This is a genomic window from Leifsonia sp. NPDC077715 (genome assembly GCF_040686855.1).
GTDB lineage: Bacteria > Actinomycetota > Actinomycetes > Actinomycetales > Microbacteriaceae > Leifsonia.
Map to the genome: position 1 here is coordinate 1248789 of NZ_JBFBOG010000001.1, position 108587 is coordinate 1357375.

General features: G+C 70.9%; 122 protein-coding genes, 2 tRNA genes and 1 pseudogene (1 of these 125 only partly in view). 47 read left to right on the forward strand and 78 right to left on the reverse strand.

Features of this window, described 5'->3' with window-relative positions; translation table 11 throughout:
* A protein-coding gene (locus tag AB0P25_RS06135) for a TetR/AcrR family transcriptional regulator (RefSeq protein WP_363806038.1) crosses the window boundary here: on the reverse strand, positions 1–424 show its 5' portion. Its footprint begins 188 nt before the window's first position; 424 of the gene's 612 nt are visible here — the first part of the coding sequence; it begins with the start codon at positions 422–424; its stop codon lies beyond the left edge, outside the window.
* A 62-nt stretch (positions 425–486) separates the two neighbouring features.
* On the opposite strand from AB0P25_RS06135, the gene AB0P25_RS06140 reads away from it, so the two are divergent.
* Positions 487–1362, forward strand: coding sequence for an oxidoreductase (locus tag AB0P25_RS06140; protein ID WP_363806039.1), 876 nt, complete (start codon positions 487–489; stop codon positions 1360–1362).
* On the opposite strand, the gene AB0P25_RS06145 is transcribed toward AB0P25_RS06140, so the two are convergent.
* Positions 1334–2668: a low temperature requirement protein A gene (locus tag AB0P25_RS06145; RefSeq protein ID WP_363806041.1), complete on the reverse strand. Its 1335-nt coding sequence runs from the start codon at positions 2666–2668 to the stop codon at positions 1334–1336. The genes AB0P25_RS06140 and AB0P25_RS06145 overlap by 29 nt on opposite strands.
* A gap of 64 nt (positions 2669–2732) precedes the next feature.
* Positions 2733–3608, reverse strand: coding sequence for a LysR family transcriptional regulator (locus AB0P25_RS06150; protein ID WP_363806043.1), 876 nt, complete (start codon positions 3606–3608; stop codon positions 2733–2735).
* Between the two features lie 78 nt (positions 3609–3686).
* Between AB0P25_RS06150 and AB0P25_RS06155 the strand changes: the two genes are divergently transcribed.
* Entirely contained in the window at positions 3687–4910 is a 1224-nt protein-coding gene (locus AB0P25_RS06155; RefSeq protein ID WP_363806044.1) for an MFS transporter, read from the forward strand.
* 16 nt (positions 4911–4926) lie between these two features.
* Here AB0P25_RS06155 and AB0P25_RS06160 read toward each other — a convergent pair whose 3' ends face one another.
* Positions 4927–5976 carry an aldo/keto reductase gene (locus tag AB0P25_RS06160; RefSeq protein ID WP_363806045.1) on the reverse strand — a complete coding sequence of 350 codons (1050 nt, stop codon included), beginning with the start codon at positions 5974–5976 and terminating at the stop codon, positions 4927–4929.
* 87 nt (positions 5977–6063) lie between these two features.
* Between AB0P25_RS06160 and AB0P25_RS06165 the strand changes: the two genes are divergently transcribed.
* Positions 6064–6618: a TetR/AcrR family transcriptional regulator gene (locus tag AB0P25_RS06165; protein ID WP_363806046.1), complete on the forward strand. Its 555-nt coding sequence runs from the start codon at positions 6064–6066 to the stop codon at positions 6616–6618.
* A gap of 9 nt (positions 6619–6627) precedes the next feature.
* On the forward strand, positions 6628–7332 hold the full coding sequence (locus AB0P25_RS06170) for an SDR family oxidoreductase (RefSeq protein WP_363806047.1): 705 nt from the start codon (positions 6628–6630) through the stop codon (positions 7330–7332).
* 5 nt (positions 7333–7337) lie between these two features.
* On the opposite strand, the gene AB0P25_RS06175 is transcribed toward AB0P25_RS06170, so the two are convergent.
* Entirely contained in the window at positions 7338–7466 is a 129-nt protein-coding gene (locus AB0P25_RS06175) for a hypothetical protein (RefSeq protein ID WP_363806048.1), read from the reverse strand.
* Positions 7467–7609: 143 nt separating this feature from the next.
* On the opposite strand from AB0P25_RS06175, the gene AB0P25_RS06180 reads away from it, so the two are divergent.
* Complete coding sequence (locus tag AB0P25_RS06180) at positions 7610–7963, forward strand: UBP-type zinc finger domain-containing protein (RefSeq protein ID WP_363806049.1); 354 nt, start codon at positions 7610–7612, stop codon at positions 7961–7963.
* A gap of 15 nt (positions 7964–7978) precedes the next feature.
* Here AB0P25_RS06180 and AB0P25_RS06185 read toward each other — a convergent pair whose 3' ends face one another.
* Positions 7979–9340 carry an NtaA/DmoA family FMN-dependent monooxygenase gene (locus AB0P25_RS06185; RefSeq protein WP_363806051.1) on the reverse strand — a complete coding sequence of 454 codons (1362 nt, stop codon included), beginning with the start codon at positions 9338–9340 and terminating at the stop codon, positions 7979–7981.
* A gap of 79 nt (positions 9341–9419) precedes the next feature.
* Entirely contained in the window at positions 9420–10364 is a 945-nt protein-coding gene (locus tag AB0P25_RS06190) for an NADP-dependent oxidoreductase (protein ID WP_363806052.1), read from the reverse strand.
* Between the two features lie 96 nt (positions 10365–10460).
* On the opposite strand from AB0P25_RS06190, the gene AB0P25_RS06195 reads away from it, so the two are divergent.
* The 3 genes from AB0P25_RS06195 to AB0P25_RS06205 are packed head-to-tail and all read left to right on the forward strand — an operon-like array spanning position 10461 to position 12678.
* Positions 10461–10961 carry a MarR family transcriptional regulator gene (locus AB0P25_RS06195; protein WP_363806053.1) on the forward strand — a complete coding sequence of 167 codons (501 nt, stop codon included), beginning with the start codon at positions 10461–10463 and terminating at the stop codon, positions 10959–10961.
* Positions 10962–11011: 50 nt separating this feature from the next.
* Positions 11012–12259 carry a DNA primase small subunit domain-containing protein gene (locus AB0P25_RS06200; protein WP_363806054.1) on the forward strand — a complete coding sequence of 416 codons (1248 nt, stop codon included), beginning with the start codon at positions 11012–11014 and terminating at the stop codon, positions 12257–12259.
* Positions 12256–12678: a hypothetical protein gene (locus AB0P25_RS06205; RefSeq protein ID WP_363806055.1), complete on the forward strand. Its 423-nt coding sequence runs from the start codon at positions 12256–12258 to the stop codon at positions 12676–12678. The genes AB0P25_RS06200 and AB0P25_RS06205 overlap by 4 nt, the downstream gene beginning before the upstream one ends.
* A gap of 18 nt (positions 12679–12696) precedes the next feature.
* On the opposite strand, the gene AB0P25_RS06210 is transcribed toward AB0P25_RS06205, so the two are convergent.
* The 6 genes from AB0P25_RS06210 to AB0P25_RS06235 form a co-directional block, all read right to left on the reverse strand.
* The gene (locus AB0P25_RS06210; RefSeq protein WP_363806056.1) at positions 12697–13653 is read right to left on the reverse strand and encodes an AraC family transcriptional regulator; all 957 of its coding nucleotides are present in this window, start codon (positions 13651–13653) and stop codon (positions 12697–12699) included.
* Between the two features lie 77 nt (positions 13654–13730).
* Entirely contained in the window at positions 13731–14024 is a 294-nt protein-coding gene (locus tag AB0P25_RS06215; RefSeq protein ID WP_363806057.1) for an antibiotic biosynthesis monooxygenase, read from the reverse strand.
* A gap of 171 nt (positions 14025–14195) precedes the next feature.
* On the reverse strand, positions 14196–14648 hold the full coding sequence (locus tag AB0P25_RS06220; protein ID WP_363806058.1) for a hypothetical protein: 453 nt from the start codon (positions 14646–14648) through the stop codon (positions 14196–14198).
* Positions 14649–14721: 73 nt separating this feature from the next.
* Positions 14722–14810, reverse strand: a tRNA-Ser gene (locus AB0P25_RS06225).
* 70 nt (positions 14811–14880) lie between these two features.
* On the reverse strand, positions 14881–15522 hold the full coding sequence (locus tag AB0P25_RS06230) for a DUF2510 domain-containing protein (protein WP_363806059.1): 642 nt from the start codon (positions 15520–15522) through the stop codon (positions 14881–14883).
* The gene (locus tag AB0P25_RS06235; protein WP_363806060.1) at positions 15519–15842 is read right to left on the reverse strand and encodes a hypothetical protein; all 324 of its coding nucleotides are present in this window, start codon (positions 15840–15842) and stop codon (positions 15519–15521) included. The genes AB0P25_RS06230 and AB0P25_RS06235 overlap by 4 nt, the downstream gene beginning before the upstream one ends.
* Before the next feature lie 130 nt (positions 15843–15972).
* On the opposite strand from AB0P25_RS06235, the gene AB0P25_RS06240 reads away from it, so the two are divergent.
* Complete coding sequence (locus AB0P25_RS06240; protein ID WP_363806061.1) at positions 15973–16380, forward strand: nuclear transport factor 2 family protein; 408 nt, start codon at positions 15973–15975, stop codon at positions 16378–16380.
* Positions 16381–16425: 45 nt separating this feature from the next.
* On the opposite strand, the gene AB0P25_RS06245 is transcribed toward AB0P25_RS06240, so the two are convergent.
* Positions 16426–17343, reverse strand: a complete 918-nt coding sequence (locus AB0P25_RS06245) for a helix-turn-helix domain-containing protein (RefSeq protein ID WP_363806062.1) — start codon at positions 17341–17343, stop codon at positions 16426–16428.
* A 96-nt stretch (positions 17344–17439) separates the two neighbouring features.
* Between AB0P25_RS06245 and AB0P25_RS06250 the strand changes: the two genes are divergently transcribed.
* The gene (locus AB0P25_RS06250) at positions 17440–18636 is read left to right on the forward strand and encodes an MFS transporter (RefSeq protein WP_363806063.1); all 1197 of its coding nucleotides are present in this window, start codon (positions 17440–17442) and stop codon (positions 18634–18636) included.
* Here the strand turns inward: AB0P25_RS06250 and AB0P25_RS06255 are convergent.
* The 6 genes from AB0P25_RS06255 to serS form a co-directional block, all read right to left on the reverse strand.
* Positions 18609–19955 (reverse strand): serine/threonine-protein kinase, encoded by a 1347-nt coding sequence (locus AB0P25_RS06255; RefSeq protein WP_363806064.1) that lies wholly within the window; start codon positions 19953–19955, stop codon positions 18609–18611. The genes AB0P25_RS06250 and AB0P25_RS06255 overlap by 28 nt on opposite strands.
* 2 nt (positions 19956–19957) lie before the next feature.
* Complete coding sequence (locus AB0P25_RS06260) at positions 19958–20398, reverse strand: hypothetical protein (protein WP_363806065.1); 441 nt, start codon at positions 20396–20398, stop codon at positions 19958–19960.
* Between the two features lie 108 nt (positions 20399–20506).
* Positions 20507–20591 (reverse strand) — tRNA-Ser (locus AB0P25_RS06265).
* A gap of 36 nt (positions 20592–20627) precedes the next feature.
* Positions 20628–21920: an LCP family protein gene (locus AB0P25_RS06270; protein WP_363806066.1), complete on the reverse strand. Its 1293-nt coding sequence runs from the start codon at positions 21918–21920 to the stop codon at positions 20628–20630.
* 97 nt (positions 21921–22017) lie between these two features.
* Positions 22018–22821, reverse strand: a complete 804-nt coding sequence (locus AB0P25_RS06275) for an HAD family hydrolase (protein WP_363806067.1) — start codon at positions 22819–22821, stop codon at positions 22018–22020.
* On the reverse strand, positions 22818–24083 hold the full coding sequence (gene serS / locus AB0P25_RS06280; protein ID WP_363806068.1) for a serine--tRNA ligase: 1266 nt from the start codon (positions 24081–24083) through the stop codon (positions 22818–22820). The genes AB0P25_RS06275 and serS overlap by 4 nt, the downstream gene beginning before the upstream one ends.
* Before the next feature lie 44 nt (positions 24084–24127).
* On the opposite strand from serS, the gene AB0P25_RS06285 reads away from it, so the two are divergent.
* Positions 24128–25117 carry a diacylglycerol kinase family protein gene (locus tag AB0P25_RS06285; RefSeq protein WP_363806069.1) on the forward strand — a complete coding sequence of 330 codons (990 nt, stop codon included), beginning with the start codon at positions 24128–24130 and terminating at the stop codon, positions 25115–25117.
* On the opposite strand, the gene AB0P25_RS06290 is transcribed toward AB0P25_RS06285, so the two are convergent.
* Entirely contained in the window at positions 25114–25704 is a 591-nt protein-coding gene (locus tag AB0P25_RS06290; protein WP_363806070.1) for a hypothetical protein, read from the reverse strand. The two genes, AB0P25_RS06285 and AB0P25_RS06290, sit on opposite strands and share 4 nt — an antisense overlap.
* A gap of 33 nt (positions 25705–25737) precedes the next feature.
* Positions 25738–26751: a prephenate dehydratase gene (gene pheA, locus AB0P25_RS06295; RefSeq protein ID WP_363806071.1), complete on the reverse strand. Its 1014-nt coding sequence runs from the start codon at positions 26749–26751 to the stop codon at positions 25738–25740.
* Positions 26752–27001: 250 nt separating this feature from the next.
* On the opposite strand from pheA, the gene AB0P25_RS06300 reads away from it, so the two are divergent.
* Both AB0P25_RS06300 and pgm read left to right on the forward strand, forming a co-directional pair.
* Positions 27002–27583: a hypothetical protein gene (locus AB0P25_RS06300; protein ID WP_363806073.1), complete on the forward strand. Its 582-nt coding sequence runs from the start codon at positions 27002–27004 to the stop codon at positions 27581–27583.
* 56 nt (positions 27584–27639) lie between these two features.
* Positions 27640–29259, forward strand: a complete 1620-nt coding sequence (pgm, locus tag AB0P25_RS06305; RefSeq protein WP_363806074.1) for a phosphoglucomutase (alpha-D-glucose-1,6-bisphosphate-dependent) — start codon at positions 27640–27642, stop codon at positions 29257–29259.
* On the opposite strand, the gene AB0P25_RS06310 is transcribed toward pgm, so the two are convergent.
* From AB0P25_RS06310 to AB0P25_RS06335, 6 genes are read right to left on the reverse strand one after another with little or no spacing between them, the layout of a single operon-like run.
* On the reverse strand, positions 29256–29669 hold the full coding sequence (locus tag AB0P25_RS06310; protein WP_363806076.1) for an ATP-binding protein: 414 nt from the start codon (positions 29667–29669) through the stop codon (positions 29256–29258). The genes pgm and AB0P25_RS06310 overlap by 4 nt on opposite strands.
* On the reverse strand, positions 29662–29994 hold the full coding sequence (locus AB0P25_RS06315) for an STAS domain-containing protein (RefSeq protein ID WP_363806077.1): 333 nt from the start codon (positions 29992–29994) through the stop codon (positions 29662–29664). Before AB0P25_RS06315 ends, AB0P25_RS06310 begins: the two co-directional genes overlap by 8 nt.
* On the reverse strand, positions 29991–31943 hold the full coding sequence (locus AB0P25_RS06320) for a glycosyltransferase family 2 protein (RefSeq protein WP_363806079.1): 1953 nt from the start codon (positions 31941–31943) through the stop codon (positions 29991–29993). The genes AB0P25_RS06315 and AB0P25_RS06320 overlap by 4 nt, the downstream gene beginning before the upstream one ends.
* A complete protein-coding gene (locus AB0P25_RS06325) occupies positions 31940–33115 on the reverse strand; it encodes a GAF domain-containing SpoIIE family protein phosphatase (RefSeq protein WP_363806080.1) in 1176 nt (391 codons plus the stop codon). Before AB0P25_RS06325 ends, AB0P25_RS06320 begins: the two co-directional genes overlap by 4 nt.
* A 37-nt stretch (positions 33116–33152) precedes the next feature.
* Positions 33153–33983, reverse strand: coding sequence for a M15 family metallopeptidase (locus tag AB0P25_RS06330; RefSeq protein ID WP_363806082.1), 831 nt, complete (start codon positions 33981–33983; stop codon positions 33153–33155).
* A gap of 57 nt (positions 33984–34040) precedes the next feature.
* Positions 34041–34949, reverse strand: a complete 909-nt coding sequence (locus AB0P25_RS06335; protein ID WP_363806083.1) for a DUF1287 domain-containing protein — start codon at positions 34947–34949, stop codon at positions 34041–34043.
* A 240-nt stretch (positions 34950–35189) separates the two neighbouring features.
* Between AB0P25_RS06335 and AB0P25_RS06340 the strand changes: the two genes are divergently transcribed.
* The 8 genes from AB0P25_RS06340 to AB0P25_RS06375 all read left to right on the forward strand — a co-directional run bounded on the left by AB0P25_RS06340 (position 35190) and on the right by AB0P25_RS06375 (position 44693).
* Positions 35190–37199, forward strand: a complete 2010-nt coding sequence (locus AB0P25_RS06340) for an MDR family MFS transporter (protein ID WP_363806084.1) — start codon at positions 35190–35192, stop codon at positions 37197–37199.
* A gap of 224 nt (positions 37200–37423) precedes the next feature.
* The gene (locus AB0P25_RS06345; protein WP_363806085.1) at positions 37424–38746 is read left to right on the forward strand and encodes an ABC transporter substrate-binding protein; all 1323 of its coding nucleotides are present in this window, start codon (positions 37424–37426) and stop codon (positions 38744–38746) included.
* A gap of 67 nt (positions 38747–38813) precedes the next feature.
* Positions 38814–39878 carry a sugar ABC transporter permease gene (locus tag AB0P25_RS06350; RefSeq protein ID WP_363806086.1) on the forward strand — a complete coding sequence of 355 codons (1065 nt, stop codon included), beginning with the start codon at positions 38814–38816 and terminating at the stop codon, positions 39876–39878.
* Positions 39875–40768 (forward strand): carbohydrate ABC transporter permease, encoded by an 894-nt coding sequence (locus AB0P25_RS06355; RefSeq protein WP_363806087.1) that lies wholly within the window; start codon positions 39875–39877, stop codon positions 40766–40768. Before AB0P25_RS06350 ends, AB0P25_RS06355 begins: the two co-directional genes overlap by 4 nt.
* Positions 40769–40770: 2 nt before the next feature.
* Positions 40771–42222, forward strand: a complete 1452-nt coding sequence (locus AB0P25_RS06360; protein WP_363806088.1) for a GH1 family beta-glucosidase — start codon at positions 40771–40773, stop codon at positions 42220–42222.
* A gap of 27 nt (positions 42223–42249) precedes the next feature.
* Positions 42250–43272 (forward strand): LacI family DNA-binding transcriptional regulator, encoded by a 1023-nt coding sequence (locus tag AB0P25_RS06365; RefSeq protein WP_363806090.1) that lies wholly within the window; start codon positions 42250–42252, stop codon positions 43270–43272.
* Between the two features lie 158 nt (positions 43273–43430).
* Complete coding sequence (locus AB0P25_RS06370) at positions 43431–43823, forward strand: SRPBCC family protein (protein WP_363806091.1); 393 nt, start codon at positions 43431–43433, stop codon at positions 43821–43823.
* Between the two features lie 9 nt (positions 43824–43832).
* The gene (locus tag AB0P25_RS06375) at positions 43833–44693 is read left to right on the forward strand and encodes an alpha/beta hydrolase (RefSeq protein ID WP_363806093.1); all 861 of its coding nucleotides are present in this window, start codon (positions 43833–43835) and stop codon (positions 44691–44693) included.
* On the opposite strand, the gene AB0P25_RS06380 is transcribed toward AB0P25_RS06375, so the two are convergent.
* The gene (locus tag AB0P25_RS06380; RefSeq protein ID WP_363806094.1) at positions 44683–45816 is read right to left on the reverse strand and encodes a HAMP domain-containing sensor histidine kinase; all 1134 of its coding nucleotides are present in this window, start codon (positions 45814–45816) and stop codon (positions 44683–44685) included. The two genes, AB0P25_RS06375 and AB0P25_RS06380, sit on opposite strands and share 11 nt — an antisense overlap.
* Positions 45813–46517, reverse strand: coding sequence for a response regulator transcription factor (locus AB0P25_RS06385; RefSeq protein ID WP_363806095.1), 705 nt, complete (start codon positions 46515–46517; stop codon positions 45813–45815). The genes AB0P25_RS06380 and AB0P25_RS06385 overlap by 4 nt, the downstream gene beginning before the upstream one ends.
* A 136-nt stretch (positions 46518–46653) precedes the next feature.
* Between AB0P25_RS06385 and AB0P25_RS06390 the strand changes: the two genes are divergently transcribed.
* Both AB0P25_RS06390 and AB0P25_RS06395 read left to right on the forward strand, forming a co-directional pair.
* Positions 46654–47091 carry a DM13 domain-containing protein gene (locus tag AB0P25_RS06390; RefSeq protein ID WP_363806096.1) on the forward strand — a complete coding sequence of 146 codons (438 nt, stop codon included), beginning with the start codon at positions 46654–46656 and terminating at the stop codon, positions 47089–47091.
* A complete protein-coding gene (locus AB0P25_RS06395; protein ID WP_363806097.1) occupies positions 47091–47588 on the forward strand; it encodes a DoxX family membrane protein in 498 nt (165 codons plus the stop codon). Before AB0P25_RS06390 ends, AB0P25_RS06395 begins: the two co-directional genes overlap by 1 nt.
* A 16-nt stretch (positions 47589–47604) precedes the next feature.
* Here the strand turns inward: AB0P25_RS06395 and AB0P25_RS06400 are convergent, their stop codons facing one another.
* Positions 47605–48429 carry a phosphatase PAP2 family protein gene (locus tag AB0P25_RS06400; protein ID WP_363806099.1) on the reverse strand — a complete coding sequence of 275 codons (825 nt, stop codon included), beginning with the start codon at positions 48427–48429 and terminating at the stop codon, positions 47605–47607.
* A gap of 106 nt (positions 48430–48535) precedes the next feature.
* Here AB0P25_RS06400 and AB0P25_RS06405 point away from each other — a divergent pair, with 106 nt between their 5' ends.
* Positions 48536–48958 (forward strand): SRPBCC family protein, encoded by a 423-nt coding sequence (locus tag AB0P25_RS06405; RefSeq protein ID WP_363806100.1) that lies wholly within the window; start codon positions 48536–48538, stop codon positions 48956–48958.
* Positions 48959–48964: 6 nt separating this feature from the next.
* On the opposite strand, the gene AB0P25_RS06410 is transcribed toward AB0P25_RS06405, so the two are convergent.
* Positions 48965–49843 carry a site-specific DNA-methyltransferase gene (locus AB0P25_RS06410; RefSeq protein ID WP_363806102.1) on the reverse strand — a complete coding sequence of 293 codons (879 nt, stop codon included), beginning with the start codon at positions 49841–49843 and terminating at the stop codon, positions 48965–48967.
* Positions 49844–49873: 30 nt separating this feature from the next.
* Between AB0P25_RS06410 and AB0P25_RS06415 the strand changes: the two genes are divergently transcribed.
* Positions 49874–50761: a hypothetical protein gene (locus AB0P25_RS06415; RefSeq protein WP_363806104.1), complete on the forward strand. Its 888-nt coding sequence runs from the start codon at positions 49874–49876 to the stop codon at positions 50759–50761.
* Between the two features lies 1 nt (position 50762).
* Here AB0P25_RS06415 and AB0P25_RS06420 read toward each other — a convergent pair whose 3' ends face one another.
* Positions 50763–51254 carry a RimK/LysX family protein gene (locus AB0P25_RS06420; protein WP_363806105.1) on the reverse strand — a complete coding sequence of 164 codons (492 nt, stop codon included), beginning with the start codon at positions 51252–51254 and terminating at the stop codon, positions 50763–50765.
* Between the two features lie 26 nt (positions 51255–51280).
* Here AB0P25_RS06420 and rimK point away from each other — a divergent pair, with 26 nt between their 5' ends.
* Positions 51281–52492 carry a 30S ribosomal protein S6--L-glutamate ligase gene (gene rimK, locus AB0P25_RS06425; protein ID WP_363806106.1) on the forward strand — a complete coding sequence of 404 codons (1212 nt, stop codon included), beginning with the start codon at positions 51281–51283 and terminating at the stop codon, positions 52490–52492.
* Between the two features lie 7 nt (positions 52493–52499).
* Here the strand turns inward: rimK and AB0P25_RS06430 are convergent, their stop codons facing one another.
* Together AB0P25_RS06430 and AB0P25_RS06435 are read right to left on the reverse strand one after the other, a co-directional pair.
* Entirely contained in the window at positions 52500–53456 is a 957-nt protein-coding gene (locus AB0P25_RS06430) for a PrsW family glutamic-type intramembrane protease (protein WP_363806107.1), read from the reverse strand.
* Positions 53457–53528: 72 nt separating this feature from the next.
* Positions 53529–54092 (reverse strand): helix-turn-helix domain-containing protein, encoded by a 564-nt coding sequence (locus AB0P25_RS06435; protein WP_363806108.1) that lies wholly within the window; start codon positions 54090–54092, stop codon positions 53529–53531.
* 95 nt (positions 54093–54187) lie between these two features.
* Between AB0P25_RS06435 and AB0P25_RS06440 the strand changes: the two genes are divergently transcribed.
* On the forward strand, positions 54188–55093 hold the full coding sequence (locus AB0P25_RS06440; protein ID WP_363806109.1) for an SDR family oxidoreductase: 906 nt from the start codon (positions 54188–54190) through the stop codon (positions 55091–55093).
* Between the two features lie 51 nt (positions 55094–55144).
* On the opposite strand, the gene AB0P25_RS06445 is transcribed toward AB0P25_RS06440, so the two are convergent.
* The 5 genes from AB0P25_RS06445 to AB0P25_RS06465 form a co-directional block, all read right to left on the reverse strand.
* The gene (locus AB0P25_RS06445; RefSeq protein WP_363806110.1) at positions 55145–56572 is read right to left on the reverse strand and encodes a glutamate decarboxylase; all 1428 of its coding nucleotides are present in this window, start codon (positions 56570–56572) and stop codon (positions 55145–55147) included.
* Positions 56573–56681: 109 nt separating this feature from the next.
* Positions 56682–57068, reverse strand: coding sequence for an META domain-containing protein (locus AB0P25_RS06450; protein WP_363806111.1), 387 nt, complete (start codon positions 57066–57068; stop codon positions 56682–56684).
* A 65-nt stretch (positions 57069–57133) separates the two neighbouring features.
* Complete coding sequence (locus AB0P25_RS06455; RefSeq protein WP_363806112.1) at positions 57134–57820, reverse strand: alpha/beta hydrolase; 687 nt, start codon at positions 57818–57820, stop codon at positions 57134–57136.
* Positions 57817–58572: an alpha/beta fold hydrolase gene (locus AB0P25_RS06460; RefSeq protein ID WP_363806113.1), complete on the reverse strand. Its 756-nt coding sequence runs from the start codon at positions 58570–58572 to the stop codon at positions 57817–57819. Before AB0P25_RS06460 ends, AB0P25_RS06455 begins: the two co-directional genes overlap by 4 nt.
* 21 nt (positions 58573–58593) lie before the next feature.
* On the reverse strand, positions 58594–59808 hold the full coding sequence (locus tag AB0P25_RS06465) for a zinc-dependent alcohol dehydrogenase (RefSeq protein WP_363806114.1): 1215 nt from the start codon (positions 59806–59808) through the stop codon (positions 58594–58596).
* Between the two features lie 145 nt (positions 59809–59953).
* Between AB0P25_RS06465 and AB0P25_RS06470 the strand changes: the two genes are divergently transcribed.
* The 5 genes and pseudogenes from AB0P25_RS06470 (at position 59954) to AB0P25_RS06490 (ending at position 63024) form a co-directional block, all read left to right on the forward strand.
* On the forward strand, positions 59954–60355 hold the full coding sequence (locus tag AB0P25_RS06470) for a ChaB family protein (protein WP_363806116.1): 402 nt from the start codon (positions 59954–59956) through the stop codon (positions 60353–60355).
* 3 nt (positions 60356–60358) lie between these two features.
* The gene (locus AB0P25_RS06475) at positions 60359–60532 is read left to right on the forward strand and encodes a hypothetical protein (RefSeq protein WP_363806117.1); all 174 of its coding nucleotides are present in this window, start codon (positions 60359–60361) and stop codon (positions 60530–60532) included.
* Positions 60533–60576: 44 nt separating this feature from the next.
* A complete protein-coding gene (locus tag AB0P25_RS06480; RefSeq protein WP_363806118.1) occupies positions 60577–61515 on the forward strand; it encodes a helix-turn-helix domain-containing protein in 939 nt (312 codons plus the stop codon).
* Positions 61516–61562: 47 nt separating this feature from the next.
* Positions 61563–62336: pseudogene (locus AB0P25_RS06485) on the forward strand (ornithine decarboxylase); the annotation flags it as partial.
* A 25-nt stretch (positions 62337–62361) separates the two neighbouring features.
* On the forward strand, positions 62362–63024 hold the full coding sequence (locus AB0P25_RS06490) for a hypothetical protein (RefSeq protein ID WP_363806119.1): 663 nt from the start codon (positions 62362–62364) through the stop codon (positions 63022–63024).
* A 3-nt stretch (positions 63025–63027) separates the two neighbouring features.
* On the opposite strand, the gene AB0P25_RS06495 is transcribed toward AB0P25_RS06490, so the two are convergent.
* From AB0P25_RS06495 to AB0P25_RS06530, 8 genes are all read right to left on the reverse strand, one after another.
* Positions 63028–63360, reverse strand: a complete 333-nt coding sequence (locus tag AB0P25_RS06495; RefSeq protein ID WP_363806120.1) for a DUF4190 domain-containing protein — start codon at positions 63358–63360, stop codon at positions 63028–63030.
* 160 nt (positions 63361–63520) lie between these two features.
* A complete protein-coding gene (locus tag AB0P25_RS06500; RefSeq protein ID WP_363806121.1) occupies positions 63521–64678 on the reverse strand; it encodes an MFS transporter in 1158 nt (385 codons plus the stop codon).
* A gap of 4 nt (positions 64679–64682) precedes the next feature.
* The gene (locus AB0P25_RS06505) at positions 64683–65519 is read right to left on the reverse strand and encodes a carbohydrate ABC transporter permease (protein ID WP_363806122.1); all 837 of its coding nucleotides are present in this window, start codon (positions 65517–65519) and stop codon (positions 64683–64685) included.
* Positions 65513–66493: a sugar ABC transporter permease gene (locus AB0P25_RS06510; RefSeq protein WP_363806123.1), complete on the reverse strand. Its 981-nt coding sequence runs from the start codon at positions 66491–66493 to the stop codon at positions 65513–65515. The genes AB0P25_RS06505 and AB0P25_RS06510 overlap by 7 nt, the downstream gene beginning before the upstream one ends.
* Complete coding sequence (locus AB0P25_RS06515; protein WP_363806124.1) at positions 66490–67812, reverse strand: extracellular solute-binding protein; 1323 nt, start codon at positions 67810–67812, stop codon at positions 66490–66492. Before AB0P25_RS06515 ends, AB0P25_RS06510 begins: the two co-directional genes overlap by 4 nt.
* A 229-nt stretch (positions 67813–68041) precedes the next feature.
* Positions 68042–69139 carry a LacI family DNA-binding transcriptional regulator gene (locus tag AB0P25_RS06520; protein WP_363806126.1) on the reverse strand — a complete coding sequence of 366 codons (1098 nt, stop codon included), beginning with the start codon at positions 69137–69139 and terminating at the stop codon, positions 68042–68044.
* A 34-nt stretch (positions 69140–69173) separates the two neighbouring features.
* The gene (locus AB0P25_RS06525) at positions 69174–70094 is read right to left on the reverse strand and encodes a PfkB family carbohydrate kinase (protein WP_363806127.1); all 921 of its coding nucleotides are present in this window, start codon (positions 70092–70094) and stop codon (positions 69174–69176) included.
* A 10-nt stretch (positions 70095–70104) separates the two neighbouring features.
* Positions 70105–71106, reverse strand: a complete 1002-nt coding sequence (locus AB0P25_RS06530; RefSeq protein ID WP_363806129.1) for an SIS domain-containing protein — start codon at positions 71104–71106, stop codon at positions 70105–70107.
* A gap of 150 nt (positions 71107–71256) precedes the next feature.
* Here AB0P25_RS06530 and AB0P25_RS06535 point away from each other — a divergent pair, with 150 nt between their 5' ends.
* Positions 71257–72153 carry a glucose 1-dehydrogenase gene (locus AB0P25_RS06535; RefSeq protein ID WP_363806130.1) on the forward strand — a complete coding sequence of 299 codons (897 nt, stop codon included), beginning with the start codon at positions 71257–71259 and terminating at the stop codon, positions 72151–72153.
* A gap of 296 nt (positions 72154–72449) precedes the next feature.
* On the opposite strand, the gene AB0P25_RS06540 is transcribed toward AB0P25_RS06535, so the two are convergent.
* The 5 genes from AB0P25_RS06540 to AB0P25_RS06560 are packed head-to-tail and all read right to left on the reverse strand — an operon-like array spanning position 72450 to position 77316.
* Entirely contained in the window at positions 72450–73625 is a 1176-nt protein-coding gene (locus AB0P25_RS06540; RefSeq protein ID WP_363806131.1) for a molybdopterin molybdotransferase MoeA, read from the reverse strand.
* Positions 73622–73918 carry a DUF6457 domain-containing protein gene (locus tag AB0P25_RS06545; protein WP_363806132.1) on the reverse strand — a complete coding sequence of 99 codons (297 nt, stop codon included), beginning with the start codon at positions 73916–73918 and terminating at the stop codon, positions 73622–73624. Before AB0P25_RS06545 ends, AB0P25_RS06540 begins: the two co-directional genes overlap by 4 nt.
* Complete coding sequence (locus tag AB0P25_RS06550; RefSeq protein WP_363806134.1) at positions 73905–74489, reverse strand: NTP transferase domain-containing protein; 585 nt, start codon at positions 74487–74489, stop codon at positions 73905–73907. The genes AB0P25_RS06545 and AB0P25_RS06550 overlap by 14 nt, the downstream gene beginning before the upstream one ends.
* The gene (locus AB0P25_RS06555) at positions 74489–74950 is read right to left on the reverse strand and encodes a hypothetical protein (protein WP_363806135.1); all 462 of its coding nucleotides are present in this window, start codon (positions 74948–74950) and stop codon (positions 74489–74491) included. Before AB0P25_RS06555 ends, AB0P25_RS06550 begins: the two co-directional genes overlap by 1 nt.
* Positions 74947–77316 (reverse strand): nitrate reductase, encoded by a 2370-nt coding sequence (locus AB0P25_RS06560; RefSeq protein ID WP_363806137.1) that lies wholly within the window; start codon positions 77314–77316, stop codon positions 74947–74949. Before AB0P25_RS06560 ends, AB0P25_RS06555 begins: the two co-directional genes overlap by 4 nt.
* 242 nt (positions 77317–77558) lie before the next feature.
* Here AB0P25_RS06560 and AB0P25_RS06565 point away from each other — a divergent pair, with 242 nt between their 5' ends.
* Positions 77559–78344, forward strand: a complete 786-nt coding sequence (locus AB0P25_RS06565; protein ID WP_363806138.1) for an aquaporin — start codon at positions 77559–77561, stop codon at positions 78342–78344.
* Between the two features lie 5 nt (positions 78345–78349).
* Here the strand turns inward: AB0P25_RS06565 and AB0P25_RS06570 are convergent, their stop codons facing one another.
* The 14 genes from AB0P25_RS06570 to AB0P25_RS06635 form a co-directional block, all read right to left on the reverse strand.
* A complete protein-coding gene (locus tag AB0P25_RS06570; protein ID WP_363806139.1) occupies positions 78350–78862 on the reverse strand; it encodes a DUF6328 family protein in 513 nt (170 codons plus the stop codon).
* A complete protein-coding gene (locus AB0P25_RS06575) occupies positions 78859–79338 on the reverse strand; it encodes a CinA family protein (protein ID WP_363806141.1) in 480 nt (159 codons plus the stop codon). Before AB0P25_RS06575 ends, AB0P25_RS06570 begins: the two co-directional genes overlap by 4 nt.
* Positions 79339–79487: 149 nt before the next feature.
* Positions 79488–79694 carry a CDGSH iron-sulfur domain-containing protein gene (locus tag AB0P25_RS06580; protein WP_064110306.1) on the reverse strand — a complete coding sequence of 69 codons (207 nt, stop codon included), beginning with the start codon at positions 79692–79694 and terminating at the stop codon, positions 79488–79490.
* Positions 79691–80698 (reverse strand): iron-containing redox enzyme family protein, encoded by a 1008-nt coding sequence (locus AB0P25_RS06585; protein WP_363806247.1) that lies wholly within the window; start codon positions 80696–80698, stop codon positions 79691–79693. Before AB0P25_RS06585 ends, AB0P25_RS06580 begins: the two co-directional genes overlap by 4 nt.
* Before the next feature lie 85 nt (positions 80699–80783).
* Positions 80784–81755: a glycosyltransferase gene (locus AB0P25_RS06590; protein ID WP_363806142.1), complete on the reverse strand. Its 972-nt coding sequence runs from the start codon at positions 81753–81755 to the stop codon at positions 80784–80786.
* The gene (locus AB0P25_RS06595; protein WP_363806143.1) at positions 81752–82993 is read right to left on the reverse strand and encodes a cytochrome P450; all 1242 of its coding nucleotides are present in this window, start codon (positions 82991–82993) and stop codon (positions 81752–81754) included. The genes AB0P25_RS06590 and AB0P25_RS06595 overlap by 4 nt, the downstream gene beginning before the upstream one ends.
* Before the next feature lie 8 nt (positions 82994–83001).
* On the reverse strand, positions 83002–83496 hold the full coding sequence (locus tag AB0P25_RS06600) for a DUF4383 domain-containing protein (RefSeq protein WP_363806144.1): 495 nt from the start codon (positions 83494–83496) through the stop codon (positions 83002–83004).
* Positions 83497–83569: 73 nt separating this feature from the next.
* Entirely contained in the window at positions 83570–83914 is a 345-nt protein-coding gene (locus tag AB0P25_RS06605) for a PRC-barrel domain-containing protein (protein WP_363806145.1), read from the reverse strand.
* Positions 83901–84305: a hypothetical protein gene (locus AB0P25_RS06610; protein ID WP_363806146.1), complete on the reverse strand. Its 405-nt coding sequence runs from the start codon at positions 84303–84305 to the stop codon at positions 83901–83903. The genes AB0P25_RS06605 and AB0P25_RS06610 overlap by 14 nt, the downstream gene beginning before the upstream one ends.
* Positions 84302–85534, reverse strand: coding sequence for a divalent metal cation transporter (locus AB0P25_RS06615; RefSeq protein WP_363806148.1), 1233 nt, complete (start codon positions 85532–85534; stop codon positions 84302–84304). Before AB0P25_RS06615 ends, AB0P25_RS06610 begins: the two co-directional genes overlap by 4 nt.
* A complete protein-coding gene (locus AB0P25_RS06620) occupies positions 85531–85995 on the reverse strand; it encodes a hypothetical protein (protein ID WP_363806149.1) in 465 nt (154 codons plus the stop codon). Before AB0P25_RS06620 ends, AB0P25_RS06615 begins: the two co-directional genes overlap by 4 nt.
* 68 nt (positions 85996–86063) lie before the next feature.
* A complete protein-coding gene (locus AB0P25_RS06625; RefSeq protein ID WP_363806150.1) occupies positions 86064–86369 on the reverse strand; it encodes a hypothetical protein in 306 nt (101 codons plus the stop codon).
* A gap of 167 nt (positions 86370–86536) precedes the next feature.
* Positions 86537–86872: a hypothetical protein gene (locus AB0P25_RS06630; RefSeq protein WP_363806151.1), complete on the reverse strand. Its 336-nt coding sequence runs from the start codon at positions 86870–86872 to the stop codon at positions 86537–86539.
* On the reverse strand, positions 86869–89472 hold the full coding sequence (locus AB0P25_RS06635; protein WP_363806152.1) for a PAS domain S-box protein: 2604 nt from the start codon (positions 89470–89472) through the stop codon (positions 86869–86871). The genes AB0P25_RS06630 and AB0P25_RS06635 overlap by 4 nt, the downstream gene beginning before the upstream one ends.
* 68 nt (positions 89473–89540) lie before the next feature.
* Between AB0P25_RS06635 and AB0P25_RS06640 the strand changes: the two genes are divergently transcribed.
* Both AB0P25_RS06640 and AB0P25_RS06645 read left to right on the forward strand, forming a co-directional pair.
* Positions 89541–89924, forward strand: coding sequence for a response regulator (locus tag AB0P25_RS06640; protein WP_363806154.1), 384 nt, complete (start codon positions 89541–89543; stop codon positions 89922–89924).
* Between the two features lie 17 nt (positions 89925–89941).
* On the forward strand, positions 89942–90589 hold the full coding sequence (locus AB0P25_RS06645; RefSeq protein WP_363806155.1) for a response regulator: 648 nt from the start codon (positions 89942–89944) through the stop codon (positions 90587–90589).
* 6 nt (positions 90590–90595) lie between these two features.
* Here AB0P25_RS06645 and AB0P25_RS06650 read toward each other — a convergent pair whose 3' ends face one another.
* A complete protein-coding gene (locus tag AB0P25_RS06650; protein WP_363806156.1) occupies positions 90596–90769 on the reverse strand; it encodes a hypothetical protein in 174 nt (57 codons plus the stop codon).
* A 272-nt stretch (positions 90770–91041) separates the two neighbouring features.
* On the opposite strand from AB0P25_RS06650, the gene AB0P25_RS06655 reads away from it, so the two are divergent.
* From AB0P25_RS06655 to AB0P25_RS06665, 3 genes are all read left to right on the forward strand, one after another.
* Entirely contained in the window at positions 91042–92229 is a 1188-nt protein-coding gene (locus AB0P25_RS06655) for an EfeM/EfeO family lipoprotein (protein WP_363806157.1), read from the forward strand.
* Complete coding sequence (efeB, locus tag AB0P25_RS06660; RefSeq protein ID WP_363806158.1) at positions 92226–93437, forward strand: iron uptake transporter deferrochelatase/peroxidase subunit; 1212 nt, start codon at positions 92226–92228, stop codon at positions 93435–93437. The genes AB0P25_RS06655 and efeB overlap by 4 nt, the downstream gene beginning before the upstream one ends.
* A 61-nt stretch (positions 93438–93498) precedes the next feature.
* The gene (locus AB0P25_RS06665) at positions 93499–95187 is read left to right on the forward strand and encodes an alkaline phosphatase family protein (RefSeq protein WP_363806160.1); all 1689 of its coding nucleotides are present in this window, start codon (positions 93499–93501) and stop codon (positions 95185–95187) included.
* A 63-nt stretch (positions 95188–95250) separates the two neighbouring features.
* Here the strand turns inward: AB0P25_RS06665 and AB0P25_RS06670 are convergent, their stop codons facing one another.
* From AB0P25_RS06670 to AB0P25_RS06685, 4 genes are all read right to left on the reverse strand, one after another.
* Entirely contained in the window at positions 95251–96105 is an 855-nt protein-coding gene (locus AB0P25_RS06670; protein ID WP_363806161.1) for an NAD(P)H-binding protein, read from the reverse strand.
* A gap of 51 nt (positions 96106–96156) precedes the next feature.
* Complete coding sequence (locus AB0P25_RS06675) at positions 96157–97377, reverse strand: prolyl oligopeptidase family serine peptidase (protein WP_363806162.1); 1221 nt, start codon at positions 97375–97377, stop codon at positions 96157–96159.
* A 70-nt stretch (positions 97378–97447) separates the two neighbouring features.
* Positions 97448–97852 carry an NUDIX domain-containing protein gene (locus AB0P25_RS06680; RefSeq protein WP_363806163.1) on the reverse strand — a complete coding sequence of 135 codons (405 nt, stop codon included), beginning with the start codon at positions 97850–97852 and terminating at the stop codon, positions 97448–97450.
* A 26-nt stretch (positions 97853–97878) separates the two neighbouring features.
* Positions 97879–98328 (reverse strand): SRPBCC family protein, encoded by a 450-nt coding sequence (locus AB0P25_RS06685; protein WP_363806165.1) that lies wholly within the window; start codon positions 98326–98328, stop codon positions 97879–97881.
* A 76-nt stretch (positions 98329–98404) separates the two neighbouring features.
* Here AB0P25_RS06685 and AB0P25_RS06690 point away from each other — a divergent pair, with 76 nt between their 5' ends.
* Positions 98405–99328, forward strand: a complete 924-nt coding sequence (locus AB0P25_RS06690; protein WP_363806166.1) for a 5'-3' exonuclease — start codon at positions 98405–98407, stop codon at positions 99326–99328.
* A gap of 6 nt (positions 99329–99334) precedes the next feature.
* On the opposite strand, the gene AB0P25_RS06695 is transcribed toward AB0P25_RS06690, so the two are convergent.
* Both AB0P25_RS06695 and AB0P25_RS06700 read right to left on the reverse strand, forming a co-directional pair.
* The gene (locus AB0P25_RS06695) at positions 99335–100540 is read right to left on the reverse strand and encodes a GDSL-type esterase/lipase family protein (protein ID WP_363806167.1); all 1206 of its coding nucleotides are present in this window, start codon (positions 100538–100540) and stop codon (positions 99335–99337) included.
* 85 nt (positions 100541–100625) lie between these two features.
* Positions 100626–101555 (reverse strand): aldo/keto reductase, encoded by a 930-nt coding sequence (locus AB0P25_RS06700; protein ID WP_363806168.1) that lies wholly within the window; start codon positions 101553–101555, stop codon positions 100626–100628.
* 83 nt (positions 101556–101638) lie between these two features.
* On the opposite strand from AB0P25_RS06700, the gene AB0P25_RS06705 reads away from it, so the two are divergent.
* Together AB0P25_RS06705 and AB0P25_RS06710 are read left to right on the forward strand one after the other, a co-directional pair.
* Positions 101639–101911: a TetR family transcriptional regulator gene (locus tag AB0P25_RS06705; RefSeq protein WP_363806169.1), complete on the forward strand. Its 273-nt coding sequence runs from the start codon at positions 101639–101641 to the stop codon at positions 101909–101911.
* Positions 101912–101920: 9 nt separating this feature from the next.
* Positions 101921–102460, forward strand: coding sequence for a hypothetical protein (locus AB0P25_RS06710; protein ID WP_363806170.1), 540 nt, complete (start codon positions 101921–101923; stop codon positions 102458–102460).
* A 10-nt stretch (positions 102461–102470) separates the two neighbouring features.
* Here the strand turns inward: AB0P25_RS06710 and AB0P25_RS06715 are convergent, their stop codons facing one another.
* Positions 102471–102770: a hypothetical protein gene (locus tag AB0P25_RS06715; RefSeq protein WP_363806171.1), complete on the reverse strand. Its 300-nt coding sequence runs from the start codon at positions 102768–102770 to the stop codon at positions 102471–102473.
* A gap of 69 nt (positions 102771–102839) precedes the next feature.
* Between AB0P25_RS06715 and AB0P25_RS06720 the strand changes: the two genes are divergently transcribed.
* Positions 102840–103373: a TOPRIM nucleotidyl transferase/hydrolase domain-containing protein gene (locus AB0P25_RS06720; RefSeq protein ID WP_363806172.1), complete on the forward strand. Its 534-nt coding sequence runs from the start codon at positions 102840–102842 to the stop codon at positions 103371–103373.
* A gap of 9 nt (positions 103374–103382) precedes the next feature.
* Entirely contained in the window at positions 103383–103895 is a 513-nt protein-coding gene (locus AB0P25_RS06725; protein WP_363806173.1) for a tetratricopeptide repeat protein, read from the forward strand.
* Here AB0P25_RS06725 and AB0P25_RS06730 read toward each other — a convergent pair.
* The 3 genes from AB0P25_RS06730 to AB0P25_RS06740 are packed head-to-tail and all read right to left on the reverse strand — an operon-like array spanning position 103892 to position 106203.
* Positions 103892–104707 carry a TspO/MBR family protein gene (locus AB0P25_RS06730; RefSeq protein WP_363806174.1) on the reverse strand — a complete coding sequence of 272 codons (816 nt, stop codon included), beginning with the start codon at positions 104705–104707 and terminating at the stop codon, positions 103892–103894. The two genes, AB0P25_RS06725 and AB0P25_RS06730, sit on opposite strands and share 4 nt — an antisense overlap.
* Positions 104708–104753: 46 nt before the next feature.
* Positions 104754–105542 (reverse strand): putative protein N(5)-glutamine methyltransferase, encoded by a 789-nt coding sequence (locus tag AB0P25_RS06735; RefSeq protein ID WP_363806175.1) that lies wholly within the window; start codon positions 105540–105542, stop codon positions 104754–104756.
* Between the two features lie 40 nt (positions 105543–105582).
* The gene (locus AB0P25_RS06740; RefSeq protein ID WP_363806176.1) at positions 105583–106203 is read right to left on the reverse strand and encodes an NAD(P)H-dependent oxidoreductase; all 621 of its coding nucleotides are present in this window, start codon (positions 106201–106203) and stop codon (positions 105583–105585) included.
* Between the two features lie 87 nt (positions 106204–106290).
* On the opposite strand from AB0P25_RS06740, the gene AB0P25_RS06745 reads away from it, so the two are divergent.
* From AB0P25_RS06745 to AB0P25_RS06755, 3 genes are all read left to right on the forward strand, one after another.
* A complete protein-coding gene (locus tag AB0P25_RS06745) occupies positions 106291–106629 on the forward strand; it encodes a hypothetical protein (protein WP_363806177.1) in 339 nt (112 codons plus the stop codon).
* A gap of 81 nt (positions 106630–106710) precedes the next feature.
* A complete protein-coding gene (locus AB0P25_RS06750; protein WP_363806178.1) occupies positions 106711–106992 on the forward strand; it encodes a hypothetical protein in 282 nt (93 codons plus the stop codon).
* Positions 106993–107062: 70 nt separating this feature from the next.
* Positions 107063–108574, forward strand: coding sequence for an FAD-dependent oxidoreductase (locus AB0P25_RS06755; RefSeq protein ID WP_363806179.1), 1512 nt, complete (start codon positions 107063–107065; stop codon positions 108572–108574).
* Positions 108575–108587: the final 13 nt, after the last annotated feature.

Sequence of the window (108587 nt, forward strand, 5' to 3'; positions counted from 1 at the left end):
CTCCGACCGGCTCACCCGGCGCCTCGCCGAGCAGCTCGGCGCCCAGAGCGTAGAAGCGGGCGGCGGCCTCCGCGTCGGGATCGCCGGGGAGCGGCTTGCGGGCGAACATCAGCGCCACGAGCGGACCGTTCTCGATCGCGAAGCGGACGTGGGCACGGGCGTACACGGTCAGCCGCTCCTCGAGGCCTTCGTCACCGGCTGCGCGGCGCAGGTCGGCGGTCAGCTCGTCGAACCCTTCCGCGGCGAGCGCCGCCAGCAGCGCGTCGCGGTCGGCGAAGTGCCGGCTCGGTGCGGCGTGGCTGACCCCGGTGCGGCGGGCGAGCTCACGGAGCGTCACTGCGTCCGGCCCATCCTCCACCAGCAGGCGGCGGCCCTCGGCCAGCAGCGCCTCGCGCAGCGAGCCGTGATGGTAGGTCGAATCCACCCGTCGATCCTACCGGGATGTAGTCATTGACAACAATGTAGTCGTTGTCTACATTGGCCCTCATGGCCGATTACAGCGCATCCTCCGTCCCTGACCTCACGGACCAGACCGCCATCGTCACGGGCGCCTCGAGCGGAATCGGACGCGCGACCGCGCGCGCTCTCGCCGCCGCGGGCGCGCGCGTGGTGCTCGCCGTCCGCGACGAGGCCAAGGGCCGAGCCGTTGCGGACGGCATCCCGGGTTCGACGGAGGTGCGGCCGCTCGATCTCGGCGACCTGTCATCGGTCCACCGGTTCGCTGCGGACTGGAGCGGACCCATCCACCTGTTGATCAACAACGCCGGGGTCTACGCCCGCGCGCTCACCCGGACGGCCGACGGGTTCGAGCTGGACCTCGGGACCAATCACCTCGGGCACTTCGCACTGACCACGCTGCTCCTCCCGCAGGTCACCGGCTGCGTCGTCACGCTCGCCTCCCAGGCGGAGCGCATGGGGCGTCTGGATATCGACGACCTGAACTGGGAGCGGCGGCCCTACGATCCGGCACGTGCGTACAACGACTCCAAGCTGGCCAACCTGCTGTTCACCGCCGAACTGGAGCGCCGCCTCCGCGGAGGCGGGTCGGCCGTCCGGGCCGTGGCGGCGCATCCCGGCCTGGTGACGACCGCGATCTACGACGCTCCGGCCGGGAGCCGCCGCAACCTGTTCGACCGCCTGCTCCCGCACCTGGGACAGAATGCGGAGCACGGCGCGTTGCCGGTCCTGTACGCGGCGACCGAAGAGGTACCGGGCGGCGCGTTCGTCGGGCCGCAGCACCTCCTGCACATGCGCGGCGGCGCTCAGCCGATCTCGCGTTCGGCCCGCGCGTCCGATCCCGGCGTGGCCGCCCGCCTCTGGCAGGCGTCGGAGGTCATGACGGGCGTGGCTCTGCGGAGCTGACCGGCCGCCCGGACGGGTCGTTGCGCCACGCCCGCAACGTGTGGTGGTAGCCCACCAGCTCGTGGCCGACGACCTCGACCACGGCGCCGAGGGCCACGAGCCCGATGACGACGCTGAGCGCGGTCAACTCGCCCGGCCGGTCCAGGTCGATCCCCTCGCCGGGATGGGACAGCGCGCCCACGACGACGGCCGCGGCGAGCGGCGCCAGGGTCACCAGCAGCAGCGGCAGATGCGTCAGGTCGAAGGAATGGAGCAGCACGCTCCACGTCAAGAAGATCAGCACGATGGTCAGTGCCAGCGGCACCGCCAGGGCGAGCGCCACACCGAGCAGGGAGACGCTGCCGCTCTCCATCGCGATCGTGGTCAGGTGCAAACCCGCCCCGATCGCCGCGATGGAGCCGAACAGCGCGACGTGCGCATACCGCCAGCCGAACGCCCGCTCCGGCCGTCGCTCCAGCACCAGCCGCGACGGGACGAGGAAGTACGTCCACCAGACGGCCGCCGCCATCACCAGACCCGAGGAGGCGATCAGCACCGCCTCCGGCGACCACCCGGCCGTCGCGATGAGCGTTCCCACGGCGGAGGTCGTCCCGGCGATCACCTCGCCGATGGTGATGATGGTGAGCAGCGCGAACCGCTCGGCTAGGTGTCCCGCATTCCAGGGCGAGAAGCCGTAGAGCCGGGTCGCGGCGACGGGCGCGATCATCTCGAACAGCGCCAGCACGACCAGGGCCGTGACAATGACGGCGGTCGGCAGCGGGATGATCGCGGTCAGGAACCAGCCCACCTGGGCGATCGAGATGATCACCACGTACGAGATCGCGTTGCGCCGATGCTCCGGGTCCTCACGGGAGGCGCGCAGCCAGAGCAGGATCTGCGGCACCCGCATGATGATGTAGCCGAACACCATGAGCAGGTTGTTCGGGCTCTCGCCGTGAGCCGCCCGCTCGAAACTCACCGGAAGCCCGTAGGTGAGCACGATGACGCCGATCATCTGCACGATGGTCGCCAGCCGGAACAGCACGTCGTCGTTGCCGTAGGCCGACGCGAACCAGGTGAAGTTGAGCCAGGCCCAGCTGACCGCCCACACCGCGAACGCGTACGCGCCGAGCGCCGGCCAGACGTCGCCATGTGCCAGTTGCTCGGCCAGCTGGTCGGAGGCGGCCGCGAAGGCGACGACGTACGTCAGGTCGTAGAGGAGTTCCAGCGGCGTGGTGGTGCGACCGCGCTCGTGCGGGTCACGCCCACGCATCGGTCGCATCCGATGCCGGAGCTCGAGCTGGAGTTGGTCGTCGAAATCCGCCATGCGCGTTCCCTCCCCGTCCGCGCCGAGTCTCGCGCATCCGGGAGGCGTGCGGTAGGGCTGCGGGTCACGCGCTCGCGATGCGCTCCCCGAGGAGGGCGAGCAGGGCCTCGGCCGCGCGGCCGGGACGCTGCCGGGCGATGGCGCTCAACCGCCAGTCGACCGGCTCCCGCAGCGGCCGCACGACGGCGCCGGCCGCCGGAATGATCGTCAGCTCGGGCAGTGCGGCGACGCCGAGCCCGGCGGCCACGAACCGCGGGATCTCGCCCAGGTCGGCCAACTCGGTCGGGACGCGGCGGGTCAGCCCGAGAGCGGCGAACGCGCGGTCGAGCGACACCCGGTTGCCGAAGCCGGCACGCGCATCCACCCACGGCTCGTCGGCGAGGTCGGCCAGCGACACCGCGCGCGTGCGGGCGAGGGGATGCGCCTCCGGCAGCACCGCGCGGAACGGCGAGTCGGCGAGCGGCCGCGTCAGCAGGTCGGGCACCGCGTCGGGCAGGCCATGGAACGCGATGTCGAGCCTGCCCTGGCGCACGTCCTCGATGAGACCGGTCGACCCGCTCGGCGACGGCCCGAGCCGGAGGTCGACCCCGGGATGGCGGCGGTGGAACTCGCCCATGATCCCCGGCAGGTCGACGGTGGTCAGGTTCGTGAAGATGCCGACGCGGACCGTCCCGCGCAGCGGACCGTCGCGGTCGGCGAGCTCCCGCATCCGGTCGACACTGCGGAGCGCCGCGCGCGCCTCAGCGAGCACGGATTCCCCCGCGTCGGTGAGGCGGACGCCGTGCGCATCCCGCTCGAACAGCGGGGCGCCGAGTTCGCGTTCGAGACTCTGGATGCCGGCCGAGACGGTCGACTGGGCGGCGAATACGCGCTCGGCGGCGCGCGTGAAGCTCTGCTCGTCCGCGACGGCGACCAGGTATTCGAGCTGGCGCGTGTCCATGGCCTCATCGTATTCGTCGATACTCACCATCGTCTATTTCCGTTGGACTCGATGGCTGAGGCGGAGCATCATCAGAGCATGACCGCCGCACTCGACACCCGCCCAACCGACCGCCGACCGTTCCGCCTCCGCCACGGAACCGGATTCTGGATCATCGCCGCGGCGTTCCTCGCGGTGATGGCGTTCTCCACCATCCCGACCCCGCTGTACGCGCTGTACCAAGCGCGCGACGGGTTCCCGACCTGGGTGGTAACGGTCATCTTCGCCGCCTACGCGGTGGGCGTCATCGCGAGCCTCTTCCTCATCGGTCACCTGAGCGACTGGGCGGGACGCCGCCGGATGGTGCTGATCGCCGTGCTGGTCGAGATCGTCGCCGCCGCACTGTTCCTGGTCTGGAACGACGTGGCCGGGCTCATCGTCGCGCGCACCCTGTCCGGGATCGGCGTCGGCGCACTCACCGCGAGCGCCACCGCGCACCTCAGCGAACTGCGGGCGGTGGCCAAGCCGGAGGAGGGTCCGCGGCTCGCGGGAACGGTGTCGACGGTCGTGAATACGGGCGGCCTCGCGCTCGGCCCGCTGATCGGCGGGGCGTTCGCGCAGTTCCTGCCGGCGCCGCTGCTCCTCCCGTACGCGGTCTTCCTCGTCCTGCTCGCGGTCGCCGCGGTCGCCGTCGCCCTCGTGCCGGAAACGGTGGAGCGGGCCGAGGAGCGCCCGGCCTACCGCCCTCAGCGCATCTCACTTCCGGCAGAGGCCCGCGGCGCCTTCTCCGCCGCCGCGGTCGCGGCGTTCGCCGGGTTCGCGGTCTTCGGACTGTTCACCTCCCTCGCGCCGAGCGTGCTCGCCGGGACGCTGCACCAGACCTCGCACCTGCTCGCCGGCGCCGTCCCGTTCGCCGTCTTCGCCGCCTCCGCCGTGTCGCAGATCGTGTTCGCCCGGCTCTCCGGACGGGCGCAGCTCGTACTCGCGCTCGTGCTGATGCTGCTCGGACTGGGCGGCCTGGCGGCCGGTGTGCTGCTCGCGTCGCTCACGGTGTTCGTCGTCAGCGGCGTGCTCGCCGGAGCGGGCGTCGGCCTGCAGTTCCGCTCCGCGATCGCGGCGGCCGCCTCGCTCGCGGCGCCGGAGCGCCGTGGCGAGGTGCTGGCGGCGATCTTCCTGATCGCCTACATCGGCCTGGCGCTGCCGGTGCTGCTGGTGGGCGTCGCACTCATCCTGTGGCCGCTGGTCCCGGTGCTCGTCGTCTTCGTGACCGCGATCGCGGTGTTGTCGGTCCCTGCCGGGTTGCGCATGCTGCGCCGGGCGTGAGTCCCGTCGCGGCCGATCAGGCCAGGGTCATCCCCGGCACGCGGGCGCGGATGGCCTCCATCGTCGCCTCGTCCGAGACGCCCTGGAAGTCGTAGCGCGGCGTATAGGGCGCGAGCAGCGAGCGCACCTCGTCGTCGGTGAGCTCGACGTCGAGGGACGCGACCGCCTCGTCGATCTGGGCGATCGAGTTCGCGCCCACCAGCGGGGCGGTCACCACCGGCTGCCGGTGCAGCCAGGCCAGGGCGATGGTCGCCCGGCTCACACCGCGCGCCGCGGCGACCGCGCCCACCGCGTCGATGATCGCGCGGTTCGACCGCTCCTGGTCGGGCGTGTAGAGCAGGTCGGCGTAGTCTCCGTCGCTCTGGGATCGCGCCGTCGAGCGGGCGTCGTCCCCGGCGCGCGCCAGGCGGCCGCGCGCCAGTGGGCTCCAGATGATCGTGCCGACGCCCTCGTCGAGGCAGAGCGGGATCATCTCCCGCTCCTCCTCGCGGGCCAGGAGGTTGTAGTGGTCCTGCATGGTGACGAACCGCGCCCACCCGTGCTGCTTCTGCAGGTTGAGCGCCTTGGCGAACTCCCAGGCGAACATCGACGAAGCGCCGAGATAGCGGACCTTTCCCGCCTTGACCACGTCATGCAGCGCCTCCAGCGTCTCCTCCAGCGGAGTCGAATGGTCGTTGCGGTGGATCTGGTAGAGGTCGATGTAGTCGGTGCCGAGCCGCTGCAGCGAGTGATCGACCTCGGTCAGGATCGCCTTGCGCGAGAGGCCCTTGCCGTTCGGCCCGGGCCGCATCGGGTGACGGAGCTTGGTGGCGATCACGACGTCGTCGCGGTCGGCGAAGTCGTGCAGCGCCCGGCCGAGGATCTCCTCGCTGGAGCCGTTCGAGTACATGTTGGCGGTGTCGAAGAAGTTGATGCCGGCCTCGAGCGCGTGCTGGATCAGCGGACGCGCCTCCTCCTCGCCTTTGGACCAGACGGGGTGGCCGCGGTCGGGTTCGCCGTACGTCATCGCGCCGATCGCGACGGGCGAGACGTCGAGGCCGGTGGTGCCGAGCTTGCGGTATCGCATGGGATCTCCTTGAATGGGTATCTGCGGAGAACTCTCCGCTTCGATTCGCGACTGTAGCGGAGACCTCTCCGTTTAGCAAGGAGCCGCATGCCTGAGCCGACGACGCGCGCCGACGCGCAGCGCAATCGCGCGCGCATCCTCGAGGTCGCCGCCCAGGCGTTCCGCGAGGACGCGGACGCCTCGCTCAACCAGATCGCCAAGCGGGCCGGCGTCGGCGCCGGCACCCTCTACCGGCACTTCCCCACCCGCGAAGCGCTGCTGCTCGGGGTCTACAAGGAGGAGATCGACGCGCTCGACGGTTCGGTCGGCCCCCTCCTCACGGAGCAGGAGCCGCTGGAGGCTTTCCGCACGTGGGCGCGTGACCTGGCCGAGCTGGTACGGATCAAGCACGGCCTGGGAGACGCCCTGGCCACCCCCGCAGCTCAGGCCGTGATCGACGCCACGTACGCGCCGGTGACGGCCGCGATCCAGCACTTGCTCGACGCGGCGGTGGCACACGGCGACATCGGGCCGGGCGCGGACGCCGGCGACGTCCTCCTCCTGCTCAGCGCACTCTGGCGGGTCCCGGCTGGCGAGGCCGGCCTCACGCAGGCGGACCGCATCCTCGAGATGGTGGTCGGCTCGCTGCCCGCACCCGCGTAGGGTCGGAGCATGCCGAGCACCGACCCCGACCGTCCCATCGCCCTCGTCACCGGAGCCTCACGCGGCATCGGCCGCGCCATCGCCGTCGAGCTGGGGCGCACGCATCACATCCTGGTGGGCGGACGGGATGCGGACGCGGTGGCCGCGGTCGTGGCCGACCTGCCGTCGGCCGAGCCGTACGTGGCCGATCTCGTGGCCGACCTGAGCGGTGCGTCGCTTCCCGCGCTCCCCGACCGGCTGGACGTGCTGGTCCACTCCGCGGGCGTCGAGGACGGCGGAACGGTCGAGGCGACGGATGCGGAGACCTGGCAGCACGTCTTCGAGGTCAACGTGTTCGCCGTGGCCGCGCTGACGCGCCGCGCGCTCCCGGCCCTCCGCGCAGCGCACGGTCTGGTCGTGTCGATCAACAGCGGCTCGGGCCTCACGAGCGGCCCGGGCGGCGGGGTCTACGCCGGGTCGAAGTTCGCGCTCCGGGCCCTCACCGACGCACTGCGGGAGGAGGAGCGGCCGCACGGCGTGCGCGTGACGAGCATCCATCCCGGACGCGTGGACACGGACATGCAGCGGGCGCTCCAGGCGCGGGAGGGCCACGAGTACGACGCGACCTACACGATCACGCCGGAGATGGTGGCCGCGACCGTGCGCGTCGCCGTCGACCTCCCGCCGACCGGAACCGTCGAGTCCCTGAGCGTGCGCCCCTTCAACCGCCGCTGACGGGGTCAGGCGCCCTTGTGCTCGTCGGGGCCGCCACCCGAAGTCGTGTCCTCGCCGGGCTCGGACTGGCTGCCGTCGGAGTTGGAGCCGTCGGGCAGCTCGTCGGCGTCGGGGCGCTGGTTCTCGTCGCTCATCGCGTTCCTTCCGTTGATGTCCTGACCGCGCGACCGTACCCCGGTCTCGCTGCGGGCGTTAGGGGAGCCGCGAACCCGCGCCGCTACACGTTCGTCACGGAGCTCCCCTACACTGCCACCGTGACGATGGAGGGACCGGAGAGATGACCGACAGGGGGATCGACAGGGCCGTGCCGCCGAGCGGACCCGGCTGCGTCGAATGCACGCAGACCGGCGACTGGTGGGTGCATCTGCGGCGGTGCGCTGAGTGCGGGCACGTCGGCTGCTGCGACGACTCGCTCAACACGCACGCGAGCAAGCACGCGGCGAGCACCGGGCATCCGATCATCCAGAGCTACGAGCCCGGGGAGGACTGGTTCTGGGACTACCGCCGCCAGACGTTCCTGAGCGGACCCGAGCTCGCACCGCCGGTCAGCCACCCGGAGAACCAGACGGTGCCGGGGCCCGCGGACCGCGTCCCGCGTGATTGGCAGAAGCTGCTGCAGGACCGCGGGTAGGACCGCCCGGTCGCGTCAGTGCCGGTAGCTGGCGCCCGGATGCCGCTCGGGCAGGCGACGGTTGCCCGCGCCGAACAGGCGCTCGCGCAACGTGACGGGTGCGTCGCCCTCGGCCGGCATACGGCCGCGGCGCCTCAGCTCCGGGACGACCAGCTCCGCGAAGTCGCGCGCGGTGTCGAACGAGTGGTACTGGCGCAGGTTGATGCCGTCCAGGCCGTCCTCGTCGAGCCAGCGTTCGATCTCGTCCGCGACGGTCTTCGCGTCCCCGACGACGAGGAAGCGATCGTCGCGGCCGTACTTCACGAAGTCGAGCGCCTGCCCGACCGTGCGGTCGAGTGGGAGGAACGGGACACGCTCGGCGGGGAACTCCGCGCGCTCCAGCGCCTCGCGCACCGTGATCTCGCGCGGGAACGCCGTCAGGTCGATCGGAAGGCTGCTGTGCGCGAGCATCCCATCGAGGCTGACGTTCTCGCGATACAGGCGCCACTTGTCCTCCGCCTCCTCCTGCGTGCGGCCGACGATGACGCCGGCCATCGCGATGAAGCGGAGGTCGTCGCGATCGCGGCCCTGCTGCTCGGCCGCGTCCCGCATCCCCTCGGTGTTGCGGCGGAACTCCTCGCTCGTGCGGCCACCGGTGAAGACCACCTCGGCGTGGCGTCCCGCGAACGCGATCCCCGCCGGCGACCCGGTCGCCTGGAACAGCAGGGGCGTGCGCTGCGGCGAGGGATGCACGAGGTGCGGCCCGGCGACCCGGTGGCGCTCGCCTGCATGATCGATGTAGCGGACCTTCGACGGATCGGTGTAGACGCCCGCCTCGCGGTCGGCGACCACCGCATCCTCATCCCACGATCCCTCCCACAGCTTGTACAGCACCTCCAGGTACTCCTCGGCGTAGCGGTAGCGGAGGTCATGCGGGATCTCGGCGTCGAGGCCGAAGTTGCGGGCCGCGTTCGGCAGGTACGAGGTGACGATGTTCCAGCCGATGCGGCCCTTCGTCAGGTGGTCGAGCGTCGACATGCGGCGCGCGAACGCGAACGGCGGCTCGTAGGTCGTCGAGAAGGTGACACCGAAGCCGAGCCGGTCGGTGACCGCGGCCATCGCCGCGACCAGCAGGAGCGGGTCGAGGTTGGGGATCTGCAGGCCCTCCCGCAGGGCGGTCTCCGGCCCGTCGCGGAACACGTCGTACGCGCCGACGACGTCGGCCAGGAAGAGCCCGTCGAACCCGCCGTGCTCGAGCAGCTGCGCCAGCTCCAGCCAGTAGTCGAGGTCGGCGAACCGCTCGCGGTTGTTGCCGGGAAGCGGCCAGAGCCCGTGCGTGATGTGGCTCGGCGTCGCCATCTCGAACAGGTTGACGAACAGCTGCTTCGGCTCGGTCACGCAGGGCTCTCTTTCGCGAGGGGAGGGTTCAGGCCGAGTGTACGCAGCCGTCGGCCCGCCCTCCCCACCGTGCACCGGCTCAGTCCGCGTCCGGGACGACGACGACCTTGCCGCGGAGCTCACCGGACGCCGCCTCGGCGTGCAGCGCGGCGACCTCGCTGAGCGGGATGCGCCGATCCACCTGCACCCGCAGCTCCCCACGGTCCACGCGAGCGACCAGCTCCGTCAGCTGGGCGACGTCGCTGCGGACGAAGACGTCGACGGCGCGGACACCGCGGTCCTCGTCGCCGGGAGCGGGCATCCACGCGGTGCTGCTGACGACGACCCCGCCGTCGCGGACACGGCCCACCAGGGCGCGGAACTCGTCGGGCGAGATCGGAGCCAGGTTGAGCAGCACATCCACCGGGTCCTGGATCGCGCCGACGACGTCGGTGCTGGTGTGGTCGATCACCGCGTCGGCGCCGGCCGCGATCACCGCGTCGCGGCTGCGCGGGCTGGCGGTCGCGAGGACGTAGGCGCCCGCCTGCTTCGCGAGCTGCACGGCATAGCCGCCGACCGCACCGCCCGCGCCGCTGATCAGCACGCGCTGGCTCGCCTCGAGTGCGGCGTCGTCGAACAGGGCCTGCCAGGCCGTCAGGCCGACCGACGGCAGGGCCGCCGCGTCGACGAGCGGGATGCTGGTGGGCGCGGCGGCGAGCGCGCCGGCCGGGGCGATGACGTACTCGGCGTCCGCTCCGTCGGCGACCATCGGGAGGAACCCGATCACCGCGTCGCCCACGGCGAGGCCGTCGACGCCGGCGCCGACCGCGTCGACCGTCCCCGATACGTCGTAACCGGGGGTGTGCGGGAGCGTCACCGGGATCGCCTCGCGCAGGTTACCGCTCCGGATGCCGTTGTCCGCCGGGTTGAACGCCGCGCCGGCGACGCGGATGCGGACCTCTCCGGCGCCGGGCTCGGGAACCTCGACGTCTTCGTAGCGCAGCTCGTCGGGGCCGCCGTACTGGTGGAAGCGCACTGCCTTCATAGCCTTCTTCTTTCGTCTTCGTCGTTTTGCTTCGAATTCGAAGCACATGAGCGACTGTAACACTGCTTCGAATTCGAAGCAACATATACTTCTCGTATGTCCGACGCGTCCCCCACCCTCGACCCGCGCCAGCTCGGCGCGTACTTCGCGCTCATCGAGACCGCGAGCCTGCTGCGCCACGCGGTCGAGCAGCAGCTGCGCGAGGCGGGCGACCTCAGCTACGTGCAGTTCCAGCTCCTGGCCCGGCTCGGCGACGCGCCGGACGGCAGCTGCGGGATGACGGAGCTCGCCGACGGCGTCGTCTACAGCCGCAGCGGCCTCACCTACCAGGCGAGCCTGCTGGAGAAGGCCGGGCTCGTCACGCGCGGACCCTCCGCCGAGGACGAGCGCGCCACCACGGTCACCATCACCGACGCAGGCCGGGCGCGACTGGCCGCCGTCTTCCCCGGCCACATCGAGATCCTCAACCGGATGCTGTTCGACTCCCTCTCGCCCGACGGCACGGCCGAGCTGCAGCAGCTGCTCGATCCCGTGGTCCGTCACATGCGCTCGCTGCCGCCGCGTTCGGCGTCGGCGCGGCGCGGCCGTCGCGGCTGAGCCGCGCCCAGGCCTGGCCGCCTGCGCGCTCCCCGGTTACCGTGGGCGCCATGAGCCCTTCGTCGAAGTCGGAGACCTTCCTGGATGTGGACGGCGAGGAGGTCCGCATCTCCAGCCCCGAGAAGGTCGTCTTCCCGGAGCCCGGGCTGACCAAGCTCGATCTCGCGCGCTATTACGTCGCCGTCGCGGAGGGCGCACTCCGGGGAGCGGGCGGCCGGCCCATGGTGCTGAAACGTTTCGTGAAGGGCCTGTCGCAGGAGCCGTTCTTCCAGAAGCGCGTGCCGGAGGGCCATCCGCCGTACATCGACACCGCGACCCTCCACTACGCACGCGGGACCTCCGCAGAGGAGGCGGTGGTGCGCAATGCGGCCGGCCTGGCGTGGGTCTCCAACCTCGGCTGCCTGGACCTCAACCCGCACCCCGTCCGCGCCGAGGATCTGGACCATCCCGACGAGCTGCGGGTGGACCTGGACCCCATGCCGGGCGTCGACTGGTCGCAGATCGTGGATGTGGCGTTCATCGCGCAGGACGTCCTCACCGATCACGGCCTCGTCGGCTGGCCGAAGACGAGCGGGTCCCGCGGGCTGCACATCCTGGTCCGCATCGCGCCCCAGTGGACGTTCGCCGACGTGCGTCTCGCGGCCGAGACGCTGGCCCGCGAGGTGGAGAACCGCGCGCCGGGACTGGCGACGGCGCGCTGGTGGAAGGAGGAGCGCGGCGAGAGCGTCTTCGTCGACTTCAACCAGAACGCGAAGGATCGGACGGTCGCGTCGGCGTACTCCATCCGCCCGCTGCCGGACGCTCGCGTGTCCACTCCGCTCGACTGGGACGAGGTGCGTTCGCGGCGCCCCGAGGAGTTCACGGTGCGGACCGTCCTGGAGCGTTTCGCCGAGCGCGGCGACCCGCACGCCGGCATCGACGAGGCCGTCGGCTCCCTGGACGGGCTGCTCGCGCTCGCACGCGAACTCGGTCCGGCCGAAAAACCGCCGCGCTCGGGCGACGGCGAGGGCCGCCGGGTCTCCCAGATGCCGCTGATCGAGGTCGCACGCACCAAGACCAAGCCGGAGGCGCAGGAGGCGCTGGAGCGCTGGAAGGCGGAGCATCGGGACGCCGCCGGCAAGCTCCATCCCGCGGACGAACTGGTCGACGGCATGCGCGGCTCGAGCTCGCTCTGGTACCGCGTGAGGATCAACCTGCAGCACGTGCCGGAGGCCGAGCGCCCGCAGCAGGGAGCGTTGCTGGCGGACTACGACCCGTGGGCAGGGCGTGGCCCGGCCGGCGGCGGCCCGCGGACATGACCACCTCCGACAATCTTCGGCGCTATGCGATCGACGCCCCGACCCTGCTCCTCCTCGTCACCGACGACGTGTCCGTGCGCGACGACGTCCGCCTCGTCGCGCCCCATTCGATCCGCTCGGACGCGCTCAGCGCGTTGTTGCAACGCGCGCAGGCCGACGGCATCGCCGACGCGGAGGTGCGTCGGCTCCACACGCGGATGACCGAGCTGCCGATCCGCGTGCTCGGCGACCGGGTCAGTCGCTGGACCGCCTACGAGCTCGCGCGCGAGCACGGCTGGAGCAGCATCGCCGCGGCCGAATACCTCGCCGTCGCGAAGCTGCAAGCGGAGGCGCTGGTCACCGTGGATGCGGCGATGGCACAGTGCGCGGACGGGATCGTGCCGGTCGCGTCGCTGGACGCGCTGAGGCCCCGGGCCTGACACCCGCCGCCGGAGGCCCTACCCGCCCGCCTCTATCGGCCGGGAGTCGGGCCGGCGGCCGAGTGTCACGCTCGGCGATTCCCCGTAGGCGTCCGCGTACCAGCTCGCGAAACGGCCGACGTGCGCGAAACCCCAGCGGACGGCGACATCGCTCACCCGGACTCGCACCCCGTTGTTGCGGGCGGCGATCAGCTCCTTCCGAGCGCCTTCCAGCCGCAGGTTGCGGAGGTACTGCGCGGGTGTGATGTGCAGCCACTTCTGGAACTGGTCCTGCAGCCCGCGCACCGAGAGCCGCGCGGCCTCGGCGGCATCGGCGACCGAGACGGGATCGGCGACATGGTCGCGGAGGTAGTCCTCGGCGCGCTGCAGCGCGGCGGGAACCTCTCGTCGCTGCGGCGGCGTGGCCTCGGGAAGGAGGTGATGTGCGGTCATGCTCAGGATCAGGTCGAGCAGGTTCGACCGCACCAGCGGGCTCTCGAAGGTCTCGGTCGGCATCAGCTCGGCGTAGAAGCGCAGCGCTGCCCGGATGGCATCCGACCCGGCGGCCGCGCGATACAGGAGCTTCGGCGAGGGCGGGAGGCCCCCGTAGCGGGCCATCCACCGGGTCACGGTCGCGGCGTCGACCGTGAGCGTCATCGAACGTACGGTGTCGAACTCCACGGCGAGCTCGTGGTTCGACGGGAGGATCAGGGACCGGTCCTGATCTCCCTGCACCCCCCGACTCCGCCAGGCGTACGCGCCGGAGAAGATGTCGACGAACACCACCTCGCGAGAGCCGTCCATGACAGCGGTGGCACGCCCGTCGAACCTCATCGTCGAGACGGTGGCGATCCCATCGGTCGCGACCTGCTGTTCCATCCCGAACGGTTTGCCCGGCGACGCGTCCACCTTCAGGCCATCGGCGTACGCCGCGGCGAACATCGCCCGGACCTGCTCCAGATCCGTCGTGGCCACCTCGCTGCGAACCAATCCCACCCCACCAGGGTGCGCCTGACGGGGGAGTCGCGCAACCTCAAGCCACGGTCGACGCCGCGGCACGTGGTCCAGCGGGGTCAGAGCGAGACGGTATCGGTGAACCGCGTCAGTACTGGTGGTCCAGCGAGGTAGGCCCCGAGACCCGAAGCGCCCGGTCCAGCGCGCCAGGCGCGGTAGGCCTCATCGTGGTCCAGAGATTCCCAATGCTCGACCGCGACCACGTGAGCGGGATCTGCGACATCGGTGACGACCTGCACGCCGAGGCAGCCCTCGAAAGCGCGGGTGTCCGCAAGGATTTCGAGCAGCGCGCGCGGCCCGTCCTCCAGGTGGTCGGCGGCGAAGCGCAGGTCGAGAAGCGAGGTGACGGTCACCCGGGCGACGCTAGCACGCCGACGGGGTGGATGGTCCGACGGCCGAACCGGCTCTTCGTCGCCTCAGCCGTAGCAGGCGCTGTTGCACCCGACGTCGCCCGAGTTCATCCGGTCGACGCTCAGCGTCCTGGTCACCGTGTCAGCCCCCGGGACCGTCGAGTTCCGGGGGCATCAGGATTCGGCGATGTCGACGATGAGCCCTGACTGACTCCAGCTGTGGCTCTTCCCGTCCCCCATGTCGGCTCGGTCGTTCGCGCTGTAAGGCACGATCGACAGTTGGAGATAGTGCCCGTCGACGGTTGTGGATGCCGCTTGGCCGCCGGAACCGTCCCACCCGCTCCCGACCGCGGTGTTCACGATCGTCTGCGCCGCGCTCGCGTCGTCGGTGGCGATGAAGAATTCAACGCTGGGACCGTTTCCGGACACCCTGTGCCTTTGGCCGTAATGGTTCACGTACCCCACTGTGCCGACATGCGAAATCTGCAGTTGCTTCGCGGCAGCATCCACGAGGTCATAATCGTGCGGGCCCGGGCTGCCGACGCAGCCCGTGAGCGCTAGCGCAAGCGCCACCGCGCCCGCAGGAAGAAGCGAGACTCGCCCTTGGCGTGCCGGTCCCCATGACATGGTCGAACCCTACTGGGTCCCCGAACCTCAGAACGAAAAACGGGAGAACCTGAGATAGGCCTTACGGCCACGGCGGAGACGGAGGGATTTGAACCCTCGGTCCCCTTACGGGGACTCCACCTTAGCAGGGTGGTGCACTAGGCCTGACTATGCGACGTCTCCAGCGCGACCGCGAGCGGACGCACGACAGCCATCATAACGGACGCGGCGGGGGCGTCCGGACATCGGGCTCTCAGGCTCCGTACGGCACCTGGTGGGAGACGGTGCCCAGGATCTGCGACACGAGCACGATCGTCCACACCATGGCGACCGCGAACGCCACGACCTGCACCGCGATCGCCGCCCACAGCGGGGCGAGACCGCGGCCGCCGGCGACGCCGCGCACGATCACGCTGCGGCCGATCGGGTAGACGATTCCCAGGAACGACCATGCCCAGTGGAACGGGCGCTCGACGCCGCGGCGGACGAGCTCCCGGTAGTCCAGCCACGAGAAGACGATCACGGCCGCCGTCACCAGCCACCCGAGACCCGCCACCAGGAAGTAGACCGGGCCGCCGATCAGGGCGAATGGATCCACGGCCAGCGTCGACCGGCCGCCGACGGAGACCTCGTGGAACATCACCTGCGGCTGCACCAGGAACAGCAGCAGGACCGGGATGATCGGCAGCGCCACGACCAGCCAGATCCACACCGTGTACACGGGCGTCCCCTCCGGGAGCGGACGGCGACGCGCGGGCGTGTACGGCGACGCCGCGGTCGAGACGTGGTCGGTCCAGTGGACGCCGTCCCACCAGCGGAGCCCGCCGACGCCGGTCGGGTCCGGGTACCAGCCGGGTGCCGGAGCCCCCGGAACCGGCGTGTCAGACGTGCTCACGAATCGCGACCGACCGCGGGCTCGCCCACGAACTGGTGCGACTCGGAGGCCAGCTCCGGCCAGTCCTCGGCGTCGGCGATGCGCACCCAGGCGCCCTTCGGCTCGCTGCGGCCGGCCGGGACGGATTCGGCCACCTCTCGCGAGACCAGGTCCTCCGCTCGATCGACGGGGAGGTCGAGCGCGAGCTCCGGTCCGTCGAGGTACGCGAACAGCCTCCCGTGCACGTGCAGCCCGGTGGCGGTGACCGAGACGTCGAGGTCCGGGTCCTCCAGCAGCTGCGCGGCGAGCAGTTCGAACGAGGGTACGGGGCTGTCGGTCATGCGGATCCTCTCGATCAACGGTCGGGACGGCGGCAAGCGCTCGATTCAGACCCTACCCGCGTTGCGATCCGGGCGGACTGGGCAGCCCGCAGGGCTGCCGGAGTCCAGGCGAGCGGAGCAGGCTACCGGCATGACGGACCGTGACGACTTCCTCACCTGGTTCCGGGGGCCGCTCTTCGAAGCCGAACTGGCGCTGCACAACGGCGACGCCGGCCCGCGGCGGGCGCTGTGGTCGCGGAACGACCCCGTCAGCGTGTTCGGTGCATGGAAGGACGCGATGGGTCAAGACGAGATCGACGCGCTCTTCGCAGACATCGCCGCCAGCTTCTCCGACTGCACATCCTCCACGATGGAGCTGATCGCCTTCGACGTCATCGGCGACATGGCCTACACCGCCGCGCTGGAGCACACCTCGGTCTCCGTCTACGGGAAACCGCGCACCTACACGCTACGGGCGACACAGGTCTACCGCCGCGAGGACGGGCGATGGATGGTCGCCCACCGTCACGGGGACACCGTGGTCGACGACTCGGGATGATCGGCCCCCCGCGCACGAGCCCCTGCACCGCGCAGGGCCCGCTCCTCACCGCCGCAGCGTCTGGCTCGGGTACTCGCCGTACTCCTCCCGGTGCCGGGCCGCGAAGCGCGGCAGGTGCACGAACCCCCAGCGGCTCGCGATCTCCTGAACCGACACGTCCGATGCATCCCCGCTTTCGAGTTCCTGGCGGGCGCCGTCCAAGCGCACCCGCTGCAGGTACCCGGTCGGGGTGACGCCGAGCGAACGGCGGAAGAGGTCCTGCACCCCGCGCCTGCTCAGCCGGGCTGCCGCAGCGATCTCGTCGACACCGATCGGCCGCGCCGCGTTGTCCTCGACGAACCGCATGGCCCGGCGCAGTGTCGCCGGATGGGCCCCGTGCCCCGCACCGGCCGCATCCACCTCGATGGCGAAGCAGGCGAGCGCGTTGGTGAGGAGCAGGTCGGTCACCGACCGGCGGATCAGGTCGTTCCCCAGCAGTTGCGGATCTCCCAGCGTCTCCATCGCGAACCGCTGCGCGCGCGTCCACTGCTGGCGGAGCGTCGGGGTCATGGGGGATGCCGAACCCACCCGCACCGAGGAGCCCTCACGGCCCTCCGCCATGCCGGCAAGGGCGTCGGCGGCGAGGTAGACCATGACGAGGTCCAGGTCGGCGAACGATGAAGCCGCCGCGCCGGGTCCGAGCAGGAACGCGCCGTCCGGGTCGACGTCCTGCCCGTTGGACGACACCCGGTAGGTGCCTGCGAGCCGGGAGCCGACGCCCAGCACGCCCTCGATGTCCATGGACACCTCCGCGCGGCCTTCCACGCGGTAGCGCGCGATGCTCACCCGCTCATCGCCACGGATCGACTGCTGGAACACGAACGGGTGCTCGGACTCCCTGAGCCGTGCACGACGGTACACCTGGGCGAACAGCTTCTCCGCCTCGCCCACATCCGTCGTCCGGATGTCCTGGTCGATCACCATCCCGGCCCCCTCGCCGGCTTCCCCCCGGAATGCCGTCAGCCTCATCTTCGACGCGTTATCCGGCCAGTGGCACCGGAGAACCGGCACACTGGCCGGGTGACGACCAGAACAGACAGCCGCGCGCTCGTCCCCCTGTACCTTGCGGGCTTCACGACGGCCTTCGGCGCCCACGGCGTCGCGACGGGCCTGGGCGTCGAGGCGGGTGGGCTGGGCTTGTCGCTGCTGACCTTCGGCGTCATCCTCGCCCTGTACGACCTCGCGGAGGTCATCCTGAAGCCGATCTTCGGCGCCCTCAGCGACCGCATCGGCGTCAAGCCCGTCATCGTGGGCGGCCTGGTGGTGTTCGCGCTCGCCTCCGCCGCCGCGATCCTCGCCCCCACGCCGCTGGTGATCGCGCTCGCGCGGCTGGGACAGGGCGCCGGCGCGTCCGCCTTCTCGCCGGCATCCTCCAGCGCCGTCGCGCGCCTGGCCGGCTCGGAGCGGCTGGGGCGCTACTTCGGCCGCTACGGAGCATGGAAGAGCATCGGCTACGCGGCCGGCCCGCTGCTCGGCGCCGCCCTCATCACGGCGTTCGGGATCGGCGCCCTCTATGCGGTCCTCGCCCTGCTCGCCGCGGGGACGGCCGTCTGGGTCGCTCTCGCCGTCCCGTCCCTCCCCGTGCGGCCGCGTCCCCGGTACACGCTCGCCGACCTGATCCGGCAGTCGACCGACCGCGGCTTCCTCATCCCGACCCTGGCCCTCGCCGCGACGACCGGCCTGCTCGGCGTGGCGGTCGGCTACCTCCCGCTACTGCTCACCCGGAGCGGCGCGGGCCCGATCGCCAGCGCCGCCTCCGTCGCAGCCATCGCGGTCATCTCCGCGGTGGCCCAACCGCTGACGGGACGGCTGCGGGATCGCGGGCGCGTCAGCGTGCGCGCGGGGGTCAGCGCAGCCCTGACGACCGGGGCCCTCGCGGCCGTGCTGATGCTCTGGCAGCAGCCCGTCGCCCTCTATGCGTCGGCCGTCCTCATCGGCATCGCGGTCGGGGTCGCGACACCTCTCGCCTACGCGCACCTGGCGGCGAACACGCCCGAGGAGCGGCTGGGCCGGACGATGGGCAATGCGGAGCTGGGCCGCGAGCTCGGCGACGCCGGAGGTCCGCTCCTCGTCGGGGCGCTCGGCACGGCGATCGGCCTCTCGGCCGGGATCGGGGCGCTCGCCCTCCTCGTCGGCGCTGCGGCGGCGACGACCGCGATCACGTTCCGTCCGCCCGGCGGCGGGGACGCTCAGGGCGTCCAGTCGCGCGAGACCTGATCCTCCAGCTGCTTGAGGTGGTCGCCGAGCGTCCCGTCGACCGCCGGATAGGAGGTGACGGGGTCGGGGACGCTGCGATCGGCCGTCGACAGGGTGACTGCGGCCAGGATGATCGCGATGACGGCGACGACCGCGTCCACCGCCAGCGCGATGTCGAGGATGCGACGACGGCTGGGACGCCGGGCGGATCGTTCGACTGCCGGTGCCGCTGCGGGGCGCTCGGTGAGCGGGACGGTGGCCGATGCGTCGTCCCGATCGGAGGTGGGCAGCACTTGGGTCGGGGCGGCGGCTGATACTTCCTCCCGATCGGAGGACGAGAGCACCTGCGTCGGCCCGGTGGCCGGGACATCCTCCCGCTCGGAGGTCGGCAACAGCAGCGTCGGGCCGGTTCCGGCGCTCACCGGGTGCGTCGGCGTGTCCATCCGAGCCGTCGGGAGGTCCGAGGGGTCAGGGATGTCACCGACCCACGCATCCTGATCGAGCAGCGCCCGCAGCTGCGTCGCGACGGCCTCCGGCGCGGGCCGCTGTTCGGGCTCCCGTGCCGTCATCGCGGCGAGGAGCGCGCTCCACCGCGGGTCCAGCGTGGCGGGAACGGCGGGGTCGCGGGTGAGCCGCGCCGCGGCGGACTCCGCAACAGTGCCGGGGAACTCGCGGCGGCCGGTCAGGCACTCCAGCAGGACGAGCCCCAGCGAGTAGACGTCGCTGCGGCCGGTCAGGGGACGCCCCAGTGCCTGCTCCGGACTCATGTAGCTCGCGGTGCCCATCACCGAACCGGTCGCGGTGATCTTGGTGTCGTCGACCAGCCGGGCGATGCCCAGGTCGGTGAGCTTGGCGGCGACGCCGGTGGACAGCGACTCCGGCAGGAGGATGTTCGCCGGCGAGATGTCGCGGTGCACCACCCCCTGGCTGTGGATGTAGGCGAGCGCGTTCGCGATGTCCAGGCCGATCGCCGCGACGACCGGGCCGGGAAGGGGCCCGTCCTTGAGGCGGTCGCGCGCGTCGCTGCCCTTGACGTACTCGAGGACGAGCACGCCGCGCCCGTCGCCGTCCGAGGTGGCGTCGAACAGCGTGACCAACGAGGGATGCGAGAGGCCGGCGAGCAGGCGCACCTCGACCTCCTGACGGCGCAGATCCTCCGCGGAGGCGAGCTCGCGGCGGAAGATCTTCAGCGCTACGTCGCGGCCGAGGGACTGGTCCTGCGCACGGAACACTTCGGCCATGCCGCCGTGACCGACGCGCTCGAGGAGGCGGTACCGGTCGGCGATGACCCGGCCGGAGTCATCGACGGGCGGCGTGGGGAGCTCATCCGTGGTCGACACGGTCAGTCACCCCCGTCCTTCTTGCCTTTTCCGCCCTTGTCGTCCTTCTTGTCGGGACCCTTCGGCTGCTCCTGCTGCTGCTGCTGTTGTTGTTGCTGCTGCTGCTGGAGCTGCTGGATCTGCTGCTGCAGCTGCGCCTTCTCCGCCGCATCCTGCAATCGGCCGAGATCGGCACGGATCGCGGCGATGGAGCGGGCGATCGCATCGTGACGGGCCGCGCTGATGGAGCCCTTCTTCACCGCCGCGTCGTTCAGCTGCTCCAGTGCGGTCAGCTTCGCCAGCGCCCCGGCGTAGTCGTTGCCTGCGGAGGTGGTGGCGACATCGAGCACCGCGTGCTGGAGCTGGGATGCGGTCTGCGTGGAGTACGACTCGCCGCCGGTGCAGCCGGTGAGGCCCAGAGCGAGCACGATCGCAGCCGCGACGACGGGAACGCGTCTGGTCATCTCAGCACTCCACTTCGTCTCGGGCACGCCGAATAGCGGCGGTCCAGGGTCGGCTGTCACGGTAACCTCGCCGCACGGCCTTGTCGACCCGGTCGGCTCGGGGTGAAGCGGAGGGCGTGGGATTCGAACCCACGAGACATTTCTGCCCACCAGTTTTCAAGACTGGCTCCATCGGCCGCTCGGACAGCCCTCCTGAACCCGGCCGCAACCGGGCGCCTCGAGTCTAACGTCAGTCCTGGAACGGCTTCGAGCAGGTGTACTGCGCCGCGGTCTGGCCGTGGACGTCGGACGGCAGCTGGACGCCGGAGCCGTCGCCCGCGGCCTGCGTGGAACCGTCGGCCGGCGCCTGCGTCGCGGGTGCCTGCGTCGCCGGGGTCTGGGTCGCAGGTGCCTGCGTCGCCGGGGTCTGTGCGCCCGGAGCATTCGGGTCGGCCTCCGAGCCGACCCCGGTGTCGCCGGTCAGCGTGACGGGCTGGTCGTTCGCCAGCGCACCCATGAGCTGGGCCGCGGCGTCCTTCGTCGGGGAGACGCCGTCGCCGTCGTAGTGGTTCGGGTACTGCACGAACACGACCTTGTTGATGTCGATGTTCTTCAGCGCCATGGCCATCGAGACGATGGTGGTCGGGTTGTTGAGGCTGTCGGAGAGCGTGATGTTGCTCGTCGCCGCCTTGGCGATGCCGTACAGCTTCACCGGGTTGTTGAGCACGTCCGCGCTCTTGATCGTGCGCACCAGCGACGACAGGAACACCTGCTGGTTGCTGATGCGCCCGAGGTCCGAGCCGTCGCCGACGCCGTGGCGGGTGCGGAGGAAGGCGAGCGCCTGCTGGCCCTGGAGGGTGTTCTGGCCGGCCTTCACATCCAGGCCGGTGTACGGGTCGTTGATGTCGCCCGCGACGCAGACGGGCACGCCGCCGACCGCGTTCGACATCTCGATCACGCCGTCGAACTGGATGACGCCCGCGTACGGGATGTCGAGCCCGGTCAGCTTCTCGACCGTCAGCACGGTGCATGCGAGGCCGCCGTAGCTGAGGGAGTTGTTGATCTTCTGCCGGCTCATCGCGTCGAAGCTGCCGCCCTTGGGGTCGGGGCAGGACGGGATGGAGACGTACATGTCGCGAGGGAAGCTGACGACCGTCGCGTTCTTGTGGTCGGCGGAGACGTGCAGCAGCATCGTGACGTCGTTCAGGTTCTCTTGGCGGTCGCCGTAGGCCGCGTTGCCGCCGCCCGAGTCGCTGCCCGCGAGCAGGACGTTGAACGCACCGTTCATCGCGCCGACGCTCGGCGTGACCTCGTTGCCCTTGGCGTCGACGAGCTTGACCGACTTCTTGACGCTGGCCACCACATCCACCGCCGCGTAGGCCGCGAGGGAGACGCCGGTGACGCCGAACACGGCGACGACCGCGACGAAGATCTTGAGGAGGGCCGTGAGCGGACGATGCTGCTTCAGTCGACCGTGGCGGACCGCTGGTCCGGCCGTCTTCTCCTGCGCTCGCGCTTGCGCGCGGGTGGGCATCTCGCTCATTCACTTCCTTCCGGTGCGGGGCCATACAGACTCCAGCGCACGCCCACGGAAGGCGCACGCCGGGTTAAAGGGTCCCACAGGGTGGCTGGAAATGCTCTCAGAGGGCGTCGAGCACCTGGGCGAGTCCGTCCTCGACGACGGGACCGGTCGAGCGCGTGGCCGCCGCCTTCACCTCGTCGGGCGCCTGTCCCATCGCCACGCTCAGCCCCTCGGCGCCCGCCCAGGTGAGCAGTTCGAGGTCGTTGCGGCCGTCGCCCACGGCGACCACACGCGACCGCGGGATGTCGAGCGCGTGCCGCACACGCTCCATCGCCGTTGCCTTGTTGACACCGTCGGGCGAGATGTCGAGCCATGCCGTCCAGCCGATCGAGTAGCTGACCCGCTGCAGGCCCATCCGGTCGACGATCGACAGGAACTCCTCGGTGTCGTGCTCGGGCGAGACCACGACGACGCGGGTGGCGGGATGCTGCAGCAGCTCCTCGAACGGCACCTGCTCCGCGTTCACGAGCTCCCAGTCCGTCATGCCCTCGGTGTAGCGGCGGAACCCGGTCGGCCCCTCCACCATGAAGCTGCCGCTCGGGAGGTGCGGGCGCATGGTCAGCAGCACGTCCGTCGGGTCGAAGACCTCGATGAACTCGCGCCGATAGCCGCCATCCAGCGTCGCGTCGCGCTTCATCGTGAGCGCACCGTTGGCGCACACGACGAACTCGCTGTCGAGCCCGAACGCCTCGTGGATGGGGCGCGCGGTCTCCCAGCTGCGGCCGGTGGCGAGCATGACCTCGTGGCCGGCGTCGCGCACGCGGGCGACCGCGGCGCGGACGGCGTCGCCGATCGTCTCGTCCTCGTGGATCAGCGTGCCGTCGACGTCGAGCGCGATCAGCAGGCGTTCGTCGGAGCTCACCGTGCGATCGGCTCCAGCAGCTCCAGGCCGCCCAGCCAGGAACGCAGCGCCTCCGGGACGCGCACCGAGCCGTCCTCCTGCTGGTGCGTCTCGAGGATGGCGACGAGCCAGCGCGTCGTCGCGAGCGTCCCGTTGAGGGTCGCGACGGGCGCCGTCTTGCCGCTCTCGGTGCGGTAGCGGATGTCGAGGCGGCGCGCCTGGAACGTCGTGCAGTTCGAGGTGGAGGTGAGCTCGCGGTAGCGGCCTTGGGTCGGGATCCAGGCCTCCACGTCGTACTTGCGGGCCGCACTCGATCCGAGGTCGCCGGCGGCGGTGTCGATGACGCGGTAGCTGAGGCCCAGCGCCTGCATCATCTCCTCCTGCCAGCCGAGCAGCCGCTCGTGCTCGGCCTCCGCCTCCTCCGGGCGGGTGTAGACGAACATCTCGAGCTTGTCGAACTGGTGCACCCGGATGATGCCACGGGTGTCCTTGCCCGCCGAGCCGGCCTCGCGGCGGTAGCAGGTCGACCATCCGGCGTAGCGGAGCGGCGCGTCCACCTCGATGATCTCGTCGGCGTGGTAGCCGGCGAGCGCGACCTCGCTCGTTCCGGTCAGGTAGAGGTCGTCGTTCTCGAGGTGGTAGACCTCGTCGGCGTGCGCGCCCAGGAAGCCGGTGCCCTGCATGATCTCGGGCTTGACCAGCGTCGGGGTGATCATCGGGATGAAGCCGTTCTGCACGGCCTTGTCGAGCGCCATGTTCATGAGCGCGAGCTCCAGGCGGGCGCCGATGCCGCGGAGGTAGGAGAAGCGGGCGCCGGCGACCTTGGCGCCGCGGGCCATGTCGATCGCCCCGAGGAGTTCGCCGAGCTCGAGGTGGTCGCGCGCCTCGAAGGGGAACTCGGGGATGTCGCCGACGGTCTTGAGCACGACGAAGTCGTCCTCGCCGCCCGCGGGGACGCCGTCGATGATCGGGTTGCCGATGCTGCGGATCAGCTTCTCGAAGCGGGCATCCGCGTCGTTGGCGGCCTGCTGGGCCTCTTTGACGCGCCCCGCCAGCTGCTGGGCCTGCGCGACCAGCTCCTTCTTCTCCTCCTTCGGCGCCTTCGCGACGGTCTTGCCGAATGCGTTCTGCTCGGCGCGGAGTTCTTCGAAGGCCGTGATGGACGCGCGACGCTCGATGTCCGCTTGGATGGCCTCATCGACGAGTTGCACGGAGTCGCCGCGCGCCTCCTGCGAGCGGCGGACGACATCGGGGTTCTCGCGGAGGAGCACGGGATCGATCACCTGACCAGCTTATCGAGCGATGCCGAACAGGTAGCGTGAGCACCGTGAACGCTCGGGGTGGGGACGCGGGGATGGTCGTCGCCGTCGTCTACAACCCGGTGCGCGTGGACGTCCCCCGCGTGCGCGCGGCGGTCGAGGCCGCGGCCGCGGATACCCCCGGCATCGAACTGCTCTGGCTGCCGACGACGGTCGAGGAGGGCGGCCAGGCGCAGGCCCGCGAGGCGCTCGACCGCGGTGCGACGCTGGTGCTGGCGGCGGGCGGCGACGGGACGGTGCGCGCCGTCGCCGAAGCGCTGCGCGGGCGGGACGCGACCCTCGCTGTCATCCCGGGTGGCACCGGCAACCTCCTCGCCCGGAATCTCGGCATCCCGTTCGGCAGCGTGGAGGCCGCGTGCGCCGTTGCGTTCGGCGGCGAGACGCGCCGGATCGACGCCGGGATCGCCGCCGCGCGGTACGCGGACGGGTCGCAGTCCGAGCACGTGTTCCTGGTGATGGCAGGGATCGGGATCGACGCGGCGATGATCGCGGGCGCAAAGCCCGAACTCAAGCGGCGGTTCGGCTGGCTGGCGTACGTGGACGCGGCGTTCCGGGCCTGGCCGTCGGCGAAGAAGGTGCGGGTGCGCTTCCGGCTGGACCGCGGACACGAGCGGTCGGCGCACGTCAGCACCATCCTGATCGCCAACTGCGGAGCCCTGCCGGGCAACATCGAGCTGATCCCGGACGGCTCGATCGACGACGGCCTGCTCGACGTGGCCATCCTGCAGCCCGCGACCGTCTTCGGCTGGCTGGCGATCTGGCGGAAGGTGACGTGGGAGAACCGGGTGCTGCGCAAGTCCGCGGTCGGGCGCCGCATCATCCGCTTCACCGACCGGGCCGTCCGCACCCGGCTCAGCTACCTGCGTGGAGCGTCGGTGCAGCTGGAGGTGGATGCCCCCGAGCCGTTCGAGCTCGACGGCGACGCGTTCGGCGACGTGGTCGGCCTGGACCTGGGCGTTGACGAGCTCAGCCTGCGGGTGCGGGTGCCGGCTCTTTAGAGCTCGTCGTCCTGCGGCGTCTCGACCGGCGCACGGCGGCCGGCGATGGCGTTCAGGAACAGCAGCCCCACGAGCGTGGCCAAGCCGACGGTGATCAGCGGGCCGGCGAGCATCCATCCGAGCTGGGCGAACACGAGCGAGCCGACGTCGCTGCTCGGCGTCGGGCCGCTGTACGACGATGTGACGGAGATGCAGTAGAGCACGATGCCGAGCAGGACGAAGCCGCCGCCGACGATCCACAACGCCAGGATGAGGGGGTTGCGCCGGGGACTGACGTCGAGCCGGGCGAGGGCTCCCGAGCCGACGACGTAGGCCGGGGCGGCCGACGCGGGTTCGAGGGCGGCCTCGGGCTCGCGCACCAGCGCGGCGCGCACGTCCATCGGCGGGAGGTCGTCGTCGGCCTCGGTCTCCGCGGGGCGCTGCAGCAGCGACGACGGCAGGCGGTAGGCGGAGTCGGGCGCGTCGGCGCGGACGCGGGTCTGCGCCCGCTCCCCCGGCTGCGGCTGGTAGCCGCGCTGGAACGAGGGGTCGTAGCGCGGGTCGAAGGCGCCGCCCCGACCGCTGCCGTCCTGCTCCTCGCCGACCATGCCGACCTCCTCGCTGTGCTGCGTGTTCGCAGCCTACGCCGGGGCGGGCCCGTCGTGACCCGTCTCGTCGGTCAGCGAGGCCAGCCAGGCGCGTGCGTCGGTGAAGACGTCGTCCCGGTACCGCTGGTCGAACTCGACCGGCACCCGGTCGGCCCGCGGGTACGAGCCCAGGAACATGACCGACGGGCTGAACCGGCGGAGGCCGAGCAGCGCATCCGCGACCCGCTCGTCGCGGATGTGGCCGTCGGCGTCGATCACGAACCGGTACCGGCCGAGCGCGTCGCCGATCGGGCGCGACTCGATGAGACTCAGGTTGACCCCGCGGGTCGAGAACTGCTCCAGGAGGTCGAGGAGGCTACCCGGGCGGTCGTCGGGCAGCTCGGCGATGAGGCTGGTCTTGTCGGCCCCGGTCGGCTCGGGAACCGTGCGGGACGTGCTCACCAGCACGAACCGGGTGACGGCGTTCGCGTTGTCCCCGATGTTCTCGGCGAGCACGACGACGTCGTGGTGGTCGACGATGCCCGGCGGGGCGATGGCCGCGTCCGCCGTGCTCCCCTCGAACAGCGACGCGGCCGCCGCGACGTTGCTGGACGCGGGCAGGTGGCCGTGATCGGGAAGGTTGCGGTCGAGCCACTGGTGGCACTGCGCGTAGGCGACAGGATGCGCGTTGATCGTCTTCACGTCGGCGAGCGTCGTGCCGGGTCGCGCCACCAGGACGAAGGTGACCGGGACCAGGTACTCCCCCACGATCCGCAGCCCAGGGATGGTGGCCAGCGCATCCTGGGCCACCGAGACGCCGCCCTCGATCGAATTCTCGATCGCGATCATCGCGGCCACGCTGCGGCCCTCGACGACGTCGGCCAGCGCCTCCCCCAGGTTGTTGACCGCACGCCACTGCTTGCCGCGCGCCTCCGGCACCTGCTTGAGCGCGGCCTCGGTGAACGTGCCCGACGGCCCGAGGAAGCTGTAGACGTCGTCCACGGAGGCGGGCAGCTCGGCGGGCACGGCGGCGGCGTCGCCGGGGACGTCGGCGGGGTCGGAGGACATGGCGCTCAGCTTACCGAGACGGTTGGCGTGACCCGGCCGTTAACGTGATCGCCCCGGAGCGCCGACGCATTGCTGCGCCTCGTCCGGGGCATACATCTGACATGCTAGCAGAAGAACCACATAGGCGCGCGTCCCGCGCAGCACCACCGGAGGACACGTGCACCATCCTGACCCCGCCGTTCACACCGATCTCGCGCGCATCGTTGGGATCGAGCGTTTCGCTTCGTACCTTGCCGCTCAGAACGGGTCGATGCCGCACGCCCTTCGCCTGTACACGTGGAACATCGAGGCGTCCGCCGCCCTCCTCGGTACCGCTTCAGCCATGGAGGTTGGAGTCCGGAACGCCATGCATCACCGGCTGACGGAGATGTTCGGCCGCGTCGATTGGTGGGCGGCCGCACCGCTCCGATTCGGAGAGCTGGATCAAGTGCGTAACGCTGCGATGTACCTCGACAGACGCAAGGGTCCAGGTGCGTGGACGACCGGTCACGTGATCGCGGAGCTCCGGGCATCCTTCTGGGAGGGTCTGCTGGTCAATCGGTACCACGCATCATTGTGGGAGCGCGGCCTGAGCACCGCGTTCCCACATTTCACCGGAAGACGGTCCAATCTGCGTACGCGGATGGAGCGACTCCGACTCCTCCGCAACCGCGCCGCCCACCACGAACCGATCTTCGCCCGCGACCTGCAAGTGGATTACGCCTACCTCTGCGATGTGGCCGGATACGTGAGCCCGCACCTGCACGCATGGATCGCATCCCACTCACGGCTGCCCGAGATCATCGCCGAGCGACCCGCGACGATCGCGGGACGCCGGACCGCGCGGTTCTGATCCCGGCTGACAGCAACCACCTCCCGCCGACCCGCCCGCCGTGGAAGAGTAGGGGCATGGACGAACGAGCCGGAACCCCCGCCCAGCCCTCCGACCTGATCGACGTCGATGCCCTGCGGCGCGCGTACTACGAGCTGAAGCCGGATGTGAGCATCCCGGAGCAGCGCGTGGTGTTCGGCACGTCCGGGCACCGTGGATCGGCGCTCGACACGGCGTTCAACGAGGACCACATCGCCGCGACCACGCAGGCCATCGTCGAGTACCGCAACAGCCAGGGCATCACCGGCCCCCTGTTCATCGGCGCGGACACCCACCTGCTCAGCGAGTTCGCCACGACGACCGCGCTCGCTGTGCTCGTCGGCAACGAGGTGCGCGTGCTCGTGGACGAGTACGACGACTGGGTGCCGACTCCGGCCGTCTCGCACGCGATCATCCGGTACAACCGGCAGGGCCATGACGACCAGGCCGACGGCATCGTCGTCACCCCGAGCCACAACCCGCCGCGGGACGGCGGCTTCAAGTACAACCCGCCGCACGGCGGTCCCGCCGACACGGATGCGACCAGCTGGATCGCCAAGCGCGCCAACGAGATCATCGCGAACGGGATGACCGAGGTGCGGATGGCCGAGCCGTCGGGCGTCGAGACCTACGACTTCCGCGGGCACTACGTCGACGACCTCGAGAACATCATCGACGTCAAGGCGATCAAGGACTCCGGTATCAAGATCGGAGCCGACCCGCTCGGCGGGGCGAGCGTCCACTACTGGGAGGCGATCGCGGAGCGGTACGGCCTCGACCTGACCGTCGTCAACCCGGACGTCGACCCGACCTGGTCGTTCATGACGCTGGACTGGGACGGCAAGATCCGGATGGACCCGTCCAGCCCCTCCGCGATGGCCTCGGTGGTCGCGCGCAGCGGGGACTTCGACATCCTCACCGGCAACGACGCCGACGCCGACCGGCACGGCATCGTCACGCCGGACGGCGGCCTGATGAACCCCAACCACTACCTCGCGGTCGCGATCGACTACCTGTTCCGCACCCGGACCGACTGGAAGAAGGACGCCGCGGTGGGCAAGACGCTCGTCTCGTCGTCGATCATCGACCGCGTCGCCGAGTCCCTGGGCCGGCGGCTGTGGGAGGTGCCGGTCGGCTTCAAGTGGTTCGTCCCGGGACTCATCGACGGGACCGTCGGCTTCGGCGGCGAGGAGAGCGCCGGCGCGTCGTTCCTCCGGTTCGACGGGACCGCGTGGACCACCGACAAGGACGGCATCCTGCTCGCCCTGCTCGCCAGCGAGATCCGCGCCGTGACCGGCAAGTCACCGTCCGAGCTGTACCGCGAGCTGACCGAGCGCTTCGGCGACCCGATGTACCAGCGGGTGGACGCACCGGCCTCGCCCGAGCAGAAGGCCGCGCTGTCGAAGCTCGACGGGGACGCGATCAGCGCCACCGAGCTGGCCGGGGAGCCGATCACGGCGAAGCTGAGCCGCGCACCGGGCAACGACGCACCGCTCGGCGGCGTGAAGGTCCAGACGGAGACCGCGTGGTTCGCCGCGCGTCCCTCGGGCACCGAGAACGTCTACAAGATCTACGCCGAGTCGTTCGTCGGCGAGGACGACCTGCGCGAGGTGCAGGAGGAGGCCAAGCGGATCGTCGGCGACGCGCTCGGCGGCTAGACGGCGGAGGACAGTGTCCAGCGGTTGCCGTGCGGCAGCGGCTGGTGGGTGAACTCGTCCACGAGGAGCGAGATGAGCGCCAGGCCGCGGCCCGACTCGCCGAAGTCCTCGGGGTCGGGCATGGCCGTGGCCGAGAGGTCGATGTCGGCGGGCTCGGCGTCATCCGTCACCACGGCGCGCAGTCCGTCCGGGCTGTGCCCGAGCTCCAGCTCCACGCGCGTGCGGGTGCCCTCCACGCCGTGCTGCACGACGTTGGTCACCACCTCCACCACCGCCAGCTCGAAAGCACCGCGACGCTCGTCCGGGAGGTCCGGGCGCTTCACCGCCAGTTCCTCGAAGAGGGCGTGCACCCGCTCGATGGCTTCGGCGTCGGCAGGGGCGAGGAATTCCTCGCGGAACGCCTCAGTCACGGTAGGCGTCGTCGGGGCCGGGGTAGACGCGGAGGATGCGGTCCAGGTTCGTCAGGCGCAGGACGCCGGCCACCTGCTCGGTCGCGGCGACCAGGCGAAGGTCTCCGCCCGCGCTCCGCGCCGTCTTCAGGCCGCTGACCAGGGCGCCGAGACCCGAGGAGTCGATGAAGTCGACGCCGCTGAGGTCGAGCGCGAGGCGCGCGTGGCCCTCATCCACGACACGCTGCACCTCGCGGCGGACGGTCGTGGCCGTCACCAGGTTGATGCGACCGTTCGCCGCGAGGACGGCGACGCCGTCCGGGCGGATGGTGGTGTCGATGTTCATTGAAACGGGGATTCCTTCCTGACCGCATGTGCGGCCGGTCCGCGGTAGAGCGCCGCCCGCGGGATGATGCTGAGCACGACCAGGTCGTAGATCACCCAGACCGTGTTGACCAGCGTGCCCACACCATCCGCGGTTCCGGCGACGACACGCAGGACGCCCACGATCGCCGCGATCACGAGCACGACGATGGCGGTGAGCTGCGGCCAGATCTGCCGCCACGGGATGGGCGCCCGGCCCGCTCGCTCCTTCGGCGTGACGACGAACCCGAGCGACCGGCCGAACCAGACGTTCGCGGCCGCAGTCCAGCACGCCCGGATCCAGAGCGGGAAGAGCGCGAGCGAGTACTGCTGGCCGCGCCACGTCCTCAGACCGCGCGCGGCGACGAGGAACATCAGCTGGCTCAGCACGAAGTAGGGGATGAAGCGGGCGAAGAAGTCCACGCTCCACGCGGTAACGGGCATGACGCCGGTGAGGAGGTAGACGACGGGCGCGGCGAGGTAGACGACCGACGCGAAGCCCGAGAGGTAGCACCACATCGTCGCGAAGTACATGATGCGCTGTCCGCCGGAGAGGCCCCGCTTGACGAGCGGGTTGTCCCGCAGCATCACCTGCAGCGTGCCCTGCGCCCAGCGCAGTCGCTGGCCCAGCATCGTGCCCAGGTCCTCCGGCGCGAGGCCGTTCGCAAGCAACTCGTGGTGGTAGACGCTCCGCCAGCCGCCGGCGTGCAGCTGCATGGCGGTGGCCATGTCCTCCGTCACCGAGATGGTCGCCATCGGCATGACGGGCTGGGCCTGCCCCGGCCGGTCGACCGCGAGCGTGTCGGCGATGCGCTGCACCGACTCGATGGCGGCGAGGGGCGAGAGGTCGGTCTCGGCGAGACGGTCCAAAGCCACCTCGTCCACCACGAAGGCGCCGAGCTCGGAGTCGGCCTGGACGGGGAGGGCGGCGATGGCCCGCAGGTCCTCCTCCATCGCGGCGATGTCCCCGCGGACGACGGAGCGCGACACCCCGTCCACGCTCTGCTGCAGCCGGTAGGTCACCTCGCCCACGCTGTCGCCGGCTCGGAGACGGGCGGACGCCTCCTCGACGTGCGACCGGACCTCGGCGATGAGGTGGGACGTCTCGGGATCGGAGCGGGACGAGCGCTCCGCCTTGACGAGCATCCGCTCGGACGCCCGCAGCGAGACCCGGACGGTGCGCTCCACGTCGCGGACGTAGCCGACGATACCGAGCTCCATCAACGCGTCGCGCCGCAGCACGGCGTTCGATCCGCAGAAGAAGGCGGCGTTCCAGCCGTCCTTGCCCTGCTGGATCGGGCCGTAGAAGAGCGGCGCCTGGTTGCCGAGCGGATCGGCGTCGTCGACGTTCGAGAAGAACTGCGGGGTCTGCACGAGCGCGACCCGGGAGTCGGCGAAGTAGCCGAGGGTGTTGTCCAGGATCTGCGGCTCGGGGATCTGGTCGGCGTCGAGGATGAGCAGGAACTCGCCGTCCGTCTGGAACAGCGCGTTGTTGAGGTTGCCCGCCTTGGCGTGGCGAGGCTTGTCGACCCAGTCCTCGCTGCGGGTGACGTATCCCAGCCCCTCCCGCTCCGCAGCGGCCCGCATCTCGGCGCGATCGCCGTCGTCGAGGATCCACGTGCTGTGCGGGTACCTGATCGCCTTTGCAGCGCGGGCGGTGGTCAGCACCAGGTCGATCGGCTCGTCGTACGTGGTGATGAAGACGTCGACCGTGCCCTGCGCGGGCGCCTCCGGGCCGGAGCGGATCTTCACCCGCCACATCGTCAGGGCGAAGAAGAACGTGTCGATGACGCTGTACGTCTCGGCGATCACGAGGGGGACGGCGATCCACCAGGCGGACCAGTTGACGGAGTCGAGCCAGCGCCAGACCACGTAGTTCACACCCGCGAGAACGGCGAGCAGGCACACCACCCGCAGCAGCAGGCGGTTCACCGGTCGCTCCGGCGAACGACCACAGCGGTGACATCGTCGATCGGGATCCCCGCGCGGGCGACGCTCAGGATGCGCGAGACCGCGCCGCCCGGGGTCGCGTTCCCGCGGACGATCGCCTCGACGATCGGGAACGCCCGTTCGCCGCCGATCGCATCGAGGACGCCGTCGCTGATGCAGACCAGGGAGTCGCCCGGGCCAAGCTCGACGCGCTGCGGAACCCGCGGCTCGGTCGTCGGAAGCCCGAGCGGCAGGGCGCTGCTCGGCAGCCGCTCGACGCCCCCCCTGTCCCGGACGACGAACGCCAGGCCGTGGCCGGCATCCACGTAGTCGACCCCGCCGTCGGGATGCAGTCGCGCGTGGAACAGGGTGACGAAGGTGGCGAGCTGGTCCAGATCCTCCTCGACCAGGCGGGAGGCCGCGTCCACCGACTCCTCGAGGTCGGCGAAGTCCATGGCGCTGCGCAGCGCGGTGCGCACCGACGCGCCGACGATGGCCGCCGCCATCCCCTTGCCCATCACATCGCCGACGGTGACGCAGAAGTCGTCGCCCACGTCGTACCAGTCGTAGAAGTCGCCGGAGACGCCGCGCGACGGCTCGCAGGCCGCCGCCACGTCGAAACCGGGGGCGCGGGGTTTGCGGTGCGGGAGCAGTCCCTTCTGGGCGACGGCCGCACGGTCGAGCTCGTCGTCGCGGTGGAGCTCGTCCTGCACCCAGTCGGCGAGGTCGCGCAGCACGCGCTCCTGCTCGGCGCTCAGGGTGTGCGGGACGGTGTCGAGCACGCACAGCGTCCCGACCGCCTCACCGCCCGGTGCATGCAGCGGCTCGCCGGCGTAGAAGCGGAGGTGGGGGTCGCCGACGACGAACGGGTTGTCGGCGAACCGGTCGTCGCCGGACGCGTCGCCCACGATCAGGGCGGCGTCCTGCCGAACGGTGACGTCGCAGAACGCCTTCTCGCGCGGCGCCTCCTGGGTCAACCCGATCTGCGACTTGCGCCACTGCCGGTCGCGATCGAGGAGCGTGATGCTGACCATCGGCACGTCGAAGAGCTGCTGGGCGAGGCGCGTGATGCGGTCGAACCGCGCCTCCGGCCCCGAATCGAGGACCCCGAGTCCGGCCAGCGCGCGTTGGCGAGCGACCTCCGTCTGCTGAACCGCCTGCGCGTCGACGACCATGCTCCCACTGTACTGGCTGGTCTACGTCCGTCCAGGGTCAGCGGTACTGTTCGCCCCCGTCGCAGCCGAAGAACTCCTCCAGGGTGCTCACCCCGGTGGTGTGCAGCTCCGTTGCGAGCGGAACGCCGATGAACCGGAAGTGCCACGGCTCATAGGTGAAGCCCGTCACCGCGACCTTGTCCGCCGGGTAGCGCAGCAGGAACCCGAAACGCCAGGCGTTCGCCGCGAGCCAGCGGCCCTGCGGGGTCTGGCCGAAGCAGGCGTCGAGCGAGCACCGCGCCGGCAGGGCGCTGATGTCGACGGCCAGTCCGGTCTGGTGCTCGCTGTGACCGGGGCGCGCGGTATCGGTGTCCGCATAGGCCTGGCCGTTCCGGGCGACGTCGTCGTCGTACACGCGCGTCTGCGAGTCGTAGGAGCGGTAGGCGCTCTGGACCGAGAACTCCAGACCCGCCTCCCGCTTGCCCGCCTGGAACATCGCGACCAAAGCGGCTGCGGTCTGCTGCCGCATCGGCTGGCGGTTCACGTAGGCGACGTCGGGATAGACGAGGTCGTCGGGCGCGTACGTCATGGGATGAAGCCCGCGCGGCTTGTTGACGACCACCCACGGGCTCGCCGGGTCGTCGTGCGACAGCGCGGCCTTATCGAAGCCCACGACGGTCGGTGTCGGCGGGATGGACGGGGTCGGCGTGGGGCGCGGAGGCCGCGGCGAGGGCGCGGTGCGATGAGGCGTCGGCCGGTGGCTCGTCGGAGCGGCCGAAACGGCGCCGGTGGCGCACCCGGCCAGCAGCAGCACGACCGCCAGGACGCCGCCGATGCGGGCAGCACGCGACCCCTGAACCCGCCTCCTGCGGGCACCCCCCAGACTCACGGGGCCGAGCATAGCTCACGCCCGTGACGCCTTCGTGAAGGGTGACCGGAATCGCGATTACTTGGACAGGCTCCAGAAGTGGCCGATGCCGCCGGGGTGGTCGACGGTGATCGCCTCGTCGAGGTCGCGGTAGTCGCTGTCCTCGTTGTGGCCGACCATCTTGATCTTGATCTGGCCGTTCACGTTCTGCACGGCGGAGACGATCTGCACGTGGTCGAGCGAGTTGTTGTCGTTCCAGTCGAACATCACGATGTCGCCGACCTTGATCTTGTCGCGCTGGTCGAACGAGTACTCGGTCAGCCCGAGCTTCGCGGCGTTCTCGCGGAAGTAGTTGTCCATCGCCGGCACGTAGCCCCACGCCGGGCTCCAGTCAGCGGCGGCGTCGTGGTTGTACCAGTCGCCGTTCATCTGCCAGCCGCGCGCGATGAGGGTCTGGCTGACGAAGTTGGCGCAGTCCCCGCCGACGGGGTTGAGGTCACCGTACTGCGCCGTGTTGTAGTTCTTCCAGTACGTCAGCGCGTAGGCGAGCTGCTTGTCCACCGGCGTCTGAACCTGGTAGTCGTAGGTGCTCGTCGAGGTGGTGACCGGCTTGCCGCTCTTGTCGGTGACCGAGACCGGGACGCTCCCCGCCTGGAAGTTGGCCGCGGCCGGGACGTTCACCACGACCTTGTCGGAGGTGGCCTGCGCGACCGTGGCGGGCTGGCCGCCGATCTGGACGGCGCCCACCTTCTGCAGGTTGGTGCCCTCGAGGGTGATGGTGCCTCCCGAGACGCTGCCGGCGGCCGGCTGGATGGACGACACGACCGACGAAGTGGGCGTGGGCGACGGCGCGGCGGCCTGTGCGACGGCCTTGGTGACCGGCGACGGCTCGCCGGCGCACGCCGTGAAGACGAGTGCGGCCGAGGCGGCGACGGCCGTGAGGGCGAGCGTGCGCTGCAGACGACGGGAGCGGGCGGAGGAAGTCATCGCCTCGCACCATACGCCCAGAACTTCTGCGTCACCTGAAGAGGGGCCAGCGGCGTTCGCTGAGCGACCGTACACCTTTCGCTGGGAGCGAACCTCCTGCGTTGTCAGGGACATGGCACGGGGTGTAACTTTGCAGTCTCCGCAAAATTCTTTTTCCTCACGCACTTTTGCACCGAACTCTCGACCCGGAGACAGATGTCCAGTCAAACCACCGCGGCAGGCGCCGCACCCAAACCGATCATGTCGCATCGCGAGATCCTCTTCGTGATCTTCGGCCTGATGGCCGGCATGTTCCTGTCGGCGCTCGACCAGACGGTCGTCGGCACGGCGATCCGCACGATCGGCGACGACCTCCACGGCCTCAGCGAGCAGGCCTGGGTCACCACCGGCTACCTCATCCTCTCGACGATCTCGACGCCGATCTACGGCAAGCTGTCCGACATCTTCGGCCGTCGCCCGCTGTTCATCATCGCGATCCTCATCTTCATCGCCGGATCGATCCTGGCGACCTTCTCGACCTCCATGCTGGAGCTCGCAGCCTTCCGCGCCATCCAGGGCCTCGGCGCCGGCGGTCTGATGTCGATGCCGCTCGCGATCATGGGCGACATGCTCGCCCCGCGCGAGCGCGCCAAGTACCAGGGCTACTTCCTCGCCGTCTTCGGCATCTCGAGCCTCGTCGGCCCGCTGGTCGGCGGCCTGTTCGCCGGCGCGGACCAGATCCTCTGGATCGACGGCTGGCGCTGGGTGTTCCTCATCAACGTCCCGATCGGCCTCATCGCCCTCGCGATGGTGCTGCGGTTCCTGCACCTGCCCAAGCGGTCGCGCGGCTCGGCACGCATCGACTGGTGGGGTGCTGCCGGCGTGATCGTCGCGCTCGTCCCGCTGCTGCTGGTGGCCGAGCAGGGCCGCGACTGGGGCTGGGGGAGCGCCCCTGCGATCGCCTGCTACGTGATCGGCGGCGTCGGCATCATCGCGTTCATCTTCATCGAGATCGCGATGAAGGACGACGCGCTCATCCCGATCAAGCTGTTCCGCTCCAGCACCTTCTCGATGGCAACCGTCATCGGCGTGCTCGTCGGCTTCGGGATGTTCGGCGCCATGCTGACCCTCCCGCTCTACCTGCAGATCGTCCTCGGCTCCACGCCGACGGAGTCCGGCCTGCAGCTGCTGCCGATGATCCTCGGCCTGATGGTGTCCTCGATCGTCTCGGGCCAGATCATCGCGCGCACCGGGCACTACCGGCAGTTCCCGATCATCGGAACGGCCATGCTCGCGGGCGGCTTCTTCTACCTGACGTTCGTCAAGTACGACGACTCGTACTGGTTCATCGCCGGCGCCATGCTGCTCATCGGACTCGGCCTCGGCCAGCTGATGCAGACGCTGACCATCGCCAGCCAGAACTCGGTCGGCCTCCGCGACATGGGTGTGGCGACCAGCGCGTCCACGTTCTTCCGCCAGATCGGTGGAACGCTGGGCACCGCGGTGCTCCTCTCGCTGCTGTTCACGGTGTTCCCGACGAACATCAAGACGTCGCTGACCGACACCCCGACGCTGACCTCCGCCCTGGATGCGGCGCTCACCCCCGCGGTGGCGAACGCACCCGAGAACAAGGCGATCATGAACCAGATCTACGACCCGATCGTCGGCAAGCTGGTCCCCCAGGTGCAGGCGCAGGCCCACCAGGCGGGCGTCGAAGCGCTCGTCGCGAAGGGCATCCCGCAGGATGTGGCGGAGCAGCAGGTCCCGGCCGAGCCGATCGACTTCTCGAACGCCGACCAGCGCGAACAGGTCGTCTCGAAGGCGGTCCCCGCCCTCCAGACGCAGCTCGAGAAGTCGAACTCCGGCACCAGCAGTTCGGACATCAACGACACGTCGTTCCTCAACTCGGCCGACCCGCGGCTCTCGAAGCCGTTCCTCGTGGCGTTCAACGCCTCGGCGGTGCAGGTCTACTGGGTGGCGATGATCGTCGTGCTGGTCGCGTTCGTCCTCTCGCTGTTCTTCAAGACCCCGCCGCTGCGGGCGAAGTCGGCGCTGCAGGAGGCGGCGGACAACGCCGCGGCCGCGGACGCCGCGAAGAGCTCCGAACGCGAGCCGGTCGGCGCCTACGCGTCGCTCTCGGAGGACGACGACGAGGAGTACGACACCGGCATCATCGCCACGCGCGCTGCGAACGAGTTCGGCGCGCTGGTCGAGCCGGGCGTCGACACGGCGTCCACCCGCGCCCAGCGACCGCGTCCCGCGACCGACTGAGCGCGCGTCACTCGCGACGGCCGTCACTCCTCGGGGAGTGGCGGCCGTTTCGCTTGTGTCCCGGAAAGACGCCGATGAGAGCGCGACCACGAAAGACTTGACAACCGCGTCCGGACCGAATTACAGTCTCTCCAAACGCGTGAGAGCGCTCTCACGCTTCAGCCATGAGAGCGCTCTCAACGCGCACCAGGCGCACACCAGACACACGCACAAAGGAGTGACCCGTGAAGCTTTCACGACGCACCAGGATCGCTGCGGCCGTCGCCGGCGCAGCATCCTTCGCCCTCATCGCAGCCGGATGCTCATCGAGCGGAGGCAGCGGTTCCAGCTCGGACCCGATCACGCTGACCGTCACCACGTTCGGCACGATGGGCTTCGACAAGCTCTACTCGCAGTACGAGAAGGAGCACCCCAACATCAAGATCAAGGCCACCAACATCGACACCGGTGACAACGCGCTCACCGACTGGCAGACGAAGCAGGCGGCCGGCAGCGGCCTCCCCGACGTCCAGGCGGTCGAAGAAGGCTGGCTCAGCAAGGTCATGCAGGTCTCCGACCAGTTCAACGACCTGAAGGACTACGGCGCGAACGACATCAAGAGCCGCTGGGTCGACTGGAAGCTGAAGCAGGCCACCGACAAGAGCGGCCGCATCATCGGCTACGGCACCGACATCGGCCCGGAGGGCCTGTGCTACAACGGCAAGCTCTTCGCCGCCGCGGGCCTCCCGAGCGACCGCGAGTCCGTCGCGAAGCTGTTCGGCGGCGACAACGCGACCTGGGACGACTTCTTCAAGGTCGGCGAGGAGTACCACGCCAAGACCGGCAAGGCCTGGTACGACCAGTCCGGCTTCATCTGGAACGCCATGGTGAACCAGCAGCCCGAGGGCTACTACACCAAGGACGGCAAGCTGAACATCAAGGACAACAGCGACCTCCAGGCGCTGTGGTCGAAGCTGGCGGCGGGCGCCGCGGCGGGGCTGTCCTCCAACCAGACCCAGTGGGACTGGGGCAAGGGCAAGGCGTTCACCGACGGATCCTTCGCCACGTTCGTCTGCCCGGGCTGGATGCTCGGCGTCGTTCAGGGCCAGGTCAAGGCGGGCGGCGGCGACGCCACCACCGGCTGGGACTTCGCCAACGTGTTCCCGGGCGGCGCGGCCAACTGGGGCGGATCGTTCCTGACGGTCCCGAAGCAGTCGAAGCACCCGAAGGAGGCCGCGGCCCTCGCGGCGTGGCTCACCACCGCGAAGTCGCAGGTCCAGACCTTCCAGGCGGCGGGCACCTTCCCGTCGGTGACCGAGGCGCAGACCGACTCCGGCGTGACCGGTGAGAGCGACCTCACGAAGTTCTTCAACAACGCCCCCGTCGGCCAGATCCTCGGCGAGCGCGCGAAGGGCGTGGTCGCCCAGTACAAGGGCCCGGACGACTCGGTCATCCAGTCCCAGGTGTTCGGCCCGTCGGTGCAGCAGCTCGACTCGGGCAAGGCCAACGGTCAGCAGGCATGGGACAACGCCATGAAGCTGCTCGACCAGCTGGTCGTCAACAAGTAACCCGAATCCGCAACCGGGCCCCCGCTGCAACCCGAGCGGCGGGGGCCCGACCCACGGGAGAACCGTCATGACCACCACCGCCACCAGGGAATCCGCGCCATCGGCTCCCGCTTCGTCCCGCAAGCGCGACGACCGCGGAGGCCTCACCTTCAAGCAGCGGCTCAGCCGCTTCGACGTCAAGGCGTCGCCCTACTTCTACGTGGCGCCGTTCTTCATCCTCTTCGGGCTCGTCGGGCTGTTCCCGCTCGTCTACACGTTCGTCGTCTCGCTCAACAACTGGAACCTGCTGACCGGTCCGGGCGAGTGGGTCGGCTTCAAGAACTACGCGGCCGAGCTGAGCGATCCGTTCTTCTGGAACTCGCTGTTCAACACGATCAGCATCTTCCTGCTCTCCGCCATCCCGCAGCTGATCGCCGCCGTCTTCATCGCCGCCATCCTCGACCAGAACCTCCGGGCCAAGACGTTCTGGCGGATGAGCGTCCTGCTCCCCTACGTCGTCACCCCGGTCGCCGTCACCCTGATCTTCTCGAGCGCGTTCGACGAGAAGTACGGCCTCATCAACAACATCATCCAGGCGTTCGGCCTCGACCCGGTGATGTGGAAGACCGAGACGTTCCCGTCCCATGTCGCGATCGCGACGATGGTCAACTGGCGCTGGACGGGCTACAACGCGCTCATCCTGCTGGCCGCCATGCAGGCGGTGCCGCGCGACATCCACGAGTCCGCCGCCCTGGACGGCGCCGGGTCGTTCCGCCGCTTCTTCTCGATCACGCTGCCGAGCATCCGCCCAACCATGATCTTCGTGATCATCACGGCCACGATCGGCGGCCTGCAGATCTTCACCGAGCCGAAGCTGTTCAACCCGTCGAGCGCGGTGCCCGGCGGCCCGCAGCGGCAGTACCAGACCACCGTGCTCTACCTGTGGGACATGGCCTTCAACCGGCAGAACTTCGGCAAGGCCTCGGCCATCGCCTGGCTGCTGTTCCTGCTCATCGTGATCTTCGGCGTGCTCAACTTCCTGATCTCGCGCCGGATCGCCTCCACCGAGACCCGCCTGCACCGCAAGCGCACGGCGAGGCGCCTGCAGGCGTCGCGCATCCTGGCCGCCGCGAGCGAGGAGAAGAACCTGTGACCGCCACCGCCTCCCGCCGTGCCCGCGACGCCCGCACTGCGGCGCCTCGCGCCCCCAAGCGCAAGGCGCTCGGGATCGACCGCCGGCCCGGCTTCCTGACCTACGGGATCCTGCTGGCCATCTTCCTCGGCGGCGCCTACCCGCTGTGGTGGTCGTTCGTCGCCGGCTCCAGCGACAGCACCGTGCTGACGTCGACCTGGCCGCCGTTCCTGCCGGGCGGACAGTTCTGGACGAACGTCGGCCAGGTGCTCGACACCGTCCCGTTCTGGCTGGCGCTCGGCAACTCGATCATCGTCGCGTCGGTCATCACGCTGTCCGTCGTCGCGTTCTCGACGCTCGCCGGGTACGCCTTCGCCAAGCTCCGCTTCCGCGGCCGGGAGGGGCTGATGGTGTTCGTCGTGGCGACGCTTGCCGTCCCGACGCAGCTCGGCATCATCCCGCTGTTCATGGTGATGAAGCAGTTCGGCTGGACCGGGACGCTCGGCGCGGTCATCGTCCCGACGCTGGTGACGGCGTTCGGCGTGTTCTTCATGCGCCAGTACCTGGTGGATGTGATCCCCGAGGAGCTGATCGAGGCCGCCCGGGTGGACGGCGCGAACATGATCCGAACGTTCTGGCACGTCGGCGTCCCCGCCGCGCGTCCGGCCATGGCGATCCTCGGCTTGTTCACCTTCATGACCGCGTGGACGGACTACCTCTGGCCGCTGCTCGTCGCCCCGCAGAATCCGACCCTGCAGGTCGCACTGAGCCAGCTGCAGTCGGCGAAGTACGTCGACTACTCGATCGTGCTCGCCGGCGCCGTGCTCGCCACCATCCCCCTGCTGATCCTCTTCGTGCTCGCCGGCCGGCAGCTGGTCTCCGGCATCATGGCCGGCGCGGTGAAAGGCTGAGAATGAACCGCACCTGGCCCGCCGGCTTCCTCTGGGGCTCGGCCACCGCCGCCGCGCAGATCGAGGGCGCCGCCCACGAGGACCGCAAGGAGGACTCCATCTGGGACGCGTTCGCGCGCGTCCCCGGCGCGATCGCAGGCGGGGACACCCCCGAGGTCGCTGTCGACCACTACCACCGGATGCCGCAGGACGTCGCCCTGATGGCGTCCCTCGGACTGCAGTCGTACCGCTTCTCCACCTCGTGGGCCCGCGTGAAGCCGGGCGACCGCTTCGTGAACGCGGAGGGGCTGGCGTTCTACGACCGGCTGGTGGACGAACTCCTCGGCGCCGGCATCCTGCCCTGGCTGACGCTGTATCACTGGGATCTTCCGCAGGCGCTCGAGGAGAAGGGCGGGTGGGCGAACCGCGACACCGCGTACCGGTTCCGCGACTACGCGGTCGCCGTCTACGACGCGCTGGGCGACCGGGTCGACCACTGGACGACGTTCAACGAGCCGCTGTGCTCCTCTCTGATCGGCTACGCGGGCGGTGAGCACGCGCCCGGCCGGCGGGAGCCGCGCGCCGGCCTCGCGGCCCTGCACCACCAGCACCTGGCGCACGGTCTGGCGGTCTCCGAGCTGCGCTCGATGGCCGCGGCGACGGGCCGCGCGGAGTCGCTGCGCGTCGGCATCACCCTCAACCTGACCACGGCCGTCCCGAACGACGCCGCCGATCCCGTGGATCGGGAGGCCGCCCGCCGCATCGACGGGCTCTGGAACCGGATGTACCTTGAGCCCCTGCTGCTCGGCGCCTATCCGGCGGACGTGCTGGAGGATGTGCGGGAGCACCGGTTCGACGAGCTGGTGCGGGACGGCGACCTCACGACCATCGCACAGCCCATCGACTTCCTCGGCGTGAACCATTACCACGACGACAACGTGAGCGGGCATCCGGCGCCGGCGGACGACCCGGCGCCCGTCGTCCCCACCGCTCGTCCGACCTCGTCGCCCTTCGTGGGCAGCGAGTACGTGACCTTCCCGTCGCGGCACCTGCCGACCACGGCGATGGGCTGGGAGGTGAACCCGGACGGGCTCCGCGCCCTGCTGGTGCGGCTGAGCCGCGACTATCCGACCCTGCCGCCGCTGTACATCACGGAGAACGGCGCCGCCTACGACGACGTCGTGGCGGAGGACGGCGCGGTGCACGACGCCGACCGGACCGCGTACATCCTGGCCCACATCGACGCGGTCGGCCGGGCGATCGACGAGGGCGCGGATGTGCGCGGCTACTTCGTGTGGTCGCTGCTCGACAACTTCGAGTGGGCGTGGGGCTACGCGAAGCGGTTCGGGATCGTCCGCGTGGACTATGAGACGCAGCAGCGCACCGTCAAGGATTCCGGCCTGGCGTTCGCTCAGGTGATCGCGACGGCGCGCGAGGGCGAGGTCGTGGAGGAGGCCGCCCCGTCCCGCGTCTAGCATGGACGCGAGCGACGAGGAGACCCGATGACGACCGAGCAGATCGCAGGGCGGGCGGTTCCCACCCTGGAGGCCGTCGCCGCGCGCGCGGGCGTCTCCCGCGCCACGGTGTCGCGGGTCGTCAACGGGTCGCCGAAGGTGACCGCCGAGGTGGTCGCCGCGGTGGAGCGCGCCATCGCGGACCTCAACTACGTCCCGAACCGCGCCGCCCGGTCCCTCGCCTCACGGCGGACGCAGGTGATCGCGTTGGTGGTGCCGGAGTCGACGGCCAAGGTCTTCGCCGACCCGTTCTTCGCATCCATCGTCCAGGGCGTCGCGCTGAGCCTCGCCGACACGGAGTTCACGCTCAACATGGTGATCTCGTCCGAGACGAACCCGGACAAGACGCGGCGGTACCTGATGGGCGGCAACGTCGACGGCGCCCTGGTGGTGTCGCACCACTCGGGCGACCACTCCTACGCGCAGCTGGGCGCCTCCCTCCCGCTGGTGTTCGGCGGGCGCCCGGTCAGCGAGAGCGAGCACGAGTCCTACTACGTGGATGTGGACAACGAGGCGGGCGCGCAGGTCGCCACGCAGCACCTCATCGACCGCGGCCGCCGCGACATCGCCCTGATCACCGGGCCGCAGGACATGCCCGCCGGGCTCGACCGCTACACGGGCTGGCGCCGGGCGATGGATTCGGCCGGGCTGGACGCATCCATGGTCGCGTACGGCGACTTCTCGCCCGCGTCGGGGCTGGAGGCGATGCGCCGGCTGCTCGCGGACGGACGCACGATCGACGGCCTGTTCGCCGCCAACGACCAGATGGCGGCGGGGGCGTATTCGGCGATCCACGAGGCCGGGCTGAGCATCCCGGGCGACATCGCGGTGGTCGGGTACGACGACGACAGCTTCGGGCTCATGTCGACGCCGCCGCTGACGACGGTGCACCAGCCCTCGATCGGCCTCGGCGAGGCGATGGCCCGGGTGCTGGTGCGCCGTCTCGCGGGCGAGACGGTCGACCGCGTCACCCTCCTCCCCACCGAGCTCGTCGTCCGCCAGTCCAGCTGACCCGTTCCCCCTGCCCGCGGCCCCCGCCCCGCCATCGGGCCATCGAGTGGTGAGTCGTGGTCGTCATTCTGCCCGGATGGCAGCATCTGCTCGCTACTCGATGTCGCGGGTGGCGCGGCGGCGGTTGCGCTCACCGAGGGCGGGCGTACCGTCGCGGCATGCCCACGTATACCGCACACCGGCCGCTCGATGGCGACGCCGACGAGTACTTCGACTACGTCTCCGACCCGGAGAACCTTCCCGCCTACTTCCCGCGCGTGACCGAGGCGCACGAGCTGCCCGACGGCAAGGTCGAGACGACGGCGCACGTCGACGCCGACCAGGACGGGAGCGACGAGACCGTCACGTCCGAGGCCGCCTTCGACGTCGACCGCGCCGCGCGCGAGATCACCTGGTCGGCGCCGGGCCCTCACGACTATCACGGCTCGCTGCGGATCACCGACGACGGCGTCGAGCTCACCATCCACACCACGCAGGAGTTCGACGGGATGCAGCAGGCGCTCGACGGGTCCCTCGCGAAGATCGCGGAGAACCTGCGCGCGAAGGCCTGAGTCCGGGCGGTGTTCGACGGCTTCGGGACCACCGACGTCGACGCCGGGGACGCGCGCATCCACGTCCGCCACGGTGGCGAGGGACCGCCGCTCGTGCTGCTTCACGGCCACCCGCGGACCGGCGCGACCTGGCACCGCGTTGCGCCGCTGCTCGTCGCGCGCGGCTTCACCGTCGTGGTGCCCGACCTGCGGGGCTACGGCCGGTCGATGGCGCCGGCGCCGCGGCCGGACCACGCGCAGGCGTCCAAGCGCGCCCTGGCGGAGGACGTGCTCGCCGTGATGCGTTCGCTGGGGCACGACCGTTTCGACCTCGTCGGGCATGACCGGGGCAGCTACGTCGCGTTCCGGCTGGCGATGGACCACCCGGAGGCGGTGCGCCGTGTCGCCCTTCTCGACTGCATCCCGATCGTCGAACACCTCGAACGGATGACGCCCGAGTTCGCCACCGCCTGGTACCACTGGTTCTTCTTCGCCCAGCCGGAGGTCCCGGAGCGGGTCATCACCGCCGACCCGGACGCCTGGTACCGCGGCGACCCGGACGCGATGGGCGCGGAGAACTTCGCCGAGCGGCGGGACGCGGTGCACCGTCCCGAGGTCGTGCGGGCGATGCTCGAGGACTACCGCGCCGGGCTGACGGTCGACCGCGCGGACGAGGAGGCCGACCGCGCCGCCGGCCGGCGCCTCACGATGCCGGTGCTCGTGCTCTGGTCGGAGCGGGACGATCTGGAACAGCTCTTCGGCGACCCGCTCGCCATCTGGCGCGGCTGGGCGAACGACCTCCGGGGACACGGCATCGACTGCGGCCACCACGTCGCCGAGGAGGCGCCGGAGGAACTGGCCACCGCGCTGGGCGACTTCTTCAGGCGGTGACGCCGGCGTCGCGCGGCAGCGTCGCGGCGACGAGGAAGCCGTCCGCCGTGCGCTCGGCCCGCACCGTGCCGCCGTGCGCCTCCATGATGGCGCGCACGATGGCGAGTCCGAGGCCGGCGCGCGACGATCCCGCCCGGCCGGGCGTACGGGCCGGGTCGGCGAGCCATCCCGCCTCGAACATCCGCTCGAGGTCGTCGCCGGGCACGCCGGGCCCGGTGTCGAGGACACCGATGACGACGTCGCCTGCGGACGGCATCGCGGAGACTTCGACCACGCTCCCGCTCGGCGCGTGGCGGACGGCGTTGCCCAGGAGGTTGGTCAGCACCCTGCCGAGCAGGTAGGGATCGGCCTGAACCGGCACGCCGTCGACCCGCCCATGAGCCACCTTCACGGACCGGGCCTCCGCCAGCACGCGCACATCCGAGACCGCATCGGACACCGCGTCGAGCAGCACGACCTCCTCCCGCTGCGGCCGCAACGTGCCGCTCTGCAGGCGCGACAGCTCGAACAGGTCGTCCACCATCCGGCTCATCGCGTCGGCCTGCTGCCGGATGCGGCGCCCCGCGTCGGCAGGATCGGCCGCCATTCCGTCCTCGAGCGACTCGGCGAGCGCCCGGACCCCGGTCAGCGGCGTGCGGAGGTCGTGCGAGATCCACGCGAAGAACGCGCTGCGGGCGGCGTCCAGCCGCTCCAGCTCCGCCCGTGCGTCGGCGAGGCGCACGGACGTCGCGGCGAGTTCCGCGGACATGGCCGCGATCTCGCGCGACGCGGCGGCCCTCTGCACGATCTCGCCGTCTCCGAGGCGGCGGGCGGCCGCGGTGACCGCCGCGAGCGAGCGACGCAGCCCCCGGGCGACCAGCCAGGCGCCGGTCATGCTGAACGCCGCCGACACCGCCAGGATCCACAACAGCACCGTCAGATCGTGCGGCGTGAAGTACATGCCCACCGCGATCGCCAGGGTGGAGCAGGCGATCGAGGCGATGGCGGACGCGACGACGATCGCGATCCGCCAGACGAAGGACGCGCGCCGCGACAGCCGCAGCACCACCGCCGCGATGAGGAAGACGCCGGTGGTGCATCCCAGCGTCACGACGACGATGAACCAGAGGTCGGAGCCGTTCACGACTCGTCCCCCGACGCGACGAACCGGTAGCCCTCGCCCCAGACGGTGAGCAGGTAGCGGGGCTCGTGCGGCACCGGCTCGATCTTCTCGCGCAGTCGGCGGATGTGGACGGTCACGGTCGACGGGTCGCCGAAGCTCCATCCCCACACGTCGCGCAGCACGTCCTCACGGCTGACGACGCGGCCGGGGTTGGTCAGGAAGTAGTGGAACAGCTCGAACTCCCGGGCGGTCAGCAGCAGCTCGCGCCCGGCCGTCCACACGGCGCGCCGCAGCGGGTCGAGCCGGAACGGGCCGACCTCGAAGGCGGCCGTGGGACGCGGCGCCCGCGCCCTGCGCAGCATCGCGTTGACCCGGAGCAGCAGCTCGCGAAGCGAGAACGGCTTCGCGAGGTAGTCGTCGGCGCCGTGCTCGAGACCCTGGATGCGGTCGTCGACGCGGTCGAGCGCCGTGAGCATCAGGATCGGGAGGCGGTCGTCACGGTCGCGCGCGATGCGGCAGAGCTCATCGCCGCTGATCCCGGGCAGCATCCGGTCCAGGATGAGCACGTCCGGCAGGCGCTCGGCCAGGGCACGCCGTCCGCTGGCACCGTCGGCGAAGGCCGTCACCCGATAGCCGGCGGAGGCGAGATAGTCGCTCACGACGCCGAGGACGGTGGGGTCGTCCTCGACGAGCATCGCCGTGAGCTGCGGGGCCGCGATCATGACCCCATCCTCGCCTGCGCGCGCCCGGCGAAGCTGAGTTCTTACGGGGATGAAATGTCTGATTCTCAGAGGCTTGCGCGTTGTTAGCGTCGTCACGCCTCGGCACCCCGCCGGGGAAGCACAAGGAGATACACAGATGCGCAAGACCCTCGCCCTCGCCGCGGCAGCCGTCGCCCTCGCCGCCGGACTGACCGCCTGCAGCGCAGGCTCCGACGCTGCGACCTCGACGCCGTCGGCCACCTCGTCCTCGTCTTCGTCGTCGACGGCGACCTCCACGCGAACCGGTACGTTCGCGGGCCTCAACGACAAGAAGGTCGCCGGTACCGTCACCATCAGCGGCGACACGATCACGCTCTCGGGCTTCTCGTCCGACGAGGGCCCCGACCTGCACCTCTACCTCGCCAACGGCACCGATGAGGCCGCGGTCGCCGCCGGCAAGGAGATCAAGGGAGTCGCCTACGACCAGGCGAACCAGACCTTCGAGCTGAACGGCGTTGACGCGTCCGCATTCACGGACGTGGTCGTGCACTGCGACAAGGCCAAGGCGGTCTTCGGGGCGGCATCCCTCTCGTGATGACCCGTCCAATCACCGCGACCCTCGCCGCTCCCGCCTTCCTCGTGGGCGCGGCGAGGGTCGCCCTCGGCGTCCTCTGGCTGCTGGAGGGCGTGCTCAAGTACCGCGCCGGTTTCGGTGCCGCCGACATCGGCTTCGTGGTCGACGGGGCCGCGACGAACTCGCGCGTTCCCGGCTACTTCGCTGCCTTCGCGGATGCGGTGATGCGCCCGGCACCCGCTCTGTTCGGCGTCGCCATGCCCCTCCTGGAGACGGCGCTCGGCATCGCGCTCATCCTCGGTCTGCTCACCCGGGCGGCTGCGCTGATGTCGGTGCTGACGCTGCTGCTCTACTGGTCAGCCGATCAGCTGATCTGGCAGTACCCGGCGATGCTCGCGCTCAGCGTCGTCGTCATCGCCTGGCCCACGGCCGCGCGTGCGCTGTCCGTCTCCGCGCTGGTCGAGCGGCGCGTCGCGCGTCTGCGGTCGGCCCCTGGGCAGTTGAGGGTGTGGCTCTGAACGACCGGTCGAGTCGTCAGGCCAGGCGCCGGTACAGCCGGTTGCCGGTCGCCGCGATCACGAACCCGGTCGCGACGATCGCGGCGACCCCGCCCGCGTAGGCGATGAACAGGTGCTGGGTTCCGGACTGCGCCGAGAAATAGGTCACCGCCAACGCGATGACCGAGCCCAGTCCGCAGAGGCCGCCGACCCAGACGAGCGGCCACAGCTTGCTGCGCACGGGCGGCTCGACGCCAGGCAGGCGCAGGCCGGACAGCACGAGGCCCGCGACGCTGCCCCAGAACGCGACCACCAGCATTCCGGCGACGACGTCGCTCGGCCGGTGCCACTGCTCCACCAGCGTGGACGCGCCCGCCGCGACCGTGAACAGCGACCCGATCACCGCGGCGAGCGGGCGGAACCGCGGCGAGGACAACAGGAACACGACCAGCGCGGCGGAGGCGGCGACCGCCGTGTGACCGGACGGGAGGGAGTTCGAGAGCCCCACATCCACGCCCTTCTCGGGCCGGGAGAGGACGGTGTACTTCAGCACCTGCGTGCTCACGTTCGCGGCGATCGCGGCGCCGACCGCGACGGCGAACACCAGCCAGTTGCGCCGCACCAGCACGATGACGATCGCCACGACCGCGCCGATGACGACGGATGCGACCGGCAGCGCGTCGAGGAAGGCGTGCGCGAAGTCGATCACGTCGCCCTTCCACGCGTCCGCCCCGGCGAAGGCCCGCTCGTCGATCACCTGGCCGATGTAGCTCTGGACGAAGACCAGGTACACGGCGACGAACAGCACCGCGGACACGAGCGCACCCCAGAGGAAGGGCAGGGCGCGGAGGCTCGATCGCATAGTGCCTTCAACCCTTCCACAACCGACCCTGAGATTCCCGGACGAACGCTCAACAGGGGCAGAACTACGCTCGTGCGACGCCTGTGGACACGAGTAGACCAGCCGCATGACACGCATCGAGAACACCATCCAGATCGACGCGTCGCCGCACGAGGTGTACCTGGCGATCCGCGCGCTCGACTCGTACCCGGGGTGGCTGCGGCGCTCGATCGTGTACCGCGGCACGCGCACCGGCGGCCACGACGGGTACGTGGACACGACGACGATCGGCCGGATGAGCGGACGGCTGCTGGAGGACGAGCCCGACCGGATGCTGCACTTCCACCAGGCGGTGCGCTCCGGCCGGGTGGATGCGGACATCCGGTACGCGGTCGACGGCACGGCGGCCTCCACCCGCGTCGTCCGGGTCGGCGAACTGATCACGCACGGCGTCTACCGCGCCATGCAGCCCGTGCTCGTGCGGATGGCCGCCGCCGAGAGCAAGCGGACGATGCGCGCGCTCAAGACGCATGTCGAGCATCCGGGATGAGACCCGTCAGACGAAGCGCACGCCGTCGCCGCCGAGCCGCGCCCGCATGACGTCGACCGCCGCCGGATTGCTGTCCACCAGCAGGAACCGCCGCCCGAGCCCCGCGGCCACCGCCCCGGTCGTGCCGCTCCCCGCGAAGAAGTCGAGCACCCAGTCCCCCTCGCGGCTCGACGCCTGCACGATCCGCCGCAGCACGCCCTCCGGCTTCTGCGTCGGGTACCCGGTCTTCTCGCGCCCGGTGGGCGACACGATGGTGTGCCACCAGACGTCGGTCGGCAGCTTGCCGAGCTGCGCCTTCTCGGGCGTGACCAACCCGGGCGCCATGTACGGCTCGCGCTCGACCGCCGCCGAGTCGAAGTGGTAGGCGGACGGATCCTTCACGTAGACGAGGATCGTGTCGTGCTTCGCCGGCCAGCGGTTCTTCGGCTTCGCGCCGTAGTCGTAGGCCCAGATGATCTCGTTGAGGAACGACTCGCGCCCGAACAGCGCATCCAGCAGCACCTTGGCGTAGTGCGACTCGCGGTAGTCGAGATGGAGGTACAGCGTCCCGTCGTCCGCCAGCACGCGCCAGGCCTCGATGAGCCGCGGCTCCAGGAAGCTCCAGTAGTCCTCGAACCGGTCGTCGTAGCTGAGCAGGTCGCCCTTGATCCGCTCGTAGCTGCGGCCCTTGAAGCCGATGACGCTGCCCGCGCCGCCCTCCGACCGCACCGAGGTGAGGGTCTGCCGCGCCTGCGGCCGGCCCGTGTTGAACGGCGGGTCGAGGTAGATGAGCCGGAACGCGCCGTCGGGCAACTCCGCCAGCACCGCGAGGTTGTCGCCCTCGACCACGGTGCTCGGCGCCTCCGGATGCCACAGCGGGGAGGCTGCGGGTTCGGGCTGCGACATGGGTCCATTGTCGCAGCGAGAGAATGGAGTGTGCACAATCTCGGCCTCCTCTTCGACGTCGACGGTCCGCTCGCGAGCCCCGTCACCCGCACCATCGCCATCCGCAGCATCGTCACCGACCTGGTGTCGATGGCGGCGGCGGGCGTCCCGATCGCGTTCATCACCGGGCGGTCGGGCGACTTCATCCGGAACCAGGTGGTCGCCCCGCTGTGCGACGCCGGGCTCGGCGAGGCGCTGGACCAGCACGGCGCGCGCATGTTCGGCGTCTTCGAGAAGGGCGGCGCGTGGGCGCCGATCACCGGCGACGGGATGGGCGAGGTCACCGTCGACGAGTCGGTCGCGTTGACGCCCGAGGCGGTGGATGCGGTGCGCCGGCTGGTGCGCGAGCGCTTCGCCGACACCATGTTCTTCGACGAGACGAAGCGCGCGATGATCTCCGTGGAGCAGCGCACCGACGTGGACGCGGACACCTACGCCGAGGCGCAGGGACGGTTCGAGGATGCGGCGTTCGACGCGCTCACCGGGCTCGGCGTCGGGCTCCGGTACCGGGACCGCGTGTCGCCGGACGCGTCCGGCGCCGTGCCGTTCCGCATCGACCCGACCATCATCTCCACCGACATCGAATCGGTGCTTCTCGACAAGGACCGCGGCGCCCAGCGCGCGTTCGACTACTTCGCCGCGCGCGGCCCCCTGCCCCGCCGCTGGCGATCCGTCGGCGACTCCCGCAGCGACTACAAGATGGCCGACTTCGTGCACGACGCCGGGTACGAGGTCGCCCACGTGGATGTTCGCCCCGCCGACGGCGTGCTCGACCGGCCGTACGAGGTCATCACGATCGGCGACGCCATCCACGACGACGCGGGCGCGGAGTTCCTGGCGCACTGGCGGCGCGAGCTCGGGCTGGAGCCGACCGGCTGACTCAGCCCAGCTCCCGCCCGCGGTTGCGGCGGCGAACCTCCCGCGGCGCACGGCCGCCCAGGAACGAACGCGCCGGATCCACCACGAACCCCTGACGCAGTGCCTCGCGGCCCACCAGCATCCGGAACCCCATCTGGTCGCGGTTCGTCAGCGTCGTCTCGGCGCGCACGGTCCGGCCGCCGAGCACCAGGTCGAGCAGCACGACGATCCGCTCCTCGGTGTGCCCGGACGAGCTGCGGACCACGCGGCGGTCATGCACCGCGCACTCGGCGGTCACCGCATCCCGGTCGGAGTCCTGCCACGGATGCACCTGGAAGCGCACGCGGTCGCCCGGCAGCTCTTCGATCTCGAACGCGTGGAGGGACGAGCTGCGCGCTCCCGTGTCGACCTTCACCTTTATCCACTCGACCGGGATGCCCGGGAGGCTCACCCATTCCCGCCAGCCGACCGTGCGCGTGCCGGCGTCGTCGGTGTTTAGATGGGTGTCGGCCATTCCCCCATCTTCGCAGGAGCTCCCCCGTGAAACTCGCCATCCTGTCGCGCGCCCCGCACGCGTACTCCACCCAGCGCCTGCGCTCGGCGGCCGAGAGCCGCGGCCACAACGTGAAGGTGCTCAACACCCTGCGGTTCGCGATCGACCTCTCCGGGGACGAGCCCGACCTGCAGTACCGGGGCCGTCTGCTGTCCGACTACGACGCGATCCTGCCGCGCATCGGCAACTCGATCACGTACTACGGTACGGCCGTCGTGCGGCAGTTCGAGCAGATGGATGTGTACACGCCGAACACCGCGAACGGCATCACGAACTCGCGCGACAAGCTGCGGGCGACGCAGATCCTCTCCCGCCACAACATCGGGATGCCGCGCACGGCCTTCGTCAACAGCCGCGCCGACGTGCGGATGGCGATCGAGCGCGTCGGCGGGGCGCCGGTCGTCATCAAGCTGCTGGAGGGTACGCAGGGCATCGGCGTCATCCTCGCGCCGGAGGCCAAGATCGCGGAGTCGATCATCGAGACGCTGCACTCGACGAAGCAGAACGTGCTCATCCAGAGCTTCATCGCGGAGAGCCGCGGGCGCGACATCCGGGCGCTCGTCGTCGGAGACCGGGTCGTCGCGGCGATGCGGCGCGTGGCGAGCGGCGACGAGTTCCGCTCGAACGTGCACCGCGGCGGCACCGTCGAGAAGGTCGCGCTGACGCCGGAGTTCGAGGAGGCGGCAGTCCGGTCGGCGCAGATCATGGGCCTGCGCGTCGCCGGCGTCGACATGCTCGAGGGCAAGGACGGCCCGCTGGTGATGGAGGTCAACTCCTCGCCCGGGCTTGAGGGCATCGAACGCGCGACCGGCCTGGATGTGGCCGGCGCGATCATCGACTTCATCGACAACCAGGTGGCGTTCCCCGAGATCGACGTCCGCCAGCGCCTCAGTGTCTCCACCGGCTACGGCGTCGCGGAACTGCTTGTGCACACCAACGCCGACCTCGTCGGCAAGATGCTCCGCGACTCCGGTCTCGCCGACCGCGACATCTCCGTGCTGACCCTGCACCGCGGCACTTCCGTCATCCCGAACCCGCGCAGCGGCGTGGTTCTGGAGGCCGGCGACCGGCTGCTGTGCTTCGGCCGGCTGGAGGAGATGCGCTCCATGATCCCGGACCGCCGCAAGCGGCGCACGAAGGTGCGGAAGCTGCCGAAGGAGGCGCAGGAGGCGCTGACGGACACGGAGACGGCAGGCTGAACGTCGGTTAGAGCGAGGGGACAGGAGCGGCGGCACGCGCACGCTCGGCCCGCCGGTAGTGGCGCAGGATCAGCCACAGCGTGAGCAGGCCACCCGCGGCGACCACGACCAGCACCACGATGTACAGAATCCCGGCGAGGGCGGTCACGGCATTCGCCGTCTCCGCTGTGAGACCGCCGGCGGTCGTCAGCTCCTCGAGCGCGCGGCCGTTGGCGATCAGCGCGATGACGGCGGCGAGGTCGCCCGCCGAGTCCCACAGCCCGTGCAGCACCGAGACGCCGAGATACGTCACGACGATCCAGATCGAGAAGCGGAAGCGCGTGCGCCCGCGCGCCGCGCCGAACAACACGGCGCCGAGTACGGCCGTCCACAGCACGTGACCCACCGGGGCCAGGATGGCGCGCAGCACCTCCGTCTGCAGCAGCGCGATGAGGTCGATCCCGCGGGACGTGATGGCCGCGTTGAACGCGTACCCCGCTGACTCGAAGGCGGCGAAGCCGGCGCCGACCGTCGCACCGAGCAGCGCGCCCTGGGTCGCGGTCTTCGGCACGACGCGCCAGCCGATGATGATCAGCAGCACCGCCTTCACGAACTCCTCGATCAGGCCGACGAGAAGGTAGAGGCCCCAGCTCTGGTGCAGGTTCACCTCGAGCAGGGAGGCGCCGAGCACGCCGAAGATGCCGCCGATGAAAAAGGCGAGCACGAGCTGGAGGGAGCTGATGCTGCCGGTGACCCGCTCGATCGCGAACAGGACGACACAGAACGGCACCAGGAAGCTGCCGAGCAGGATCAGCGTCGGGATCAGGTTCGTGTTGCCGGTCACCGCCGTGACCACGATCGTCAGAATCCACAGGGCGAGCCCGGTGAGCAGAGTCTTCCACCACCAGCCGTGATGGTGGTGCGGGTGCGAGGCGGGGGCGCTGTACGCCAGGCCGGATGCGGCGGCCGTCTGGGGCTCATCCATGGGGGTTATCATCCCACCGGGAAGGGGCGCGGCAAGCCCTGGAGCACTCGGGCTTTCTTTGTGCTGGAACGCTCACGCGAGCGCGCGGAACGCGGCCACCCGCTCCCACACCAGCAGGCGCAGATCCAGCGCCTCGGACGCCGTCACCCACCGCTCGAAGGCGAGACGGAACGCGGCCATCGCGGCCTCGGCGGCGACGGACGCGTCGACGACCGGCACCCCGCGGCTCTCCAGCGCACGCGCCGACTCGGTCGTCACCGTCGCCAGCTTCAGCAGCTCGCGTTCCTGAAGACTCCGGTTGGCCGCGATCGCCGCGGCACGGCGTCGGGGGAACTCGTGGTCGGGTCGGCTCTGCAGCAGCGTTGCCGCCGCCTCCATGCCGGCCGCCGCCACCTCGAGCGGCGACAACTCGGCCGGGGCGGCCTCGATCGCGGCGAGCACAGCGGCCTGGAACTCGTCGGATCCGGCGAACAGCACCTCGCGCTTGTCGGCGAAGTGGCGGAAGAACGTGCGCTCCGTCACACCCGCGCGAGACGCGATGTCGGCGACGGTCGTCTGCTCGAATCCGGGCTCGGCGAAGAGGTCGAGCGCCGCCTCCACGAGGCGTTCGCGTGCTCCCGGCTCCCAGCGTCCCACGTCTCCAGTGTAGTGATGACAGCGTCTGACATCGGTGCTATCGTGATGTCAGTCGCTGACGTCAGTCTCTGACATGACTACGAGAGGAGCGCATCATGCGCGTATTCGTCACAGGAGCATCCGGATGGATCGGCTCCGCCACCCTCCCCGAGCTCGTCGCCGCGGGGCACGAGGTGGCCGGGATGGCCCGGTCGGAGCACTCGGCCGCGAAGGTCCGCGCCGCGGGCGCGACGCCGGTGCTCGGAGATCTGGACGCGCTGGACACGATCCGCGAGCAGGCTGCTGCGGCGGACGCGGTCATCCACCTCGGGTTCAAGCACGACTTCTCGGACATGGCCGGTGCCGCGAGGACCGAGCGCGCGGTGATGGAGACGTTCGTCGACGCCTTGGAGGGTACGGGCAAGCCGCTGCTCTTCGCCTCGGGCGTGGCGATGCTCACGCCGGGACGCCTGGCCACCGAGGAGGACCCCGCGCCCTTCAGCGGTCCGGAGGCTCCGCGCGGCGGAGCCGAAGCACTCGCCTTCGCGGCGGCCGACCGCGGCATCCGCCCCGTCGCGCTGCGCTTCGCGCCGACCGTGCACGGGCACGGCGACCACGGGTTCACGGCGACGCTGACCGCGATCGCGCGCGAGAAGGGCGTGGCCGGCTACGTCGGCGACGGCTCCAACCGCTGGCCCGCGGTGCACCGCAGCGACGTCGCCCGCCTCATCGGCCTCGCGCTGGAGGACCCGGATGCGGCGCGCGTGGTGCACGCGGTCGCCGAGGAGGGCGTGGAGGCTCGGGCGATCGCGGAGGGCATCGGAGCGGCGGCGGGCGTTCCCGTCGCCTCCATCGACCCCGTCGACGTGCAATCGCACTTCGGCTGGATCGGGATGTTCTTCGGGGCCGACATCCCGGCCTCGAGCGCCCTCACCCGCGCCCGTCTCGGCTGGGAGCCGGTCGGGCCGACCCTGCTGGAGGACCTGGCGGACGGCGCGTACTCCGCCCCCGCGGCCGCCTGAGACGGTCGCGGATCAGCCCGGGCGGCCGACCCCGCCCGGGCCTCCGGCCGCTCAGTGGGTGAAGGTGTGCGTCTGACCCTCTGTGGGCATGGGCGCCTGAAGGGAGTCGAGGTAGTCGGCCGCCTCACGGATGTCGATCACCAGAGCCTCGGCGAGGTTCCTGCTGAGGCCGTTGCGCACGACGATGCGCTGCACCGTGAGGTCGCTCAGGTCGTCCGGCATCGGGTAGGCCGGGATGAGCCACCCCTTCAGCCGCAGGCGCTCGGACAGGTGATAGAGGTTCCACTTGTCGGTGTGCCCCTTCTTCAGCTGCCAGGCGAAGACCGGGATGTCGGAGCCGTCGTTCCACAACTCGAAGGCGGGCATCTTGGCGATCTCGCTTGAGAGGTAGAGGGCCACATCCTGCGACACCTTCTGGATGCGGTAGTACCCGTCGAAGCCGAGGCGGAGGAACAGGTAGTACTGCAGGAGCACCTGCGCGCCGGGGCGGGAGAAGTTGAGTGCGAAGGTCGGCATGTGACCGCCGAGGTACGTCACATCGAAGACCAGGTCGGACGGCAGGTCGTCGACCGTCTTCCAGACCACCCAGCCGAGGCCGGGATACACCAAGCCGTACTTGTGAGCGGAGGTGCTGATCGACACGACGCGGTCGACCCGGAAGTCCCACACCAGGTTCGGCTGCAGGAACGGCGCGATCATGCCACCGGAGGCGCCGTCCACATGGATCTTGATGTCGAGCCCGGTGTCCTCCTGGATGCCGTCGAGCGCCTTCGCGATCTGGTCGACCGGCTCGTACATCCCGGTGTAGGTGACGCCCATGATGGCGACGACCCCGATGGTGTTCTCGTCGACGTACTTCTCGAGGTCGTGGCCGTCGAGCACCTTGTGGTCGTCGCTGATGGGCACGTAGCGCGGTTCGACGTCCCAGTAGTTGCAGAACTTCTCCCAGCAGACCTGCACCGCGCTCGACATGATGAGGTTGGGCTTGTCGTACGGCTTGCCGGCCGCCTTGCGGGCGAGCTGCCAGCGGCGCTTCAGGGCGAGCCCGCCGAGCATGCACGCCTCCGACGAACCGATGGTGGACGTGCCGATCGACTTCTCCGGGTCGGGTGAGTTCCACAGTCCCGCGACGATCTTCCAGCAGCGGGTCTCGATCGCCGCCGTCTGGGGGTACTCGTCCTTGTCGATCATGTTCTTGTCGGCGGACTCGGAGTACAGCCGGGCGGCGTACTCGTCCATCCAGGTGCCGACAAAGGTGGCCAGGTTGAGCCGGGCGTTCCCGTCGAGCATCGACTCGTCGTGGACGACCCAGTACGCGGTCTCCGGCAGCGACTCGGTGGCCGGGATGCGATCCACCGGCAGCTCCGTCGCCTCTCCCGGGCGGGCGAAGATCGGGTTGAGCTGCGTGCGGTCGTTGAACCCGGTGTAAGCGGTGGTGGGCGGTTGCGTGGCCGCCTTCTTGTCCTCGGCGATGGTCATTGCTCAACTCCTCGACGGCTGGTGGTCCGCCTCCCGGTCGGGCATGGCCGGGCGCGGCAGGCCACACGCTAACCACGCGGTCGTCGCTGTGGCTAGACATCGATTCGGCTCAGGAACCCGACCTCTTCAGGGTGCCGATCGTGCTTCCGCCGTCGTCGAGGACGCTCATCGTGTCGCCGCTGACGTTCCCCGTCGCGGCCTTGCTCAGCCAGGTGTCGACGCCCTCGCACGCCATCATCGTGGAGGCGATGGAGCCGAACGTGATCTCGTCGCCGTCGATCTGGCCCTGCCCGCTCAGCCGGTTGCAGCCGTCGCTGCCCGAGAACGTGCCGTCGTTCTGGATGTCGAGGTTGGGCTGGCCGGACGAGGTCGAGCCCCAGCGGCCGACGACGGCGGCGCCGCTCGGGGTCCCGGCGCAGCCGGCGAGCGCGAGCACCGCCGCGAGGACGACCGCGGCTGCGGCGGCTCTCCTGTTGCGGTGGATGCGGACGTGCATGATTCCTCCCCCGGTGGCCGTTCTGACCGGCAGGGTAGCGCCCGCGGCGTGCGGTGCGACAGAGGTCAGTCGGCGGTGGCCAGCACCTCGTCGACGACGGCCAGCAGCTCCGGCCGGGCGAGGATGCGGAAGTGGCCGCCGACATCCAGTTCGATGTTCCGGGCACCCTCCAGCCTGCTGCCGCCCGGGACGTGTGGGTCGAACCACCCCCAGACCGACACGATCTGCGCGTTCACCGCCCGACTGAGGGCAAGGCGCAGAAGGCCTGGAGTGTTCGGCATGAGTGCGCGGACGCTGGGGAGCGGGATGAAGCGCGCGAGCGACGAGCCGGCGAACGGCGTCGCGACCGTGACGGCCGTGCGGATGCGCGGGCCGGAGTCGGGCATCCCCATGAGGTACTTGGCGACGAGACCGCCCTTGCTGTGGGCGACGATCACTACATCGTGGAGGTCGTGCTGCTCGAGATGGCGGGTGACCAGCGCCGCGCCCTCGGGCACCGACATCCGGTTGTCGCCGAGGCCGGTCACGACGTGCACCGGGTGTCCGGCCGCGTGGATGTGCTGGCTCAGCGGCCGCAGGAACCGCCACGTCTCGAAGATGCCCGGCAGCAGGACGACCGGTGCGAGGTGGCCGTCGACGGCGACCAGCGCGTCCGGCGTGCTGCGGTCGAGGAGCGCGCGGAGCTGGTAGCGGCCGGCGTACAGGTAGTCGAGGGCCACCACGCCCGCTTTGCGGAGGAGCGTGCGCTTCACCTCGGCACCGTCGCTCCCTGCCGGATGAGGGCGGCGGTGCGCCAGGGCGCGCCGTGCATGACGAGGTGGGCGACGCGGGGGACGGACGCGCTCGTCCCTCCGCTGCTCGTCGCCAGCTGCTCCACCCACGGGTCGCGTGCGATCGGGTCGCGGCCGCCGCGGATGACCACGACGGGCACCCGGCACCGCTCCAGCTCGCGCTCGGTCTCGAACGCGAGCATCGCGGGGAGCGTCGCGAGATACCAGCGGATGCCGCAGTGCAGGTAGTCGCCGATCACGATCCGGTTGCCGCGCGCGTCCTCCCGGAAGATGTCGATACCGAGGAGGAGCCCCGCCTTGAGGGCGTTGCGGTCCTGCGGCGCCATCACCGGCCCGAGGAGGGCGAGGCCCTGGACGAGGTCCGGGCGGCGGTCGGCGAGCGCGACCGCCACCTGCGTCCCCATCGAATGGCCGACGATCACCGCATCCGCGATCCCGAGCCCATCGAGCGCGAACGCCACGGCGTCGGCGAACTCCTCGATCGAGAAGCCGCGCACGCGCCGCAGGTTCCGCGCCTTCCCGAAGCCGGGCAGGTCGACCGCGACGACGCGCCCCTCCTCGGCGAGCGCCGGGACCAGCCGCTCGAAGTACCGCGAGCTCACCCCGATGCCGTGCACGAGGACGAACGTCGGTCCGTCCGCGGCTCGCGGGCCGGAGGTGTCCATCGTGACCACGGCGGAGAGGGTCGGCGAGGGCTCACGATCGTCGGTCACCCCACCACGGTATCCCCACGTTCAGGACGACGGGTCGATGACGGTCTTCAGCCACCCCTCCTCCCGCCGGTCGAAGCTCTCGTACGCCTCCAGCGCGTCCACCACGCCGACCTCCTGCGTGATGAACGACGTCGGGTCGAACAGCCCGGCCGCGACCAGGTCGATCAGCGGCGGTGTAACCGCCCGGTGATTGCAGTTGCCCATGCGCACCGTGAGGTTCTTGTTCATGGCCGCGCCGATCGGATAGTGGGTGAGCTGCGGGGAGTAGACGCCGATGATGCCGATGCGGCCGGCCTTGGCGACCGACTCGACCGCCCACTGCGACACGAGCGTCGGCGCGTCGCCGGGCACCCACTGGTCGCCGCGCGGGTTGGTCTCGGGGGCGACCTCCTGCTGCGCCTCCTCGAACTGCGGGATCTCCTCGGCGGTCGCCTCCGCGGCCGGGCCGCTCTTCGGCCGTTGCGCGTCCACGCCGACCGCGTCGATCACGGCGTCCACGCCCGCGCCGCGGGTCAGCTCCAGGATGGCGTCGACCGGCGCCTCGCGGTTGAAGTCGACGATCTCCGCGTTCTGCGCGAGCGCCTGGGCCAGCCGCGTCTCGATGCCGTCGACCGCGAACACACGCCCGGCGCCCTGCCGATAGGCCGACGCGATCGCCAGCTGCCCGACGATCCCTGCACCGAACACGGCGACGGTGTCGCCCTTCTTCACTCCCGCGAGCTCGGCCCCGAACCACGCGGTCGGGAAGATGTCCGACAGCAGGATCGCCTGCTCGTCGCTCACCGCCTCCGGAAGCGGGATCAGCGTGTGCTGTGCCCACGGCACGCGGGCGTACTGCGCCTGCAGCCCGTTCACCGGGCCCGTGGTCTCCGGGCCGCCGAAGAACGACGTGCCGGCCGCCGGGCCGTTCGGGTTGGCCACGTCGCACTGGGCGGTGTTGCCCGCGCGGCACTGCGGGCAGACGCCGCACGAGATGGTCGAGCACACGATGACCCTGTCACCGGGCGAGAAGCCGCGGACGGCATCCCCCACCTCTTCCACCACGCCGACGGCCTCGTGGCCGAGCACGGTCCCCTCCTTCATGCCCGCCATCGTGCCGCGGATCATGTGCAGATCCGTTCCGCAGATCGCGCTCGTCATGATGCGCACGATCGCGTCCGTCGGCTCCTGGATGGTGGGGTCGGGTACGTCGTCGAGTCGGATGTCTCCGACGCCGTGCCACACGATGGCCTTCATGATGTCTCCTCCCGGTTGCAACAAGACTGCGGGCGAACGTACGCGCCCGATCCCGGATGGCCGTAACCCGTTGAAAACTCGCCCGACGGGGGTAGCTGTGGAGAAGTACTAGCCCCACCGGCAGCGGAAGGAGTACCACGGGATCATGCCCGCATCAGAGGAGCTTCCCTCCACCCTCGAGCGCTCCGAGAAGCACGCGCAGGCGCTCTGGTCGAAGGCGCACGACTCCGCGGTGAAGGAGTACGGCGAGGGCGAACGCGCCCACCGCACCGCCTTCTCGGCGCTGAAGCACGAGTACGAGAAGGTGGGCGACCACTGGGAGCGCAAGGCTCACAACGGACCCTCGGACCGCAAGGCCGCCGGGGGCCGCGACACGAAGGCGAGCACGCAGGAGGGCGTCGACGCGAACGCGTCCAAGAGCCACCTGCTCGACGTCGCGAAGCGCCTCGACATCTCCGGCCGCACCCGGATGACGAAGGACGAGCTGGTCGACGAGATCAAGAAGGCCAACCGCCGCGAGAGCGCGGCCGCGCGAAAGAAGAAGTGACCTATGGGCGACGTGATCGCGTTCATCCTGTGCTTCCTGCTGTTCCTGGTGGGGATCTTCCTGCTCGGGCTCGCGGACACGCTGCCCGCGTTCCAGGGGCTGGTGTTCTTCGCCGGCATCCTGTGCATCGCACTGTCGTTCGGCATCCCGGTCCACGTGCTCGGTCGCGCGGACTGACACATCCCCTGGTCACTGTCAGGGGCGCGGGATAACGTTGGCGAATGGCTGATATCACGCGCCTGCACAGCCACACCTCCGACCCGGAGGAGGCGGATGCAGCGATGGCGGCTGCCGGCGGGCGGTTCGCGTTCGCGCAACTCCCGCAGAACGACTTCGCGTTCGAGGTCGATCAGGTGGTCGATCCGGCCTTCTCCGTCGCCCGCTATGCGATCGGGGGCGAGTGGGAGACGTCCGGCGACTTCGACGACGTCGTCATCGTCAACGTCAAGAGCGACATCTACCGCTGGGAGATCGACGGCGAGCGCGGGTTCGGCTCGCGCGCGCCCTTCCTCATCCGGCCGGGACACGACTTCACCTGCTACGCCCGCGACAGCGATGTGGTGAACATCTTCCTGTCGCCTGACGTGCTGCGGGATGTGGCCTCTACCGCGTTCGGTCACGAGGGTCCGGTGGTCTTCGGCTCGGCCGAGACGATCGACCCGCGGCGTGCCGAGTACATGATGACCGCCGCGACGGTGGCGTCCGAATACATGGAGTCGGGCACCTTCCGCCACCCGCTGGTGCGGGCGAGTCTCTTCCACACGCTCGCCATGGCCGCACTGCAGTGCTTCCCGCTCAGCGCCGACCCGGCCGAACGGCCGCTCTCCGCCGCCGCGCTGCAGGAGACTCACCGCCTCGCCGTGCGCTTCATCGAAGACCATGCGTCGCTGCCGATCACGGTCGGCGACATCGCGAACGCGGCCGGCACAACGATCACCCAGCTGAACGCGGCGTTCCGCGCCCACCACGGCACGACCGCGCGCAGCTACCTCTGGACCGTGCGGCTGTCCGCCGCTCGCACCGATCTCATGGTCTCCGATCCCACGTCCACCGATCTCGCCGAGCTGGCAGGCCGGTGGGGCTTCGCCGACGTCGACCGCTTCACCCGCCGCTATCGCGCCCAGTACGGCGAGAGCCCGGAGACGACGCTGGGTCGCTGAGCCGGAGGGCCTGGCCGACGCGGCGCAGGCGGGGTATCGCTGGGTGTATGAACCACGACGAAGCCCCCGTCCTCGACGCTCTCGCCGAGTATCACCGCGTGGACCGGCTCGGGTTCACCCCGCCCGCGCATCGGCAGGGACGCGGGCACGGTGTCGATCCGCGCGTCGCGGATGTGCTCGGCGGGGCGCTCCGGATGGATGTCCTCTCCACCGCGGGCCTGGACGACCGGAAGTCTTCGAACGGCTACCTCGCGAAGGCCGAAGAGCTCATGGCCGACGCCGTCGGCGCCGATCGAGCGTTCTTCTCCACCTGCGGCAGCTCGCTGTCGGTGAAGGCGTGCATCCTGGCCGTCACCCGAGGCGAAGGAGAGCTGATCATCGGCCGCGACGCGCACAAGTCGACTGTGGCGGGCCTCGTGCTCTCCGGCCTCGTGCCGCGGTGGGTGCCGCCCCGGTACGACGAGGAGCAGCACATCGCCCACCCGCCGGGGCCCGAGGAGTACGAGCGGATGTGGCAGCGCTATCCCGACGCGTCCGCCGCGATCGTGACGAGCCCCACGCCCTACGGAACGTGTGCCGATCTGAAGGCCATCGTGGAGGTGTGCCATTCGCACGGCAAGCCGGTGATCGTCGACGAGGCGTGGGGCGCGCATCTCCCCTTCCACGACGACCTGCCGACCTGGGCGATGGACGCGGGAGCCGACCTGTGCGTGATCAGCGTGCACAAGATGGGCATCGGCTTCGAGCAGGGCTCGGTCTACCACCTGCAGGGGTCGCTGGTGGATCCCGTGCGCCTGGCCCAGTGTGCCGACGTGCTCGCGACGACGAGCTCGAATGTGATGCTGTATGCGGCGGCAGATGGTGCAGCACGGCACGCAGCTGATCGGGGACGCGCTGGCTCTGACCGAGCGCACCCGGCAGGCGATCGAGCGCATCCCCGGCCTGCACGTGCTGCGGGACGAACTGCTCGCCGAGGAGGCGTCGCACGACTACGACCCGATGCACGTGCTGATCGACGTGCAGGAGCTCGGCGTCTCCGGGTACCAGGTCGCCGACTGGCTCCGGTCGGAGCACCGGCTGGATGTGGGGATCAACGACCATCGCCGCGTCGAGGCGACCCTGTCGATCGCCGACGACGAGCAGACGACCGCGCGACTCCTCGAGGCGTTGCAGCAGCTCCCCGCGGCGGCCCGGACGATGCCCGAGCCGCCCGAGGTCGCATTGCCCAGCGCCGCGGAGCTGGAGCCGGTCATCGCCGCCCTCCCGCGTGACGCGTTCTTCGGACCGGTCGAGACCGTGCCGGTGGCCGAGACGGCCGGCCGGGTCGCCGCCGAGCAGGTCACGCCCTACCCGCCGGGGATTCCGGCACTCCTTCCCGGCGAGGTGATCAACCAGGCTGTCGTCGACTACCTGCGCACGGGACTCGCCGCGGGGATGGTCATCCCCGACGCGGCCGACCCGACGCTCGACACGGTCCGCGTGGTGCGGAGCGTGCCGACCGAGGAGTGACGATCAGCCGTAATACCCGGCACTCGCGGCCGCGGCCAGGGCGACGACGACGAAGAAGCCGCAGATGGCCGACAGCCCGAGGGAGCAGTAGCCGATGATCACAGCGGCCAGGGCGAGTCCACGGCCGCCTTCGCCGGTTCGCTTGATCTGCGACAGGGCGATGTGGCCGCAGATGATGCCGGCGAGGGCGACGACGAAGGAGCAGACGAACGCGACGATCGCGAGCGTGTTCGTCGAGAGGTTCGCCTGCGGGGGCGCGGCCGGGTAGGCGGGAGCACCGTATCCCGGCGCCGGCGGGACGGTCGACTGCTCGGGTGCGGGGGGAACGGACGTCAAGATGCCTCCAAGTCGTGGATGGGAAACGCTCACTTCCTCAGACGTCGTTCCGGCGGCATCGTGACGCCCGTCCGCGATCCGCTTCAGCTACAGGTCGCAACACGCCGTTATGGACGGTGTCGTAACGGCGTGTTGCGACCACCAGATGGTTGCTCGAGCGTCAGGCGGCGGCCGGGCGCGGGCGAAGGCCGGGCGCGAGCGGCAGCAGCGCGGCGACCACGGAGGCGGTCGTCGCCGCGACGAACGGTCCGGCGGGGCCGAGCACGTCGCCGAGGACGCCGGCGACGGCCGTTCCGGTCGCGGCGCCGATCAGGCCGGCGGTGTTCAGCCAGCCGAACGCCTCCGGCGTCGACGACTCCGGCAGCGCGGCGGACACCATCGCGTAGAGCGCGGCGAGCGACGGCGCGAAGCCCAGCCCCGAGAGGAACAGCACCGCGTAGAGCAGCGGGATGCCCGGCACCAGCCCGGCCGCGGCCGTCGCCACCGCGACCCCGCCCAGGATCGCGGCCAGCGTGCGGGGGCCGATGCGCCGGTGCCCGAAGGCGACCCCGCCGACGAGCGAGCCGAGGCTCGAGACCGCGATCGCGACCCCCGCGAGAACGCTGTCGCCGTCGAACCGCGCGATCAGCGCCAGCTCCAACGCCCCGAACGACGCGATGAGCGCGAAGCTCGCGGCGGCCGCCAGCCGGACCGCGCGAGTGAGCAGCACCGCGCCGGGACGGGACGCGCTCCGCGGCAGCCGCACACCGGCGATATGGGGCGCGAGCACGAACCACACCGTCCCGACCAACGTCACGGCCGCGGCCAGCACGAGCGGCGCCTTCGTCGAGACCGCGCCGCTCAGCAGCGTCGCGGCGACCGGCCCGGTGATCCAGATCAGCTCCTGCGCCGAGGTGTCGAGCGCGAACAGCGCCGGGACCGCCCGCCGCGGCACCAGCCGCGGGTACAGCGCGCGCACCACCGGCATGAGTGGAGGGACGGACGCCCCGATCACGCCGCCGAGCACCAGCATCAGGGCCGGCGCCGGGGGCCCGAACGCGAGGACGAGCATCCCCGTGCCGTTCAGCAGCGCTGCGGCCAGCACAGGCCCGCGGATGCCCAGCACGCCGACCGACCGGCTCACCAGCGGCATCGCGATGGCCTCGCCCACGCTCACACAGGCGACGACCAGGCCGGCCAGCGCATACGATCCGGTCGCGTGCCGCACGTGCAGCAGCACGGCGAGCGACAGCATCCCGAGCGGGAACCGCGCCACCAGCTGCGAGACGGTGACCCGGAGGACGCCGGGGACGCGGACGAGCTCCAGGTACGTCCGCACCTCGCTACTTGCCCACGCCGCCCGCGAGACCGCGGACGAAGTAGCGCTGGCAGACGAAGAACAGGATCACCATCGGCAGCGCGGCCATCACCATCCCGGCGAAGACCACCGGATACTGGGTGCCGTTCTTCGACATCATGTCGGCCAGGCCCACCGGCAGCGTCTGGACGCCCGTGCCGCTGGTGAAGATCATCGCGAACAGGTACTCGTTCCAGTTCTGCAGCACGTTCAGCACGATGGTGGTCGCGATGATCGGCATGCTCATCGGGAGGATGATGCGCCAGAACGTCGCGGCGCGTGAGGCGCCGTCGATCGAGGCCGCCTCATCCACCTCGCGCGGCAGGTCGAGCATGTACGCCCGGATCAGGAAGACCGTGAAGGGGATGCGGAACGCGGTGTAGAGGATCAGCAGGCCGAGGAATGTGTCGTAGAGTCCCCACGCCTGGAACAGCTTGACCAGCGGGATGAGCGCGACGGTCGGCGCGAGCATGAGGCCGGCGAGCACGATGACGGTGAAGGTGCGGTTGAGCGGGATGTTCACGCGGGTCAGCCCGTACGCCGCCCACGCGCTGATCAGCTCCGTGATGAGCGTCGCCAGCACCGTCAGGGACACGCTCGTGAAGACGAAGTCGCCGACACCCTGGTTCCACGCCTTGCCGAAGTTCTGCCACAGCCACTCGGTCGGGAGCGCGAAGGGGTTGCCGAACAGCTCGGCGTTCGTCTTGAGGGCGTTGGTCACCATCCACAGCAGCGGATAGAGGACGAGGACGGCCAGCGCGATGAGCAGCGCCCACATGAGGGCGGTGCGGACACCGCGGCCGAGACGGGCGAGGGCTACCATTCCACTCTCCTCTTGCGCGAGTAGGCGAGCTGCGCCGCGGCCAGCAGCAGCGTGATGACGAAGATGGCGACGCCGATCGCGGCGGCCGAACCGAAGTCGTTGGTGACGAAGCCGGCGTGGTACAGCCACGTGCCGAGCACCTGGCTGGAGTTGTTCGGGCCGCCGCTGGTCATCACCATGACCTCGTTGAAGACCTGGAAAGCGCCCGAGATCGTGACGATCATCATGAGGCCGGTCATCTCGCGCACGAGCGGCAGCGAGACCTGGAAGAACCGGCGTACCGGGCCGACGCCGTCGAGGTTCGCGGCCTCGTACAGCTCCTGCGGGATGCGCTGCAGCGCCACCGAGAACAGCAGCACGCTGTAGCCGAACCCCTGCCACTGGCTCATCGCGATGATCGCGAAGATCGCCGTGCCCTCGTGGCCGAGCCACGCCTGGGAGAACTGACCGAGGCCGAGGTTGTCGAGGAAGACGTTCAGGAGGCCGGTCTGCGGCTGGTAGATGAAGTAGAACAGCAGGCCCGCGACGGTGAGCGAGATCGCCGATGGGATGAAGTAGATCGCGCGGAAGGCCTTGCGCCAGCGCTCGCTGCGCACGCTTTCCACGATGGCGGCGAGCACGAGGGCGCCGAAGACCTGGAACACGATCGAGATCGCGGCGTACCAGACGTTGTTGCCGAGGGCCTTCCAGAAGATCGGGTCCTGCGCCAGCTCGGTGTAGTTGTCCACGCCGACGAAGGTCTGGTCGCCGCTGTAGATGTTCCACTTCAGGAAGCTGAAGACGATGTTCTGGAGGAGCGGCCAGTAGACGAAGATCGCCAGCACGGCCAGCGCCGGGACCAGCCAGATCAGGCCGCGCCAGCGGGCGGGGCCCCGCTTCGCCGCCTTCGGGGCGACGCGGCCTGGGGCCGGGGCCGTCCGGCCGCGGTCGAGCCGCGGCCGGACGGGAGCCTGTGGGGCCTGGGTGGTGGTCATTTCGCCTTCTCGGACGCCTGTCGCACGGCCTTCAGCGCGGCCTCGGGGGTGAGGCTGCCGGAGACGAGACCTTCGGAGACGGAGACCCACGCGTCGCCGACGGACGGCACGTTGGCCATGTCCAGCCAGACGACGGTCGACTTCGCATCGTTCACGAGCTTGGTGCCCTCGGCGACGGCCGGGCTCGACGTCTGGTCGGTCACGACATCCTTCACCGCGCTCGGCTGGCCGTAGGGCGGGGAGGAGAGCGTGGTCGCGTTCTTCGTGTTCATGACGAACTTCATGAAGTCGAGGGCGAGCGCGGCGTTCTTGCTCTTCTTGTTGATCATGTAGCCCTCCGGGGCGGCCTCGAGCGTCGAGGTGTCGCCCTTGGCGCCCTCGGCGGCGGGCAGCTGGAAGATGCCGAAGCCGTCCTTCTTGAGCTGGCTGTCGTCGGTGTTCACCGAGTCGAACTCGATGAGCTCCTGGTAGTACATCGCCGCCTTGCCGGTCGACTGCTGCTGCTGAGCGGTGGTGTACGTGACGCCGTTGGAGTTGCCCGCGTCGCCGGTGCACTGGGTCACCAGCTCCTGGAACTGCTTCATGCCCTCCAGGTAGCCGTCGTCGGTGTACGTCGCGGTCTTCGGCAGCAGGTCGGCCTCGAGGGTCTTCTGCGGGACGTCGTACGCGAAGAGCTGGCCGAGGTAGTGGAGGCCTGGCCAGCCGTCCTTGTTGCCGAACGCGATCGGCGTGATGCCGGCGGCCTTGATGGTCGAGCAGTCCGAGATGAGCTCTTCGAGCGTCTTCGGCACGTCGAGACCGAGGTCGGAGAAGATCTTCTTGTTGTAGCCCATGAACTTGCCGTCGACGTACTGCGGGATGCCGTAGTACTTGCCGTCGTACTTGAAGGCGTTGAGCGATCCTTCGCCGAAGGTGTCGCCCCAGGCCGTGCCCGGAGCGATGACCGAGGTGAGGTCGACCGCCAGGCCGTTGGCTGCGAAGTTCTCGCCCCAGTTGCCCGCGTAGCTGAAGTAGATGTCGGGCAGCGACTGCGAGCCGATCAGGACCTTCTCCTTGTCCTTGATCGCGTTGTCGTCGGTCTCCTGCGCCAGCGTGATCTTCACGTCGGGGTGGAGCTTCTTGTAGTCCTTCACCAGATCCTCGAAGTACGAGCCGAGCGGGTCGCCCGCGGCGGCGGTGAGGATGCTGATGCTGCCAGAGTAGTCCGGCTTGGCCGTGATGTCGGCGCTGGCGCCGCCGCCCGAGGAGCAGGCGGTGAGCGCGAGCGCCATGACGCCCGCTGCCGCTGCCGTGATGGTCCTGGTCTTCTTCACGCTCATCTCCCGTCGTGCGGGTCGTGCGGTGGGGTTCGTCCGCTGACCCGTCTTTGGATCGTGGGTCGCGTTCGCGCGACCGATTGCGATGACTATACGGGATTTTGGTACCGGTATCAACATCGTCCAAGAATGCGCAAAGTGCAGCTTGTTGCACACCTGCACGGCGTGTCGACCGCAACTAGCTGCCCTTCGGCGGCTGGTGGGTTGGGAGGGGGCTAGCGCGCGGGGCGGGCTAGCGGGCGGGGGGCGGGGCGACGGAGTCGCGCTCGATGAAGTCGGCCTCGAGGACGTGGGTGGCCACGGGCGCCTCGCTGCCGGCGACGCGAGCGAGCAGGCACTCGGCGGTCAGCTCGCCGAGCTGGTGCATCGGCTGGGCGACGACGGACATCGGCGGCGTCATCACGCTCGCCCACGAGCTGTCGTCGAAGCCGATGAGCGACACGTCCTCCGGGCAGCGCAGCCCGCGCTGCCGCATGGCGCGCAGGGAGCCGGTGAGCGCATCCGTCTCGGTCGCGAAGATGGCGGTCGGCGGGTCCGAGAGCGCCAGCATCCCGAGCACCGCCCGGGTCGCCTGCGACTCGTTCTTCAGCACGTGCGTGACGAGCGACGTGTCGAACGGGATGCCCGCGTGCTCCAGCGCCTCCAGGTACCCGAGCAGGCGCTCGCCGTCCGACCACAGGGCGTGGTCCAGGATGCGGCGCAGGTCGTCCGCGTCGGCCGCCGGCTCGTTCGTGACCGGGCCCCAGACGAAGCCGATCCGACGGTGCCCCTTCTCGATCAGGGACAGCACGGCCTGGCGCGACGCCTCGCGGTTGTTGATGACGACCGCGTCCGCATCCACCGTGTCCACGAGACGGTCGAGCAGCACCAGCGGGATCTCGCGCTTGGCGACGATCTCCAGGTGCGGGAGGGACGCGGAGCGCCCGGCCGCCGGCGCGAGCGCGATCCCGTCGACCTGCTTGTCGACGAGCACGTCGATCGCCGCCGCCTCCTGCTGCAGGCTCTCGTCCGTGCTCAGCACGATCACGTCGTAGTCGGCCTTGCGCGCGGCGTCGCTGATGCCGCGCAGCACGCCCGCGAAGAACGGGTTGCCGACGTCGGCGAGCACCACGCCCAGCGTGCGCGTCTCGCCCGTCGTCATGCTGCGAGCGATCGAGTTCGGCCGGTAGCCGAGCTCCTTGGCGACGGCGAGGATGCGGTCCCGCGTCTTCGGGCTCACCGACCCGTAGCCGCCGAGGGTCCGGGCGACGGTCGCGCGGCCGACGCCGGCCGCGGCCGCCACCTCGGAGATCGTCGGCGAGGGAGTGCGGTGGTCCCGCTCCGTGGACATCGCCACCCCTTCCTGATCCGGGGCGGCCTTCGCCCTAGCCCGCGTCGCCCGCCGTCACCGGCGGCAGCGAGCCGACCCGCGCGGCCAGGTCGACCGCGCGCCCGTGACCGAACGCGCCCTCGACCGTGCACTGCCGCGCGGCGTACTGCGCCGCCCGCCGCATCGACCGATGAAGAGCGGCGCCGCCGGCCCTCGCGTTCCTGCGCCAGCCGGATCGGAGCAATTCAACCACGAACGCGCTCACGTACGCGTCGCCGCATCCCATCGTGTCCACGAACGGACCGGGCACCGGCGCCGCATCGGAGTAGTAGTACGCGTCGCCGTCGAACAGCACCGCACCGTCGTCCCCCTGGGTCCCCAGCACGAGCGACGGCCCGTGCGATGCGATGCGGCGCAGTTCTGCCCAGGTGTCCGTCCGGGACAGCCCGCCGAGCGAGACGAGGGCGAGGTCGATCCACGGGCCGACCGCGTCCAGGTACTCCGTCGTGCGGTACTCGGGCTCGGACGAGAAGTCGTACGAGCGCAGCACCCGCGTGGATGCCAGCTTCGGCAGCTCCGGGATGATGCCCGAGTAGGCGCTCGAGTGCACCAGCGAGAAGCCGGAGATGTAGCGCAGATCCTCCTCGCCGAGGCGGACAGGATCGCTGATCGTGACGCCGCCCTGGTTCCAGCCCAGGAAGCGGCGCTCGCCGTCCACCGTCTCGATCTCGGTGATCCCGTTCGGTCCCGGCCGCACCGAGGACCGCGAGGTGTCGACCCCGCAGTCCTCGATGGCCGCACGCACGAAGCGCCCCTGCTCATCGTCGCCGAAGACCCCCAGGTACGCCGCCTCAGCGCCGAGCTGCCGGGCGAAGACCGCGACGTTCACCGCGTTCCCGCCCGGATACTCGACGCCGCGGTCGACGAACCGGTCGACGATGTTGTCCCCGAGACCGAGGACGCGCACCGTGCTCATCGGCGCCTGCTCAGTACGCCACGACGCGGTAGTAGCGGCGCAGGTCGAGCGAGTGGTCGCGCACCTGGGCGAGGTGCTTGCTGAAGCGGTCGACGACAGCGTCCACGACGATCGGCGCCAGCAGGCCGCGGAACTCGTCGCTCACGCCCGGGAGCGCGTAGTCCTTGGTGTCGATGACGGTGACGTCGTCGCTGTACTCCTTCGAGAAGGAGATGACGCGGTCGGTGAGCGGCCGGGTCTCGTCCTCACCCGCGAACACGATGATGCTCGTGTCCTTCTCGATGAGCTCCAGCGAGCCGTGGAAGAACTCGGCGGCGTGGACGCGCGTGGTGGTCAGCCACTGCATCTCCTCGAGGATGCACATCGAGTAGAGGTAGGTGAAGCCCCACAGCTGTCCGGCGCCGGTCAGGAAGTGGTAGTCGTTCTCGGCGTGCTTCTCGGCGAAGGCCTGGCCGATCGGGTCCGCCTGCTCGGTCACGGCGATCAGGGCCTCGGGCAGCGCCTCGAGGTCCGCGACCAGGCGGTCGTAGCCGTCGAACTCGCCGCGGAGCGACAGGAACTTGGCCGCGAAGGTGAGGAACTGGACGTCGAACGGCCACGCCTTCGGCGCCGACAGCAGCACCTCGTCGACGGCGGACGCGATGGGGCTCTCCGGGTAGCCGGTGAAGCCGATGGTGAGCGCGCCCTTCTCGCGGGCGAACTCGACGCACTCGAGGATGTCCTCGGTGGTTCCGGACACGGAGGCGAAGATCGCGACCGTGTCGGGGCCGAACTGCGGGTCCGGCGCGAGCACGAACTCCTTGCCGATGACGGCGCGCACCGGGAAGGACGAGTGCGTCTGGAAGAAGCGCTCGTAGGGGAGCGCGGCGGCGTAGGTGCCGCCGGCGCCGATGAAGTAGATGTTCTTCCAGCGTCCGGCGCTGACGCGCTCGGCCAGCTCCTCGATCTGCGGCCGCAGCGCAACGGTGCTGCGGACCTGCTCCAGGTATTCCTCTTCGTTGAAGCCCAGCATGTGTCTCCCTCCACCGATCCAGTTTTTGGTACCGGTATCAATTCGTCTCAATGCTGGCACATGGAAACGGGATGCGCAACAGCGCCTACCCCTCGCGTCCACGTGTCGCCAGCCCGGGACGGGGAGCCGCGTGCGTGCTTGCGTAGGGGCATGCCAGAGAACCAGTTCACCTTCGACAACCCCGTGGACCGCTACCCGGTCATCCATCCGGACCCGACGCAGGTGCCCGAGCCGGGCCTCGAGAGCGACCTGCAGCCGCGGGCCGATCACGGCGAGCACAGCTACGTCGGCTCGGGCCGCCTGAACGGCCGCAAGGCGATCGTGACCGGAGGCGACTCCGGGATCGGCGGCGCCACCGCGATCGCGTTCGCACGCGAGGGTGCCGACGTCGCGATCGTCTACCTTCCGGAAGAGGAGGAGGACGCGCAGCGCATCGCGGGACTGATCCGGGATGCGGGACGCACCGCCGTCACCATCCCCGGCGACCTCAAGGAGCGCGCGTTCAGCGACGAGGTCGTGAAGCGGGCCCTCGACGAGCTCGGCGGGATCGACATCCTCGTCAACAACGCCGGCAAGCAGATCGCGACCGAGAGCCTGACCGACGTGAACGACGAGCAGTTCGATCACACGATGAAGACCAACATCTACGCGATGTTCTGGCTGACGCGGGCGGCGCTGCCGCACCTGCCGGCCGGCGCGACGATCATCAACACGACGTCCATCCAGGCGTACTCGCCGAGCGAAACCCTGGTCGAGTACGCGACGACGAAGGCCGCCATCAACGCGTTCACGAAGGCGCTCGCCCAGCAGCTCGCGCCCAAGGGCATCCGCGTGAACGCGGTCGCGCCGGGACCGATCTGGACGCCGCTGCAGGTCAGCAAGGGACAGCCGCCCGAGGCGATCCCCGAGTTCGGGCAGCAGACGCCTCTCGGACGCCCGGGCCAGCCGGCGGAGCTCGCGCCCGCGTACGTCTTCCTTGCGTCGCCCGAGTCGAGCTACGTCATCGGCGAGACCCTGGCGGTGACCGGAGGTATGCCGACGCCGTAGATCGGGTGGGTGAGCCCCCTGGTCTCCTCCGTTTCGTGCGTGTGAGGGCGCATGGAGTCGGGACTCCTCCGTTTCACGCCGGTAGGGCGCCCGGACGGCGGCGATCCGCCGGGGGCGAAAGGGAGGAGAACTGCGGCTGGAGTGCCCTGATTGACCATGGTGGGAGGAGATTCGGGCTGGCTGGACGCGGATGTCCTCCTTTTCGCGCGGGGTGGCGATGGGGCGGCGGGTGTGGATGCAGCGCGGGGGTGGCGATGGGGCCGCGGGGGTGGGTACAGCGGTTGCGGCGGGGACCGTCAGGTGCAGGCCCAGGGGAGGCGCACGAGTTCGCCGCGGGAGCCGCGGACCAGGGCGAGGTGCGTCGCGGCGGCGATGCCGCGCAGCATCCCGGACCGCTGGTGCGGCACCGGGGTGAGGACACCGTCGGCGAGCACGCAGGCGACCGCCCGCCCGCGGCCGTCGGCCGGCGCGATGCCGGCCAGGGCGGTCTGCAGCGGGGCGGTGCAGGGGGTCGTCGCGGGGACGTCCCGTCCCATCCGCGCCTGCAGCAACGGCCAGCCGAGGATGAGCAGGGCGATCACCGCGGCGAGCGGGTTGCCGGGCAGCGACAGCACGTGCCGCCCGTCGGGGAGGCGGGCGAGGAGCACCGATCCGCCGGGGCGCAGGTCGACGCCGTCGATCAGGATGCGCGCGTCCAGTCGATCGAGCGCCGCCCGCAGCGGGTCCGCTGGACCGTGGGCGGTGCCGCCCGAGGTGACGATCGTCTCGGTTCGGGCGCGGCCGATGGCGGTCGCGACATCGGCGGGACAATCGAGGGCACGCGCGGTCGTGGCGCAGCGCGCGCCCAGGGCCCCCAGCAGCGACGGCATCATCGGCGTCAGGCTGTCGGTCACGTGGCCGGGGTCCAGTTCCGGGGCGCCGAGCTCGTCGCCGATCGCGACGAAGGTCACCAGGGGAGGCGCCGAAACATCCACCTCGGTCACGCCGGCAGCGGCGAGCAGGCTGACACCGGGCGGCGAGAGGACGGCACCGGCCGGCAGCAGCGTCTCCCCCGGCACCGCCTCCTCGCCCGCGCGACGGATGTCGCATCCCGGGTCGGGAGTCGCCAGCGCGTCGATCACGTTGCCGTCAGCCTCCGGCTCGCTGATCGCATCCTCGCTCCGGAGCACCGTCAGCGTGCCGGGAGGGACGGGGGCGCCGGTCGCGATCGGCCGGGCCTGTCCGGGCTGGAGCGGGATGGAGGGCGGGATGCTGCCCGCGAGCACCGGCTCCCCGACCTGCCAAGGGCCGTCGCCTGCGACCGCCCAGCCGTCCATCGCCGAGTTGTCGAACCGGGGAAGCGGACGTTCGCAGCGGACATCGCCGGCGAGCACGAGGCCGGCGGCGCGGGCGAGCGGAACGGTCAGGACGCGCGTCGGCGCGTCGCGGCCGAGGGCGGCGGCGATGTCGCGGGCCTCGCGCCAGGTGGTCACGAAGGCCGGCCGTCCGTAGCCGGGTCGGACGGGCCAGCGTCGGACGGGGCGCCGTCGGGCTCGCTCCGCCGGCCGATCGCGTCCACCAGCGCTGCGATCGCCTCGGCGGTCGGCTGTCCGCGACCGACCGCCATGCCCGCGATGAAGGTGGTGAGGGGTGCGGCGGGTCGGGCGACGCCGTGGGCCGCGTCCCGTGCCAGGTCGAGGACTGCGGCGATGTCGGCGGGCTGGAGGGTCACGCCGACCGCGGCCGCGGCCTCGGCGGCCCAGTCGTCGAGCTCAGACGGTTCCATGAAGCAGCTCCTTCGAAGGGTCGGCCGCCTGCGGCAGGTCGGACGGGGTGTCGATGTCTGCACAGACCCGCGCGTCGACCGTGTGCCGGGATTCGATCACGCCGACGAGGGCGGCGGCCGACGCACCCGTGAGCGTCGGCCGGTCGGCGCGGAGTGCGGAGACGCGCCCGCGCAGGGCACCCAGCGGCGCCCTGGCGAGCAGCCACTGGGGGCGCCCATCGGGATCCATCAGCACGCCGCCGTCGATCCCGAGCAGCGCGGACACCGCGGCGCCGGGATCGGCCAGGTCGGCGGACACGATCAGCACGTCCCCATGGAGGCAGGGCACCGCATCCACCCCCGCCGCGATCGCCGCGCACGGGCCGCCCCACCGCGGCCACTCGGAGACCGCGACGGTCACCCCGGGCGGCGCGTCGACCGCACCGACCAGGACGACCGGCGCGCAGGCGCGGGCCGCATCCACGGTCCGTTCGAGCAGAGTCCGCCCGCCGATGCAGTGCTGCAGCTTGTCCGTGCCGAAGCGGCTCGACCGTCCGCCCGCGACGACGATCACCGCCGTTGCCCTGCCCATCACTTCGCCGCGATCAGCGCCTGCGGCGCGGCCTGCTTGATGCGGGTGATCAGCCAGCGCAGCTGCACGGAGGTCTCCTTCTCGCAGCTCTCGACGATGTCGAGGAGGTGGTGGTCGACGAGGGCCTGCGCCGCCTGCTTCACCACCGTCCACGTGACGTCGGTCAGGCTCGCCAGCAGGTAGAGGTCCTGCAGGTCGCGCAGCACGCCGAGCGGGCCGGAACGCGCCTCCTCGATCGCGTCGGCGTGCAGGCGCTCGGGCCCGTCGTCCGCGGACGCGCGGCCGATCCGCTCGATCACCTCGTCGAGCTTCTGCCGGTGGTTCTCGCACTGCTTCGCGAGCGTCAGGCAGAGGTAGTGGATGTCGGGCTCATCACCGTGGGCGTCGGCGACCTGCCGGTACGACCGGGCGAGGGTCGACTCCGACTCGGCGAGCAGCGTCACGTAGACCGGGAGCTTCACGACTGCGCCCCTTCCTCGAGGCGCCGCACCTGCACGGCGCCGGACTTGAACATCGGCTGCTTGGAGACAGGGTCCCATTCGGTGATCGTCAGCTCGTTCGCCGCCGTCGGTCGCCGCTCCTGGGCACCGGGAGGCGCATCCCAGTACCCGTAGTGGAACGGCGCGAAGACGGCGCCCGGCCGGATGCCGGTCACGCGCACCGGGGCGACGATGCGGCCGCGGCGCGAGACCACCTCGACGACGTCGCCCTCGGCGATGCCGCGCGACTCCGCGTCCTCGGCCGCCAGCTCCAGCCACACCTCCGGCGCCGCCTCGACCAGCTCGGTCGTGCGACCCGTCTTGGTGCGGGTGTGGAAGTGGTAGACGCTCCGGCCGGTGGTCAGGCGCAGCGGGTACTCGTCGTCCGGCGGCTCGTGCGGCTCGCTGTACGGCGCCGACTTGAGCATCGCGCGTCCATCCGGGCGGAGCGCCTTGTACGACACCTGGCCCACGCTGCCCCCGGTGAGCAGGTCGTGCCCGTAGCTCTCGCAGTACTCGGGGTGCGACGGGAAGTCGGCGTCGGCGTAAAGCCGCTGCACGCTCTCCGTCTCGCCCTGCCGACGAGGCCAGCGGATGCCGGACTCGCGCCGCAGGTCGTCGTAGGAGATGCCGGTGTAGTCGCAGGGCCGGCCGCGGGAGGCGTCCTGCCACGCGCGGTACGCGTCCTCCGGCCCCTCCCAGGGAAGCAGCGGACTGCCGTCGTTGCGCCGGAAGTCCATCCGCTTCGCATAGTCGAGGAAGATGTCGAGGTCGGCTCGCGCCTCCCCCGGCGGCTCGACCGCCTTCTCGGAGAGGTGGACGGTGCGCGTCGCGTTCGTGAACGTCCCCGTCTTCTCGCCCCAGCCGGCGGCCGGGAGCACCACGTCGGCGAGCTCCGCGGTCTCGGTCAGATAGAGGTCCTGGACGACGACGAACAGGTCCTCCTTCGCCAGGAGCTCCCGGATGCGCGGGAGCTGCGGCAGCGACACCGCCGGGTTGGTGGCCGAGATCCACAGGAGCGAGATCGAGCCCTGCTCGGCGTACCGGAACAGCTGCATCGCGTGCGTCGGTGGAGCCCAGTGCGGGATCTTCAGCGAGTCGACACCCCACAGATCGGCCAGTTGCTGCACGTGGTCGGGGTTCTCCCAGTTGCGGAAGCCGGGGAGGTCGCCGTCGGCGCCGCACTCGCGGTTGTTCTGCGCGGTCGGCTGCCCGTTCATCTGCAGAATGCCGCCGCCGGGCTTGCCGATCATCCCGCGCAGGAGGTGGAGGTTGTTGACCTGGCACGCGGACGCCGTCGCCTGCGGCGCCTGGTAGAACCCCTGAAGCACTGTCGACAGCACCCGGGGCGACTCGGCGAAGATGCGGGCTGCGCGCCGGATGTCCGCCGGGTCCAGCCCGCACACCTCGGCGGCGTGCTCCGGCGTCCACTCCTCGACCTGGCCCTGCAACTCCTCCAGGCCGACGGTGTGGGCGTCCACGAAGTCCTGATCGACCCAGCCGTTGACCATGAGCTCGCGCTCGAGGCACAGGAGGAGGGCCAAGTTGGTGCCGGGCTTGAGCGCTAGGTGCACCTCGGCCTTCTGAGCCGTGGCGGTCGTGCGCGGGTCGATGACGACGAGCCGCGGCGGGTTGGGACCGGCGAGCCGGTCGAGCACGCGCGACCAGGTGACGGTCTGCGTCGCCGCCAGGTTGTGTCCCCAGAGGAACATCGCGTCGCACTCGTCGATGTCCTCGTAGCAGCCGGGCTGACCGTCCGCCCCGAACGTCTCCTTGAGCGCGGTGGCCGCGGTCGCGGTGCAGAGGCGGGTGTTGCCGTCCATGTGCGGGGTGCCGACCCCGGCTTTCCCGAGGACGGCCAGCGCGTAGTACTCCTCGATGAACAGCTGACCGGAGGTGTAGAACCCGTGGCTGAGCGGGCCGACCTCATCGAGGAGCTGCCTGCTGCGCTGGACGATCGCCTCCATCGCCTCGTCCCAGGTGGCTTGCACCAGCTCGCCGTCGCGGCGGATCAGCGGATGCTCCAGCCGGTCGCGGCCGCGCATCCCCTGCCAGCTGGCGTACAGCCCCTTCGGCCCGAGCCTGCCGTGATTGATGTGGTCGTCGGTGCGGCCGCGGATGCCGACCATCCGCCCGTCCTTCACCGCGATGTCGCAGCCGCAGCCGTTGCTGCACAGCACGCAGGCGCTCCGCACCCAGCGGTCGACGTCGGCCTCGGTCAGCCCGGCCTCCAGCGCCTGGTCGGCGCGCTCGGGCCAGTGGTCACCGCGCGCGTATGGGGTGCGCGCTCCCCAGACGTCCTCGATCCGGGACGAATCCCCGGCGGACGTCGTCGTTCGCTGATCCATGATGCGAGGGTGCGCCCGGCGTCCGGCGCGGACAACCCCTTGCGCGGACGCAAACGAGGGTGTGCGAGGGGTGGCCGTGCGGTGGGCGAATGCCGTCTGTCACGCCGGCGCACCGCAGCATTACACTTCCCGCGCCGGGCCCAGGGCGCCCGGCCCTGGCGGCGGAGAACCGCCTCGTCCACGCTCGGATTGGTGAAACGATGAGCGAGCAAGGTGCGGTGCGAACGGACATACGGAGCCGCGTGGAGCGGTGGTACGAAACCGAGGTGGTCAAGCCGCTGGCCGACTTCCAGAACCCGCGCCAGGAGTGGCGGCGCCTGGTCTCGGAGGTGTTCGGCACCTTCCTGCTGGTGATCGTCGCGGCGGGCGGCGGGATGGTCGGGCACGCCTACCCCGGCAGCATCAGCCGGACGGCGGCGGTCGTCGCACCCGGGCTCATGGTCCTGGGCATCATCCTCTTCATGGGCAAGGTGTCCGGAGCGCACCTCAACCCGGCGGTATCGCTCGCCTTCGCGCTCCGCGGCGACTTCCCGTGGTGGCGCGTGCCCGGCTACATCATCGCCCAGCTCGGCGGAGCCGCGCTCGCCGCGTGGTTCCTCCAGGCGGCGCTGAACGTCTCCGCGAAGTACGGATCGAACTACCCGGCGAGCCAGGCGACGGATTGGCAGGCGTTCCTGTTCGAGGCGCTGCTCACCCTCGGGCTCGTGAGCGTCATCCTGGGCACCGCCTCCGGCGCGCAGAACGTGGGCGTCGTCGGCGCTATCGGCGTGGGGAGCTACATCGCGCTGGCCGGGCTGTGGAGCAGCCCGGTGTCGGGCACATCCATGAACCCGGCCCGCACCTTCGGGCCCGACCTGCTCGCGCTCGACTTCTCGTCGTACTGGGTCTACATCGCCGGACCGCTGGCGGGCGCCGTGGTCGCCGTGGGGCTGGCGTTCGTCCTCCGCGGGTACGGCGGCGGGCGCAGCGGCTCGGAAGCCGCGCAGGGCGTGCTCGAGACGGAGACGTTCCGCCCCGACAAGGCCTGAGCGGGTCAGCGGCCCTGGATGTGGCGGTTGTGCTGACTCCGGACCACGAGCGGCAGCACCACCCAGATGACGATCAGCACCACGAAGACGCAGCCCGCCGCGATGATGCCGGCCGGCGGAGCCAGCAGGAAATCGACGATGAACAGCACGATTCCGGTGAACAGGAGGGATGCGGCCGCCAGGCAGATGATGAGCAGCTTGCTGCCCAGACCCACCAGCTCGGCTTTCGCCTTCTGCCGGAACAGCAGCCGGTGCAGGGCGACCGGCGCCAGCGCGAGCAGAGTGACCGTCACCGCTAGGAACACCAGGACGAGATAGACGACCACGTCGAACGGGTGGAGTTCCGTGAAGCGCTGCTGGAACGGCAGCGTCAGGAGGAACGCGGCGAGGATCTGCGTGCCGGTCTGGAAGACGCGGAACTCCTGCAGCAGCTCGTTCCAGTTGCGGTCCGCCCGCTGGGTCGCCGTCTCGTTGCGGCCGTCGCCCGGGTCGGCGTCGACACCCTCCGCCCCGCTCATCCGCGGACCTCCTCGAGATCGCGCGCGAGGGCGTTCAGGGCGGCGTCCACCGTCGCGTGCACGACCTCCTCGGGGTCGCCGTCGAAGTGCAGCTCGTCCACCCGCAGTGCGTCCGGCCGCCCGTGCGCCAGGAAGATGGTGCCGGCCTCGCGGCCTTCCTGGGTACCGGGGCCTCCGGCGCCGGTGACCGCGGCGACGAATCCGGCGCTCAGCAGCCTCCCGACGCCCGCGGCCATCTGCTCGGCAGAGGATGCCGTGATCACCGGACCGGGCGTCACCCCGAGCACGTCGAACTTGACGTGCTCGGAGTAGGCGACGACGCCGCCGGCGAACCAGTCGCCCGCCTGCGGCGAGGCGCCGAGCGCCGACGCGATCGCGCCGCTGGTCAGCGACTCGGCGACCGCGATGGTGGTGCCGGCGGAGGAGGCCAGATCGGCGATCCGCTCGCCGAGGTCGGTGGTTTCTTCCGTCGTCATGCAGGAACCTTAGCCGTTGTCGGAGTCGCCCTCGTCGCCCTCGGCCTGCGAGGGCTTGTCGACGATCTGCTGCTCCGCCTGGGTGTCCTCGTCGTGGCGGTCGCCTTCGGTGTTCTGGGGGTCGGACATGGTGTTCCCTCTCTTCTCGGTCAGGTGTCCGTGCGGAAGTGCACGGCCTTGTGGCTGCCGTCGCAGAACGGCTTGATGGTCGAGACGCCGCAGCGGCACAGCGCCACCGTGCGGCGATGCTGCTCGATGGGCGTCCCGTCCGGTGTCGTCAGGTCGATGTGCCCGCGGACCAGGAGCGGTCCGTCCGGGCAGGCGACGATGACCGGCTCCTCCTCGTGCGCGGTCATGCGAGCACCGCCTGCGGCCGGCGCAGCGAGCTGTGGCCGGCCTCGAAGCTCTCCAGCAGGTGCTGCCCGGCGAGCCCGTCGACGTAGAGGCACGCGGCCGCGCCGAAGACGATGTCCGGCAGCAGTTCGGGATGCTGCTCGGCGAGACCGCCCGCGAGGTCGCGCCCGGCGATCTGCTCGTGCACCGCATCCGCTTCGACGTGCTCGTCGTAGTACCAGGTGACGTCCTCGTCGTGGCCGAGGCGGCGGAAGCCGTTGCCGTAGAAGCGGTTCGGGATGGACGAGGTCATCTCGAACGCGGCCAGGTGGCCGGTGATCGCGCCGCGCAGACTCCGGTTGAGGCCGAACATCGACATCATCGTGAACGACGCCAGAGTGATCGCCGGCACGCTGTCGATGTAGGCGCCGTAGGAGTCGTCCAGGCCCAGGTTGCGCATGGTGCGGCCGAAGATCTCGCCGTGGATCCGCTCCGGGCGTCCGGCCCCGTACTCGTCGGACTGCACCTCGACCAGCGCGGCCTTCGCGCGGCCGGTGAGGCGCGGGATCGCCCACGAGTGCGGGTCCGCCTCCTTGCGCGTGTAGATGGAGCGATGGATGACGAACTCCTGCGCCTGCTCCTCCGTGGCCTTCTTGGCGAGGAAGCGGGACAGGCTGGGCCCGCCGTCCTCGGCGGTCAGGTCGAACAGGTACGCGGCGACGGCGTCGGCGTCCGGCTCCGGGAGGTCGCCGACGGGGACGCGCTCCCGCAGCTGCCGCTCGAACTCGCGCTCGATGGTGCGACGCGTCCGCAGCAGCTCCGGGTTCCACTCCCACTCGTCGTCGGCGTCGACGGTGTCGCCGTAGTGGAGGCCGTACAGGATGAACAGGCTCAGTTGAAGGTCCTCGTCGGTGAGGAGGTCGGGGTGGGCCTCGAGAGCCCGGGCGGTGCGGTCGGCGACGACGGCGACCTGGTCGGAGGCGGTGGACGGATCGGTCTGCAGCGCCTCCAGCAGCGCCTCGCTCACCGGCCCCCTCGGGGTGATGCGTGGTGTCATATCCCGAGGCAACCTGGGCCTGAGAGGTCTTTCAAGTGGTTGCCAGAGGGCCTGTTCAGTGCTTGGGCTCACGGGGACGCCGATGACGCCGGCGGAGCTCGCGCAGCGGTGTGGCGGCGCGCAGCAGCCGCCCGTCGGAGTAACGGACGCCGCCGCGCAGCCGGGCGCCGACTGCCAGCCACACGCAGACGGCGCGCTCGGCCAGCCATGCGGGCGCCCACAACGCGGCCGTCGCGGGGTACAGACGGCGGCCTCCCGCCCGGCGTCGGCCCACCTCGGCGAGCGCCACGACCGCCGCGGCTCCGGCGAGGATGCGGCGCGGACGCCGGAGGGACAGCAGCACCAGCGGCAGGAGCGCCAGCTCGGCGATCAGCCGCAGGGGCTGCGCGAAGTCGTCGTACGCCTGGCGCACACGCTGGCGGACGAAGTGGCGCAGCGCGGGAGGACGCCGGGCGACCCCGATCCAGTCGGCGGTCGCGACTGTCCCGCCTGCGGCCAGAACCGTCCGGATGAGCTCCAGGTTCTCGAACAGCACGTCGCCGTCGTACCCGCCAGCGCCCACGAGCACCCGCCGCCGCACGGCGAGGGTGCCCGGGTAGTCGTGCCCGAGCGCTCGGTTCAGGAGGCTGCGGCCGGTGTCCCAGCGCGCGTGCCAGGGGGCCGGCACGAACACGTTCTGCGGGCGGACGAGCTCGGCCGCGTCCAGCATCCCGGTCACCGCCCGCAGCGCTCCCTCGTCGTACCGCACGTCGTCGTCGGCGATCACGACCCGGTCGTGTCGTGCGGCATGGACGCCCGTCATCACGCCCGCGACCTTGCCGTTGCGGCCTGGGCGCGGGTCCACGGGGAGGTGGCGCACCCCGACGGGGAAGGACCGGGCGTGCGCGGCGAACAGGTCGGGCGCCGACCCGTCGACGACCGTGACATCGACCAGCTCGCGGAGGCCGTCGAGGTACGCGACGAGTCCGGCGAGGCCGTCGTCGGAGTCCCACCGCAGCGGCAGCACGTACTCCGCGTCGATCCTCACGCCACCGCCCGCTCGGCGACATGCCGTCCGGTCGTCCGCAGTCCGGTCACGATGAAGCCGCTCCGCGGGCGCGCAGGGAAGGTGCGCAGGCTGATCCGCAGGTCCTGCTCCGGGACGTCGTACACGAGCTCGCGCGTGAGCATCCGGGTGCCGACCTCGAGCAGGTCGATCGTCACCGGCTCGCCGGGGCAGCGGTGCCCGTCGCTGTAGTCCCCGCCGCCCTGCGGGATGAGGGCGTTGCGGTCGACGGTCGCTCCGTCGAAGCGCTGCGGGAGGAACCGGTTCGGCTGGTCCCAGAGCGCCGGGTCGTGGGTCGTCGCGTACAGGTCGAGGAGCACCCAGTCGCCGGCCTCGACCGGTTCGCCCTGCCAGGTGAGGCGCTGCGTCGCTCGCCCTCCGATCACCGGGAAGAACGGGTAGAAGCGCCGCACCTCCTGGGCGAACCAGTGGACTCCCGCCTCGTCGCCCCCCGCGAGGTCGTCACGCCAGCCGCGATGCCGGTGCAGCGCCAGCGCGGCGAAGGTCAGGTAGCGTCCGACCGCGACCGTCGGCCGCAGCAGGTTCAGGAGCTCGACCGCTGCCACCTCGGGAGGGAGCGGTCCGCCGGCCTCGACGTAGGAGGCGACGACCGCGAGCGGCGACCCCGGCGGCGCGGTGCCGTGCGCGCGCTCACGGTCGACCGCGTCGGCGATCAGCCGCTCGGCACGCGCCCGCCGAGCGCGGGCCGCCCAGTTCACGGGCCCGACCGTGCCCGCCGCGTCCACCATCTGCGCGAGGACGCCGGTGCGGCGCAGGTCGTCGGCCACGTCTTCGGGAACTCCCGCCCAGGTGGTCACGGTGCGCGTCAGCACGTCGTGGAACACGTCCAGCAGCACCACCCGGTCCCCCGCGACCGCCGCGCGGCGGCGCAACTCCTGACCGAACCTCGCGGCGAGCGCATCCCCCGACGCCCCGGTCAGCAGCCCGAGGAACAGCTCCTTCCTGCACCGGTGCGCACGACCTTCGAGCGACTGGAGGCTGCCCTCGTCCTGCAGCAGCGTCAGCACCGACCGCGGCATGGCGCCCTCACGCCGGAAGCGACCGCCCTCGTAGAAGAAGCGCGCCGCCTCCGCCCCGCGCATGACGAGCACGGGACGCCCGAGCAAGCGCGTGCGGAAGGAGTCGGCCCCCGCGGCCCGGAAACCGCGGGTGCCGAACAGATAGCCGTCGCGCACGAAGCGCAGAGTGTTGTCCCCCATCGGCCGCGTCAGACGCGGGTCGCGGGGCGGTCGACGCCGGCGCCGCGCGGGCTCAGGAAGATGCCGAGCGCGATCATCCCGACGGCGAGGATCAGGTGCAGCCAGTTGTCCGCGCTGTTGACCGGCACGAAGTTGGCCGGGTGGTCGCCGCTGAAGAACAGGCCGTACAGCCAGATCAGGGCGTACACGACGCCGCCGATGACCAGGTAGTTGCGCGACCCGATGCGCGACCTCGCGAAGGCGATCCCGGCGACGCCGTACAGGAGGTGCACCAGGTTGTGGAGCACCGAGACCTGGAACACGCCCAGCAGCAAGGCCATGGAGTCGTGCCCGGCGAACGACAACTGGTCGTAGTTGGTGGTCAGGCCCGGGATGAACCCGGCGAGCCCGACGACGAGGAAGACGATTCCGGCGATGAGAGCGGCCTTCTGGACAGCCGTCCCCGCGTAGCGGCGGTCGTCACGGTCGGCGAACCTCCGGTCGGAGTGATCTGCGGTGGTCATGGTGACTCCTTTCCGTCCCCGTGAACGGAACACGCACACGAGAGGCGGCTGCAGCCCTTGACAACGTGCGCGGTCAGACCTCGGAGTCGTCGAACCGCGGCGAGTACAGGGTCGCGTCCGGACGGAGGCGGATGATGTCGTCGGTGAAGGACGCGAGGTCCGTCCACAGCACGAGGACCGACCCGCGGGCTCGCCAGCGGAGGAAGCGCGCGATCAGCGCGGGCGCATCCACCCCGGTGCGCTCGTAGCCGGCGAACGAGCCGCGGGAGTGCGGGCTCACCACGAGGCCGTGCAGGCGGGCGGCGGCCAGCATCCCGTCGGGCGGTCCATCGAGCACGAAGCGGGCGTCGACGACCTCGCCGATGTTCTCGCCGTCCGCGGTCAGCACCGGGCTGCCGAGCAGGTCACTCAGGATCATGATCGCCTCCCGGAATGCGGCCGATCACGTGCTCGCTCATCCACCGTTCGGTCCAGCTGGCGTCGAGCGAGTCGGCGGGGACGCCGACGCTGACGACGATCCCGCAGTCCGAGACGACCCGCCACGGGATGCGGATGAAGCGCGAGTCGGGCAGGCGGCCGCCGAAGACGCGTGTCAGCAGGATCGGCCCGGTGAGCAGCGCCTCGATGACCGGCGGGCGCTCGGGGTCGAGGTGCGCGAGGTCGTTCGGCGTCGTGATCTCCACGTCGTCGACCGTGGTGACCGGGACGTGCTCCGGGTCGAGGATCTGGCGGTCGAGGAGGTCCAGCCCGGCGTCGAGGATCTGACCCGCCACCCGCGGGGGCCTCGGCAGGTCGCGGCGCTCGCTCATGCTCCTGCTCCCGTCACGATCATCAGGGGGATCGCAGCGAGGGAGGCGATCAGGATGATGCCCAGGTAGATCAGGCCGAAGAAGTTGGTGGCCTTGCCGTTGACGTGGTCGCCCATGTACTTCGGATCGTTCGCGACGATGAGGATCGGCAGGTAGGTCAGAGGCAGGGCTATCGCCGAGAAGACGACGGAGAACTCGGTGACCTGGATCGGGTCCACCCCGGTGAAGAGGACGGCGAGGCCGACCACCAAGGACAGGATCATCGCCGCGTGGAAGCGCGACGCCGACGCGGGACGCCGGAACTTCCCCCACGGCCACCCGAAGAACTGGGCGAGCGTGTAGCCGCTCGACAGCGTCACCTCGAGGGACGCGCCGAACGTGGCGGCGACGAATCCGAGGATGGCGACGATCAAGCCGATCTTGCCGAACGCCTGCGCCACCGGCAGAGCCGTCTGGTACAGCGACTCCACGGCGATCCCCTTGGGGAGCAGCACGACGGCGGCGCACGCGGCGATGGACAGCGAGAGCAGCGCCCCGAGCGGGAACCCGACGAGGACGTTGACCCGCGACTGCGCGAGATCCTTCGGCTTCCACTTCTCCTCGATCGCGCCGGACGAGAAGAAGAACACCTCGTACGGCGTCATCGCGGCGCCGAACAGCGCGACCGCGTAGTACCAGTACGTCGCGGGGGACTCGTCGGTGTCGGGGGACGGCTGCAGCAGCGCCTGCGACGCGAGCGACGGCCAGTCGGGGTGCAGCGCGAACAACGCCACCGCGAAGACCACCAGCGCGAGACCCAGGAGCCCCGTCACGTTCTCGAGGATCGAGAACTTCACCCGCCACACGACGATCCAGACCGCGATCGCGGCGACCGGGAACCACAGCGTCGGCGCGATGCTGGAGGCGAGCTGCATCGCCAGAGCGATGCCGCCGATCTCCGCCGCGAGCGTCAGCAGGTTGATGAGGAACGAGGCGGAGAGGTTGGCGAGGGCCATCCGCGCTCCTAGCCGCTCCCGGATGATCTCGAAGGTGGCGCGACCGCTGACCGCCGCCACGCGACCGGACATCTGCGCGAACAGGCAGATGCCGATCGTGCCGACGACCAGCACCCAGGCGAGCGTCAGACCGAACCGCGAGCCGACCACGCTGCTGGTCACCAGGTCCCCGATGTCGACGAAGCCGCCGATCGCGGTGAGGACGCCCAGAGCGACGGCGAAGAGCGCCTTCACCCGCGCTCCAACCGCTTCGAAGCCGCGTCGAGCTGCTGCGCCAGGCGGTCGAGCTCGCGGCGATGCGCCCGGAGGGCGTCACCGGAGTCACGGTTCGCGGCGACTGCTCGCTGGGCAGAAGCCACCTCGTCCTGGGCCGCCCGGATGTCGTGGAGCACGCGGTCGCGGCTGGCGCCGATCCCGCCGATCGCGGTCATCGTGGCGACCACCCGCGCCTCCGCGGCGAGCTTGTCGGCGGCGTCGGACAGGCCGGTGTCGAGGACCGTCCCCAGTACGCGGTCCTCCTGGTCGAGACCGAGCACGAGGCCCGCGGATCGGGCACTGGCGGCGGCGGTGCCGGCCGACTGCGACAGCGTGCCGCGGGCGGCGGCGTCCGTCGAGCATCCGGCGAGCGCGCAAGTCACGAGAGCGCCGGCGAGCGCGGCCGTGGCTGCCCGCGTCGGCAGGGAACGGTGGATCACGCCGGCGACTGTACGCGGGCTGTGAACTCGGTGACAGTGGTGGCCCCCGTCGCCGATTCTGAGAAAGGCTACATGTCCGGCGCAGTGCGGGCCGGCTCGTCGCGCCGGAAGCCCGCGGTCGCCTCCTCGTAGGTCGTGTGACGCCGGGCGGGGTGCGATTCGGCCGGCGGCGGGACGTCGGCCTTGCTCAGCGCGTGGAGGACCAATTGCTCCACGAGGGTGGCGGCCGTGGTCTCCCGCGAGCGGGCGATCCGCACCAGCGCGGCGTACTCCCGCTCTCCGAGACGGATCGTGAGGGGCATCCCGGCCGGCGCCCGGCCCGGTCCGTGTACGGACGCGGGCTCCGTCGCATCGGGTCCGTGAGATTCCTTCATGTCTGAAGCCTCTCATAGGAGAGCGCTCTCGTGGCCCATTTTCTTCGTTTCGCGCACAGTTCCGCAGGGCCGTCATTGCACCTGAACCGACGCAACCCGGATGATCGATGCGTCGCGTGTCCGGAGCAGCCCCGTCCCCCCGGTCCCTGGCTGATCCGCCGCGGCGCCTATTCGGCGGGATCCTGGTCTTCGGGTGACCAGGATCCCGCCGTCAACAGGTCCAGGCCGTCACGCAGCCGCTCCGTCACCTCGGAGACCGGCACCATGCCGTCCCCGAGCGCCAGCGCCATCGACGCGGAGGCGGCAGCGCCGACGATGCGGTGGATGCGCGGCTCCCGCGCCCGTTCACCCAGCCGCTCCTGCGCACGCTCGGCCGCCGCAGCGAGTCGTTCACCCACCAGCCGCCGGCCATCCGGCGTGACGGACGCGTCCGACAGCCGCGCGATCGCGTCGCGCAGGGCGGGCTCCAGCCCATCCCGCAGCGCCGCGTCGTCGTCCGTCACGGCTGCGCCCGCTGGGAGGCGGCACGTTCGGTGAGCGCCGCATCCAGTGTGGACAGCAGCGCGGCCGGTGTGAACGGCTTCGCCAGGAAGTGGGCCCCGTCGCGTTCCACCGCCGCGCGGGCGCCGGGACCGGGCAGCAGCCCGCTCATCAGCACGACGGCCGCCTGCGGCTGCTCGGCCGTCAGCCGGCGGGCGATGGCGTCGCCCGCGACACCCGGCATCATCACGTCCGTCAGGACCGCGTCGAACCGGCGGCCCTGGGTCAGCAGTTCGAGCGCTTCACGCCCCTGGGCCACCTCGGTCACGAACCCGCGCTGATCCAGGGTCGCCCGCACGAGCTCGCAGATCGCCGGCTCGTCGTCCACCACCAGCACCCGGCGTCCCCGGCCGGGGCCCGGCGCCGGCGTCTCCTCCCGCGGCGGCCACGCCTCCGCCTGCGCCACCGGCGGCAGTTCGAAGGCAATCGCGGTGCCGCGGCCGGGTGCCGTATCCACCTCGAGCTCGCCGCCGTGCGCCTTCACGATCGCGGCAGACGTCGGCAGCCCGAGGCCGGTCCCGCTCTCCTTGGTGGTGAAGAACGGCTCCAGGATGCGCCCCGCGGTGACCTCGTCCATCCCGGTCCCCGAGTCGCGCACCTCGATGCGCACCTTGCCGCCGTGCTCGCCGGCGCGGATGGCGAGGACCCCTCCCTCCGGCATCGCGTCGCGTGCGTTCGTGACGAGGTTGACCAGCACCTGGAACAGCTCCGTCTCGTCTCCCGACACCGCGGGCAGCCCGTCCGGCGACTCCACGCGAAGCTCGATCGACTTGGGCAGCGTCTCGCGGCAGAACCGCGCCAGCTCCCAGAGCAGCGGGCCGACCTCCACAGGAGCGCGATGCCCCTGCGACCCGCGGGCGAACGACAGCACCTGCCGGATCATCGACGCACCTCTCTGCGCGGCCGCATCCAGGGCGTCGAGCATGTCGCGGCGGCGGGGATCCTTCTCATCCTGCCGGAGCAGCTGCACCGACATGAGGATGGGCGTGAGCACGTTGTTGAGGTCGTGCGCGATGCCGCCCGCCAGCGTCCCCAGGCTCTCCAGCCGCTGAGCCCGGATGCGCTGCTCCTGCTCGCGGCGGTGCTCGGTGATGTCGGAGTTCACGGCGAACACCGTCACCTGACCGTCCTCCCCGCGCGAGAGCTGCCAGCGGCAGTCCACGACGATCAGGGTTCCGTCCGCCCGCCGTTGCCGGAGCTCGCCCACCCAGAAGCCGTCCCGCAGCAGGGCGGCGGCCGCCAGGTCGAACTCGCGCGGGTCGTCGTAGAGCAGGTCGCGCACGGACCGGCCCACCGCCTCCGCCGCGGGGATGCCGTAGATCGTCTCCGCGCCGTGGTTCCAGTACCGGATGACGCCGCCCAGGTCGCGCACGATGATCGCGTCGCGCGCCGCGTCCAGCAGCGCCGCCTGCGCCTCCACGCGCCGGGTGTACTCGTCCAGCTTCTCCCGGGCTCGCTGATCGTCGGTGACGTCGCGCACGATGATGGCGATGCCCTCCTCGGTGGGATGCGCGTCCACCTCGAACCAGCACCCCCAGTCCGGCACGAACGCACGAGCCGTCCCGACGACGCCGCGGTCCATCGCGTCCCGGTAGATCGCCTCGAACGGGCTGCCCTGCGTGGTGGGGAACATCTCCCACAGCGTGTGGTCGCGCAGACGGGCCTCATCGATCCCGGCGAGCTGCAGCGCCCACGAGTTGGCGAATGTGAACCGCCAGTCCCGGTCGACGAACCCGATCGCGTCGTGCACCTGGTCGAGGGAGCTGCGCAGCAGGCGCGCCATCGCCCGATGCTCCTCGCGGTGCCGGACGAGCGCGGTCACGTCGTGGAACGCGCCGTGGACGCGTGCGATCCGGCCGCTCTCGTCGCGCTCGGCCTCGCCGACGAGGTGCGCGTGGACCTTCCGCCCCGAGGCGTCCACGATGGTCGCCCGCAGGTCGAGCGGTTCCCCGTCGTGCATCGTCCGCGCGAACGCGTCCGCCACCGCCTCGCGGTCCGCCGGCTCGAAGAGGGCGAGCGAGTCCTCCTCGCCGGGGACGTGGCCCGCCTCCAGCCCGAGCAGACGGAAGAGCTCTTCGCTCCACTCGATGCGCCCCGTCTCGACGTCCACGGTCCAGCCGGCGAAGCCTGCGATCCGCGCAGCCATCCGCACCAGCGCCTCGTTGCCCGCGGCCGCCGCGGCCGCCCGCTCCACGTCGCCGATGTCGCGCGCGATGGCCAGGACCGCGGCCACCTCCGCCCCGTCGCCGCGCAGCGGGATCAGCGTCACGTCGAGGAGCCGCACCGTGCCGTCGGACGTGACGATGCGCGTGACGTACCGCCGGTTCTGCCCGGCGACGGCCTCCGTGAACCGCGCCATCGTCGACTCGACGTAGTCGGGATGCAGGAGGCGCGAGAAGGGCACCCCGAGCAGATCCGCGACCTGATAGCCGGTGAGGTCGGCGAGCGTGCTGTTCGACTCCACGAACACGCCGTCCTCGTCGACGACGCAGACGCCGTCCGGATGGCCGTGGAACAGCGCATCCAGACCGTTGAGCCGGAGGGCTTCGGCCGGGGTCGTCATGGCAGGGCTCTGGGCTGGCGGGGCATGGAGGGGATTGTAGGCGGATCGGGCGGCCTACACTGACCGCCATGAGCGAGTTGCAGCACGGGATGCGCGTCCTCGTCGTCGACGACGACCCGCTGATCCGCCTCACCGTCGAGGCCGCGCTGACCTCGCACGGGTACCGGGTCACGGCCACCGGCGACCCGCGGACCGCGCCCGGCGGGGCGGAGGCGGACGTCGTGCTGCTCGATGCGACCATCCCGGGCTGTTCGCTCAGCGAATGCCTGACCTCGCTCGGTCGCCGGGAGGACGGGAGCGCCCGCCCGATACTGGTCATGAGCGGTTCCCTGGCTCCGCCTGCGGAGCTCGCCGGAACCGGGATCGGCTATCTCGCGAAGCCGTTCCCTCTCACCGAGCTCCTCGGCGCCGTCGACGGGCTCGTGGCGTCCACCTCTGGGACGGTGACTTAAGGGGCAGGAGCCAGCAGATGACCGACACCTCCGCACGGACGCGGACACTGAGAGCCGTGGTGGCCGACGACGACGTCTTCACGGCGTCGATGGTTGCGTCCGCCCTGCGCTCCACCGGCATCGAAGCGTCCCAGACGACGTCGGCCGAGGATGCCTGGACGATGATCCTCGAGGTCGAGCCGAACGCCGTCGTGACGGATCTCGACTTCGGCGGCGGCGGATCGGGCGCCGAACTGCTGTGGCGCGTCCACCGCGAGCTGCCCTGGGTGGGACTGGTCGTGCTCACCTCGCACCTGTCGCCCGAGCTGGCGGTGGGCGACGACGCGCTGCCCCCCTCGGTCGTCTACCTGGTGAAGTCGCAGGTGAAGGATGTGGATGTCCTCGTCTCGGCGGTGGACGCGGCGATCGTCGGCGGCACGCACCGGCCGGCCGAGCCGACGGGGGACGTGCGCACCGTGACGCGCGCGCAGGCCGAGGTGCTGCGCCTGGTCGCATCCGGGGCGTCCACGCGACGCATCGCGAGCGAGCGGGGCACCAGCGTGCGGGCGGTCGAGACGATGCTCGCGCGTCTGTACACGGCGCTCGGCGTGGATGCGGACGAGCAGGCGAACCCGCGCGTCACCGCGGCGCGGATGTGGCAGCAGGGGCGGGTGCGGATCCGGTAGGGGAGGCTAGCCCCCCACGATCATCCGCAGGAACCGCCGCAGCGGCCCCTCCGCCCGCGAGCCGGCCGCTTCCGCCGCATCGTCCTCGGGATTGTCGGCATAGCCGGTGTAGCCGCACGACTCGCACACCAGCAGGTCGGCGTGCACGGCCAGGCCCGCGCCGTAGTAGGGATTCCGCACCAGGCGCGCAGCACCACGGCACTGCGGGCAGCAGGCCTCGCGCATGGCGCCCCTTCCGACACTCCATCATGCGCCCCACGCGGCCGGATCGCCGCGGCCCCTATTCGCGGCGCGAACGCGCTGGGCCGCGGTCTGTCCCCCTCTCGGGGGCGGGTCGATGACGGTCGGGTGAACACCGGGTGAAGGCCGATCCCGGGGCTGCGGAGCGCTCCTAGGATCGCTCACGCCGGACGTCGTCCGGACCACGAATCCCCCTCTGGAGGCATCCGCCGATGTCGACTCGCGCCCGGCTGACCGCGTTCTTCGCGGCACTCGCGGCGCTCGTCGTCGTGGCGTCGGTGCTCGCGATCGTGCTGCGGCCCGCGGCGAGCGGGGCGGCCGCGCCCGCGGCGTTCGAGATCAGCGCGGGGCTCGACGACTGCGGTGCGGGATGGGGACCGACCGACGGCGGAACGGCCGCCGTTCCGGGCGGGGACCAGACCTTCACCGTGACGAACACGACCGTCGGCGGCATCGAGGTGTACCTGCAGGCGGTCGACAGCAAGCGCGTCTACCTCGACCTCGAGAGCCTGGGGGCCGGGGCGCACGCGACCGTCCGGGCGTCGCTCGGCGCGGGCCGCTACCGGTTCGTCTGCCTGCCGGCCGATGCCGACCCGGCACGCGGCCCCACCGTCGTCGTCGGTGCGGCGCCACCGGGCTCCGCCCTGGCACCGGGCATCGTGCCGGTCACCCGCAACGACCTCATCCCGGTCGCCAAGGCGTACACCGCCTGGGTGGCCGGGCGCCTACCCGCTCTGCAGCGCGAGGTCGCCGCCGTGGCGGCCGACGCCGAGGAGGGCGACTTACCGGCCGCGAGACGCGATTGGCTGACCGCCCACACCGCCTATGAGACCCTCGGCGGCGCCTACGACGCCTTCGGCGACCTCGGCGACGAGTTGGATGGTCTGCCCCGGCACGGCCTGACCGGGTTCCACCTGGTCGAGTCCCAGCTCTGGCACGGGGCGCCCGCCGCCGACGTCGCCGCCTCCGCGCACACGCTGGCGACGCTCGTCGGAAGACTGCAGGCGCAGTTCGCCGACGCCCAGCTCGACCCGGGCGAGGTCGCGCTGCGGGCGCACGAGATCGTCGAGGACGCGATCCAGGACGGGCTCACCGGCGCGACCGACGCGGGCTCCGGCACCGAGCTCGCCGGCATCGACGCGAACCTCTCCGGCGCCGCGGCGGCACTCGCGCCGCTGCACGACGTGCTCGCCGACCGCTACGACGCGCTGGCCGGGACTCAGCAGGCGGTGGCCCAGGCCCAGGCGCTCGTCGACTCGTTCCGAGCGGCCGACGGCACGTGGACGCCGCTCTCCGCGCTGGACCGGACGGCCCGGGAGCGGGTGGATGCGGCCCTCAGCCGCGCCGCCGAGCTGCTGGCCCCCGTCGCCGCCATCTGCGACCCCAGGAGGGATTCATGACCCGCATCGACCGCCGCGGCTTCCTGCAGGCGTCCGCCGCGACCGCCGTCGCGGCCGGTGCGCGGATCGCCGCCGTGCCGGGCCGCCCGGCGGCAGTCGCACATCCCGCCGCGCTCGCGTTCCACGGCGCCCATCAGCAGGGCATCCTGACGCCCGCCCAGCGCGCCTCCGCCTTCGTCGCCCTGGACGTGACTGCCGGCTCCCGCGCCGAACTCGCCGACCTGCTCAAGACGATCACCGAGCGCGCCCGGTTCCTCACCACCGGAGGAACGCCTCCCGACCCCGGTCTCGCCGCCCCGCCCCGCGACTCCGGCGTGCTCGGGCCGACCGTCGTCCCGGACGGGCTCAGTGTCACCGTGTCGGTCGGCGCCTCCCTGTTCGACGGCCGGTTCGGGCTCTCGGCGGCGAAACCCGCCCGGCTGCGGACGATGGACGAGTTCCCCGACGACGCCCTGCGCCGCGACGTCTGCGACGGCGACCTCCTGCTGCAGGTCTGCGCCGCCGACCGGGATGCCGTCACGCACGCGGTCCGCGAGATCGCCCGGGCGATCCGCGGGGCGATGCAGGTGCGCTGGCGGCAGGACGGCTTCGTGTCGCCGCCGCGGCCCAGCGGCACACCGCGCAACCTGATGGGGTTCAAGGACGGGACGAGCAACCCCGACACGAGCGACGCCTCCCTCATGTCGCGGCTGGTCTGGGCGAAGGCCGGCGGCGGCGAACCGGCCTGGGGCGCCGGCGGCAGCTATCACGTCGTCCGGGTCATCCGGATGCTGGTCGAGTTCTGGGACCGGGTGAACCTGCACGAGCAGGAGAACATGATCGGCCGCCGCCGCGACACCGGCGCCCCGCTCACCGCGTCGGCCGAGTTCGACGATCCCCATTTCGAGAACGACCCGACCGGCGACGTCATCCAGTTGGACGCGCACATCCGCCTCGCGAACCCCCGCACGAGCGACACCGCCGACCAGCGGATGCTGCGCCGCGCCTACAACTACGACGGCGGCCTCGACGCCAACGGGAACCTCGACATGGGGCTGATCTTCGTCGCCTTCAACCAGGACCTCGACCGGCAGTTCGTCGCGGTCCAGAAGCGGCTGGCGGGCGAACCCCTGACCGACTACATCCAGCCGTTCGGCGGCGGGTACTACTTCGCGCTCCCCGGAGCCCGCGACTCCTCCGACTGGCTCGGGCGCACCATGCTCGCCTGACCACCGGAGGCCGCCCGTCACGACCGTGCCGGGACCACAGAACAAGAAGGAAGAAGGAATCGTGTTCAGACCCTCACGTCTGCGCCGCTCCCCCGTCGCCCTCGCCGGCGTCGCCCTCGCCGGCGCCGCCGCGCTCGCGGGCGCCGGAATCCTCGCGGGCGCCCCCGCTTCCGCCAATCCCGGCGGCCAGCACGGCGACCACTCCGATCAGACCCTCACGCCGATCAAGCACCTCGTCGTGATCTTCGACGAGAACATCTCGTTCGACCACTACTTCGGCACCTACCCGAACGCGGCGAACACCGACGGGACGCCGTTCACCGCGGCGAAGAACACCCCGAAGGCGAACACGCTCGTCAGCTCCGGGACCCTCACGAACAACCCGAACCTGTACCCGCCGAAGCGGCTGACCCCGGCGCAGGCCGTCACCTGCGACCAGAACCACAGCTACAAGGCCGAGCAGCAGGCGGTCGACGGCGGTGCGATGGACCAGTTCGTCCAGAAGACGTCCACCGACACGTGCACCGGCGCGTACGGCGCTCCGGGCCTGGTCATGGACTACTACGACGGCAACACCGTCACCGGCCTCTGGAACTACGCCCAGAACTACGCCATGAGCGACAACAGCTGGGACACCACGTTCGGCCCGTCCACACCCGGCGCGCTCAACCTCATCTCCGGCCAGACCCACGGCGGCACCGCGTACGACCCGAAGACGGGAGCGGTGCTCACGACCTCCACGGCCGTCCAGTCGCCGAACGCGCAGGGCGTCGGCACCGTGATCGGCGACCCCGACCCCGCCTACGACGACTGCTCCGACAACGACCACACCTCGACCTCCGCGGTCGTCGGGATGGCGGGCAAGAACGTCGGCGACCTGCTCAACCAGCGCGGAGTCAGCTGGGGCTGGTTCCAGGGCGGCTTCACGCCGACCACCGCCTGGAACGGTCAGGCCGGCTCCTACGCGAAGTGCGACGCCACGACCGCGAACATCGCGGGCGCGACGCCGAAGGACTACTCGCCGCACCACTCCCCGTTCCAGTACTACAAGTCCACCTCGAACCCGCACCACCTTCCGCCGACCTCGGTGAAGGCGATCGGGCACACGGACCAGGCCAACCACCAGTACGACCTGACCTCGTTCGACGCGGCGCTGAAGGGGAACAACCTTCCCGCCGTCTCGTTCCTGAAGGCCCCGGAGGCGCAGGACGGCCACGCCGCATACTCCGACCCGATCGACGAGCAGAAGTTCCTCGTCAACGAGATCAACGCCATCCAGAAGTCGGACAGCTGGTCGAGCACCGCGGTCGTCGTCGCCTACGACGACTCGGACGGCTGGTACGACCACGTCGCCCCGAAGGTGACCAACGGATCGAACGACGCGGCCGTCGACTCGACGGTGTGCACGAGCGTGAAGCACGTCGCCGGCGGCTATGCCGACCGCTGCGGCCCGAGCCAGCGCCTGCCGCTGCTTGTCGTCTCGCCATGGGCCGCGCAGAACCGCATCGACCACACGCAGACGAACCAGGCCAGCATCCTGCGCTTCATCGAGACGAACTGGCTGACCGGCCGGATCGGCGACGCGTCGTTCGACACGAGCGCCGGATCCCTGGGCGGACTGTTCGACTGGTTCCACCCGCAGCAGCGCGAGGTGCTGCTCGATCCGGCGACGGGCGCGGTGTCGTCCATCGTGCCGACGCGCCCGCACTGGCCGGCGCCTCCGCGCGGCGGCTGGACCACGCAGCCGTAACCGGCTGACCCGGGAGGCGGTCCGCGGTGCGCGGGCCGCCTCCTTCGTCGTCTGTCGTCGGCGTCAGGGCCGGGTGTCGCGCAGGAACTCGTCGAGCGAGAGCGGCCGCCGGCCGGTGACCCGCTCGACGTCGCCGGAGACGCCCGCGAGCTCGCCGTTGGCGATGGCCGTGTAGGTCGAAACCCAGGCGTCGACCTGCCAGTCCGGGGCGTTCCACTTGGCGCGGGACGCGTACGCCTCCGGCAGCGTCTCGTCGTGGAACGACACCGCCCGGCCGGTGTGCACCGACAGCTTCTCGGCGACCTCGGCGAGCGTCAGCTCCTCGGGACCGGTGAGGTCGTAGGTGACGTCGAGGTGGTCGGCGGGATGCTGCAGGGCTTCCGCGGCGACCCGCGCGACGTCCGCCCGGGCGACCATAGCGGCCCGCCCGTCGTCCGCCGGCCCCCGGATCACGCCGTCGTCGCCGACGAGGAACTGCGCGAAGTCGATGTAGAGGTTGTCGCGCAGGAAGGTGTGGCGCATCCGCGACTCCCGGATGCGCTGCTCGGTCGCGTAGTGGTCGCGGGCCAGGGTGAACGTCGCGTCGGGCGCCGCGCCGAAGAACGACGTGTAGACGACGTGCTGCACCCCCGCGTCCTCGGCCGCCTCGACGAAGGCCAGGTGCTCGCCCAGCCGCTCCTTGTTCTCGGCGGCGGACACCATGAACAGCATCTCGACGCCCTCGAGGGCGGCGAGCACCGCATCCCGGTCGCTGTAGGCCGCGCGGGCGACGGAACTGCCGGGGTAGCGCGGCGCCTTCTCCGGCGAGCGCGCGAGCATCCGGAAGGGCACTCCGGCGTCCGCCAGGATGTCCGCCGTCATCCTGCCGACGCCTCCGGTGACGCCGGTCACGGCCAGGGTGGGTACGGGATCGCTCATCTCAGCCCCAGCATAGGCAGAAGGGGTGCCCGGAGGGACCTGTGTATGACGTCAGCGGCCGAGGCGTTCGTCGAGCCAGTCGAACATCCGCTCCTCGGTGAGTGCGCGGGCGAGCGGCTGGACGTGGAAGTCGGCGCCCTCGGCCTCCGTGAAGCGCACCAGCGTCGAGACGGTCGGCGTGAGGGCGGCCAGGCGTTCCGACTGGCCGGGCCAGAACTGCTCGTGCTCGGGGTCCGTGATGAGCAGCGGGGTCGTGATCTGCGCGGCCACATCCTGGACGGTGTACTGCATCACGGTCCGCATCGTCTCGGCGTAGCCGGTCGTGCCGTACGGGCGGGCGCGGAAACGCCACGTGTAGGCGAGCTCGTGCGAGAACTTCGCGCCCATCTCCATGTCGCGGTCGAACTTCTCGTCCTCGCCGTCGGCGAGCAGCTTCTTCATGGTGCCGGGCAGGTGATCGGTCCAGGAGGTGGAGACGTCCACGACGCCCGGGTCGGCGATCGCGGCGGCGAAGCGGTGCTCGAAGGCGAGCGCGCGCGGCACCCAGTAGCCGGCCTGGCTGATGCCGTAGAGGGCGACACGGTCCGCGTCCACGCCGGGCTGCGCCCGCACGAAGTCGAGCACCGGCGTCAGCACGGCCTCCCAGTCGGGACGGAACGGCACACCGCGTTCGAAGAGCATCGACTGCTGGCCCGGGCCGTCGAAGACAAGGGCGTCGTATCCGCGACGGAGCGCTCCCGAGACGGCCGACGCCCACAGACTGGTGAGGGGGCCGTCGCTGCCGTTCGCGACCACGAGCAGCGGGTGAGGGGCGCCGGACGCGGCGGCGCGTGGCGCACGGAAGAGGTAACCGGGCAACGTGGTGTCCTGATACGGGATGGCGACGCGCTCGATCTCGAGGTCGACCGCATCCACCCAGGCGTCCCACGCGGCGCGGTGCTTGCGGAACGTCGGCAGCAGTTCATCCTCGGACGGGAGCGAGGCGACCGCGTTGACCGCGGTGCCGTAGTACGACGCCGCCCGCAGGTAGGCGCTCGCGGCGCTCACCGCGTGGCCCGCGGCCGCCGACGCCCCGGCCTGCGCGGCGATGCGGTCGGCAAGACCGAGCCATGCCCGGAACCAGCCCTCGTGATCCTTCTCGCCGACTCCGTGGACGGCGGCGATCACCTCCCCGATGTCGGCGGCGCCGCTGAACGCCTGGCCGATCGTGGTGCGGATCTCGAAGTCGAAGTCGGGGTTGCCGGAGAACGTGAACTCGTGCGTGCGCGCCATGCGCTCAGCCTGCCGGTCCCCGCTGGGCCGCCGCCAGCCCTCGTGCGGGGTGGATGCGTCCGAGGGTTCGTCAGTCGATCAGGCCCAGGTCCACGAGCCGGCGCAGCACCTCGGTGCCGGCGGGCGGACAGCGGTCCGCGTCAGCGCTGGTAGTCCAATGCACCGCGCCGACCTCGGCGGACGGCACCGGTTCGTCATCCGTCCAGCCGCGGAACACCCGCATGTGCACCATCCGGCCGTCGGGCTCGCCGTGCGCCTGGGTCCGCACCTCGAACAGCTCCTCGAGGTCGTCGGCGCGGAACGGGAGGGAGACCTCCTCGAACGCCTCCCGCGCGGCGGCCTCCGCCGCCGTCTCGCCGGGGTCCACCTTGCCGCCGGGCATGTAGTAGACGTCGCGCCCTCTGGCCGTGACCATCAGCACCCGGCGATCACGGACCACAGCGACGGCGGAGACGATGATCGGATCGGAGGTCACCTTCCCACGCTAGCGGCCTCCTCCGGTCACGGGGTCTCGGCGACCTGCTTGAGCTTGCGCAGCCCCTTCTCGAAGTCGCCGCCGATCAGCTTGTCCAGATTGACGAAGCGCGTGTAGAGCTTGCGGGGCGTCTCCATCCGCCAGATCACCCGGGTCGCGTCGCCCTCCGGCGTCAGCACGAACCGCAGTTCGTTCGACGAGCGGAACGGACGGGTGAACTCCAGGTGGATCCCGACGCCGTCCGGGTCCACCGCGGTGACCCGCATGGTCCCGGAGCCGGCCTTGCGGTTGCCGGACCAGGCATAGGTGGAGCCGACCGCGCCCGGCTCGCCGGTGTACTCGCGCTGCAGATCGGGGTCCAGGTCCTCCCACGGCGACCACTGCGTCCACTCGGGGAGGCGCGCGATGTGCGGCAGCAGCTGCTCGGGGCTGGCGCTGATGCGCTCGGTGCGTTCGACGACGACGGTTCCGGCCATGACGCGAACACTAGCGCCCGTGCGGTGTGCGCGGGGAGGTGTGCCGCACACCCGCCTCGCGTGGCAGGATCGACGCGTGACCGGCCGAACCATGCTGCTCGACAGCGCCTCCCTCTACTTCCGCGCGTTCTACGGCGTGCCCGATACGGTGAAGGCACCCGACGGCTCCCCGGTGAACGCGGTGCGCGGGTTCCTCGACATCATCGCCAAGCTGGTGACCGACTACCGCCCTGACTCCCTGGTCGCCTGCTGGGACGACGACTGGCGGCCGCGCTGGCGCGTCGACCTCATCCCGAGCTACAAGGCGCACCGCGTGGCGACGCTGGTGCCCGGTGGTGTGGATGTGGAGGAGGTGCCCGACGCGCTGGTCGCCCAGGTGCCGGTGATCCGCGAGGTGCTGGATGCGCTCGGTATCCCGATCGTCGGCGCGCCGCTCGCGGAGGCCGACGATGTGATCGGGACCCTGGCGACCCGCGCGGACGGACCCGTGGACGTGGTCACCGGAGACCGTGACCTCTTCCAGCTCGTCGACGACGATCGTGACGTCCGCATCGTGTATACCGCTCGCGGCATGAGCAACCTCGAAGTCGTGACGGACGCGGTCGTCCAGCAGAAGTACGGCGTGCGCGGCGACCAGTACGCCGACTTCGCGGCGATGCGCGGCGACAGCTCCGACGGCCTGCCCGGTGTCGCGGGGATCGGCGAGAAGACGGCTGCGGCACTGCTGGCCGAGTACGGCGACCTCGCCGGGATCGTTTCGGCGGCCGAGGATTCCGCGAGCGGCATGAAGCCGGCGGCCCGGGCGCGCTTCGCCGCCGCACGGGACTACCTCGCGGTCGCACCGAAGGTCGTCGAGGTCGTCCGCGACCTCCCCCTGCCCGAGGTGGATGCGCGGCTCACGCCACCGACCGACGAGCAGCGCGAGACGCTGAGCGCGCTGTCGGAGCGATACGGACTCGGCGGCTCCCTCGACCGCCTGCTGACCGCGGTGAACGGCTGAGGCCGCTCAGTCCTCCGGGGGCTCCCACCGCCACAGTTCACGCTGCGCGAGCAGGGCGAGTTCGCGCAGCACATCGAGGTCCGCCTCCCCCTCCGTCCGATCGCGCGGCGCGCGACCGAAGACGCAGAGAGCGCCGATCCGCGTCCCGTCCGGCGCCTCCACCGGGTACCCGGCGTAGTAATGCAGCCCGGCGGGGCCGGTGACGAGCGCGTTCGCGGCGAACCGGTCGTCCTCCTCCGCGTTCGGCACGACCATCCCGTCGTCGGTCTGGATGGTGTGGATGCACGCCGACTGCTCGATCGGGATGCTGTGCAGCACCGCACCCGTCGAGGAGAGCGGCCATTCGCTCCGGTCGTCCAGGACGGTGAACATCGCGATCTCCGTCCCGAGCGTGCGCTTCGCCGTGCTGACGATGCCGTCGAGTCGCGCGTCTCCGCCACGGCGGCTGAGCTTGAGGCGTTCGATCGCCTCGACGCGGTCGGCGCCGTCCGCCGCCCGGACGGCCCGCTGCGCGTCCCTCTCCTGCAGCGCGGGCGCGAGAGCGTCCACGATCTGCCGCGCCCAGAACAGGTAGTCCGCCGGCGTCCGCCGCCGTCGCGGCTCGGCATGATCCGGTGCCCGGAGGCCGACGTAGAGCGCGCCGGTCTCGTGGCAGACGTCACGCGCCACGGTGTTGAGCCGTCGGGCATGCTGGTCGCCGATCCGGCCGCCCGCGTTGTCGTAGGGCTGGATGGAGAGGATGGGCTGCGCGCCCAGCCACACCACCGTCCGGGGCCCGCACGAGCGGGCGTGCTCCAGGAGCTTCCGGAGTTCCACCGCCCATGCCGGCAACTCGGCCATCCGCAGGGCGTCCGCCACGGCACCGCTCAGCACCACGGCGTCGTAGCGCTCGAAGCCGGCCCGGTCGAGCAGCCGGCCCAGGCGCGCGACTCCCGCCGAGGGGTGGGGCACCACATCGACCACGGCGCCGCGACCGGTGGCGGCGGCGAGCGCCCGTGCCACCGCGCCGGGCAGGGCGAGGTCGTGGCTTCCGACGCCCCAGCCCATCACGGGACCCGAGCCGACGAGGAGAACGCGGATGGTCCTGCGTCCGGCGGCGTAGGCCTGCCGACCGTCCACCGGCCGCACCAGCCGCGAGCGCACGGCCGCCACGTGGGCGCGCCAGAGCCGCATCGCCACCCTGTGCGACAGCGGCACACGATCGTCGACCACCTACCGACCGTAACCGGTCGCGGCCCGGGCGGCTGACCGGGCGACGGCGTGGTGTTCGCTGAACCGACGCCCGGTCGGGGAGCGGTTACGGGAGGGTGTGCCCCGCGGCCGTGAAGAGGCGGTACCACTCGGGGCGGGTGAGCGGGATCTCCGACCCGGCCGCCGCGTCGCGCACGCGCTGCTCGTTGGTGGTGCCGAGGATCACCTGCATCCCGGCGGGGTGACGGGTGATCCAGGCCACGGCGATGGCAGTGGGCGTCACGTCGTACTTCTCGGCCAGCTCGTCGATCGCGTCGTTCAGCTCCGCGAAGTTCTCGCGGTCGCCGAGGAAGACGCCGTCGAAGAAGCCCTTCTGGAACGGCGACCAGGCCTGCAGCACGATGTCGTGCAGGCGGGCGTAGTCGAGGATGCCGTTGTCACGGTCGATCGACTGGTCGAGCGCGGCCATGTTGGCGGCGACTCCCTGGGCGATGATCGGCGCGTGCGTGATGCTCAGCTGCACCTGGTTCGCCACGAGCGGCTGCGAGAGCGAGCGCTGCAGCAGCTCGATCTGGCCCGGCGTCTGATTCGAGACGCCGAACGCGCGCACCTTCCCCGCGCTCTGAAGCTCATCGAAGGCGAGGGCGACCTCGTCCGGCTCGACCAGCGTGTCCGGACGGTGGAGCAGGAGGATGTCGAGGTAGTCGGTCTTCAGCGCCTCCAGCGACTCGTCCACCGAGCGCAGGATGTGCTCGCGCGAGAAGTCGAAGTACCCGTCGCGGATGCCGACCTTCGACTGGATGACGACCTGGTCGCGTTCCGAGGCGGGGATGGCGCCGGCGTCGCCGAAGCGGCGCTCGCAGCCGTGGCGCTCGCCTCCGTAGATGTCGGCGTGGTCGAACATCGTGATCCCGGAGTCGCGTGCGGTGCGGACCAGGGTGCGGATCTGCTCGTCGTCGAGCGACGAGATCCGCATGAGGCCGAGGACGATGTTCGAGGCCTCGATGTCGGTGCGGGGGAAGGTGAACGTTCTCATGCCTTCCATCTAACTCCCCGTCAACCCCCTGACGGCGCGGTTTTCCGCGCCTACATTGCGTGATGGCAGTAAAGGAGCCACCGATGACCATGACCCCCGAGTTCCACGTCGCTGTCGAAGACTTCGCGGAGGAGACGGGGCTCCGCCGCATCCCGCCGAAGACGTGCGGGTTCATCGTGAACGCTCTGGGCCGCGACTTCCGCGTGACCGACGAGATGGCGCGCATCTTCCTCAACCAGGTCGAGCGCGTGGCCGCGACGGACTCGTCCGCCCTCGTGGTGCTTCGCCACGACGCCGGCCTCGAACTGCTGCTGGTCACCGACGACAACTCCTTCTCCATCCGCACCCTCTCGTAGGCTCGTCCCGTGCAGGACGGGACGGACGAGGACGCGGATGCCATCGGGCGCATCCAGACGGCGATCCAGGACGCTGTGGCGGCGCTGTCAGCGGCAGGCGCCCGTCAGGAGGCGCTTGCGGAGTACGTCCCGACACGGCGCACCCTGGGCATCCGGCGCGAACCGGCACTGCGCCGGGTCGGAAGCGTGTGGCGGCTCGGCGTCTTCCTGCTCGACGACGCCGGAACGCTCTCCGCGACCGGCACGCTGGTGCGGGCCAACCCGCCCGGCCGCCCGCAATACCAGTCGCTGTCCGCGGAGCACCGGAGGGCCCTGCGCGCTGCCGCTGCGCGCGGGCACTTCCGCGACGGCGAGACCGTGAACTTCGACGCACGCCCGATCGCTCTCGACGCGGAGGCGCTGCGCACGTCCAGCGGCCCGCTGTTCCTCCGCGGCGGGCAGGCGCTGGTCCGTTGGAGCGCGGCGGCCGACGACGCGCACGCGCTCGCCTTCGACGGCTACCTCTCCGAGCGGGTGGACCTGCTGGCCCACCCGCCCGAGGGAGCGTAACGGGGACGGATCAGACGGCGGGCGAGGTGGACGCGCTGCCCTCGTCGCTGCTGCTGCCCTTGCCGGTGACCTGGTCGATCTTGGACGACGCCTTGTCGGCCACCTTGCTGACGGTCTCGCTGACCTTGCCCCCGACGTCCGATGCGGCGCGACCGGCGAAGTCCTTGACGTCACCCTTCACGCTCTGGATGGTGTCCGACTCCGTGAACCCGCGCCACTTGCTGCGCAGGTCCTCGTACGCACCCCGCCCGGCGCGCGACCCGATGATGAAGCCGACGGCGACTCCTGCGGCAAAAGTGATGATCTTCATGGCGTGCACCGTACGCGCGGAGGCCGGGGCGCGACAGTGCTCGGTGGGCGCGTGGAGCACAATGTCAGCGTGAGCGGGCGAGGAGAGCACGGCACCGCCATCCTGGTGGAGGGCGCGAGCGATCGTGCAGCGGTGCTGACGGCCGCCGTCCTCCTCGGGATCGACCTGGCCGCCTCGGACGTGGCGGTCGTGCCCATGGGCGGTGCCATGAGCATCCGCCGGTTCGTTGCCGAGCTGGGTCCTTCAGGCGACGGCCTGACCCTGCGCGGCCTGTGCGACGCGCGGGAGGCCGGGTACTACCAGCGGGCCGGCCTGCCGGACGCCGCCATCTTCGTCTGCCGGCCGGACCTCGAAGCGGAGCTGCTGCGCGCGCTGGGACCCGAGCGCACGTTCGTCGTGCTGGAGCGTGAGGGCGATCTGCGCCTGTTCCGGATGTTCACGCAGCAGCCCGCGCAGCGCCCCCGCACGCTCGACCAGCAGCTGCACCGCTTCCTCGGGACGACGTCCGGCCGCAAGGAGCACTACGGCGCGGTGCTCACGGCCGCCCTCGCCCCCGCCGAACTCCCCGCCCCGCTCCGCGGCATCCTGCACCCGCTCCCCTAGGGTGAGGGGATGCCCACGACCGACCCGGCGCTGCTCGCGCAGCTCGCCGACCTGTTCGCCGCCCGCGACCGCGCGAACATGCAGCCGACCATCGACGCCCTGCTCGAGGTGTTCGCCGAGCACCCCGACGACCCGAACGTGCTGTACGAGGTCGGCGGCGCGTACGACACGGCCGGCCAGGAGGAGACGGCGGCGGGCTACTACGAGCGCGCGCTGGAGGCGGGGCTGGACGGCGACACGCTCCGCCGCTGTCTCCTCCAATACGGCAGCACCCTCCGCAACCTCGACCGCTTCGACGACTCGCTCGCCGTGCTCGACCGCGCGCTGGCGCTGTTCCCGGAGTCGGAGTCGGTGCGCGTCTGGCACGCGCTGTCCCTGCACGCGGCCGGCCGCAGCGACGCGGCGGTCGCGGAGCTGATGGAGGTGGCGGCCGACGGCATCCGCACGCCCGACCTGCAGCGCTACGAGGCGGCCATCCGCGGGAATGCGGCGTACCTGCGCGAGGTGGATGCGGGGCGCTAGCGCCGCCGCGCCGGCCCCGGCCGCGCCACGCGCACCGCGAGCGCGATCAGCAGCAGCAGCGCCGCCGCCGCGAAGGCGGTGAGCGCGACCGGCGCCGACGGGAGCGCACCGGTCAGCCGGGAGACGCCGATCCACGCGAGGCCCCAGGCGGACGCGATGGCGGGCGCGAAGCGTCCGCGGTCCCAGATCGCCAGCGCGCCCCCGATGGCCGTGAAGACCGCGAGCAGGGCGATCGCCCACGCGTGCGGGCTCGCGCCGAAGCCGTCGAACGCGGTCTGCTGGAGCCACGAGGTGACGTTCGCGACCGTCGCGATCATCACCCAGCCGAGGTAGAGACCCATTACACCGTCGAGCAGGACCGCATCCGCCGTCGATCCGCCCGGGTGGCGGCGCAGGATGACGAACGTCACGATGAGGACGACCAGCAGAGCGACGATGGCGACGACCGAGAGGCCGAGTTGGCCGGCCTGGACGGACAGGATCCACGCCGCGTTCAGGAGCAGCGACGCGAGCACCCAGAAGCCGGCGCGGCGCTGGCGCTCCCGGGCTGCCTGCGACGGCATCGCCTGCCAGATGGCGTAGGCGACGAGGCCCGCGTAGATCACCGACCAGATCGCGAAGGCCGGACCGGCGGGGGCGAGGAGGGTCGCGTCCGCGCTCAGCGCTCCGCCCGCCACCTCGGGGATCGGCGTACCGCCGGCGGCGCCGGAGCCCACGACCGCCCCGATGATCGCCACGACGGTGCCGGCGATCACGAGGGACTGGCGGACGCGGTCGGCCGGCATGGGCCGCGCGGCGGCGAGCGTGCTCATGACGCGAACGGTAGTCCCGAAACCACCGGCGTTGAAGGGCGGCGCGTCAGCGCGCAGCGACGGCGACGACGATCGTCGAGCCGGTGTCGGCGTCCGCGTCGACCGTCGCGTCGAGGCCGGCCGCCGCGAACAACGCAGCGGAGGTCGAGGCCTGCGCGTCCCCGGCCTCGATGAGCAGCGTGCCGCCTGGGGCGAGCCAGTCGGCAGCCTCGGCAGCGATCCGGCGATGGAGGTCGAGGCCGTCGGGTCCCCCGTCGAGCGCGACGGGCGGCTCGTGGTCCCGGGCCTCCGGGGGCATGAGGGCGATCGCGTCGGTCGGTACATACGGCGCGTTCACGGCGAGCACGTCGACGCGGCCGCGCAGCGCGACCGGGAGGGCGGCGAACAGGTCGCCCTCGTAGACGAGGTCCGCCGGGAGGTTTCGCCGAGCGCACCGCACAGCGGCCGGGTCGATGTCCGCGGCGTGGACCTCGGCGGCGGGCGCCCCATCCCGGACCACCGCCCCGATCGCGCCGATCCCGCAGCAGAGGTCGACCACGACCGTGTCGCGGCCGGCGGCGATCCCGGCCGCGGTGAGCGCCGCCGCCCGTCGCGCCAGGCGGCTCGTCCGCTGCCGCGGGACGAAGACGCCCGGATCGACGTGCAGGCGCAGGCCGCAGAACTCCACCCAGCCGAGCAGCGGCTCCAGCGGCTCGCCGGCGACACGGCGGGCGACCAGGGCGTCCAGCTCCGCGGCGGAACTCGCGGCCTCGGTCAGCAGTGCGGCTTCGTCCTCGGCGAAGACGCACCCTGCGGCGCGCAGGCGCGCGACGATCGCGGGGTCGGGTGCGGGCACCCGGCCATGCTAGCCGGGCACCACCGGCGCCAGGGCTCGCTCAGGCCGCCCCGAACGGCTGCGAACGCAGCACCCGCGCGAGATGCGCCGCGTTGTGCGCGACCGTCGCGTTCTGGCTCGCCACCGCCTCCGGGGTCTCGTCGAGATCCTTGTAGTCCACGGTCTGCATCGCCTCGCCGTTCCAGTACGTCGACCCCTGCGACGGGATGCTGAAGCCCACGTCGTTGAGGCCCTGGAAGAGGTCCGCGATGATCCCGTGCGCGCCGTCCTCGTTGCCGACGACGCCGACGACCGCGACCTTGCCCTCCACGAGCGGACGCCCGTTGTCGTCGGTCTCCGAGAGCTCGGCATCCAGACGCTCCAGCGCACGCTGGGCGACGGACGAGAGGTGACCCATCCAGGTCGGGGTCACCACGACGAGGATGTCGGAGGCGAGGACCTGCTCCCGGATCTTCGGCCACTCGTCGCCGCTCCCCTCGTCCGCGGAGACGCCGGGCTTGATGTCGTAGTCGACCAGGCGGACGGCCGTCCCTGTCACGTCGTGGGTGGCCAGCTCGTCCAGCAGCTGCCGGGCCATGAGCTGGCTGCTCGACTCCCCGGGCGACGGCGTGAGCGTGCACACGAGGGCGAGGGCGGTCAACGGGCGGGTCTGATCGGTCATGCGGTGGAGTGAACGCGCGGGCCGCCAGGAGCGCAAGCGATTCGCAGCCAACCTTGACCTCCCGCACAAGGGATGTATTGATGGACTATGAAACGCATCCACTACGCGAGCGGGTCGCTGCTCACCGGCGACGACATCGCCGACGTCCTGGTGCGCTTCGGTGCGGCGCTGGCCCACCGCAACGACGCCGCCGAAGTTCACGCCCCGGCGGTCGTCGAGGGCGGAGACACGGGGGAGGTGCTCATCCTGCTCGGGCCGGCCAGCCAGATGCTGGCCGAACACGAGCCGTTCGACGGCGCCGAACTGCACGACGACGAGTTCGTGTCCCAGCTCGAGGGGAAGATCGCGGCCCTCGGGCCCACCCGCGCGACCTTCGTCGAACACGGGACGGACGACCTGCCCGATCTCGATTACGACCTGCTCTAAACTGCTCGATACACCGCTGCACTGGCGCTCTCGCGGGCACCGCGTACTATCGGGCGAGTAACAGACGACCGGGAGAGGTTAATGCAGGTGTTCCACGTCTACATCGACGACCTGAGGTTCACCTTCGTCGACCGCGCCCCGGTCGAGGAGCTGAAGAGCAGTGTCGTCGCGGCGAGCAGGAACGACGGCGACTTCGTCTCCATCACCCAGTCGAGCCGTCCGCCGAGCGAGATCTTCGTCACCAGCCAGACCAAGGTGCGAATCGAGACGGCGACCATCCCGCGCGATCCGGTCGCGACCGGTTCCGCCGCCGGAGAAGACGACGACGACGCCTTCTGGTTCGACTTCGACTCCCTCGCCTGACCGGCACGACCCGAAGACCGCGCGGAGTCAAGCACTACCGCCCGCACAGCGGGCAGGGGATGCTCGTGTCATGCCGACGACGTCCCTCTGGCTCCAGACCGCCCCGCCGATCGCAACCGACTCCTTCGAGTGGGATGGCCACTACGACACGATCGTGGTGGGCGCCGGCCTGACCGGTCTGGCGACAGCCCTCATGCTCGCCCGTTCCGGAATGCGCGTCTGCGTGCTCGAGGCGCGGACCGTCGGCGCGGTCACCACCGGCAACACGACCGGAAAGGTGAGCCTCCTGCAGGGGACGACGCTCTCGTCGATCCGCCGCCACTCCTCCGACGCGGTGCTGCGCGCCTACGTCGACGGGAACACGGCGGGCCAGGGATGGCTGCTCGACTTCTGCGAGGAGCAGCGGGTGCCGTACGAGGTCAGGGACGCCGTCACCTACGCGACGACGCTGGACGGCCTGGACAAGCTGGATGCGGAGCTCGCGGCCGCGCGCGGCGCCGGGCTCGATGCGGCGGAGGAGCGCACGACGGAGCTGCCGTTCCCTGTCGAGGGCGCGCTCACGCTCGGCGGTCAGGCGCAGGTGCACCCGCTCAGGGTGCTGGCCGCGCTCGCCGGCGAGCTGCGACGGCTCGGCGGACGGATCGTCGAGGGGGAGCGGGTGACCGACGTCTCGGCCGCGAAGCCCGCCGTCGTCACCAGCACCTCCGGCACCTCGCACGCGGACCAGGTGATCCTCGCGACCGGCACGCCCATCCTGGACCGCGGACTGTACTTCGCGAAGGTGGAGCCGACGCGGTCGTACGTCGCCGCGTTCCGGGTGCCCGGCAGCATCCCGCGCGGGATGCACCTCTCGGCCGACTCCCCTACGCGGTCGCTGCGCACGGCGTTCGCCGAGGACGGCAGCGAGCTGCTGCTGGTGGGCGGGAACGGGCACCCCGTCGGTCGTGCGGGCTCACCGGCCGAGAGGATCGCCGACCTCACCGCCTGGGCGGAGCGGATGTTCCCCGGCGCCGAACGCACGCACTGGTGGGCGGCGCAGGACTACCGTTCGGCGAACCGGGTGCCGTTCGTCGGCTGGCTGCCGCGCGGACGCGGCCGCGTCTACCTGGCGACGGGTTACGACAAGTGGGGGATGACGAACGCCATCGCCTCGGCGCTGAGCCTCACCGCGGACCTCACCGGCGAGACGATCGAGTGGGCGCGCGTGCTGCACCACCGCGTCACCCGCCCGGTCGACATCGCGTCCGGTGTCGCCATGAACGCGGGCGTGGGGAAGGCGGCGGTCACGGAGTGGGCCTCGGCGACGACCGGACCCGAGCTGCCGGATGCGCCCGTCGGCGAAGGCACCGGCACGGTGGGTCGCCGCGGCCGCACGCCTGTCGCCGTGTCGACGATCGACGGCGAGACCTGCGCGCTGTCGGCCGTGTGCACCCACCTCGGCGGGGTCGTGCGGTGGAACGACGCAGAGCTGTCGTGGGACTGCCCGCTGCACGGCTCGCGCTTCGCTCCCGACGGCTCGGTGCTGGAGGGCCCGGCGACCCAGCCGTTGGCTCCCGCGCCCGCCCCGCCGGAGCGCCCGTGAGGCGGCTCTAGTT

Bases quoted from the DNA above. Each gene is read 5' to 3' on its own strand.
- AB0P25_RS06140 (WP_363806039.1), top strand. From the start codon at position 487: ATGGCCGATTACAGCGCATCCTCCGTCCCTGACCTCACGGACCAGACC.
- AB0P25_RS06145 (WP_363806041.1), bottom strand. From the start codon at position 2,668: ATGGCGGATTTCGACGACCAACTCCAGCTCGAGCTCCGGCATCGGATG.
- AB0P25_RS06150 (WP_363806043.1), bottom strand. From the start codon at position 3,608: ATGGACACGCGCCAGCTCGAATACCTGGTCGCCGTCGCGGACGAGCAG.
- AB0P25_RS06155 (WP_363806044.1), top strand. From the start codon at position 3,687: ATGACCGCCGCACTCGACACCCGCCCAACCGACCGCCGACCGTTCCGC.
- AB0P25_RS06160 (WP_363806045.1), bottom strand. From the start codon at position 5,976: ATGCGATACCGCAAGCTCGGCACCACCGGCCTCGACGTCTCGCCCGTC.
- AB0P25_RS06165 (WP_363806046.1), top strand. From the start codon at position 6,064: ATGCCTGAGCCGACGACGCGCGCCGACGCGCAGCGCAATCGCGCGCGC.
- AB0P25_RS06170 (WP_363806047.1), top strand. From the start codon at position 6,628: ATGCCGAGCACCGACCCCGACCGTCCCATCGCCCTCGTCACCGGAGCC.
- AB0P25_RS06175 (WP_363806048.1), bottom strand. From the start codon at position 7,466: ATGAGCGACGAGAACCAGCGCCCCGACGCCGACGAGCTGCCCGACGGC.
- AB0P25_RS06180 (WP_363806049.1), top strand. From the start codon at position 7,610: ATGACCGACAGGGGGATCGACAGGGCCGTGCCGCCGAGCGGACCCGGC.
- AB0P25_RS06190 (WP_363806052.1), bottom strand. From the start codon at position 10,364: ATGAAGGCAGTGCGCTTCCACCAGTACGGCGGCCCCGACGAGCTGCGC.
- AB0P25_RS06195 (WP_363806053.1), top strand. From the start codon at position 10,461: ATGTCCGACGCGTCCCCCACCCTCGACCCGCGCCAGCTCGGCGCGTAC.
- AB0P25_RS06200 (WP_363806054.1), top strand. From the start codon at position 11,012: ATGAGCCCTTCGTCGAAGTCGGAGACCTTCCTGGATGTGGACGGCGAG.
- AB0P25_RS06205 (WP_363806055.1), top strand. From the start codon at position 12,256: ATGACCACCTCCGACAATCTTCGGCGCTATGCGATCGACGCCCCGACC.
- AB0P25_RS06220 (WP_363806058.1), bottom strand. From the start codon at position 14,648: ATGTCATGGGGACCGGCACGCCAAGGGCGAGTCTCGCTTCTTCCTGCG.
- AB0P25_RS06235 (WP_363806060.1), bottom strand. From the start codon at position 15,842: ATGACCGACAGCCCCGTACCCTCGTTCGAACTGCTCGCCGCGCAGCTG.
- AB0P25_RS06240 (WP_363806061.1), top strand. From the start codon at position 15,973: ATGACGGACCGTGACGACTTCCTCACCTGGTTCCGGGGGCCGCTCTTC.
- AB0P25_RS06245 (WP_363806062.1), bottom strand. From the start codon at position 17,343: ATGGTGATCGACCAGGACATCCGGACGACGGATGTGGGCGAGGCGGAG.
- AB0P25_RS06260 (WP_363806065.1), bottom strand. From the start codon at position 20,398: ATGACCAGACGCGTTCCCGTCGTCGCGGCTGCGATCGTGCTCGCTCTG.
- AB0P25_RS06270 (WP_363806066.1), bottom strand. From the start codon at position 21,920: ATGAGCGAGATGCCCACCCGCGCGCAAGCGCGAGCGCAGGAGAAGACG.
- AB0P25_RS06290 (WP_363806070.1), bottom strand. From the start codon at position 25,704: ATGGTCGGCGAGGAGCAGGACGGCAGCGGTCGGGGCGGCGCCTTCGAC.
- pheA (WP_363806071.1), bottom strand. From the start codon at position 26,751: ATGTCCTCCGACCCCGCCGACGTCCCCGGCGACGCCGCCGCCGTGCCC.
- AB0P25_RS06300 (WP_363806073.1), top strand. From the start codon at position 27,002: ATGCCGCACGCCCTTCGCCTGTACACGTGGAACATCGAGGCGTCCGCC.
- pgm (WP_363806074.1), top strand. From the start codon at position 27,640: ATGGACGAACGAGCCGGAACCCCCGCCCAGCCCTCCGACCTGATCGAC.
- AB0P25_RS06315 (WP_363806077.1), bottom strand. From the start codon at position 29,994: ATGAACATCGACACCACCATCCGCCCGGACGGCGTCGCCGTCCTCGCG.
- AB0P25_RS06325 (WP_363806080.1), bottom strand. From the start codon at position 33,115: ATGGTCGTCGACGCGCAGGCGGTTCAGCAGACGGAGGTCGCTCGCCAA.
- AB0P25_RS06335 (WP_363806083.1), bottom strand. From the start codon at position 34,949: ATGACTTCCTCCGCCCGCTCCCGTCGTCTGCAGCGCACGCTCGCCCTC.
- AB0P25_RS06340 (WP_363806084.1), top strand. From the start codon at position 35,190: ATGTCGCATCGCGAGATCCTCTTCGTGATCTTCGGCCTGATGGCCGGC.
- AB0P25_RS06350 (WP_363806086.1), top strand. From the start codon at position 38,814: ATGACCACCACCGCCACCAGGGAATCCGCGCCATCGGCTCCCGCTTCG.
- AB0P25_RS06360 (WP_363806088.1), top strand. From the start codon at position 40,771: ATGAACCGCACCTGGCCCGCCGGCTTCCTCTGGGGCTCGGCCACCGCC.
- AB0P25_RS06365 (WP_363806090.1), top strand. From the start codon at position 42,250: ATGACGACCGAGCAGATCGCAGGGCGGGCGGTTCCCACCCTGGAGGCC.
- AB0P25_RS06370 (WP_363806091.1), top strand. From the start codon at position 43,431: ATGCCCACGTATACCGCACACCGGCCGCTCGATGGCGACGCCGACGAG.
- AB0P25_RS06385 (WP_363806095.1), bottom strand. From the start codon at position 46,517: ATGATCGCGGCCCCGCAGCTCACGGCGATGCTCGTCGAGGACGACCCC.
- AB0P25_RS06390 (WP_363806096.1), top strand. From the start codon at position 46,654: ATGCGCAAGACCCTCGCCCTCGCCGCGGCAGCCGTCGCCCTCGCCGCC.
- AB0P25_RS06395 (WP_363806097.1), top strand. From the start codon at position 47,091: ATGACCCGTCCAATCACCGCGACCCTCGCCGCTCCCGCCTTCCTCGTG.
- AB0P25_RS06400 (WP_363806099.1), bottom strand. From the start codon at position 48,429: ATGCGATCGAGCCTCCGCGCCCTGCCCTTCCTCTGGGGTGCGCTCGTG.
- AB0P25_RS06405 (WP_363806100.1), top strand. From the start codon at position 48,536: ATGACACGCATCGAGAACACCATCCAGATCGACGCGTCGCCGCACGAG.
- AB0P25_RS06410 (WP_363806102.1), bottom strand. From the start codon at position 49,843: ATGTCGCAGCCCGAACCCGCAGCCTCCCCGCTGTGGCATCCGGAGGCG.
- AB0P25_RS06420 (WP_363806105.1), bottom strand. From the start codon at position 51,254: ATGGCCGACACCCATCTAAACACCGACGACGCCGGCACGCGCACGGTC.
- AB0P25_RS06430 (WP_363806107.1), bottom strand. From the start codon at position 53,456: ATGGATGAGCCCCAGACGGCCGCCGCATCCGGCCTGGCGTACAGCGCC.
- AB0P25_RS06440 (WP_363806109.1), top strand. From the start codon at position 54,188: ATGCGCGTATTCGTCACAGGAGCATCCGGATGGATCGGCTCCGCCACC.
- AB0P25_RS06445 (WP_363806110.1), bottom strand. From the start codon at position 56,572: ATGACCATCGCCGAGGACAAGAAGGCGGCCACGCAACCGCCCACCACC.
- AB0P25_RS06450 (WP_363806111.1), bottom strand. From the start codon at position 57,068: ATGCACGTCCGCATCCACCGCAACAGGAGAGCCGCCGCAGCCGCGGTC.
- AB0P25_RS06465 (WP_363806114.1), bottom strand. From the start codon at position 59,808: ATGAAGGCCATCGTGTGGCACGGCGTCGGAGACATCCGACTCGACGAC.
- AB0P25_RS06470 (WP_363806116.1), top strand. From the start codon at position 59,954: ATGCCCGCATCAGAGGAGCTTCCCTCCACCCTCGAGCGCTCCGAGAAG.
- AB0P25_RS06475 (WP_363806117.1), top strand. From the start codon at position 60,359: ATGGGCGACGTGATCGCGTTCATCCTGTGCTTCCTGCTGTTCCTGGTG.
- AB0P25_RS06480 (WP_363806118.1), top strand. From the start codon at position 60,577: ATGGCTGATATCACGCGCCTGCACAGCCACACCTCCGACCCGGAGGAG.
- AB0P25_RS06490 (WP_363806119.1), top strand. From the start codon at position 62,362: ATGCGGCGGCAGATGGTGCAGCACGGCACGCAGCTGATCGGGGACGCG.
- AB0P25_RS06505 (WP_363806122.1), bottom strand. From the start codon at position 65,519: ATGGTAGCCCTCGCCCGTCTCGGCCGCGGTGTCCGCACCGCCCTCATG.
- AB0P25_RS06510 (WP_363806123.1), bottom strand. From the start codon at position 66,493: ATGACCACCACCCAGGCCCCACAGGCTCCCGTCCGGCCGCGGCTCGAC.
- AB0P25_RS06515 (WP_363806124.1), bottom strand. From the start codon at position 67,812: ATGAGCGTGAAGAAGACCAGGACCATCACGGCAGCGGCAGCGGGCGTC.
- AB0P25_RS06520 (WP_363806126.1), bottom strand. From the start codon at position 69,139: ATGTCCACGGAGCGGGACCACCGCACTCCCTCGCCGACGATCTCCGAG.
- AB0P25_RS06525 (WP_363806127.1), bottom strand. From the start codon at position 70,094: ATGAGCACGGTGCGCGTCCTCGGTCTCGGGGACAACATCGTCGACCGG.
- AB0P25_RS06530 (WP_363806129.1), bottom strand. From the start codon at position 71,106: ATGCTGGGCTTCAACGAAGAGGAATACCTGGAGCAGGTCCGCAGCACC.
- AB0P25_RS06535 (WP_363806130.1), top strand. From the start codon at position 71,257: ATGCCAGAGAACCAGTTCACCTTCGACAACCCCGTGGACCGCTACCCG.
- AB0P25_RS06545 (WP_363806132.1), bottom strand. From the start codon at position 73,918: ATGGAACCGTCTGAGCTCGACGACTGGGCCGCCGAGGCCGCGGCCGCG.
- AB0P25_RS06550 (WP_363806134.1), bottom strand. From the start codon at position 74,489: ATGGGCAGGGCAACGGCGGTGATCGTCGTCGCGGGCGGACGGTCGAGC.
- AB0P25_RS06560 (WP_363806137.1), bottom strand. From the start codon at position 77,316: ATGGATCAGCGAACGACGACGTCCGCCGGGGATTCGTCCCGGATCGAG.
- AB0P25_RS06570 (WP_363806139.1), bottom strand. From the start codon at position 78,862: ATGAGCGGGGCGGAGGGTGTCGACGCCGACCCGGGCGACGGCCGCAAC.
- AB0P25_RS06575 (WP_363806141.1), bottom strand. From the start codon at position 79,338: ATGACGACGGAAGAAACCACCGACCTCGGCGAGCGGATCGCCGATCTG.
- AB0P25_RS06580 (WP_064110306.1), bottom strand. From the start codon at position 79,694: ATGACCGCGCACGAGGAGGAGCCGGTCATCGTCGCCTGCCCGGACGGA.
- AB0P25_RS06595 (WP_363806143.1), bottom strand. From the start codon at position 82,993: ATGGGGGACAACACTCTGCGCTTCGTGCGCGACGGCTATCTGTTCGGC.
- AB0P25_RS06600 (WP_363806144.1), bottom strand. From the start codon at position 83,496: ATGACCACCGCAGATCACTCCGACCGGAGGTTCGCCGACCGTGACGAC.
- AB0P25_RS06605 (WP_363806145.1), bottom strand. From the start codon at position 83,914: ATGATCCTGAGTGACCTGCTCGGCAGCCCGGTGCTGACCGCGGACGGC.
- AB0P25_RS06610 (WP_363806146.1), bottom strand. From the start codon at position 84,305: ATGAGCGAGCGCCGCGACCTGCCGAGGCCCCCGCGGGTGGCGGGTCAG.
- AB0P25_RS06625 (WP_363806150.1), bottom strand. From the start codon at position 86,369: ATGAAGGAATCTCACGGACCCGATGCGACGGAGCCCGCGTCCGTACAC.
- AB0P25_RS06635 (WP_363806152.1), bottom strand. From the start codon at position 89,472: ATGACGACCCCGGCCGAAGCCCTCCGGCTCAACGGTCTGGATGCGCTG.
- AB0P25_RS06640 (WP_363806154.1), top strand. From the start codon at position 89,541: ATGAGCGAGTTGCAGCACGGGATGCGCGTCCTCGTCGTCGACGACGAC.
- AB0P25_RS06645 (WP_363806155.1), top strand. From the start codon at position 89,942: ATGACCGACACCTCCGCACGGACGCGGACACTGAGAGCCGTGGTGGCC.
- AB0P25_RS06655 (WP_363806157.1), top strand. From the start codon at position 91,042: ATGTCGACTCGCGCCCGGCTGACCGCGTTCTTCGCGGCACTCGCGGCG.
- efeB (WP_363806158.1), top strand. From the start codon at position 92,226: ATGACCCGCATCGACCGCCGCGGCTTCCTGCAGGCGTCCGCCGCGACC.
- AB0P25_RS06670 (WP_363806161.1), bottom strand. From the start codon at position 96,105: ATGAGCGATCCCGTACCCACCCTGGCCGTGACCGGCGTCACCGGAGGC.
- AB0P25_RS06675 (WP_363806162.1), bottom strand. From the start codon at position 97,377: ATGGCGCGCACGCACGAGTTCACGTTCTCCGGCAACCCCGACTTCGAC.
- AB0P25_RS06685 (WP_363806165.1), bottom strand. From the start codon at position 98,328: ATGGCCGGAACCGTCGTCGTCGAACGCACCGAGCGCATCAGCGCCAGC.
- AB0P25_RS06700 (WP_363806168.1), bottom strand. From the start codon at position 101,555: ATGAGAACGTTCACCTTCCCCCGCACCGACATCGAGGCCTCGAACATC.
- AB0P25_RS06705 (WP_363806169.1), top strand. From the start codon at position 101,639: ATGACCATGACCCCCGAGTTCCACGTCGCTGTCGAAGACTTCGCGGAG.
- AB0P25_RS06715 (WP_363806171.1), bottom strand. From the start codon at position 102,770: ATGAAGATCATCACTTTTGCCGCAGGAGTCGCCGTCGGCTTCATCATC.
- AB0P25_RS06725 (WP_363806173.1), top strand. From the start codon at position 103,383: ATGCCCACGACCGACCCGGCGCTGCTCGCGCAGCTCGCCGACCTGTTC.
- AB0P25_RS06730 (WP_363806174.1), bottom strand. From the start codon at position 104,707: ATGAGCACGCTCGCCGCCGCGCGGCCCATGCCGGCCGACCGCGTCCGC.
- AB0P25_RS06740 (WP_363806176.1), bottom strand. From the start codon at position 106,203: ATGACCGATCAGACCCGCCCGTTGACCGCCCTCGCCCTCGTGTGCACG.
- AB0P25_RS06745 (WP_363806177.1), top strand. From the start codon at position 106,291: ATGAAACGCATCCACTACGCGAGCGGGTCGCTGCTCACCGGCGACGAC.
- AB0P25_RS06750 (WP_363806178.1), top strand. From the start codon at position 106,711: ATGCAGGTGTTCCACGTCTACATCGACGACCTGAGGTTCACCTTCGTC.
- AB0P25_RS06755 (WP_363806179.1), top strand. From the start codon at position 107,063: ATGCCGACGACGTCCCTCTGGCTCCAGACCGCCCCGCCGATCGCAACC.